This window comes from Undibacterium sp. GW821-FHT07F11, assembly GCF_059418665.1.
Window position 1 is genome coordinate 576,715 of sequence record NZ_JBWKQH010000001.1, and the last position, 115,343, is coordinate 692,057.

102 protein-coding genes (1 of these 102 running past the window's edge) are annotated in these 115,343 nt (G+C 51.2%); 49 read left to right on the forward strand and 53 right to left on the reverse strand.

The window, feature by feature from the left end; translation table 11 throughout:
• Positions 1 to 252: the 5' end (the start) of a UvrD-helicase domain-containing protein gene (locus AC07OI_RS02425; RefSeq protein WP_495256173.1), read on the reverse strand. Its footprint begins 1,779 nt before the window's first position; only the first 252 of its 2,031 coding nucleotides appear in the window; the start codon lies at positions 250 to 252; its stop codon lies off the left edge, out of view.
• Between the two features lie 258 nt (positions 253 to 510).
• Here AC07OI_RS02425 and AC07OI_RS02430 point away from each other — a divergent pair, with 258 nt between their 5' ends.
• From AC07OI_RS02430 to AC07OI_RS02455, 6 genes are all read left to right on the forward strand, one after another.
• A complete protein-coding gene (locus AC07OI_RS02430; protein ID WP_492704092.1) occupies positions 511 to 1,572 on the forward strand; it encodes a response regulator in 1,062 nt (353 codons plus the stop codon).
• The gene (locus AC07OI_RS02435) at positions 1,559 to 2,362 is read left to right on the forward strand and encodes a response regulator (RefSeq protein ID WP_495256174.1); all 804 of its coding nucleotides are present in this window, start codon (positions 1,559 to 1,561) and stop codon (positions 2,360 to 2,362) included. The genes AC07OI_RS02430 and AC07OI_RS02435 overlap by 14 nt, the downstream gene beginning before the upstream one ends.
• A 76-nt stretch (positions 2,363 to 2,438) precedes the next feature.
• Positions 2,439 to 5,660, forward strand: a complete 3,222-nt coding sequence (locus tag AC07OI_RS02440) for a response regulator (RefSeq protein ID WP_495256175.1) — start codon at positions 2,439 to 2,441, stop codon at positions 5,658 to 5,660.
• A 1-nt stretch (position 5,661) separates the two neighbouring features.
• The gene (locus tag AC07OI_RS02445; protein WP_492704096.1) at positions 5,662 to 6,027 is read left to right on the forward strand and encodes a response regulator; all 366 of its coding nucleotides are present in this window, start codon (positions 5,662 to 5,664) and stop codon (positions 6,025 to 6,027) included.
• A gap of 61 nt (positions 6,028 to 6,088) precedes the next feature.
• A complete protein-coding gene (locus tag AC07OI_RS02450) occupies positions 6,089 to 6,571 on the forward strand; it encodes an SRPBCC family protein (protein WP_492704097.1) in 483 nt (160 codons plus the stop codon).
• A 101-nt stretch (positions 6,572 to 6,672) separates the two neighbouring features.
• On the forward strand, positions 6,673 to 7,767 hold the full coding sequence (locus AC07OI_RS02455) for a hypothetical protein (protein ID WP_495256176.1): 1,095 nt from the start codon (positions 6,673 to 6,675) through the stop codon (positions 7,765 to 7,767).
• Positions 7,768 to 7,834: 67 nt separating this feature from the next.
• On the opposite strand, the gene AC07OI_RS02460 is transcribed toward AC07OI_RS02455, so the two are convergent.
• Positions 7,835 to 8,641 (reverse strand): CPBP family intramembrane glutamic endopeptidase, encoded by an 807-nt coding sequence (locus AC07OI_RS02460; RefSeq protein WP_492704099.1) that lies wholly within the window; start codon positions 8,639 to 8,641, stop codon positions 7,835 to 7,837.
• A 28-nt stretch (positions 8,642 to 8,669) separates the two neighbouring features.
• Entirely contained in the window at positions 8,670 to 8,867 is a 198-nt protein-coding gene (locus AC07OI_RS02465; RefSeq protein WP_495256177.1) for a DUF1737 domain-containing protein, read from the reverse strand.
• Between the two features lie 254 nt (positions 8,868 to 9,121).
• Between AC07OI_RS02465 and AC07OI_RS02470 the strand changes: the two genes are divergently transcribed.
• Both AC07OI_RS02470 and AC07OI_RS02475 read left to right on the forward strand, forming a co-directional pair.
• Positions 9,122 to 11,947, forward strand: a complete 2,826-nt coding sequence (locus tag AC07OI_RS02470) for a bifunctional diguanylate cyclase/phosphodiesterase (protein ID WP_495256178.1) — start codon at positions 9,122 to 9,124, stop codon at positions 11,945 to 11,947.
• Positions 11,948 to 11,985: 38 nt separating this feature from the next.
• Positions 11,986 to 12,399, forward strand: coding sequence for a GFA family protein (locus tag AC07OI_RS02475; protein ID WP_492704103.1), 414 nt, complete (start codon positions 11,986 to 11,988; stop codon positions 12,397 to 12,399).
• Between the two features lie 56 nt (positions 12,400 to 12,455).
• Here the strand turns inward: AC07OI_RS02475 and AC07OI_RS02480 are convergent, their stop codons facing one another.
• The gene (locus tag AC07OI_RS02480) at positions 12,456 to 14,591 is read right to left on the reverse strand and encodes a S46 family peptidase (RefSeq protein ID WP_495256179.1); all 2,136 of its coding nucleotides are present in this window, start codon (positions 14,589 to 14,591) and stop codon (positions 12,456 to 12,458) included.
• Between the two features lie 348 nt (positions 14,592 to 14,939).
• Here AC07OI_RS02480 and AC07OI_RS02485 point away from each other — a divergent pair, with 348 nt between their 5' ends.
• Positions 14,940 to 15,521 carry a pyridoxamine 5'-phosphate oxidase family protein gene (locus AC07OI_RS02485; RefSeq protein ID WP_492704105.1) on the forward strand — a complete coding sequence of 194 codons (582 nt, stop codon included), beginning with the start codon at positions 14,940 to 14,942 and terminating at the stop codon, positions 15,519 to 15,521.
• Positions 15,522 to 15,529: 8 nt separating this feature from the next.
• Here the strand turns inward: AC07OI_RS02485 and AC07OI_RS02490 are convergent, their stop codons facing one another.
• The 3 genes from AC07OI_RS02490 to AC07OI_RS02500 all read right to left on the reverse strand — a co-directional run bounded on the left by AC07OI_RS02490 (position 15,530) and on the right by AC07OI_RS02500 (position 17,372).
• Positions 15,530 to 16,414: an AraC family transcriptional regulator gene (locus AC07OI_RS02490; RefSeq protein ID WP_495256180.1), complete on the reverse strand. Its 885-nt coding sequence runs from the start codon at positions 16,412 to 16,414 to the stop codon at positions 15,530 to 15,532.
• Between the two features lie 92 nt (positions 16,415 to 16,506).
• Positions 16,507 to 16,797 (reverse strand): hypothetical protein, encoded by a 291-nt coding sequence (locus tag AC07OI_RS02495; RefSeq protein WP_492704107.1) that lies wholly within the window; start codon positions 16,795 to 16,797, stop codon positions 16,507 to 16,509.
• A gap of 53 nt (positions 16,798 to 16,850) precedes the next feature.
• A complete protein-coding gene (locus AC07OI_RS02500) occupies positions 16,851 to 17,372 on the reverse strand; it encodes an SRPBCC family protein (RefSeq protein ID WP_495256181.1) in 522 nt (173 codons plus the stop codon).
• Between the two features lie 272 nt (positions 17,373 to 17,644).
• Here AC07OI_RS02500 and AC07OI_RS02505 point away from each other — a divergent pair, with 272 nt between their 5' ends.
• Positions 17,645 to 19,285 carry a DUF4214 domain-containing protein gene (locus AC07OI_RS02505; RefSeq protein ID WP_495256182.1) on the forward strand — a complete coding sequence of 547 codons (1,641 nt, stop codon included), beginning with the start codon at positions 17,645 to 17,647 and terminating at the stop codon, positions 19,283 to 19,285.
• A gap of 144 nt (positions 19,286 to 19,429) precedes the next feature.
• A complete protein-coding gene (gene dbpA, locus AC07OI_RS02510) occupies positions 19,430 to 20,815 on the forward strand; it encodes an ATP-dependent RNA helicase DbpA (protein WP_495256183.1) in 1,386 nt (461 codons plus the stop codon).
• Between the two features lie 235 nt (positions 20,816 to 21,050).
• On the opposite strand, the gene AC07OI_RS02515 is transcribed toward dbpA, so the two are convergent.
• The 3 genes from AC07OI_RS02515 to AC07OI_RS02525 all read right to left on the reverse strand — a co-directional run bounded on the left by AC07OI_RS02515 (position 21,051) and on the right by AC07OI_RS02525 (position 22,860).
• Positions 21,051 to 21,848, reverse strand: a complete 798-nt coding sequence (locus AC07OI_RS02515) for an arylamine N-acetyltransferase family protein (protein WP_495256184.1) — start codon at positions 21,846 to 21,848, stop codon at positions 21,051 to 21,053.
• Positions 21,838 to 22,353, reverse strand: a complete 516-nt coding sequence (locus AC07OI_RS02520; protein ID WP_492704112.1) for a flavodoxin family protein — start codon at positions 22,351 to 22,353, stop codon at positions 21,838 to 21,840. The genes AC07OI_RS02515 and AC07OI_RS02520 overlap by 11 nt, the downstream gene beginning before the upstream one ends.
• A gap of 75 nt (positions 22,354 to 22,428) precedes the next feature.
• Complete coding sequence (locus AC07OI_RS02525) at positions 22,429 to 22,860, reverse strand: PaaI family thioesterase (protein ID WP_495256185.1); 432 nt, start codon at positions 22,858 to 22,860, stop codon at positions 22,429 to 22,431.
• Between the two features lie 182 nt (positions 22,861 to 23,042).
• On the opposite strand from AC07OI_RS02525, the gene AC07OI_RS02530 reads away from it, so the two are divergent.
• Positions 23,043 to 23,966, forward strand: a complete 924-nt coding sequence (locus AC07OI_RS02530; protein ID WP_495256186.1) for a LysR family transcriptional regulator — start codon at positions 23,043 to 23,045, stop codon at positions 23,964 to 23,966.
• Here AC07OI_RS02530 and AC07OI_RS02535 read toward each other — a convergent pair.
• The 5 genes from AC07OI_RS02535 to AC07OI_RS02555 form a co-directional block, all read right to left on the reverse strand.
• Positions 23,963 to 25,363: a hypothetical protein gene (locus tag AC07OI_RS02535; RefSeq protein ID WP_495256187.1), complete on the reverse strand. Its 1,401-nt coding sequence runs from the start codon at positions 25,361 to 25,363 to the stop codon at positions 23,963 to 23,965. The genes AC07OI_RS02530 and AC07OI_RS02535 overlap by 4 nt on opposite strands.
• Before the next feature lie 7 nt (positions 25,364 to 25,370).
• Positions 25,371 to 25,691: a hypothetical protein gene (locus AC07OI_RS02540; protein ID WP_492704116.1), complete on the reverse strand. Its 321-nt coding sequence runs from the start codon at positions 25,689 to 25,691 to the stop codon at positions 25,371 to 25,373.
• Between the two features lie 34 nt (positions 25,692 to 25,725).
• Positions 25,726 to 26,193, reverse strand: a complete 468-nt coding sequence (locus tag AC07OI_RS02545) for a GNAT family N-acetyltransferase (RefSeq protein WP_495256188.1) — start codon at positions 26,191 to 26,193, stop codon at positions 25,726 to 25,728.
• 147 nt (positions 26,194 to 26,340) lie between these two features.
• Complete coding sequence (locus AC07OI_RS02550; protein ID WP_492704157.1) at positions 26,341 to 27,579, reverse strand: NCS2 family permease; 1,239 nt, start codon at positions 27,577 to 27,579, stop codon at positions 26,341 to 26,343.
• Between the two features lie 269 nt (positions 27,580 to 27,848).
• On the reverse strand, positions 27,849 to 28,757 hold the full coding sequence (locus tag AC07OI_RS02555) for a LysR family transcriptional regulator (RefSeq protein ID WP_495256189.1): 909 nt from the start codon (positions 28,755 to 28,757) through the stop codon (positions 27,849 to 27,851).
• A 283-nt stretch (positions 28,758 to 29,040) separates the two neighbouring features.
• On the opposite strand from AC07OI_RS02555, the gene gcl reads away from it, so the two are divergent.
• The 5 genes from gcl (at position 29,041) to pyk (ending at position 35,686) form a co-directional block, all read left to right on the forward strand.
• Positions 29,041 to 30,816: a glyoxylate carboligase gene (gene gcl / locus AC07OI_RS02560; RefSeq protein WP_492704120.1), complete on the forward strand. Its 1,776-nt coding sequence runs from the start codon at positions 29,041 to 29,043 to the stop codon at positions 30,814 to 30,816.
• A gap of 110 nt (positions 30,817 to 30,926) precedes the next feature.
• Complete coding sequence (hyi, locus tag AC07OI_RS02565; RefSeq protein WP_495256190.1) at positions 30,927 to 31,706, forward strand: hydroxypyruvate isomerase; 780 nt, start codon at positions 30,927 to 30,929, stop codon at positions 31,704 to 31,706.
• 41 nt (positions 31,707 to 31,747) lie between these two features.
• Positions 31,748 to 32,635, forward strand: coding sequence for a 2-hydroxy-3-oxopropionate reductase (gene glxR, locus AC07OI_RS02570; protein WP_495256191.1), 888 nt, complete (start codon positions 31,748 to 31,750; stop codon positions 32,633 to 32,635).
• A 274-nt stretch (positions 32,636 to 32,909) separates the two neighbouring features.
• Entirely contained in the window at positions 32,910 to 34,178 is a 1,269-nt protein-coding gene (locus tag AC07OI_RS02575; protein ID WP_495256192.1) for a glycerate kinase type-2 family protein, read from the forward strand.
• Positions 34,179 to 34,261: 83 nt separating this feature from the next.
• On the forward strand, positions 34,262 to 35,686 hold the full coding sequence (pyk, locus tag AC07OI_RS02580; RefSeq protein WP_495256193.1) for a pyruvate kinase: 1,425 nt from the start codon (positions 34,262 to 34,264) through the stop codon (positions 35,684 to 35,686).
• 33 nt (positions 35,687 to 35,719) lie between these two features.
• On the opposite strand, the gene AC07OI_RS02585 is transcribed toward pyk, so the two are convergent.
• The 3 genes from AC07OI_RS02585 to AC07OI_RS02595 form a co-directional block, all read right to left on the reverse strand.
• Positions 35,720 to 36,382 carry a hypothetical protein gene (locus tag AC07OI_RS02585; protein ID WP_495256194.1) on the reverse strand — a complete coding sequence of 221 codons (663 nt, stop codon included), beginning with the start codon at positions 36,380 to 36,382 and terminating at the stop codon, positions 35,720 to 35,722.
• A 46-nt stretch (positions 36,383 to 36,428) separates the two neighbouring features.
• Complete coding sequence (locus AC07OI_RS02590; RefSeq protein ID WP_492704126.1) at positions 36,429 to 36,803, reverse strand: VOC family protein; 375 nt, start codon at positions 36,801 to 36,803, stop codon at positions 36,429 to 36,431.
• Between the two features lie 222 nt (positions 36,804 to 37,025).
• A complete protein-coding gene (locus AC07OI_RS02595; RefSeq protein ID WP_495256195.1) occupies positions 37,026 to 39,272 on the reverse strand; it encodes a M9 family metallopeptidase in 2,247 nt (748 codons plus the stop codon).
• A gap of 832 nt (positions 39,273 to 40,104) precedes the next feature.
• On the opposite strand from AC07OI_RS02595, the gene AC07OI_RS02600 reads away from it, so the two are divergent.
• From AC07OI_RS02600 to AC07OI_RS02615, 4 genes are all read left to right on the forward strand, one after another.
• Complete coding sequence (locus AC07OI_RS02600) at positions 40,105 to 40,362, forward strand: hypothetical protein (RefSeq protein WP_495256196.1); 258 nt, start codon at positions 40,105 to 40,107, stop codon at positions 40,360 to 40,362.
• Between the two features lie 37 nt (positions 40,363 to 40,399).
• Complete coding sequence (locus AC07OI_RS02605; RefSeq protein WP_492704131.1) at positions 40,400 to 41,284, forward strand: sensor histidine kinase; 885 nt, start codon at positions 40,400 to 40,402, stop codon at positions 41,282 to 41,284.
• Between the two features lie 46 nt (positions 41,285 to 41,330).
• Complete coding sequence (locus AC07OI_RS02610; protein WP_495256197.1) at positions 41,331 to 42,137, forward strand: LytR/AlgR family response regulator transcription factor; 807 nt, start codon at positions 41,331 to 41,333, stop codon at positions 42,135 to 42,137.
• A gap of 215 nt (positions 42,138 to 42,352) precedes the next feature.
• Positions 42,353 to 43,186, forward strand: a complete 834-nt coding sequence (locus AC07OI_RS02615) for a hypothetical protein (protein ID WP_492704135.1) — start codon at positions 42,353 to 42,355, stop codon at positions 43,184 to 43,186.
• 54 nt (positions 43,187 to 43,240) lie between these two features.
• Here AC07OI_RS02615 and AC07OI_RS02620 read toward each other — a convergent pair whose 3' ends face one another.
• The 6 genes from AC07OI_RS02620 to AC07OI_RS02645 all read right to left on the reverse strand — a co-directional run bounded on the left by AC07OI_RS02620 (position 43,241) and on the right by AC07OI_RS02645 (position 51,187).
• Positions 43,241 to 44,602 carry a hypothetical protein gene (locus AC07OI_RS02620; protein ID WP_495256198.1) on the reverse strand — a complete coding sequence of 454 codons (1,362 nt, stop codon included), beginning with the start codon at positions 44,600 to 44,602 and terminating at the stop codon, positions 43,241 to 43,243.
• A 78-nt stretch (positions 44,603 to 44,680) separates the two neighbouring features.
• A complete protein-coding gene (locus AC07OI_RS02625; RefSeq protein ID WP_495256199.1) occupies positions 44,681 to 45,100 on the reverse strand; it encodes a hypothetical protein in 420 nt (139 codons plus the stop codon).
• 8 nt (positions 45,101 to 45,108) lie between these two features.
• Entirely contained in the window at positions 45,109 to 46,023 is a 915-nt protein-coding gene (locus tag AC07OI_RS02630; RefSeq protein ID WP_495256200.1) for a hypothetical protein, read from the reverse strand.
• A gap of 118 nt (positions 46,024 to 46,141) precedes the next feature.
• Complete coding sequence (locus AC07OI_RS02635; protein WP_495256201.1) at positions 46,142 to 47,500, reverse strand: 8-oxoguanine deaminase; 1,359 nt, start codon at positions 47,498 to 47,500, stop codon at positions 46,142 to 46,144.
• Between the two features lie 23 nt (positions 47,501 to 47,523).
• A complete protein-coding gene (locus tag AC07OI_RS02640) occupies positions 47,524 to 48,912 on the reverse strand; it encodes a nucleobase:cation symporter-2 family protein (RefSeq protein WP_495256202.1) in 1,389 nt (462 codons plus the stop codon).
• 517 nt (positions 48,913 to 49,429) lie between these two features.
• Complete coding sequence (locus tag AC07OI_RS02645; RefSeq protein WP_495256203.1) at positions 49,430 to 51,187, reverse strand: allantoate amidohydrolase; 1,758 nt, start codon at positions 51,185 to 51,187, stop codon at positions 49,430 to 49,432.
• Between the two features lie 209 nt (positions 51,188 to 51,396).
• Between AC07OI_RS02645 and uraH the strand changes: the two genes are divergently transcribed.
• Entirely contained in the window at positions 51,397 to 51,750 is a 354-nt protein-coding gene (gene uraH, locus AC07OI_RS02650; RefSeq protein ID WP_422940329.1) for a hydroxyisourate hydrolase, read from the forward strand.
• Positions 51,751 to 51,769: 19 nt separating this feature from the next.
• On the opposite strand, the gene AC07OI_RS02655 is transcribed toward uraH, so the two are convergent.
• Entirely contained in the window at positions 51,770 to 52,708 is a 939-nt protein-coding gene (locus AC07OI_RS02655; RefSeq protein WP_495256204.1) for a LysR family transcriptional regulator, read from the reverse strand.
• A gap of 452 nt (positions 52,709 to 53,160) precedes the next feature.
• Here AC07OI_RS02655 and AC07OI_RS02660 point away from each other — a divergent pair, with 452 nt between their 5' ends.
• The 3 genes from AC07OI_RS02660 (at position 53,161) to AC07OI_RS02670 (ending at position 56,495) form a co-directional block, all read left to right on the forward strand.
• On the forward strand, positions 53,161 to 54,393 hold the full coding sequence (locus AC07OI_RS02660) for a urate hydroxylase PuuD (RefSeq protein ID WP_495256205.1): 1,233 nt from the start codon (positions 53,161 to 53,163) through the stop codon (positions 54,391 to 54,393).
• A gap of 27 nt (positions 54,394 to 54,420) precedes the next feature.
• Positions 54,421 to 55,644, forward strand: a complete 1,224-nt coding sequence (locus AC07OI_RS02665) for a M20 family metallopeptidase (protein WP_495256206.1) — start codon at positions 54,421 to 54,423, stop codon at positions 55,642 to 55,644.
• Between the two features lie 119 nt (positions 55,645 to 55,763).
• Positions 55,764 to 56,495, forward strand: a complete 732-nt coding sequence (locus AC07OI_RS02670; protein WP_495256207.1) for a substrate-binding periplasmic protein — start codon at positions 55,764 to 55,766, stop codon at positions 56,493 to 56,495.
• Between the two features lie 80 nt (positions 56,496 to 56,575).
• Here the strand turns inward: AC07OI_RS02670 and AC07OI_RS02675 are convergent, their stop codons facing one another.
• Entirely contained in the window at positions 56,576 to 56,815 is a 240-nt protein-coding gene (locus AC07OI_RS02675) for a SlyX family protein (RefSeq protein WP_492707715.1), read from the reverse strand.
• Between the two features lie 138 nt (positions 56,816 to 56,953).
• Between AC07OI_RS02675 and AC07OI_RS02680 the strand changes: the two genes are divergently transcribed.
• On the forward strand, positions 56,954 to 58,339 hold the full coding sequence (locus AC07OI_RS02680; protein ID WP_495256208.1) for a glycoside hydrolase family 18 protein: 1,386 nt from the start codon (positions 56,954 to 56,956) through the stop codon (positions 58,337 to 58,339).
• A 12-nt stretch (positions 58,340 to 58,351) separates the two neighbouring features.
• On the opposite strand, the gene AC07OI_RS02685 is transcribed toward AC07OI_RS02680, so the two are convergent.
• From AC07OI_RS02685 to AC07OI_RS02695, 3 genes are all read right to left on the reverse strand, one after another.
• Positions 58,352 to 59,176 carry an NIPSNAP family protein gene (locus AC07OI_RS02685; protein ID WP_495256209.1) on the reverse strand — a complete coding sequence of 275 codons (825 nt, stop codon included), beginning with the start codon at positions 59,174 to 59,176 and terminating at the stop codon, positions 58,352 to 58,354.
• A 154-nt stretch (positions 59,177 to 59,330) separates the two neighbouring features.
• Positions 59,331 to 59,684 (reverse strand): type II toxin-antitoxin system PemK/MazF family toxin, encoded by a 354-nt coding sequence (locus tag AC07OI_RS02690; RefSeq protein ID WP_495256210.1) that lies wholly within the window; start codon positions 59,682 to 59,684, stop codon positions 59,331 to 59,333.
• A gap of 6 nt (positions 59,685 to 59,690) precedes the next feature.
• On the reverse strand, positions 59,691 to 60,719 hold the full coding sequence (locus tag AC07OI_RS02695; protein WP_495256211.1) for an alpha/beta hydrolase fold domain-containing protein: 1,029 nt from the start codon (positions 60,717 to 60,719) through the stop codon (positions 59,691 to 59,693).
• A 257-nt stretch (positions 60,720 to 60,976) separates the two neighbouring features.
• On the opposite strand from AC07OI_RS02695, the gene AC07OI_RS02700 reads away from it, so the two are divergent.
• Positions 60,977 to 61,996 (forward strand): HDOD domain-containing protein, encoded by a 1,020-nt coding sequence (locus AC07OI_RS02700; RefSeq protein ID WP_495256212.1) that lies wholly within the window; start codon positions 60,977 to 60,979, stop codon positions 61,994 to 61,996.
• 178 nt (positions 61,997 to 62,174) lie between these two features.
• Here the strand turns inward: AC07OI_RS02700 and AC07OI_RS02705 are convergent, their stop codons facing one another.
• Positions 62,175 to 62,498 (reverse strand): hypothetical protein, encoded by a 324-nt coding sequence (locus AC07OI_RS02705; protein WP_495256213.1) that lies wholly within the window; start codon positions 62,496 to 62,498, stop codon positions 62,175 to 62,177.
• 748 nt (positions 62,499 to 63,246) lie between these two features.
• Here AC07OI_RS02705 and AC07OI_RS02710 point away from each other — a divergent pair.
• A complete protein-coding gene (locus tag AC07OI_RS02710; protein WP_495256214.1) occupies positions 63,247 to 64,800 on the forward strand; it encodes a B12-binding domain-containing radical SAM protein in 1,554 nt (517 codons plus the stop codon).
• On the opposite strand, the gene AC07OI_RS02715 is transcribed toward AC07OI_RS02710, so the two are convergent.
• The 5 genes from AC07OI_RS02715 to AC07OI_RS02735 all read right to left on the reverse strand — a co-directional run bounded on the left by AC07OI_RS02715 (position 64,801) and on the right by AC07OI_RS02735 (position 68,636).
• Positions 64,801 to 65,178 carry a hypothetical protein gene (locus AC07OI_RS02715; RefSeq protein WP_495256215.1) on the reverse strand — a complete coding sequence of 126 codons (378 nt, stop codon included), beginning with the start codon at positions 65,176 to 65,178 and terminating at the stop codon, positions 64,801 to 64,803.
• Positions 65,179 to 65,224: 46 nt separating this feature from the next.
• Positions 65,225 to 66,073, reverse strand: coding sequence for a substrate-binding periplasmic protein (locus AC07OI_RS02720; RefSeq protein WP_495256216.1), 849 nt, complete (start codon positions 66,071 to 66,073; stop codon positions 65,225 to 65,227).
• Positions 66,074 to 66,105: 32 nt separating this feature from the next.
• Complete coding sequence (locus AC07OI_RS02725) at positions 66,106 to 66,420, reverse strand: metal-sensitive transcriptional regulator (RefSeq protein ID WP_495256217.1); 315 nt, start codon at positions 66,418 to 66,420, stop codon at positions 66,106 to 66,108.
• A gap of 99 nt (positions 66,421 to 66,519) precedes the next feature.
• A complete protein-coding gene (locus AC07OI_RS02730; RefSeq protein WP_492707698.1) occupies positions 66,520 to 67,962 on the reverse strand; it encodes a sensor histidine kinase in 1,443 nt (480 codons plus the stop codon).
• Positions 67,962 to 68,636, reverse strand: coding sequence for a response regulator (locus AC07OI_RS02735; RefSeq protein ID WP_495256218.1), 675 nt, complete (start codon positions 68,634 to 68,636; stop codon positions 67,962 to 67,964). The genes AC07OI_RS02730 and AC07OI_RS02735 overlap by 1 nt, the downstream gene beginning before the upstream one ends.
• A 202-nt stretch (positions 68,637 to 68,838) precedes the next feature.
• On the opposite strand from AC07OI_RS02735, the gene AC07OI_RS02740 reads away from it, so the two are divergent.
• The 11 genes from AC07OI_RS02740 to AC07OI_RS02790 all read left to right on the forward strand — a co-directional run bounded on the left by AC07OI_RS02740 (position 68,839) and on the right by AC07OI_RS02790 (position 82,754).
• Complete coding sequence (locus AC07OI_RS02740) at positions 68,839 to 70,761, forward strand: methyl-accepting chemotaxis protein (RefSeq protein ID WP_495256219.1); 1,923 nt, start codon at positions 68,839 to 68,841, stop codon at positions 70,759 to 70,761.
• Between the two features lie 689 nt (positions 70,762 to 71,450).
• Entirely contained in the window at positions 71,451 to 72,566 is a 1,116-nt protein-coding gene (locus AC07OI_RS02745) for an ABC transporter substrate-binding protein (protein WP_492707693.1), read from the forward strand.
• Positions 72,567 to 72,662: 96 nt separating this feature from the next.
• On the forward strand, positions 72,663 to 73,655 hold the full coding sequence (locus tag AC07OI_RS02750; RefSeq protein WP_492707691.1) for a Bug family tripartite tricarboxylate transporter substrate binding protein: 993 nt from the start codon (positions 72,663 to 72,665) through the stop codon (positions 73,653 to 73,655).
• A 143-nt stretch (positions 73,656 to 73,798) separates the two neighbouring features.
• Positions 73,799 to 74,875 carry an ABC transporter substrate-binding protein gene (locus AC07OI_RS02755; RefSeq protein ID WP_492707723.1) on the forward strand — a complete coding sequence of 359 codons (1,077 nt, stop codon included), beginning with the start codon at positions 73,799 to 73,801 and terminating at the stop codon, positions 74,873 to 74,875.
• 130 nt (positions 74,876 to 75,005) lie between these two features.
• A complete protein-coding gene (locus AC07OI_RS02760; RefSeq protein WP_495256220.1) occupies positions 75,006 to 76,784 on the forward strand; it encodes an ABC transporter permease in 1,779 nt (592 codons plus the stop codon).
• Positions 76,785 to 76,852: 68 nt separating this feature from the next.
• Positions 76,853 to 77,917: an ABC transporter ATP-binding protein gene (locus tag AC07OI_RS02765; RefSeq protein ID WP_495256221.1), complete on the forward strand. Its 1,065-nt coding sequence runs from the start codon at positions 76,853 to 76,855 to the stop codon at positions 77,915 to 77,917.
• 132 nt (positions 77,918 to 78,049) lie between these two features.
• Positions 78,050 to 79,480: an ATP-binding response regulator gene (locus AC07OI_RS02770; protein ID WP_495256222.1), complete on the forward strand. Its 1,431-nt coding sequence runs from the start codon at positions 78,050 to 78,052 to the stop codon at positions 79,478 to 79,480.
• A 298-nt stretch (positions 79,481 to 79,778) separates the two neighbouring features.
• Positions 79,779 to 80,006, forward strand: coding sequence for a hypothetical protein (locus tag AC07OI_RS02775; RefSeq protein ID WP_495256223.1), 228 nt, complete (start codon positions 79,779 to 79,781; stop codon positions 80,004 to 80,006).
• A 44-nt stretch (positions 80,007 to 80,050) separates the two neighbouring features.
• Entirely contained in the window at positions 80,051 to 80,995 is a 945-nt protein-coding gene (dapA, locus tag AC07OI_RS02780) for a 4-hydroxy-tetrahydrodipicolinate synthase (protein ID WP_495256224.1), read from the forward strand.
• A 21-nt stretch (positions 80,996 to 81,016) separates the two neighbouring features.
• Positions 81,017 to 81,664, forward strand: a complete 648-nt coding sequence (locus AC07OI_RS02785) for a hypothetical protein (protein ID WP_495256225.1) — start codon at positions 81,017 to 81,019, stop codon at positions 81,662 to 81,664.
• Between the two features lie 238 nt (positions 81,665 to 81,902).
• Positions 81,903 to 82,754 (forward strand): hypothetical protein, encoded by an 852-nt coding sequence (locus tag AC07OI_RS02790; protein ID WP_495256226.1) that lies wholly within the window; start codon positions 81,903 to 81,905, stop codon positions 82,752 to 82,754.
• A 63-nt stretch (positions 82,755 to 82,817) separates the two neighbouring features.
• Here the strand turns inward: AC07OI_RS02790 and AC07OI_RS02795 are convergent, their stop codons facing one another.
• The 8 genes from AC07OI_RS02795 to AC07OI_RS02830 all read right to left on the reverse strand — a co-directional run bounded on the left by AC07OI_RS02795 (position 82,818) and on the right by AC07OI_RS02830 (position 93,346).
• Positions 82,818 to 83,552, reverse strand: coding sequence for a TorF family putative porin (locus AC07OI_RS02795; protein WP_495256227.1), 735 nt, complete (start codon positions 83,550 to 83,552; stop codon positions 82,818 to 82,820).
• Between the two features lie 180 nt (positions 83,553 to 83,732).
• On the reverse strand, positions 83,733 to 84,455 hold the full coding sequence (gene kdpE / locus AC07OI_RS02800) for a two-component system response regulator KdpE (protein WP_495256228.1): 723 nt from the start codon (positions 84,453 to 84,455) through the stop codon (positions 83,733 to 83,735).
• Positions 84,452 to 87,178 (reverse strand): two-component system sensor histidine kinase KdpD, encoded by a 2,727-nt coding sequence (kdpD, locus tag AC07OI_RS02805; RefSeq protein ID WP_495256229.1) that lies wholly within the window; start codon positions 87,176 to 87,178, stop codon positions 84,452 to 84,454. Before kdpD ends, kdpE begins: the two co-directional genes overlap by 4 nt.
• A 147-nt stretch (positions 87,179 to 87,325) precedes the next feature.
• Positions 87,326 to 87,940, reverse strand: coding sequence for a potassium-transporting ATPase subunit KdpC (kdpC, locus tag AC07OI_RS02810; RefSeq protein ID WP_495256230.1), 615 nt, complete (start codon positions 87,938 to 87,940; stop codon positions 87,326 to 87,328).
• A gap of 27 nt (positions 87,941 to 87,967) precedes the next feature.
• Positions 87,968 to 90,136: a potassium-transporting ATPase subunit KdpB gene (gene kdpB, locus AC07OI_RS02815; RefSeq protein WP_495256231.1), complete on the reverse strand. Its 2,169-nt coding sequence runs from the start codon at positions 90,134 to 90,136 to the stop codon at positions 87,968 to 87,970.
• 87 nt (positions 90,137 to 90,223) lie between these two features.
• Positions 90,224 to 92,032, reverse strand: coding sequence for a potassium-transporting ATPase subunit KdpA (gene kdpA / locus AC07OI_RS02820; protein ID WP_495256232.1), 1,809 nt, complete (start codon positions 92,030 to 92,032; stop codon positions 90,224 to 90,226).
• Positions 92,032 to 92,121 carry a K(+)-transporting ATPase subunit F gene (kdpF, locus tag AC07OI_RS02825; protein ID WP_110254457.1) on the reverse strand — a complete coding sequence of 30 codons (90 nt, stop codon included), beginning with the start codon at positions 92,119 to 92,121 and terminating at the stop codon, positions 92,032 to 92,034. The genes kdpA and kdpF overlap by 1 nt, the downstream gene beginning before the upstream one ends.
• A 334-nt stretch (positions 92,122 to 92,455) precedes the next feature.
• Complete coding sequence (locus AC07OI_RS02830) at positions 92,456 to 93,346, reverse strand: LysR family transcriptional regulator (protein WP_495256233.1); 891 nt, start codon at positions 93,344 to 93,346, stop codon at positions 92,456 to 92,458.
• An 88-nt stretch (positions 93,347 to 93,434) separates the two neighbouring features.
• Between AC07OI_RS02830 and AC07OI_RS02835 the strand changes: the two genes are divergently transcribed.
• Positions 93,435 to 94,181, forward strand: a complete 747-nt coding sequence (locus tag AC07OI_RS02835; protein WP_495256234.1) for a haloacid dehalogenase type II — start codon at positions 93,435 to 93,437, stop codon at positions 94,179 to 94,181.
• Positions 94,182 to 94,450: 269 nt separating this feature from the next.
• On the forward strand, positions 94,451 to 97,435 hold the full coding sequence (locus AC07OI_RS02840) for a bifunctional diguanylate cyclase/phosphodiesterase (RefSeq protein ID WP_495256235.1): 2,985 nt from the start codon (positions 94,451 to 94,453) through the stop codon (positions 97,433 to 97,435).
• Here AC07OI_RS02840 and AC07OI_RS02845 read toward each other — a convergent pair.
• Entirely contained in the window at positions 97,418 to 98,311 is an 894-nt protein-coding gene (locus AC07OI_RS02845) for a Dyp-type peroxidase (protein WP_495256236.1), read from the reverse strand. The two genes, AC07OI_RS02840 and AC07OI_RS02845, sit on opposite strands and share 18 nt — an antisense overlap.
• A 191-nt stretch (positions 98,312 to 98,502) precedes the next feature.
• Here AC07OI_RS02845 and alaC point away from each other — a divergent pair, with 191 nt between their 5' ends.
• The gene (gene alaC, locus AC07OI_RS02850) at positions 98,503 to 99,762 is read left to right on the forward strand and encodes an alanine transaminase (protein ID WP_495256237.1); all 1,260 of its coding nucleotides are present in this window, start codon (positions 98,503 to 98,505) and stop codon (positions 99,760 to 99,762) included.
• Positions 99,763 to 99,782: 20 nt separating this feature from the next.
• Positions 99,783 to 100,361 (forward strand): hypothetical protein, encoded by a 579-nt coding sequence (locus AC07OI_RS02855; RefSeq protein ID WP_492707667.1) that lies wholly within the window; start codon positions 99,783 to 99,785, stop codon positions 100,359 to 100,361.
• 22 nt (positions 100,362 to 100,383) lie between these two features.
• On the opposite strand, the gene AC07OI_RS02860 is transcribed toward AC07OI_RS02855, so the two are convergent.
• Both AC07OI_RS02860 and AC07OI_RS02865 read right to left on the reverse strand, forming a co-directional pair.
• Entirely contained in the window at positions 100,384 to 101,190 is an 807-nt protein-coding gene (locus tag AC07OI_RS02860; RefSeq protein ID WP_495256238.1) for a DUF4124 domain-containing protein, read from the reverse strand.
• 167 nt (positions 101,191 to 101,357) lie between these two features.
• Positions 101,358 to 102,524, reverse strand: coding sequence for a mandelate racemase/muconate lactonizing enzyme family protein (locus AC07OI_RS02865; RefSeq protein WP_495256239.1), 1,167 nt, complete (start codon positions 102,522 to 102,524; stop codon positions 101,358 to 101,360).
• A gap of 104 nt (positions 102,525 to 102,628) precedes the next feature.
• Between AC07OI_RS02865 and AC07OI_RS02870 the strand changes: the two genes are divergently transcribed.
• Positions 102,629 to 103,519, forward strand: a complete 891-nt coding sequence (locus AC07OI_RS02870; protein WP_495256240.1) for a LysR family transcriptional regulator — start codon at positions 102,629 to 102,631, stop codon at positions 103,517 to 103,519.
• A 32-nt stretch (positions 103,520 to 103,551) separates the two neighbouring features.
• Here the strand turns inward: AC07OI_RS02870 and AC07OI_RS02875 are convergent, their stop codons facing one another.
• Positions 103,552 to 104,289 carry a siderophore-interacting protein gene (locus AC07OI_RS02875; protein WP_495256241.1) on the reverse strand — a complete coding sequence of 246 codons (738 nt, stop codon included), beginning with the start codon at positions 104,287 to 104,289 and terminating at the stop codon, positions 103,552 to 103,554.
• Between the two features lie 38 nt (positions 104,290 to 104,327).
• Between AC07OI_RS02875 and AC07OI_RS02880 the strand changes: the two genes are divergently transcribed.
• Both AC07OI_RS02880 and hisC read left to right on the forward strand, forming a co-directional pair.
• Complete coding sequence (locus tag AC07OI_RS02880) at positions 104,328 to 104,798, forward strand: MarR family winged helix-turn-helix transcriptional regulator (RefSeq protein WP_492707658.1); 471 nt, start codon at positions 104,328 to 104,330, stop codon at positions 104,796 to 104,798.
• 33 nt (positions 104,799 to 104,831) lie between these two features.
• Entirely contained in the window at positions 104,832 to 105,896 is a 1,065-nt protein-coding gene (gene hisC / locus AC07OI_RS02885; protein ID WP_495256242.1) for a histidinol-phosphate transaminase, read from the forward strand.
• 7 nt (positions 105,897 to 105,903) lie between these two features.
• Here the strand turns inward: hisC and AC07OI_RS02890 are convergent, their stop codons facing one another.
• Together AC07OI_RS02890 and AC07OI_RS02895 are read right to left on the reverse strand one after the other, a co-directional pair.
• Positions 105,904 to 106,398 (reverse strand): hypothetical protein, encoded by a 495-nt coding sequence (locus tag AC07OI_RS02890; protein ID WP_495256243.1) that lies wholly within the window; start codon positions 106,396 to 106,398, stop codon positions 105,904 to 105,906.
• Between the two features lie 36 nt (positions 106,399 to 106,434).
• Positions 106,435 to 106,920 carry an asparaginase domain-containing protein gene (locus AC07OI_RS02895; RefSeq protein ID WP_110254445.1) on the reverse strand — a complete coding sequence of 162 codons (486 nt, stop codon included), beginning with the start codon at positions 106,918 to 106,920 and terminating at the stop codon, positions 106,435 to 106,437.
• A gap of 155 nt (positions 106,921 to 107,075) precedes the next feature.
• Between AC07OI_RS02895 and AC07OI_RS02900 the strand changes: the two genes are divergently transcribed.
• A complete protein-coding gene (locus AC07OI_RS02900) occupies positions 107,076 to 107,852 on the forward strand; it encodes an L-asparaginase (RefSeq protein WP_495256244.1) in 777 nt (258 codons plus the stop codon).
• A gap of 39 nt (positions 107,853 to 107,891) precedes the next feature.
• Here the strand turns inward: AC07OI_RS02900 and AC07OI_RS02905 are convergent, their stop codons facing one another.
• The 4 genes from AC07OI_RS02905 to AC07OI_RS02920 all read right to left on the reverse strand — a co-directional run bounded on the left by AC07OI_RS02905 (position 107,892) and on the right by AC07OI_RS02920 (position 112,121).
• Positions 107,892 to 108,332 carry a GNAT family N-acetyltransferase gene (locus AC07OI_RS02905; protein ID WP_495256245.1) on the reverse strand — a complete coding sequence of 147 codons (441 nt, stop codon included), beginning with the start codon at positions 108,330 to 108,332 and terminating at the stop codon, positions 107,892 to 107,894.
• Between the two features lie 23 nt (positions 108,333 to 108,355).
• A complete protein-coding gene (locus AC07OI_RS02910; protein WP_492707648.1) occupies positions 108,356 to 108,871 on the reverse strand; it encodes a TlpA family protein disulfide reductase in 516 nt (171 codons plus the stop codon).
• Positions 108,872 to 109,520: 649 nt separating this feature from the next.
• Entirely contained in the window at positions 109,521 to 110,114 is a 594-nt protein-coding gene (locus tag AC07OI_RS02915; RefSeq protein ID WP_492707646.1) for a YdcF family protein, read from the reverse strand.
• 75 nt (positions 110,115 to 110,189) lie between these two features.
• Positions 110,190 to 112,121, reverse strand: coding sequence for a putative bifunctional diguanylate cyclase/phosphodiesterase (locus AC07OI_RS02920; protein WP_495256246.1), 1,932 nt, complete (start codon positions 112,119 to 112,121; stop codon positions 110,190 to 110,192).
• A gap of 574 nt (positions 112,122 to 112,695) precedes the next feature.
• Here AC07OI_RS02920 and AC07OI_RS02925 point away from each other — a divergent pair.
• Positions 112,696 to 113,295, forward strand: a complete 600-nt coding sequence (locus AC07OI_RS02925) for an InlB B-repeat-containing protein (RefSeq protein ID WP_495256247.1) — start codon at positions 112,696 to 112,698, stop codon at positions 113,293 to 113,295.
• A gap of 113 nt (positions 113,296 to 113,408) precedes the next feature.
• Positions 113,409 to 115,106 (forward strand): right-handed parallel beta-helix repeat-containing protein, encoded by a 1,698-nt coding sequence (locus AC07OI_RS02930; protein WP_495256248.1) that lies wholly within the window; start codon positions 113,409 to 113,411, stop codon positions 115,104 to 115,106.
• Positions 115,107 to 115,343: the final 237 nt, after the last annotated feature.

A 115,343-nucleotide genomic window follows, 5' to 3' on the forward strand; every position in this document is an offset into this window, starting at 1 on the left:
AACCGTCAACTGCCTGGCCTGACGCGGCTCAGCCAGCAGCTTGGCGATACGTTCCTGCATTTCCAGCGCGGCCTTGTTGGTAAAGGTCAGGGCGGCGATATGTTTTGGATCATAGCCATGCAGTTCTATCAGATTAACGATTTTCTGGGTAATCACCCGCGTCTTGCCCGAGCCCGCCCCGGCCAGCACCAGGCAAGGGCCATCCATATAATTGACTGCATTACGTTGGGGGGTATTCAGACCATGAGACATAAGGGGAAACGGAGCTTATCCGCAAAAACTTGCAGGCGCTATTGTAGCCTGCAATAGCAATGGAACCTTCTTCAACTCAAGCAATTAGCTTGCGCTCTATGTGAGCATACGTACAGATGAACCAGCGACACTTGAGCAACAATGTATATCTTTGTGAATTCGCTATGAGAATAGCGCTTTTGTTGCCAAAAAGATAGAAATAAAGGCTAGACAATTGGATAAGCTAAGACTATTCTCTAACTCAGGAGGATGCCTTTTATGAAAGACCAAAAATCTGCTCGTATCCTGCTGGTGGATGATGAAGAAAGAAATATTCGCCTGCTTGAAGTACTCTTGCATGCTGAGGGTTATTCTACCCTGAGTGCGAATAATGGGCGCGATGCACTTAAAGTTGCAGCGTTCGCGCAACCTGATCTTATCCTGCTCGACATCATGATGCCGGGCATGGATGGTTTTGCCACCGTTGCAGAACTCAAGGCCAATCCCCTTACCCAGCCCGTGCCTGTCATCATGCTGACTGCACTCGATGACCGTACATCCAAACTGCGCGCCCTCGAAGCCGGTGCCGAAGAATTTTTAACCAAGCCCATAGACCGGGCTGATCTCAGCGTGCGCGTGCGTAATCTCTTGCGTCTCAAGGAGTATGGTGATTTCCTGACCGACCATAACCGCATACTGGAAAGCCAGGTGGTAGAACGCACTGCCCAATTGGAAGACGCTTATCGCGATACTGTATTCACGCTGGTGCGTGCTGCCGAGCACAAGGATGAAGAAACCGGTCATCATGTGCGTCGTATCAGCTATTATTGCCGCGCCCTGTCAGAAGCCATGGATTTGCCTGGCGAATTTCATGATGCGATTTTCCAGGCCAGCCCCATGCATGACATAGGCAAGATAGGCATACCAGATCATGTCTTGCTGAAACCCGGCAGCTTCAACCACGATGAGTGGAATATCATGCGCACCCATTGCGCACTGGGTGCCAGCATACTGGCCAGTGGTACTTCACCGTATACTGAAATGGGTGCAGAAATCGCCCTGAATCATCATGAACGCTGGGATGGCACAGGTTATCCAAATGGACTCAAGGGTGAAGCCATCCCCATCGCTGCCAGGGTCATGCAAATTTGCGATGTGTATGATGCCTTGCGCAGCCGCCGTCCCTACAAACCCGCACTTGATCATGAACGCGCCATGAGCATCATTATCGAAGGTGATAGCCGCACACGGCCCGAACATTTTGATCCAGACGTATTGTCTTGCTTTGTGACAGAGGCAGGGCGCTTTGCCGCCATTTACGACAAGCATGCCGATGCCTGAAGCGCAACGTCCTGCCATTCTTCTGATCGACGATGATGTCGATCTTTTGCAAGCTTTATTACGATTGCTCAGGCCTTTGCAACACCCCATGCTAAGCGCCAAAGATGCCAGTGAAGCACAAGGCATTATGGCGCAACACCATGTCGGCGTATTGATCTGCGAACCGCGCGATCAGCGTGCTGCCGCATTCCTGATTGCTGCCAGGGAAAAACATCCTGATGTCGTACGTTTGATATTGACTGGTTACCCGGATCTGGACAGCGTGCTAAGAGCCGTCAACCAGGCACATCCTTTCAAGTTATTGGTGAAACCCTGGCTCAATGAAGAATTGCTGGAGACAGTCAACCAGGCGCTGACGCAATATGTAGTGAACCGTGAACGCGAGCGCTTGTTGAAAGAATACAACGGTATACTCAGCAACGCAGAAACAGCCCATGCTTTTCGCACGCTGGAAGCACTCATGCACTCCATACACAAGGACATGGCCATAGATGCCATAGATAATCTGCCCATGGGCGCATGCCTGCTGGTCAATGGTGTGGTCAGCAGACTTAACCGTACTGCCATCCGCGTTCTCAAAGAACTTGATCAAGTACAGATTAATGTAGGTACGCTGGCAGAAGAATTACCGGCGGCATTGCAGGAAGCTTATGGCGCAGTGCGCAAGCAACGCTTGCAAACACGTCTGGCTGATCAGCAGAGACTGGATTATTTCGTGCTGGACCTCAGCGCAGGCACACTCATTGCATTTGCCCCGGAACCCAGACTGGGCAGGCCGCCTGATTATTAAGCCTTATTGAATATTATTGACAAGAAGTTTGACAGGTAGTTTTGCACACGCATGTGTTCACCACGGAAAATGCATCATGAAAAAACTCAGTACCGAATTCAGACTGCTTGCAGGGCTTATGTTCGGGCTGGCCTTACTTTTATCGGCTGGTTGGCAATTGTACCGATCACTGCAAGACTATCGTGAAAACTCCTTATGGGTCAGTCATACCTATCAGGTGTTGGACCAGTTAAATGAAGTCAAGTCAGGCGTATTGGAACTGGAGAGCATACAGCGCCTGTTTTTTATTACCGGTGACGATGTATTCACCAGCCAGCGTGACAGCAAAGCTATACAAATACATCAGTCATCAAAAAAGATTTCAGAGTTGACTGCGGATAATCCACGCCAGCAACTCCTGTATAAAAATCTGGCGCAAAAACTGGAAGAAAGGCTGAATGCCCTCGACAAAACGCTGCAGGTGTATCAGGCAGAAGGCTATCCTGCGGTACGCAAACATCTGATCAGCGGTACGCCACGTATTATCATGGAAGCCTTGCTGGTACAGATCAACAGCATGGAAGAAGAAGAACGTGTCTTGCTGCAGCAACGCAAGATTCAGGTCGAAAGCAATTTTGTCCAGGCACGGAATATAGGCATACTGGTTTTATTCATCACACTGGCCGGTGGAGCCTTGTTGTGGTGGCAATTCAAACGCGATGTCGATCAGCGTGTCAAGGCAGAAACCGCCGTGCGCGACAGCGAATCCCTGCTCAAACAGGTACTGGATATCCTGCCTATCGGTGTCTTCATTTGTGACCGCAACGGTGTGCTGAACCAGATCAACCCTGGCGGCAAGGCGATCTGGGGTGGTGTACGCCATATAGGTCCGGACCAGTATGGCGAATATGCGGGCTGGTGGCCAGATAGTGGCAAGCGCATAGCGGCAGACGAATGGGCGCTGGCACGCACCCTGAAGTCCGGTGAAACCATACTCAATGAACTGGCAGACATACGCTGCTTTGATGGCAGCCGCAAAACCATCTCAAATAGCACAGCCCCCTTGCGTGACGATACCGGCCACATGATTGGCGGCTTGTCAGTGAATGTGGACGTTACCGAATTCACCCTGACTGAGCGCAAACTGCGCACTGCCGCACATTATGACGATACCCAGGTCAAGGCGCAAAACCTGTTTGCCTCCAGCTTTGAACGGCATAAAATTTTCGACGGCCTGTTAAACCTGCTGGCCGAACGACATGGTTACCTGATGTCAGCGCTGTATAGCTATGATGAATGGTATGCGCGTTTCCGTTGCGAAGCCAGCTATGGACTAGGCCATGATATCCCGCGTGAATTTGAACTGGGTGAAGGCATGCTGGGTCAGGCTGCCCTCACCGGCAAAAGCAATTCACTCGATGCCAGCCGCCTGACCCTGCAAACCGGCCTGGCAGATTTCAACCCCAAGCATGTGCTGATGATACCCGTGTTGTACCAGGAACATCGCCTGGCCATTATGGTGCTGGCGACGACCAATAATGTGATTACCGGCGAACAGGCTTTTCTGGAAAGACTGGCCGGTCAACTGGGCGTTGCCCTGCACAATCTGCGCCAGTACAGTGATCTCAAACTGCTGGCAGATCAATTGCGCAGCAGCAGTGAAGAAATCGCTGCCAAGAATCAGCAACTGGAGCAAGCCAGCCGCATGAAGTCTGAATTTCTGGCGAACATGTCGCATGAATTGCGTACTCCACTAAATGCCATCGTCGGTTTTTCCGAGATACTCAAGGATGGTCTGATGGGCAGTTTGTCTACCCAGCAAAAAGATGCATCGGTAGATATTTTCAATAGCGGCAAGCATTTGCTGGCACTGATCAATGACATCCTTGACTTGTCCAAGATAGAAGCGGGCAAGATGCAGATCAATCTGGAGTCCACCGATATCAGCGCACTGGTGCAATCCAGCATACAGGTAGTGCGCGAGCAAGCCAGCTTGCAGGGCTTGCAAGTCTCGGCCAAGATCCAGGAAAACCTGGGCGATATCTGGCTTGATGAAGTCAAGGTCAAGCAAATCATTTATAACCTTTTATCGAATGCCGTCAAATTTACCCCCGAGGGTGGCCGCGTGCATATCTCGGCACGCCGGGTGGACGGCTATCAGGTAACAGGCGGGCGCTTCGAGCATTATCTGGAAATCATGGTCAGTGACAGCGGTATAGGTATACCGGCGGATGCCCAACCCGAGTTGTTCAAGCCCTTTACCCAGATAGACAATAGTTTGTCACGCAAACATCAGGGTACGGGTCTGGGTCTGGCCATGGTTAAACGCATGGCCGAGCTACATGAAGGCAGCGTCAGCATGAGCAGTATCACTGACAAGGGTTCCACGTTTACCGTCTTGCTGCCCTGGCGTACTGCCAATCTGCCCTTGAAAATCAAAGGGCAGGCTACCAGCCACGCAAGTACCACTACCCATGCCAACTCTCACACTCACGCGCAGACTCACGCCACAGTTACAACCACGGCCACGGCCACGACCACAAACAACAGCAATCACCATGCCAATGGGGAGTTGCTGGCCCTGATCATAGAAGATGATGATCAGGCAGCCGAAGTCTTGCGGGTGCAGCTGGAAAGCGAGGGCTTTCGCATAGTGCGCGCCAACACGGCAGAAGCTGCGCTGACCATGGCAGAGCAGGAACACCCTGATCTGATTACCCTGGATATTTTATTACCCGGCATGGATGGCTGGGAATTTCTTGAGCATTTCAAGCAACATCCGCTGTTTGCGTCCACCCCGGTGGTCATCATCTCTATCGTGGCTGACCGTGGCCGTGGCCTGTCTTTGGGCGCGGCCCATGTCATGCAAAAACCGATAGCGCGGGAAAACCTGACCACCGCCCTGAGTGTACTGGGCTTTTGCAATGACCCGACAGCAGTGCAAAAAACTGCGCTGATCATCGATGACGACCCCAAGGCCGTGAAACTGGTAACTACCCAGCTCGATTCCTTCGGTTATAAAACCCTGGCTGCCCTGGGTGGACAGGAAGGCATCAACATGGCGCATCAACACAAGCCCGACCTCATCGTGCTGGACTTGATGATGCCTGAAATTAATGGCTTTGATGTGGTGGAAGCCCTGAAAAGTGATACAGTCACAGCAAGTATTCCGATTATTGTCCTGACCGCCAAGCAAGTTACCGCCGACGACAGGATACGTCTGAGTGGTGATGTCAAAAAAGTCATGGAAAAATCTGATTTCAATCACGGCCGCTTCATCGGTGAAGTGAGACGTGCCATGGCAGGCAGGGGTAAGTAAGATGGCGCGTGTACTGATCATTGAAGATAACCCGGTCAATATGAAACTGGCTGCATTCTTGTTACAGAATGCTGGCTACGAAGTGCTGCAAGCGGTAGATGCGGAGATCGGCTTGCAGGTTGCCAGAATAGAACTGCCCGACCTGATACTGATGGACATGCAGTTGCCAGGCATAGATGGCATGACCGCTACCCGCCAGCTAAAAAGTGCCGCTGCGACTGCCCATATCAAGATAGTCGCCCTGACTGCCTTTGCCATGAGTGGCGATGAAGACCGCTTCCGCGCCGCTGGCTGTGATGCCTATATGGCAAAACCAATACGCTACCAGGCATTTTTGTCTCTGGTTGATTCCATACTCAAGGCTTGAAATCACGTTCACAGGCCGGGGCAAGCAGAGTAAACTGGCGGCATCAGAAAAAAGGTGCTCCATGAAATTTGAACATTTAGTTGAAATCAATGACCTCGGCAATCCCGCTGTCGAGGTCATCAGCCGCGAACAATTATGGCGTGGTCTGGTATTGCGGGCAGAAATGCCGAAGCTGTTTGTCTCTTACCTTGATGATGCCAGCATCATGGACCACAATGAAGTCAGCATGACGCGCACCCTGAAATATGGCACGCTGGAAATCACCGACCGCGTCAGCCTCGTCCATCTTGAGCATGTGCATTATGATGTGGCGGCCCAGAAAGACATTCCCCAATCCTCATTACGCATGAGCATAGAAGAGCCGCAACCACAGGCGCTGTTTGTCCGTTTTGCCTATGACAGTGGCAACGCTGAGCCAGAAGATGCCGAAGCTAAAATGTATAACGAATACCGCAAATCAGCTTATCAGGAAGCCGATGTGGAAACCGTGCGGATTATTCGCGAACTGGCAGAAAGCGGGCGGCTGGATGCCCTGCCTTCCTGACCTATATTGAAAACAGTATATGAATTGCTGAGCCGCTGGCATTTCGGGGATAATGCGGCTCTGTAATCTCCATTCTTTCTTTACTCTATTCCAAGGTACCCATGACCAAGCGCACCACTCCTGCAACCAAGAAGCCTGTTCTGGCCGCTCTGGACTTACCTGCTCCGGTACAAACCACACGCTTGAAACGCAAGCAATTTGCCAGCACCGGTGACGTGCACATCCAGGGTGATGCCGTGATTGCCACCCAGTTCATCGTCGGTGGTGATTGCCTGATTGACGGTGATTTAGAGGCTGAAGAAGTGTTTTGCCTGGGCAAGCTGACGGTCACTGGTGATATCCGCGTGCAATCCCTGTATGTAGGTCATGCCCTCGATGCTGGTGGCAATATCGATGTGGAATACCTCATCAAAACCGGTTGCAGTGCCGACTGGATGGCGCGCATGCTGGAACTGGACCAGCGCAAACCGGCTGCCGATGGCAGCAGCTATATGGATATCCTGGTGCATCCTGCCATCCTGGCGCGCTATGACCATCATGATGCTTTTGGTGGCTTTGGCGATATCCAGGCATTGGGTTATGTCGCCTGTGCCGACCTTGATTGCCATGGCAATGTGCAGCTTGATGATGTGCTGGAAGTCGGCGAAATCCAGTTTGTTGGCGGCCATTTGTCGGCAGCAGCCATCCATGTTGCGGGCGATTGCAATTGCCAGGGCGAGTTGTTTAGTGAAACGGATATCCAGGTCGAAGGTGCCTTGTTTGCTGCCAACCTGATTTGCCAGGGCAACCTTGATGTGGCCAGCATCCACAGTCAGGGCGACATCAGTTGCTGGGGTTATCTGCGCGCCACCGGCGAAATCAGCAGCCTGCGTGGTGAAATCCACAGTGGCCGCTGGATTGCTACCAAGGGCAGCATCTATGCTGCCAAATACATCAAGTCTGGCGAATCCCTTGTCGCTGAAAAAGGTATCAGTTGCGGCGCTGATTACGGCATCCTGGCTGCCACCAGCCTGCCACGCTCACGCTGGGCCACGCATGGCCTTGTGTCTGCCCTCAGTAAACCACGCCTGCTCTTGTCTGGCCAGTTTGTCGAAGGCAAGAAGCTCAAGCATATCGATGCGTTGGAAAAAAAGCGTGAAACCGAACTCGACTGGGAAGTGCCGCGCCGTTTGAAGCGTGAAATGCTGCCAGCATAAATTGCGTATTGCTGTAATGATTACTGAAATGCAGAGCTGTAGCTTCATAAGCTACGGCTCTGCATTTTTATAAACCTGCTGCATTCTCACTGACCAGCATGCGCCTCAAAAGATAGACACCCAGGCTGGCAGAAATCAAAGCCGCCACACACAGAGTCGCTGAAGGTTGCCAGGTGGTGCTGATGCCCCTGAGCGTCGCCCACCTGTATGCATAAATGGCAACGCCATTCGAACTCGCATGCAAAAAAATGCCGGGCCACAGGGAGCGGGTTTTCTCATATAGCCATGCGCAGATCACACCTAATACCGAGGCGCAAAGAAACTGATAGATATTCATATGGGCCAGGCCAAAAAGGCTGGCAGAACCAAGAATTGCCAGCCTGCGTGAATATTGTTGCAAGAAACTGCGCAAGACCACACCACGAAACAACATCTCTTCCAGCACAGGGGCTACCAGGCAAGCGACGATGACGGAGTGCACTCCGTTTGACATCATCTCTTCGAATACTTTTTGCTGGTTCTCTGATACAGGTTGCCACTCTTCCAGCAAACCACCGAGAAAATTCAGTGATAATTCCAGGCCAGGGACCAAAAGAAATATCGGCACCAATAGTAACAACAGACGGGCAAACGAAGTACCTGCAGAGGAATGGAAGAGTTCGCTATAACTTAAACCCTTGTATTGCAACACAGCTGTGAACAGGATGCCATAGGCCAACACCATGATGACACCATCTACCTCATCCATGCCTATGCCTGTCCACGACATGCTGTCATGTACCAGCATGTTCAGCAGCATTTCTATACCGAGCAAAAAAACAATCAGAAAGAAAGCTTCCAGGCCAGATGGGAAACGCTCAAGTTTTTGATTCATTACAGTCGTCGCTCAATTCTGACCCGCTCTAGAAGCTGGACAAGTCCAGGTCGTGCGAAAATTCACCATCGACTTCCTTGATGATGGCTTGCCCTGCAATGGTCTGCTGCCCATTAAAGCTCAGCGTCGGGCCACCATACAGGACCCAGCCCTGATTCAGTGCAGCAGAGACACGCATGCAAAATGTCTTGTCGTCAGGGCCGGTCAGATAACGATAGAGTTTCATGATGCGTGCAGTCCAAACGGTAGGATCAAAGAAGTTGGCACATTATATTCGATGATGCCGGCCAGACTGGCCTGCGTAAAAAAGCAGCGTGACTTATTTATGTATTTCTTTTGTGCATTGCTTTTGCGTATTACTTTTCTTTAAATTATTTTTTCAATACGGCAATATTAATCTTCAGGTTACAATTACTCACAATTAGCTTTCCTCTCCCTCCTTGATCACACTGCTTTACTTCACTGAAATTTGTTGAATTTGTGCAAACATTACAAAAATTTTTACAGCGATGGCAACAGCGAGGAATCTATACCCGTTTATTTGTACCTATTTTTGTATTGATTATTGCTGTCAGTGGTCTGCGCTACTACCTGATGATCAACGGCGAAGTCGCCGATGCCAGACAAAGGATGACGACAGAGCTAAGGCATAGCGCCCATTATCTGATCCCCACACTCAGCGGCTTGTCTGAACGCAGCGATAACCAGGCCATACGGCAGCTGTTGATACAGGAAGTACAGTCCAGCCCGGTACTCTGGCGCATCACCTGGCAATATAAAAAAGAACAGATTCAAGGCCAGGATCAAACATCACCCGCAGCAAGTTCACCAGCATGGTTTAACCGTCTCATAGCACTGCAGGCAGAAAGCACGGCCAGCCAGGTCAGACTGGCAAATGGCGATATCGGTGTGCTACGTCTGGAAACATCCATCGCGGCTGAAAACACCCATATCTGGGAAAAGGTCATGAGCCAGGCCAAAATCTCGCTGGCCATCATTTTCACTATTTATTTTTTGCTGGCTCTGATCCTGCGCGCCAACGTCAAGACCTTGCGCAGACTGGCAGATGCCACGGATAAATTCAAGAAGGGCCAGCACTCCATACGCATGTCGGTCACCGGCACGGCAGAAGCGCGTGCCCTGGCAACAACCTTCAATAGCATGGCTAATGAAGTACAGACCCTGCTGATGACCCTGCAACGCAGCCAGCGTGCCAATAGCGAGCAATTGCACTTCACCTGGCAATTGCTGCATGCCTTGCCCATCCCGATTTTTTTCCAGGACCAGTACGGCATCTGTCAACGTATCAACCGCGCATGGGAAGAATTGTTTTCCCTCAATGCCGGTGATGTAGTCGGCAGGCCCATGCCCATGCTGGCACTGGACAATGACCCCAGGCCATCGATAGAAAATGAACATGGCAAGCTGGTCAGGGAAATACAGATACAGGCTGCCGGGCAAATTCTGGATGTGATCTACTATCAGGCCAGTTTCACAAATGTTGATGGCGAAGCCATAGGCAGCATAGGTGCACTTATCGACATCAGTGAACGCAACCAGGCGCAGGCAACACTGGCAGCAGAAAATGAAAGAGTGGAAACCACTCTGGCATCTATCGGTGATGCGGTCATCAGTACTGATGTTGCAGGACGCATACTGATGCTGAACAAGGCAGCGCAGCAAATTTGCGGCTGGAACAGAAAAGAAGCACAGACGCTGAAACTGGCTGACGTTTTTTCTCTGAGTGATGCCTTGCAGCGCGATCAGCTGGAAGATTTTTTGCAGAAAATTTTTCAGAGCGCAGATATCTTGCAAGCGAATAATCAGCTATTGACTGCACACAGTGGTCAGCAATTTGAAGTCGATTATACGGCAGCCCCCATCCGGCAAAAAGATGGTACGGTCATGGGCTGTGTGCTGGTATTCCGTGATGTCAGTGAAAAACATCAACTGATGCAGCAACTCAGCTGGCAGGCGGGGCACGATATCCTGACCGGCCTGGAAAATCGCGCCGCTCTGGCAGAGCGTTTCAGCACAGCGATACAAACTGCCCACGACCAGGAAACCTGGCTGGCAGTTTGCCTGCTGGATCTCGATCATTTCCAGGCCATCAATGAAAGTCATGGTCAGGAATTTGCCAACAAATTATTGCAGCAAGTCGCGCGCCGCCTGGAAGACAATGCAGGCGGCGAACATCACGTGGCGCGCCTGGGTGGTGATGAGTTTGTCGTACTGCTGCAAAACCAGCGTGACATCGCCGGTGTTGAATTGAACCTGGCACTGTTGCTGGCTGTACTCGCGCAACCGTATGAAATAGAGCAGCAAAGCATCAGCCTGTCGGCCAGCATAGGCGTGGCAATTTATCCGCGTGATGATGTGAATGCCGATACCCTGCTGCGTTGCGCCGACCAGGCCATGTACCAGGCCAAGCTGAATGGCCGCAATCAATTTCATTTATTCGACGCTGAGCAAGACCAGCAATTGCGCACGCACCACAATCAGCGCGCCCGCGTACGCCAGGCCTTGCAACAGGGCGAGATGCGTCTGTACTTTCAGCCCAAGGTGAATATGCGCCAGGGCCGTATCGTCGGCATGGAAGCGCTGCTGCGCTGGCAACATCCTGAGCAGGGGATAGTGGGCCCGCTGAATTTTTTGCCGCTCATAGAGCATACAGATCTGATCATCGATGTCGGTGATTTTGTCTTGCAACAGGCCATGGAGCAATTGCGCATATGGACACATCTGCATGTGGACTGGGTGATCAGCGTGAATATCGCGGCCCGCCATTTCCAGTGCAAGGATTTTGTCGAGCGCCTGCGTGCGGTGCTGGCCGCCTACCCAGATGTTGCCCCTGAGCGCCTGGAAATAGAAATACTCGAATCTGCCGCCATCAAGGATATACAACATGTGCGCGAAGTCATGCTGGCTTGTCAGCAAATCGGCGTCAGCTTTGCGCTTGATGATTTTGGTACCGGTTATTCTTCATTGTCTTACCTGAAACGCCTGCCCGCCGATACCCTGAAAATTGACCAGAGCTTTGTCCGTGATATGCTGGAAGACAAGGACGACCTGGCCGTCATCAGCGCCGTCATCGGCCTGGCACGCGCCTTCAACCGTGGCGTGATTGCAGAAGGCGTGGAGAGCGCTGAACATGGCGTGGCCCTGATGCGCCTGGGTTGCGAACTGGCACAAGGTTACGGCGTCGCCCGTCCCATGCCAGCCGGACAGGTTGAAGCTTGGGCTGACAACTATGTCGCCCCTCTGATCTGGGGAGCAGGTAAAGGCCTGGAGTGGGAAGGTGCATGAACATAAAGCGTGTAAATGAACAAGATCATGGAGACATTATGCAAACAATCAGCGGTCAATGCAGTTGCGGAAAAATAAGCTATCACTATCCTGCCCCCGCATTGCAGATCGTGGCCTGCCATTGTGGCTTGTGCCGCCGTATGACGGGAGCAGCATTGTCTTCCTATGTCGTCGTAAAAGCTGTTGACCTGGTATTCACCCAGGGACAGGAATTACTGAAAAGCTATACCGTCACATCACGTACCCAGCGTCACTTTTGTACTGACTGCGGCACTCCCCTGTATAACTCCAATCGGGAAACTTATGCAGGCTTGAGCATGCTGTATCTGGGTACAGTCAATCAACATGAAAGTCTGTCACCGCGCATGGATATTTATTGTGAGAACAAACTGTCCTGGTTAAGCACAGCGGACAGTAGCAGGCATTTTGAGCAAACACCACGAAAACCCTGAGGTAAAAAAAGCGCGTCCCATTTTCAGGAACGCGCTTTTGACATCAATCCAACAGCTTATTTCGCCGGATATCTGATCGTCATTTCTTTCAGCAAATTATCGGCATGGTCAACCTCTTTCATGACCCATAACATGTAACGTATATCGACATGGATAGCACGGGTGATCGCAGTATCGAAGTACCAATCCTTGGTAATCGATTCATAGGTTGAATCAAAATTCAAACCCACCAGTTCACCATTTTTATTCAAGACGGCGGAGCCAGAATTGCCACCCGTCGTATCAGCACTGGACAGGAAATTGACAGGCACAGTCTGCAGGACATTGTCCTTGAATGCGCCATAGTGTTTTTCCTTGACTGCAGCGAGTAAATTTTCCTGCATATTGAAAGGCGCTTTGCCCGTGTGTTTTTCTACTATGCCTTCGACTGTCGTGAACGGGCCTTTGATGACGCCATCACGCGGCGAGTAAGGTGCTACCGTGCCATAGGTCACGCGCAGGGTGGAGTTGGCATCTGGATAAACTGGCTTGCCCTGGGATTTTTTCCATTCTATGACGGCTTGCATGTATTGCGGGATTACCCGTTCCAGATTGCCATCCAGCTCTTTGCGGCGGTCTTCGAGTGACATGGCAGTATCATGCAGCTTCACGGCCAGGCGCACGAAAGCATCGTCGGATTGCTCAAAGGCCTTGCGGTCCTTGCCCATCCAGGCCAGACGCTTGGAGGTTTCACCCATGCTGCTTTGCTGATATATGCTGGCGACACTTTCAGGTGTCGGTAACAATACATCCAACCCCTGTGGATGGGATTTGGCGGGCAATTTATTATATCTTTGCAGCGCTGCGGTGAACCTGGCCTGATCGACATTTTGCAGATAGGATTGTTCCAGACGGCTGAGCTTGCCGGCAATGATATTCATGTCGCGTAGCTGGTAGCCGGGCTGGCGCTCTGCATCCGGTTTTGTGCTTTCCACCGCAAGGCGGTAGAGCGTGCGTGCGCTCTTCAGCATTTCACTGGTGCTGGCGACCGACCAGGCAAATTCTTCTTCTGACATCGCCATGTCGGCAGCAATGACAGCATCAAGTTCTTTCAGCAAATTCTTGTCGCTGCCATGTTGCGCATACCAGCGACGGAATTCTGCATCTTGCCCGTCCTTGATGGCTGCAATGTCCTTGCGGGCAAAACCTTCGAGCAAACCTTCCGTCTTTTTCAAACCATTATTGAGACCTTTGGCCACACTGGCATAACGTACACCGGCGCCGGTATTGCCGGACGTTGCAGCAGCAATGACGGCCAGGTCGGCTTGGGATTCTGCCACTTTGGCAGGGTAACTGACATCACGGGCATAGCGTATTTCTGCCGGCAATTTGTAGCGGCTGGTGCGGCCAGGGTAACCTGCCAACAAGATAGGGTCACCATTTTTCAGACCCTGGGCAGATACGACGAGGAAGTCTTTTGACTGATACGGCACATTGTCGGCAGACAGGTCGGCAGGGCGGCCATCCCTGCCTACATAGGCGCGCAGGAAGGCGTAGTCACCGGTATGACGCGGCCATTCAAAGTTATCGACCTCGCCACCAAAATTACCTATCTTGTCTGAGGGTGCATAGACCAGGCGCACATCGCGTATCATGATCTGGCGTATGCGGTAATACTCCAGGCCGCGATGGAAACTGGGGACGGAACAACGATATGCCTTGTCTTGTTCACATTCAGCAATCAGGGCCTTGATGCGGTTTTCTACATGCTCAGCCCTGGTGCGACCCGACATGGCAGCAGTCAGCCCCTTGTTAATCTGATCTGTCACATTCTCGACCTTGTCGGTGATGTACATGCGTGCGTCCGGGCCCGCCGGTAATTCATCTGCCAGGGTTTTCGCCAAAAATCCATTCGCAATATAGTTTTTTTCCGCCGTTGAATTTCTTTGTACGGCACCGTAAGCACAATGATGGTTAGTTACCGCCAGGCCAGTATTCGACACAAAAGAAGCCGAGCAACCACCCAGGGACACCATCGCTGACATGGGGTGCTTTTGCAAATCCGCCAATTTTTCTGCTGGTACGTTGATGCCTATGCGTTTTAATTCAGACTTCAGTTGTGGCAATTGATAGGGTTGCCACTGACCTTCATCAGCATAAGCAGTTGAAAAGATACCGGCCAGGGCCAACGGAAAAGCGATGGTTTTAAACAAAATACACTCCAAAATGAGTTCTTACGGTACAGATCTTACCTCTCGCTGCAGTATAGCCGCGAGCGCTACCGGGTTAGGGCTGCGGCCAGGGATTTTCTGAAATTTTCTTGAAAATCATGCAGATTTATTGGTTATTTATCATGAAATCAGCACAATTAGACGTAGTTACAGACAAATCCCTGAGTAATTAGTTCCAGTTTTTCCGGATTTGAATATGCGAACCTGTTTTCATTATTCCATTTATTGGAATAACCAATTCAGCATAAAGACTATTCTTGTAAATCAAAGAAGAGTTCAAACTGATACCTGTGCAATAAGTTTGCATCGAACCACAATCAGGAGAACATCATGTCACGCGCATTTGCCGATATCACTTTTACCCCGAGCGTAAAAACCGCACAAAGCCTGTATGGCAGCCGTGAAGCCAATCGTGGTTTTGAAATGGTGGAAGAAAAACGTGATTCCCTGCTGGACAGGGATGCCGGCTTCATTGCTGCCCGTGACAGTTTTTATCAGGCGACGATATCGGAAAATGGCTGGCCCTATGTACAACACCGTGGCGGGCCAATTGGTTTTCTCAAAGTTATCGATGCAAAAACCATCGCTTATGCCGACTTTTATGGCAATGCCCAATACCTGAGTGTGGGTAATCTGCTGGCGAATGACAAGGTATCCCTGATCATCATGGATTATGCGAACCGCCGTCGTTTAAAACTATGGGGGCATGCCAAAATCGTTCATGAAGTAGATGATCCCCATCTCTTGGCCAGTCTGGAAATGCCCGGTTACCCCGCCCGCGTTGAACGCGCTATCGTGATCACGATAGCCGCAGTGGAATGGAATTGTCCGCAGCACATCACACGCCGGTTTACCGAAAAGGAAATCGAAGAAATGCTGGCAAATGCACGCGGGACCAGGCCGCGTGCATAGCAAAAATTTTATGCCTGCAAGGGCAAAAATACATCGGTCACCATCAAGTGTTCAGGTACGTCCGGGAAGAAACTGATACGTTGAAAGAACAAAGGAAAATCGCGCAAATTGCGCTCGCTTTGTGGCAGCCAGTTGTTATACAAAAACCGCACGACACTACCCAGTTGTGCGTCTGTGCCAGTATGTCTTAACACTGCGCATTCCCCGCCAGGGATGATTTTGTTGACGATGCCATGCTTATTCTCTGCCACTGGCGCAACTACGGCGGCAGCAAGACCGAAGCGATAGTCCTCAGCCGGCGTTTGCTCAGGATCATCATAGATGAGATTAAAAGTCGCGCTGACGCTGGGCGGTAATTTGTTGAGCTTGCGCCAGGCGATGAATTGCTGGATGCTGTTTGGCAGCAAAGCGGGTGCACCGCGATGCTCCAGCACGGCGATACGGGTTTCCGGGAAGCTGACGATGCGTACATCGCTGTTTTGGTAAGTAATAGGCATATGCTGTTCTCTCAATTGGTCTATGGTCAGATTGCTGTCCTGCCAGTTGTCCCACTGAGGCTGCTTTCTGAATTGTGCCGGACTGAGACCCAGGCTTTTTTTAAAAGCGCGGGAAAAAGCCTCACTGCTTTCATAGCCATTATCCAGTGCGATATTAATCACCTGTTTATGGCTGCGAAATGCCAGCTCATACATGGCTTTTTTAAGTCTCAGCAATTGAACATAGCGAAATGCCGCCAAGCCAAAGTATTCAGAAAACTGCCGGTGAAAATGAAATTTTGAGAAAGCCGCGATTTCACTTAAACGCTCAGCCGATAAATCCTCATCCAGGTGGACATCGATGTACTGCAAGACGCGCAGCATTCTGGCGTAGTAGTTGATATGGCGCTCACTCAATGATTTCTCCCTGACAGGCTGCAGAATAGCCAGCGCCCGGATTTACCGCATGATAGTTCTTGCTCTGTTTTGCCTGGTTTGACTTACATTATTTACTCAGCCCGGTGTCGCATGCGCTCCAGCAAAGCCTGCTCACACAATTTGAAGACCATATAGGCTGCCATGGCAGCGCAGGCTGACAATATGAGTTCAAGCAACTGCTGCAGGCCGCCTTCTATCAGGCCTATCCAGCCATTGTCGAGCAGGTATTCAGCATTCGCACTGAACAGGTGGACGATATCAAAAGACAGTTTGCCGAATACGACAAAACTCAAGGTCAGTAACAGAAAACAGGCAAGACTATGCTGGCATAGCCAGATATAGAATTTTCGTTGTCTTGCCATTTTCCATCCTTTCAAGAATTCTGTTTTTTTCGTGCATAGTCCTGCAAATAAGCTCAGGTTTTCTCGACGATATTTTTCAGGTTATGCAAGCCTTCATCAAACTTGCCACCAACCATTTTATCCATGCTGAAAAACAGGCTCATGAGCTTGGACATGAAATTACTGGGGCCAAACATGGCATGGCTGACGACTGTGCTGCCATCCTTTTCTTCCAGGCGGAATTCTATGGTGTTTTGTGCCGCAAAGGGTTTGTAAAAATTGATTTGCAGACGCAGGTAATTGAAAGGCTGGGTATCAAGGATTTCCATCTTGCCCTCGCCAAGTTGCTTGTTACCCTTCCAAGCATATACCGCTCCCTTGCCTGACTCAGCACCGCTATAAGTACGCTGGACAGCAGGATCGACCTTTTCCCAGGGCGACCAGGCTTCCCATTCATGAAAGTCATTGATCAAGGGAAAAATCTGTCCGGCACCAGCCTGGAATGTCAAAGAACGCTCCACACGAAAATGATCTGGCAGTGTAGCCACATACAGCAAAAAAGCAGCGAGTAAAAGCACTATGATTGCGATGATCATGTTATGTCTCCTGGGGATTAGAATTCACAGCTTAATTTGTCGGGCACTTATTTACCAATACTTTTGCCAATACTTATTGTTCAAGCTTATTTGCTACCCTTATTTGCCAACTTGATTTGCCAGCCTCGTTTTCCAGCACTTCTTGCTGACTTCTGTTTAATTTGCTTACAAAAAATAGCGCGAAAGCCAATCCTAGTTCCCGTGATTGCTATTTTTGAGGCCGCAAACTGGCTATACTAAAGCTATTCTTGGTCTTATTACACTCGATTTCTATGCCATTACCCAGCGATGCAGGTCAAATAACCACCTTCAACCTCTCAGGTGTCACACTGATTGATGCCCTGCTTCATGGCATTAAATGGGGCGGACTGAATGGGGCCGTCGTCACTTACAGCTTCCCATGGACGGCGGGTGAGTCTTACTTTTATGGCCGCAATAATTCCACCAATTACACTACAGATAATGAGCCAGGTGCCAGCCACGTTGCCCTCAGTACAGAACAGCAAAATGCGACCAAGGCTGCACTTCAGGCGTGGGCCAATGTCGCTGACATACAGTTTGTACAAGTGCCGGACACTAGCGGTAGTGCAGGAAATATACGCGTGGGCTGGACTTCATTTTCAGAAAATACATCGACTGGTGGCAAAGCCTGGGGCTGGGCCTACCGGCCAAGCGGCGCCAGTCCTTCTGGCGGGGATATCTGGATTTCTGGTAATGGCAATAAAACCAATACCAACTGGAGTGTTGGTTCCTTCAATTATTCGGCATTGATGCACGAGATCGGGCATGCGCTAGGCCTCAAACACACCTTTGAGGGTGATGTGCTCATGCCTGCAACTTACGATACGGTGCAGTATTCCATCATGTCTTACACTGAACAAAGCAATGACCTGTTCAGAACCATTACTTACGATGCCTCTGGCAAGCCATCGTTCACCTTTAAATACGTCGTACCAGAAACACCCATGGTGCTGGATATCGCCGCCATGCAATACGCGTATGGTGCCAATAACAATTATAAAACCGGTGACGACATCTACACATTTGACCCGAATTCGCCTTTCTTGAAGACCATTTGGGATGCCGGCGGCAATGATACGATTTCCGTCGCCAACTTTACCCTGGGTTGCGTGATCGACCTTACCCCCGGTAATTATTCCGACATACGCATGGTATCTGCACCAAATCCGCCCGGCTATACCGGTGGCACCGTACCAACTTATGACGGCAGGGAAAACCTGGGCATCGCCTTTGGTGCCTATATAGAAAATGCCATAGGTGGTGCAGGCAGCGACAGCCTGTACGGCAATAAGCTCAACAATACGTTTACTGGTAATGGTGGCAACGACGCAATAGATGGTGACCTGGGTCTGGATACCGCTTTGTACAACGGCGCGCATACCAATTACACCGTAACAGTCAAAAACGGTACAGCAGTCGTCGCAGCAAAAAGCGGCAATGAAGGCACGGACACACTGGACAATGTAGAGCGCCTGCATTTCACCGACGAAAACATCGCTCTCGATATCAACGGCATAGCCGGGCAAGCTTACCGCCTGTACCAGGCCGCCTTTGACCGCAAACCCGACTTGAAGGGGCTGGGCTACTGGATCAATGACATGGACCATGGTTCCAGCCTGACGACTGTGGCGGCGGGCTTCATGCTGTCGGCTGAATTCCAGAAACTGTATGGCACCAAGCCCACGAATACCGTGCTTGTCACCAATTTTTATCAGAATGTCTTGCACCGCACACCCGACCAGGCCGGTTTCAATTACTGGCTGGATCAGCTTAATACCAATAAAATTACTGCCGCCGGTGCGCTTGCCAGCTTTTGTGAGAGTGCCGAAAACCAGGCTCTGGTCATAGGTTCTATACAAAATGGCATTGAATACCTGGTCTGGCCTGCATAAACACACAGTAATAGCCACTTTCAGTCTTTCATACCTCAAAGCCCGCCACGCTGGCGACAGCTTACCCTACAATGACGACATATCCGCCGGGCTGCTCTTGAAAGAGCGGCCTGCTGTCGTCGTCTTCATACAGAAATACATCCCATGTCAGAATCCACCGCCTTCAATACGCTGCCGCTATCCGCTCCCATACTCGCCAATCTGGACAGCCTAGGCTACAAGGAAATGACAGCGATACAGGCAGCCAGCCTGCCCGTGATCCTGCAACAGCAAGACCTGATCGCCCAGGCCAAGACCGGTAGCGGCAAGACCGCCGCCTTTGGGCTGGGCATACTGGCCAAGCTCAATCCCACTTATTTTGCCGTGCAGGGCCTGGTGATATGCCCGACGCGTGAACTGGCTGACCAGGTCGCCAATGAATTGCGCCGCCTGGCCAGGACCATGCCGAACGTCAAGATTGTCACCCTGTGCGGTGGCACCGCCATGCGCCCACAGATTGCCTCGCTCGAATATGGAGCGCATATCGTGGTCGGCACACCTGGCCGCCTGATCGACCACATCAGCCGTGGCACGATCAACCTTAAAACCGTACAAACCCTGGTACTGGATGAAGCCGACCGCATGGTAGACATGGGCTTTTATGACGATATCTACGATATCGTCGCCGCCACACCAACACGCAGGCAAACCCTGCTGTTCTCGGCCACCTACCCGGACGATATACGCCAGGCCAGCGAGCAACTGCTGCGCGACCCGGTAGAGATCAAGGTTGAATCCCAGCATGCCGCCAATCATATCGAGCAATTGTTTTACCTGGTCACGCCAGAAGGGCGCAATACCGCTGTCGCCACCCTGCTGCATCATTACCAGCCGACTTCCACCATTGCTTTTTGCAACACCAAGATCCATTGTCGCGAACTAACAGAAGAATTGCACGCCCAGGGTATCAGCGCCCTGGCCTTGCATGGCGACCTGGAACAACGCGATCGTGATGAAGTGCTGATACGTTTCGCCAACCAGAGTTGCTCCGTCCTGGTCGCCACCGACGTCGCCGCTCGCGGTCTCGATATACAAACCCTGGGTGCAGTCATCAACGTCGATGTATCCAAAGATACTGAAGTCCACATCCACCGCATAGGCCGCACTGGCCGTGCCGGCGAAAAAGGCCTGGCACTGAGCCTGGCCACCCCGGGTGAAAAGAAGTGGGTAAAACTGATAGAAGAATATCAGGGCGAGCCAGCCAACTGGGGCGACATCCACGCCCTCGAAGCTGACCCGGAAAGAGACTTGCAAGCCCCGATGATGACCATCTGCATCATGGGCGGTAAAAAAGACAAACTCCGCCCCGGCGATTTACTCGGTGCGCTGACTGCTGACCTCGGTTTGAAAAAAGAACAGGTAGGTAAAATCAATGTCTCGGAATTTGTGACTTATGTCGCCATCGACAGGCAGGTCGCTGAAAAAACTGTGGACAGGCTGAGCCATACCAATATCAAGGGCAGGCAATTCAGGATGCGGATTATTGATTGATTGCGACGGAGACAAGAAAAGGGAGTAGCTGCCGGGCTACCCCCGGCCAGCATTAGTAAATTACCAAATGCCGGTATTTGAAAATCAGGTACATAAGAAACACAAACCTGAAATTAATTAACTCCACGACGTGCCAGGAGTGCCGCTGGAGCGCCAGCCCGGTGGATTCCTGCCAAAAGCACGCAGGAATGACGTTAATGAGATTGTAAGTGGGCTAAGAGATGACTCCCTACGTCTACCTCACCAATAACTTCCCAATATCCACATCCCCCGCCAAGCTCATCCCAAAATACTCGAGCAACAAAGCCCTGTATTCATCCTCCCCATGTATTGTATGCACGTGCCGCCCGATACTATCTGTGACTATGCATTTGTTATTCGACATGCTGACACGCCCCCCTAAAGTCGCGATCGAACAAATCGATTTCTGCGTAAAATGCGATAAAGCTGAAGTCTGCTGGTATTCACACATTTCAAAAAAATCTTCTATCGCATGAGCCTGCAAGCTGAAGCGATATTGCGCATGTCCAGCACCACCATCCTTAGCCTGCATGAGGACATAATGATGCTCGCCATCTGCAAGCAGATAATAATGCAGACCAAGTTCATGCACACCCTCGCCACCTAATTGCAGGGGCGTACGGAAGCAATCACCAAAACCCACATCGGCCAGATAATCCTGTCCATCCACACGCACCAGCAACAGCATGTGATCAAAGTCTGGTCCGTAGTCTTTGCCATTATGCACACGCGCAGACAAGCGGCTGACGGTAAATCCTAATGTCTCCAGTAACAGGGCAAAAGCCTGGTTCAGCTCATAGCAAAAACCGCCACGGCCCTGCTGCAATAATTTATCCAGCAAGGCATCCGTCGATAAATCCAGTTTCTTGCCCAGGCTGATATCAAGGTTTTCAAATGCAATCTGCTGCAGATGTGCGTGATGCAAAGCTGTCAGCGTCGCCAGGCTGACAGCGCGTGATCCCTGATATGCCAGTCTGTGCAGATAGGCATTGACTTGCGTTTCATTCAGCATGCAAAGTCTCCGTAAATCTTTCTATGGCCAGCATATGCTCGGCGTGGATGAATCCATCTTCACAACTCGCATACAACATGCCCTGATATGCCATACCCAGATAATCGAAAGTAAGCTGGAAGACTTGCTCAAAGCAAGCTGCAGGGGTGGCATCACAACCTGTGCCAAGCAAGGCTGCCTTCTTGCTACGTAATTGCCGTCCCAGGTCTTTTTCGATTTTCAGCAAGTCAGAAATCCTGTCCATGAAGGTTTTCATGATGGCGCTGGGGGCATACCAGTACATGGGGGTCGCCAGTATGATGCGGTCAAAGCTGAGTACCTGCCTCATCAAGCTCATGAAATCATCGCCCTGGTTTTTGAATTCATAATCAAAGGGCGCGATCTGATATTGATTGAGATCAATGACGCTGGCCCGGAGTTTGCTGGCAACGGCAATCGCCAGTTCAGCGGTATTACCTGTGCTTCTGGAACTGCCAACGATGATGACGGTGCGGGTTTCAGACATGGATGTGAAGAGCCAGGGGCAGGGAAGAAAGTCTTTAATATACTCCGCTACGGTAATTCTTGCATTTCTTGCAGATCAGGCCTGCACGGCCATATTGCGCACCATGGCTGTTGCCGTTGCAGTAGCGATCAAGTGACCATCCTGATATAACTCGCCAGCCAGAAAGCAAATGTCCTTGCCTTGTTTGACCACGCGTGCCTTGCCCTGTATCAGGCCAACCTTGGCTGCCCGCAGGTAAGACACATTCAGATTCAGGGTAGGGGCAAACTCCCCTGCGGCTAAAGTCGCTGCCAGCGCCGGGCCCATGCTATCGTCCAGCATGGCTGCCAGAAAACCTCCCTGGATATTGCCAGCCGGATTGGTAAATTCCGGCCTGGCCTGGAACTCGGTTTCTATCGTGCCCGCCGCTGCATCTATCTGCGTGAAACGTATGCCCAGCGTTTTTGCAGCCGCTGGAGTTGGCAGCTCACCTGCCTGTATCTGCCAAAAGAAGTTTTGCTTGTTCATATCGTTACCTGGAGAAAAGATGAACGCAGTATAAACCCGGATTCATGCATTTGCTGATCATGCCTTGACTACCTTAAAACCAGGACATCATGGTGATGTTTTCAATTAAGATCATGCATCTGCGATCCATATAAGAGCATGGATCGTATGCAAACTTGCCTATTTTAAAAACTGGAATAAACATGTCCAAGCCTGCATTCGATCCAACCCAGACTGACTGGAACCTGATACGCAGTTTTGTCGCTGTGGTCGAACAGGGCTCGCTGACACGGGCAGCAGAGGTGTTGGGCTTGAGCCAGCCCACATTGTCGCGCCAGATCGCCGAGCTGGAAAGCAGTATAGGTGCCGCCTTGTTTGAAAGGGTGGCACGTGGCTTGAAGCTGACACCCACAGGTGAAAACCTGGTCGAACCTGCACGCCATATGATGGCAGCAGCACGATCACTGGGCATGGCCGCCGCAACGCAAAATCACGATATGCAAGGTACGGTCAGGATTACGGCCAGTGAAATGGTGTCAGGCTTTGTCTTGCCAGCCTTACTGCACCAGTTGGCGCAACAGCATCCGGAAATCCAGATAGAACTGGTGGCGAGCAATCAGATCAGTAACCTGCTGGAACGTGAGGCCGACATCGCCATACGCATGGTCAGGCCAGCGCAGTCAGCTCTGATTACCCGGCATCTGACGGATTGGCCGATAGGTTTTTATGGACGTAGAGATTATCTGGCGGGCCTGCCCAGCTTGCTGACGTCTGGTCAGAATACCCCACTGGCGCTGATGAAAAAATTTCGCTGGCTGGGTCTGGATCAGTCTGACCAGTTTATCAGCGGCTTCCGTGCAGCAGGCATACCAATAGACCGCAGTTTCTTTGATTTTCGTTGCGATAACCATCTGGTCAACTGGCAAGCACTAAAGCAAGGTCTGGGCATAGGGGTTGCCATGCGCTGGCTGGCAGAACGACATACGGATCTGGAGCAAGTACTGGTCGAACAGGAACTGCCATCCCTGCCAATATGGCTGACCACGCACCGCGAACTCAAATCCAGCAAACGCATAAGGACGGTATTTGATTTTCTGGCAGAGGGACTGCTACAACACCGGTTTTAACATCCACACATGAAGTACTGATCAATATCAAACAAATACCAGCGCCCGCCTGCATTGACAAATATCACTCTGTAGGCAGGTTGATGGACGGCACTTTCCAGCATGACCCCACGATGCCAGGCTTCAGCGATGACAAAATCAGCGACACCATCACGGTCAATATCTATGCTGGTGATGCTCGCCTGAGAAAAATGCTCGAAGGTATTCGATTTCGCTTTACTATCGTATTGCAGTTTGAATGGCGCTTGCGTCGTCACTTTCGCAGGACCATGCAAGGTTGCCAGTTCGCTGCGGGTATAAAAATACAGGATCGCTTCATCTTTGGCCTTGGCTTGCAAACTTTCCAGTCTTCTTTGCGCCAGGCTCTTTACAGGTTCAGGTTGATCTTCAGATCCTATGAAACGAAAACCCTGTTTGCAACTATCCACTCCCAAACTGTATTTCAAATCCGAGCTTGCCGATTTGATGCGGCCATTCAACATCAACATGTTTTTGACAACAGGCTTTTGCAGGAATACATCGACCTTACCCAGGTCCCACCAACCTATCACATTGATGCCTGAAGGCTCATAGTTATCCCAATAAGGACCGCTGACAGGCTTGATCGCATACGGTATCTGGTATTGCCTGGATATTTCTTCGGGATTGGCAGAAGGCCTGCCCAGTTCATCCAGTGATTTGAAATATGAGGGTACCGCTGCAGGTAAAGTCAGTTGTCGTAACATGACCAGCACGCCAGTATAAAACAGGGACGAATGCAAACGGACAGTGGCATCTGCTGTCTTTTTTCCCGGTATTTCTTCTGACTTGGCCAGCTTCAATAACTCTTCCCAAGGAGCCGGTGGTTTGAAATGGGGTGAAGCTGGTTCGATGACACCGGCCATCATGTGCTGCTTCATCGCTTCAAATTCAGGTATGGGGAAACGCTTGAGCACTGGCCGTTTTTCCCAGACAAATTTGCTGTCTACAGTTTCCAGTGCTTTTTGCTGTGGACTGAGCATGGTTTCCTGGAAGTAGGAACCGGCATCTTGCAAACGCCTGAAGCTGGGGGCCATCCAGAAAGCGCGCGTCGGGAAATAATTCGTGCTTTCACTGGTGCGGTCATAGCTATCGACAAAGTCTTCCAATCGCAAAGCCTTGTCACCCAATAAATTACAGGCAATAAAACCCTGCTGCCCTTCGCCCCAGGCAATGGCACAGAATTTGGCAGTGGATGTAGCGGCATCCATTTGCACCTGGGTATTTGCCACCAGATGCGTCAGCACTTCTGCATTGGCTTCAGGTCTGGCGCGGACATTGACCCAGGAGCCATGAACCCAACGCGTCTCACTGGCATACCCATTATCACAGAGCAGACCAGCGGCAAGTAACAAAAATGGAGTTAGAGATTTTTTCATTGTCACTTCAGGCCAGGGACTGCACATACTCAAGCGCGGCTTGTGCGAGCGCAGGGAATTTCTTGCCATGCGTTGTATTCAGTACCACCCATTCTTTCATGGGGCGACCTTTGCCTGATGGGTCCCACAAAACCGCATCCTTCAGTGCAATCGCCTTCGCATGAGCATCCCCTGTCAATTTGAATACCACCGTCTCTTTATGCAATGCGACAAAAGCTTTGCCATTGATTTTGAGACAGGCCTTGCCAAACATCTGGCCAGGTTCTGCCAAGGCTGTTGTCGTCAGTTTATTGATCAGTTTGCCATATTCGGCCTGTGCATCGCTCATGTTTCACCTCATCGCATAATCTGCTCATGCTAACTCAACTGATAGTAAAAACATAGGATCGGTTTGCCCCTGATTCAGGCGCAGGGTCAGGGGCTGGCATCCAGCCAAGGGACTCGTAAAGACGGATGGCGCTGTGCATACTGTCCCAGGTGTCGAGATACAGGGTTTTCAAACCCCTTTGTTTCGCTTCCGACATCAATGCTGTCAACAAGCTGCGCCCTATGCCTTTGCCACGATAACGGCGATCGACATGAAAACCAAACACTTTTGCTTCTTGCGCATTTACCATTGCTATGGCTTCCAACGCGATGCAGCCGCAAACCTGCTGATCAAATTCGGCAACCAGTTCGATGAGATTTTTACTGACAGGCAAACCCGCTGAACCTATGGCGGCATCAAGACCATCAAACTCAACCACCAGATTGAAATCTGCAAGTGATGCCTGTACCAGCTTGCGTATCTGCAGGTTATCTGCCTCACCCGCACGTCTTACGACTACCATGTTTACTCCATTCCTGATCCTCTCGCTACAATATGATGGAGTATGCAGCAAATATTATATGGTTCTGTATTTCATCGAAAATATCGCAAAAAAAGACAGCGCAGTTTCCTGCGCTGTCTTCAGTTGTAGCTGCGTTTTATACTTGCTTCAACCTGCACCGAGATAAACGAATTTGAACAGGAATATTGCAGCTATCGCCCAAACAATGATCTTGACTTCTTTGGCACGTCCACTCAACAATTTCAGGACAGCAAATGCAATAAAGCCAAATGCTACACCGGTTGCAATCGAATAAGTAAAAGGCATCAACAAAGCGGTGATGGCGGCAGGTACGCTTTCTGTGGTGTCTGTCCAGTCGATTTCAACCAGTTCACGCAACATCAGGCAAGACACATAGAACAGGGCTGGAGCCGTAGCACAGAATGGAACTACGCTGGCCAGCGGCGCAATAAACAAACAGGCCAGAAACAGCAGGCCAACAGCCACGGCTGTCAAACCTGTACGGCCTCCGGCTTCCACACCGGCCGCGCTTTCTATGTAAGCAGTAGTACTGGAAGTGCCCAAAAAAGAGCCTGCGACGATGGCCGTACTGTCAGCCAGCAGTGCCTTGTTCAGTCTTTCCATTTTGCCGTTGACCAGCAAACCGGCACGGCTGGCAACGCCCATCAAGGTACCTGTTGCATCAAACAATTCCACCAGAAAAAATACCAGTACGACATTCAGGATACCAACGGAAAGTGCTCCCATGATATCCAGCTTGAACAGGGTAGGATCGAGGGAAGGCGGCATGGAAACAACACCGTTGAAAGTATTACCGGCAAAGAAGAAACTCAATACCGTCACACTCAGGATGCCGATCAGGATTGAGCCTTTGATACGGTAGCGGTCCAGCGCCACGATGAGGAAGAAACCCAGTATGGCCAAAATGGGCTGTGGCTTGTGCAAGTCACCAATACCCACCATGGTGGCAGGATTGGCAACCACAATGCCGGAATTTTTCAGTGCGATCAGACCCAGGAACAAGCCTATACCCACCGTGATGGCGGTACGTATGGAACGCGGTATGCCATTGACGATCATCTCACGCAATTTGAAGACGCTGACTGCGACAAACAGGCAGCCGGAGATGAAGACAGCACCCAGCGCCGCTTCCCATGGTATGCCCATGCCCTTGACGACGGCATAAGTAAAGTAGGCGTTCAGGCCCATGCCCGGTGCCAGCGCCATGGGATAGTTGGCATACAGGCCCATGATCATGGTACCGATTGCGGCGGCGAGACAGGTGGCGACAAAGACTGCGTCCTTGGGCATGCCTGCGTCACCCAATATCGACGGGTTGACGAAAATGATATAAGCCATGGTCAGGAAGGTAGTCAGACCCGCCAGTAATTCTGTACGTACATCGGTACCGTTTTCTCTTAGCTTGAAAAATTTGTCGAGAAAGGAAAGCTGCGCAGGGCTGTGGCTAACGGGCCTGTTGCTATCTTGTGCAGCCGGAATTTGCTCGGAAGTTAACACGTTTGTCTCCTCAATTTTGGATATACCAATTGAACATAATTAGAATTTGTGAAAGGACGATATCCTAATTTTTTCAAAGTCCAAGCTGAGGAATATCTATAGATGCTATTTGAATTTGAATATGTGTATGGTTTTCATTAACTCTTTAACCAATAATCTGGCTGCGCGTAGATTGCTTTCAAAGCATCAATAAAAAAACGCGTCTTCACAGGCAAATGCCGTTGCTGCGGATACACAGCGACGATGTCGTATTGTGGCAAGGCATAATCATCGAGCACGGTAATCAATTCACCAGAAATCAATTGCGCCTGTATTTCCCACGAAGAACGCCAGGCCAGGCCCAGGTCTTCGCAAGCCCAGCGGTGTAGTAATTCACCATCATTGCAATCCAGATTGCCAGCGACCTTGATGGTCACAGGTTTGCCGTTTTGCTGGAAATACCAGCCGCGCTGTTGTCCGCCCTGCAAGTTGAAGGCAAGGCAATTGTGCTGCGCCAGGTCTTCCAGTGTGCGCGGTATGCCATGCCGCTCAAAATAGGCTGGCGTGCCACAGACCACACGGCGGTTGCTGGCCAGTTTTACGGCAACAAAATTTGGATCAATATTGCCGCCTATGCGTATGCCCAGGTCATAACCTTCACGTATCAGATCGACTACCCTGTCAGTCAGGTTGAAGGAAATCTGCACGGCTGGATTGGCCTTGACGAATTGCGGCGCATGCGGTGCCACGTGCTTGCGCCCGAAAGCGGCAGGTGCTGAGACGATAAGATGGCCGGTAGCCTTGTGCCGTCCCTCGGATACCAGTTGATCGGCATAACCCAGGTCAGCCAGCAATTTGCGGCAATGATCGAGATAGACCGTACCCTGCTCTGTCAGCGTCAGATGGCGGGTGCTGCGGTGCATAAGTTTGACGCCCAGGCGTTTTTCCAGTGCATCGATGCGGCGGCCCAGCATGACCGGGGTGATGTTCTGGCCCAGGGCGGCGCGGGCCAGACTGCCTTTTTCAACGACATCAACGAAGGCTTCGATTTGGGTGAGTTTGTCCATGGTTTATCCATGTGAATTTGGCATGAAGACCTCTCACCACAGAGGAGGAAAAGACTTCTTGCAAGAAGTCTTCGTTTCGCAAGCGAGTGGCATGCCACTCGAATTCCTTGCTACACCACTGAGGCACAAAGGGGCACAGAAAAATCTTGAGATGGTTTTATTATTCCATACTTGAAGTATCGAATAAAGCGAGAATTTGTCGTCTTATCACGCTGGGGTTTTGCCTTTAGCATGTGTTTCAACAGCTGCATACACACGACTAATAGCAAAACTGGAGAACGAAATGGCAAAGATGACGGCTGCGCAAGCGGCGGCTTATGTGTTGGAAAAAGAAGGCGTGCATCAGGCATTTGGGGTGCCGGGTGCTGCGATCAACCCGTTTTATGCTGCGTTAAAGAAGCAGGGCACCATCAAGCACATACTGGCGCGTCATGTTGAGGGTGCCTCTCACATGGCAGAAGGCTATACCCGCGCCCAGGCTGGCAATATCGGCGTCTGCATAGGCACATCCGGCCCGGCGGGTACGGACATGATTACCGGTCTGTATTCTGCCCAGGCAGATTCCATACCCATACTCTGCATTACTGGCCAGGCACCAAGGGCGCGTCTGTACAAGGAAGACTTCCAGGCTGTCGATATCGAATCCATCGCCAAGCCTGTCACCAAGTGGGCGGTGACTGTACGCGAACCGGCGCTCGTGCCCATGGTGTTCCAGCAAGCTTTTCACATCATGCGTTCTGGCCGCCCAGGCCCGGTGCTGATTGATTTGCCATTCGATGTGCAAATGGCCGAGATAGAATTTGACCCGGATACCTATCAACCGCTGGAAGTGTATAAACCCAAGGCCAGCCGTGCCCAGATAGAAAAAGCCCTGGACATGTTGAACCAGGCTGAGCGTCCTTTGATTACCGCTGGTGGCGGCATCATCAATGCCAATGCTGCAAATTTGCTGGTGGAATTTGCCGAACTGACTGGCGTGCCTGTCATACCTACCCTGATGGCCTGGGGTGCGATAGCTGATGATCACCCTTTGATGGTGGGCATGGTCGGTTTGCAAACCAGCCATCGCTATGGCAATGCCACCATGCTGGCATCTGACTTTGCAATGGGCATAGGTAATCGCTGGGCCAACCGGCATACCGGCTCCATTGATGTGTTTACCAAGGACAGGAAATTTGTCCACATCGATATAGAACCCACGCAAATCGGTCGCGTCTTTGGCCCGGACTTTGGCATCGTCTCTGATGCAGGTGCAGCTTTAAAACTATTGATCGATGTCGCCAGAGAATGGAAAGCCGCAGGCAAGCTCAAAGACCGTTCTGCCTGGGTAGCAGAGTGTCAGGAGCGCAAACGCACTATGTTACGCCGCACGCATTTTGACAATGTGCCGGTGAAGCCGCAGCGCGTCTATGAAGAAATGAACAAGGCCCTTGGCCGTGAAACCTGCTACGTCAGCACTATCGGTTTATCACAAATCGCGGCTGCGCAATTCCTGCATGTGTATTACCCACGTCACTGGATCAATTGCGGCCAGGCTGGCCCGCTGGGCTGGACCATACCGGCAGCACTCGGTGTCTGCGCTGCGGATCCGCAGAGGCAAGTTGTCGCCATCTCCGGCGATTATGACTTCCAGTTCATGATAGAAGAACTGGCCGTCGGCGCGCAATTCAAACTGCCTTACCTGCATGTGGTCGTCAACAATTCCTACCTGGGTTTGATACGCCAGTCGCAGCGCGGCTTTGACATGGATTATTGCGTGCAACTGGCTTTTGAAAACATCAATGCACCAGAACTGAATGGTTACGGGGTAGATCACATCGCCGTGGTCGAAGGCCTTGGTTGCAAGGCCATACGTGTGACCGAACCCAGTGCCATTGCGGATGCCTTTGCCCAGGCCCAGCGCTGGATGCAAGAGTTCCGCGTGCCTGTGGTCGTTGAAATCATACTGGAACGCGTGACCAATATCGCCATGGGCACCGAGATCAGCAATATCAATGAATTTGAAGAGCTGGCGACGGAAGATGGTCATGCACCCACTGCCATCGCCCTGCTCGATTAATTAAAACAGATACAAACCTTTCAGGTACCAGGCCTCCCCGCCTGATGCCCCGTAGACTCCCGTGGCCTGGCTGCGGGAGGCTTACGGTCACTCATCTACAAGGATATGCGATGACCAGACTGGCCGCCAATCTCAGCATGTTATTTACCGAACATGCATTCCTCGACCGCTTTGCCGCCGCCGCGCAGGCAGGTTTCAAGGCTGTGGAATTTTTGTTTCCCTATGCTTTTGAAGTAAAACAGATCGCAGAAAAACTTCAGGAAAATAATCTGCAACTGGTATTGCACAACCTGCCCGCAGGTAACTGGGAAGCAGGTGAACGCGGTATCGCCTGCCACCCTGACCGTGTCGATGAATTCCGTCAGGGTGTGGATATCGCCATCGCTTATGCAAAAGCCTTGAATGTCACGCAACTGAATTGCCTGGTCGGCATACGTCCGGCAAATGTCAGTAAAGAAGAAGCAGAGCAAACCCTGGTTGGTAATCTGCGCTACGCCGCTGACAAACTGAAAGCCGCGAATATCAGCCTGCTCATCGAAGCCATCAATACCTTCGACATACCTGGTTTCTTTTTATCCGGTACGCAGCAGGCACTGGATTTGATACACGCCACCGGTTCAGACAATATCTTTGTGCAATACGACATCTATCACATGCAACGCATGGAAGGTGAGTTGATCAATACCATCAAGAATCATCTGGGCAAAATCAAACATATACAACTGGCCGACAACCCAGGGCGCTTTGAACCTGGCACAGGCGAAATCAATTACCACACTGTCTTCGCTGCACTGGACGACATGGGTTATCAAGGCTGGGTAGGTTGCGAATACAAACCGCAGAACGGTACTGTGGCTGGGCTCGGCTGGATTAAATCGCACGGTCTTTGAGATGTCTTAAACAAACAACTACAACATTATCAGGAACTATCATGGCTAAAATTGGATTTATAGGTTTGGGTATCATGGGCGCACCTATGGCCGGGCATTTGCAGGCGGGTGGGCATAAGCTGTATTTGCACGACATCAAGAACCCGCCGTTTGAATTGATAGAACGCGGTGCCACGGTGTGTACTTCGGGCGAAGAAGTCGCCAAGCGTGCTGACATCATCATCATCATGGTGCCGGATACACCGCATGTAGAAGCGGCGCTGTTTGGCGAGAGCGGTGTTGCTGCTGGCCTCGAAGCTGGCAAGATCGTGGTCGATATGAGTTCCATCTCGCCGATTGCCACCAAGGATTTTGCAAAAAAAATCAATGCCCTGAAATGCGATTACCTGGATGCTCCAGTGTCCGGTGGCGAAGTCGGTGCCAAGGCTGCCAGCCTGACCATCATGGTCGGTGGTTCTGAAGCTGCCTTTGACAAGGTCAAACCCCTGTTCGAATTGATGGGCAAGAACATCACCCTGGTTGGTGGCAATGGTGATGGCCAGACCACCAAGGTTGCCAACCAGATCATCGTTGCCCTGAACATACAGGCCGTGGCTGAAGCCCTGCTGTTTGCATCCAAGGCCGGTGCTGATCCAGCCAGGGTCAGGCAGGCATTGATGGGTGGCTTTGCCGCATCGCGCATACTCGAAGTGCATGGCGAACGCATGGTCAAGCGCACTTTCAACCCCGGCTTCAGGATAGAACTGCATCAAAAAGACTTGAACCTGGCTCTGCAAGGGGCAAAAGCTTTGGGTGTATCTTTGCCAAATACCGCAACAGCGCAGGAATTGATGAATGCCTGTTCCGCCAACGGCATGCGTGGCCTCGATCACTCGGCTCTGTGCCGTGCGATAGAGATCATGTCTAATCATGAGATTGCCAAGGCTTGATCGTTGTTAGCCCTCAACAGTGAATGCACGAAAAAAATTCACCTGGCGATGAGCTGTTTGAAGGCATACTTGATTTGAAATCAGTATTCAATAGTTCACGTAAATGAATTTACTCGTAGGTTGGGCTACGCTTCATCAGCCCAACACTCGGCATCTCAATGACGCATGAGTTGATCAAAGGCCCAGTGTTGGGCTGGTAAACCATAGCCCAACCTACGAGGCCGGACCCAACCTACGAAGTTACTTGGCATCACCCGTTTCAAGAAAGCCCCAAATGACCACCCTAGCTCCACGCCAGTTCTTGCTCGACCTCTACACCAGCGCCGTCGCCGCCGTCAGCGCAGAGAAATGCCTGCCTGCTTTCCTGCCCACACCACCAGCAAAAGGCCGCACCCTGGTCATTGGTGCCGGTAAAGGCGCGGCTGCCATGGCCAAGGTGGTGGAAGATCATTGGCAGGGTGAACTCTCTGGGCTGGTAGTAACGCGCTACGGCCATGGTGCAGACTGCCGCAAGATAGAAGTGGTGGAAGCCGCCCACCCTGTACCCGATGAAGCAGGCAAGCAGGCTGCCGCGCGTATTTTGAATATGGTGCAAGGCCTGAGCAAGGATGACCTTGTACTCTGTTTGATCTCTGGCGGCGGCTCAGCCTTGCTGGCCCTGCCTGCAGATGGCATCAGCCTGGAACAGAAACAGGCCATCAACAAGGCTTTGCTGAAAAGCGGGGCGGCAATTTCAGAAATGAATTGCGTGCGCAAGCATTTGTCGGCCATCAAGGGTGGCCGCCTGGCACTGGCTTGCGCGCCAGCACGGGTAGTGACTTTGCTGATATCCGACGTGCCCGGTGACGAACCCGGCATCATCGCCAGCGGCCCCACCCTGCCCGATGCCACCACTTGTGCAGAAGCTTTGGCAATCTTGCGCAAATACGACATCGCCATTCCTGCGGAGATTTTGCAGCATCTGGAAAGTGGTAAGGGCGAAACACCCAAACCGGATGATGTCCGTTTTGAAGGCCATAGCCACCATGTCATCGCCACTGCACAGGAAGCACTCGAAGCCGCAGCAGCCACGGCACGTGCAGCAGGTATCACACCCTATATCCTGTCGGACGGCATAGAAGGTGAGGCACGCGATGTTGCCCTGGTACATGCTGCCCTTGCAAAGCAGGTTGCCAGACATGGCCAGCCTTTCCAGAAGCCTTGCGTGCTTATTTCAGGCGGTGAAACCACCGTCACCGTACGTGGTAAGGGACGTGGTGGCCGCAATGCAGAATTTTTGCTGAGCCTGGCAGTAGCACTCGACGGCCACGCAGATATCCACGCCATCGCCTGTGATACTGACGGCATAGATGGTTCGGAAGACAATGCCGGGGCACTGTATGCGCCGGATTCCATCGCCCGCGCTGCAACGAAGCAGATGCGCGCCCGCAGCCTGCTGGAAAACAATGACGGCTATGGTTTTTTCAGCGCACTCGATGACCTCGTCGTCAGTGGTCCCACGCGTACCAACGTCAACGACTTCCGCGCCATCCTCATACTGTAGGCCGCACTTAAACATTCAATGACAGCAAGTACAGGGTGCAGCGCACCAGGACGGCTGTCGTCTTTAACAAATGAAAGCAAGCCATGAACCGCAGCCGTAAAGCCAAAATTCTCGCCACCCTGGGTCCTGCCAGCAGCAGCAGGGAAATGATCAAGGCATTGTTTGAAGCCGGTGCTGATGTATTCCGCTTCAACTTCAGCCACGGCAGCCATGCCGACCATCAACTGCGTTGCAATATCGTGCGTGAGATCGAGGCAGAACTGGGCCGCCCCATCGCCATCCTGGCGGATCTGCAAGGGCCAAAACTGAGGGTAGGGCAATTCAGTGCTGGCAGAGTGATCCTGACAGCCGGACAGGAATTCATACTCGACAGCGATAGCACACCAGGTGATGCAAACCGGGTTTGCCTGCCACATCCTGAATTGTTCGCCGTCATCACTGCAGGGCAATCATTATTACTTGACGATGGCAAGCTGCGCCTGCAAGTCATGGACAGTGATGCAAGCATGATACGCACCCGCGTCATCAATGGCGGCGCACTGTCTGATCGCAAGGGGGTGAATGTGCCCGATGCGGTCTTGCCTATACCGGCACTGACTGAAAAAGATAAACGCGATCTGGAATTTGCACTCAATATGGGCGCAGACTGGATAGCCCTGTCCTTTGTGCAAAGGCCAGAAGATGTGGCAGAAGCCAAAGCCCTGGTCGCAGGACGTGCGGGGGTATTGTCCAAGCTGGAAAAACCGGCGGCGCTAGACAGGCTGGAAGAAATCGTCGCGGTGTCAGATGCCATCATGGTGGCACGTGGTGACCTGGGGGTGGAGTTGCCGCCAGAACGCGTACCCGGTGTACAAAAACGCATACTGCGCGTCTGCCGCAGCCATGGCAAACCCATAGTCATCGCTACCCAGATGCTGGAGTCCATGATAGCCGCACCCGTGCCCACCCGCGCCGAAGCATCTGATGTCGCCAGCGCGATTTATGATGGGGCAGATGCAGTCATGCTGTCGGCAGAATCGGCCAGTGGTGCCCACCCGGTCGCAGCGGTTGAGATCATGGACCGCATCATCTCGGAAGTCGAGCGTGACCCCTTGTATAAAAACATGATCGCCGCCCAGCATGAAACACCGCAAAATAACAAGGGCGATGCCATCTGCGCTGCACTGCGCGAAGTTACGCAGATAGTGGGTGCAGTTGCTACTGTCACTTATACCACCTCCGGCCATACCAGCCTGCGTGCCGCACGTGAAAGGCCAATGGCGCCGATACTCAGCATCACACCCAAACTGGCAACAGCACGTCGTCTGGCGCTGGTTTGGGGGGTGCATTCCAGCGTCAGCGATGTTGTACCCAACGAAGACATACTGGTCGCCACCGCATGCCGCACGGCCTGGCAAGAAGGCCTGGCACAAGTCGGTGAGCAAATCGCGATTACTGCTGGCGTGCCATTTGGTCAACCAGGTTCTACCAATTTACTACGCATAGCCGAGATCTGGCCGCAACATTAGATAGTTTGTGAAGTGGCGGTATTTGAATTCATCTCACCAGAATTTCCACCACTTTTTTTCTTCTTTTGTGAGTTTGAAAAAATGGTATTCCGGTTCAAGATCCGTCTCCCAAGGACAAACTGAAAAGTACTTTTGCAAGGCTTCATAAAGCATGCGCGACGTGAGGCCGTATTCATAGATTTCGATTTCCCTGTCACCCTGATAATAGACTTTGTGACGTTCTTCCGGCGGAACCTCATCATCTTCTTCCAGATAGTATTTGGCTGATAACCACAGGTTCTCAAAATCCTTGGGAGTACCCCTCTCCATCAGGGGTGGCAGTTGCGGTACCCCGGTTGTTTGCAAGCGCGACCGCGTTCTCTGTCCCTGCTCTATCAATGCATAGCCAAAACTGCCACCCGATTCATAGTGACAGAAGATCAGTATTTCATCCGGCGAGCCCAGGATTTTATACAGTTCAGTAACATCTTTTTCCTGATCTTCCAGATAGTCCCAGACCAGGTCGTTGTTACTGATAAAACATACATCTCCAAAATTCTGGACCATGATGTCATCATGGCGTCGTATGTCAAAATCCCTGAAGTTTGGATGTGGTATCAGCAGCGCATTTGACTTGCACAAAGCGGCTATCAATGACGGTAAATCATTGGCAGCAGTTGTACGCCTGAAAACCAGTCCTGCCTGAGCAACACCCATGTTTATCCTTGTTTTTTAGAATTGAATGACAATACCGTCACCGGCATTACTCCCAGACATTGACATCGCTGGCTGTATGGAAATCCGGACGCTGCGGATTGACGACGCAAAACCTGTGCCCGGTTGGTGCTTCCATGACGATCCAGCGCTCCATGATCTTGACGACTTTGGCACCGAGTTTTTCCAGGCGCTGTACTTCTGCTTCCTTGTTGTCGGTTTCTATGTCGAGATGTATGCGGCTGGGGTGCTCCACCTTTTGCAACAACATTTTCGGGCCAGTGGGAGTGGCATCAAGAACGACGTATTTGTCGTCCGCATCCCCTGCTGCGTAACCTAAGGCCCCAGCCCAGAAATTGGCTCCCGGGTCGATATCATCCACCTGACAATCAATCACAAAACATGCCAATCGACTTTTATGCATCTTGATCTCCTGTGACTTGTTTATTCCGTTTTCCTGATCGAACTCAGGGATGCATAAAGGATAGCAAAAAAACAGGATGTTGACCGCACTGCTTGGTGTGCCTTCTGGTAAAAACAAAAAAGGGACAGACATCCAAGATGTCTGTCCCAACACTCATTTGCTTTTTATAGGTGGCTTTCCGTTTTGTGTAAGCCTTGTTTGCGAGATTTCAGTTTGCCGCTATCAGTCGTAAGTTGCAGACACACTCACACCAGAGAAACTCTGTCTGGCGTTGAGCATGATGTAGTACCAGCGATTGGCAACTGGATTGGCGATGGTGACGCTTTCATCATTGCCGCTCTTGACTGAACCGTAGTCGTAGATACCCGTGCTTGGATATTTATCCACAGAGACATATAAATCCACGTCACCGGTACCGCCGCTGGTAGTCAGCTTCAGGTTTTTCGCGCCAGCAGGAACCATGATGTAGGTGTAGGCTTGCGTGCTGGAAGCAAAATTACGCTTCACGCAGTTTTTAGCGAGATAGCTACCGGCCGGGCAATCTGGCAGGCTGTTATCGACTGGCAATGGTGGTTCGCCAGCAGTAGTGACTGTAGTCATCCATGTGCTGAACTCATTGTCGTAACGTGTACCTATATTGTTCATATAGGTTTGGTAACCATCGTAATCACCGACACGGAACTTGGCGATGACAGCATCAACATCACTGCGGTGTTTTTCCATCATGAAGCGGGTTGCCATGTAGCCCCAGTTATAGGCACGTGTCACATAATCAGACATGGAATAAGTATTGCCAAAAATCTGGCTGAGCTTATAGTTAGTGCCTGTTCTGGTTGCGTCTATGGCTTTCTGGTTATTGTTTTTCAATGACAGGTATTCGGCTATGCCTTCTATCCACCAGACTGTAGGCTTGGCAGTACCAGCACCGAAGTCACCTTTCATGTCGAAACGGCCATCGAGATAATGGACATATTCATGTTGCAAATTCCAGACCTGAAATGTCGGACGCAGCCAGGACGCTTCATGCGCAACAAAACGCGCCTGGTTACCTGCAACAGCAGGGTCACCTTCGAGATACATGCCGCCATTGTTTGTGTCAATGCCATATAGTATGGATGCATATTTGCTGTAGTTGGTGTAGTCATCAAACACCACTACTTCCAGCGCCGTATTGCCGTCACCTGCTACTGGCTGACGCTTGCTTTGCAACATGGTGTGGAAATAATTTTCCTCGGTTGCCAGCATGGAGCATGAATCCTGCATCTGTGCCGTAGTCATATCCTGGGCACGGATTTTCAGACTGGGGCTGCAAGTGTAGTTGTTTTTGAGAATGTTATTAGCCAGCGTGGTCTCGTAATTACAAGTACCGTATTCTGCGCAATTGGCATTGTCATAGTACTTGACCGCAGATGCCGCGTTCAGCCACAACATGCTGTCGTTACCTGTCATGGTCGAATGGCTGAGCTGGTACTTGACCATAGGCTTGACCGTAGGCTGCAGGTTGGCATACTGCATGAAACGGAAGGCTTCATTCTCGGTATCGCTGAGCTGGTATTCGAGGCTGGTGCCCAGCAATGCGGCCTTGTTATTGACGACAAAATTATTCAGTGCCGTCGCGTAGGATATATCGTTACGCAAGATAGCCAAGGCATCCGGACGTGAATGACCGTAGAAGAGAATAGTCAGCGCGGCCGTGTAAGCATCAGCAACGGTGGATGACTTCAGCGCATCTGTGGCTGCCGGGTTAGATGCAGTATTGGTATAACGTGTGACGATGTTTTTTACGCTGGACAGGTAATAGGCTTCATCATGCAGGTTGGTCACCAGTTTCAAGGTTTCAGCTGCCGTACTTGGGCCGACCGTATTGGTCTTGAACAGTTGATTGCCATCCACCAGTTGTTTGATAGGCCCGCGCATGCTGGTCAGATAATTCGCCGATGGTGCCGGTATCGTGTTGCCGCCAGCCAGATAGTAACCGGCGCGCAGGTAAATGATCAGGTTGACCAAGGCCATATTGGTGGCATTGTAGTTCGCCGCTTCTTGTGCAAAGCGATTGATGACTGCAGTGAAATTGGCTGGTGAATACACTTTCGCTGCATCAGTAGCATTCAGCGAAAACAAGCCGTAATGGCATTCATAGCTCGGCAGGTTGACAATGTAAGTGGCCAGTGCGTCGCCACTATAACCAGCCAGGGTTGCCATGTTTTTGCAATCATCCGATGGTGGTGGCGCCATCAGGTTTTTTTGTTTATTGACGATGCCCAGATCCAGGCGTGCTGCGTTCGTTGGTGGCAAATTGAATTTCTTTTGTTCTGCCGTTGGCGGCAAACTCTGCCTTTGATGCGGCATGGGTGCTTGCTTCAAGCGCGTATGGTCTTCCGCATCTGCAGCGTGAACCAATTGCGTGAACCCCGTGAAACTAAGAGCCAATACTCCCGCCATGCTTGCTATTTTATTTGGATATAACATGTAAAACGTCTCCCTGATTGTTTAAGAGCTTCAGGCAATACCATCCCCTTCAGGCTTTTTCATTCGATAGCTTGTAAACTATCGCCGCCTGAATGACTTGAAGAAGGTTTTTACCAGCCCCATATATGTAGAAGCAGCAGACATGCATCTGCATGCCGCTGCTTCCCTGTCTCAATGCCTGAACACTCCCTATTAATTAGCGTCGGACATTGCATTACCAAATCGCATTGACTAAATTTGCTTATGATTTGGTTGAAATATATTAGTAATATATTTTATAAATATCTAGGTCGAAATTAACAAAACCATAAAATTGGGCGCTTGTTAGCAAGCGCGGAATTTTAGCGGTGCAAGTGATTGATTGGAAAGAATAATGTTTTGAAAAGTTGTAATTAGACGTAACAGAACAAAATTTTCTTAAGTCACGAAAAAACTTTTCATTTCGAATCTCTAAAGATCGCTCGACATAGGCCTGTGATCTGCCAAGGGTGAGTAAACAAAATCCTTGTTTTCGGCTCTACCAGACTGGTGTCATGGAACAAATAAAGCTGCTTTTTAACAGCAAATGTTTGCCATAAGCATAACTTACCTTCACGTCCCATCGCCATATAGCCCCCCATTTATCCTCCAAAATGACCGTTGGACCATAGCAAGATACTGTTAGTCGCAAGAGACTGTGGCCTGATAAAAGTGCCTGCTATTCTGCCTACATGGATGCAGTAAGTCATCCAGCAAACAGGAGAGAAAAATGAATTCTGGAATAGAAAAAAACGAAAAAACAGAAAACACCACTTTGGTCACCGTTGAAACAACAACTAACAGGAGCGATAACATGAACAGCACAAACAATAACCCAGTACTGGACTTTGTCAAAAACCTGGCAGAGACAATGGCATATGTAGGCCGCGAAGCTTTTGACTGGGTATTGAAGGCATCCTGGAAAAAACTCTTGCTGACTTCTTTGCTGACGTTGATCACTGGCGGCATATTGCATTTATCATCACTGGCGAATGGCCTGGTGTTTGGCGCTATCATCGTCAAATTGTTTGCTGACAAAGATAAGACAGCAACAAATCCACAAACTGAATAAGCCGCTTTGAACGATAAGCGGCGCATGGAAAGTTAGTATGAAACATCGCGACGATAACAAGGTACTCGACCTGATCATGGATATCACCGATACGGTAACCGTGGTCTGGTGGAAGTTCTTTGACTGGCTGGCCGTAGTCCCCTGGTCATCTTTACTGGGCATCTCGCTGGTCGCCATGATAGTAGGAGGTGCCCTGGGACTGGGTGGCCTGATGCCTGCACTGGTGTTCGCCTCTTTCATCATCAAGAGCCTGGCGGGCGGCAAGCGTAGTGCAGAGATCGCCGCCACTGCGGCAGCAACCCGCGCCGATGTTGAAGCACTGGAACGCAGACTGCTGGAAGCAGAGATGGCAGCCTTGCAGGCGCAGATAGAGCCACACTTTTTATTCAACACCCTGGCTTTGATAGGTCAGCTCATAGAAACCAATCCTGCACAAGCCACCATCGTGCACCAGCACCTGATCAAATACCTGCGCTCGGCCATGCCGCAAATGCGCGACAAGGGTAATGGCAAGCTGGGCCAGCAAATGGAGATGTGCCGCGCCTATTTGAACATCATGCAGGCACGCATGCAGGAACGTCTTACTTACGATATAGACTTGCCATCTGAGCTGGAATTCCTGCCTTTTCCTTCGATGATGATACAAACCCTGGTGGAAAATTCCATCAAGCATGGCCTGGAACCCAAGACCACAGGCGGGCATATCCGCATCACGGCAAAAAAAGTCGATGGGCAATTGCTGGTCGAGGTGAGCGACAACGGCATGGGCTTTGACATGCATGCCGACGATGGCATGGGTCTGACGAATATACGTGAGCGCCTGAAAGTGCTGTACTCAGGCAAGGCACAGTTGGTGATTGAAGCACCGCAAGCGGGTGGTGCAGTCGTCGGCATACTTGTGCCTGTAGACACAAAGCAATAACAATACTATTCTTATTCATTCCACAATCCAAACATCAGGTATGAGCATGTCAGCATTAGCAACTGCGGCAACAGCAATGATAGTCGATGATGAAAGCCCGATGCGCGACCAGCTACGCACACGCTTGCAACAAGTGTGGCCAGACTTGTCCATCATTGCTGAAGCTGCCAATGGCATAGTGGCTATAGAACAGGCAGAAGAACTGCACCCTGACATTATCTTTCTCGACATACGCATGCCTGGCAAGAATGGCATTGAAGCCGCCAGCATCCTGGCCAAGCAGGCGCTGGTGGTGTTTGTGACTGCTTATGATGAATATGCGATACAGGCTTTCGAGCGCGGTGCCATGGATTATCTGCTGAAACCGGTAGAGGCCGAGAGGCTGGCCGGCACTTGCCAGCGCCTGCAAGAAAGATTACAACAGCGTCAGCAAGAAAAATCCGGGCCCGCGAATGCCGCCAACGACCAGGCCAGACAGGTTGAACAAATGCTGACGCAATTAATGCAGCACCAGAGCCAGAAGCGCGAATACCTGCGCTGGATACAGGCCAGCGTAGGCAGCAGCCTGCGCATGGTCAGTACCAAGGAAGTCTTGTTTTTCCGCTCTGACGAAAAATATACCCTGGTACAAACCGAGCAAGCTGAATACCTGATACGCAAATCACTAAAAGAGCTGGAAGACGAACTCGACCCCAAAGAATTCTGGCGCATACACCGCTCCACCCTGGTGCGCGTCTCTGCGATTGCCGAAGTCACCCGCGATTTCCGCGGCCGCCAGTTGATAGGCCTGAAAGGTCATACAGAAAAACTGGAAGTCAGCCGCAATCACACGCATTTATTCCAGCAAATGTAGCAACTGGCCTTTTCAGGGCCGATTTATCAACACTGACACTTTTCCATTTGGTCACCGGCAAATATACTGGTTGCTGAATGACAATCACAGTTTCAAGTTGATAATCTGAGTGTAAAAAATTGAAATAATCCTACCCCGGTCCATCTGATTTTCAGATACTTCCCGCTTGCGAATTTGCGTACAGAAGTATCTTTATACTGCCAGGAAAGCCGGACATGTCCCAGACACAATTTCAAACACGCGGTACTACTGCGGAAGCACAACTTGCGTCCATCAGCGGTGTCTTTCCCAAACGACGCATGCAGATACTCGCAACCGGGAAACAGGGGGTGCTGATGTTGATAGGCCTGTCCATGGTCGGGCTGCTTTTTCTGGTCGGCCTGATCTATATGACGGTGCCGGATTTTTTGTATGACTACAAGGTATCCAAGGACCCTGTCGTGGATGAACGTGCAGAAATTCATGGTAGCTGCAAGAGCCGCAAAGTCATCTTTATCGACTGCGATGTCAAAATCCGCTACCTGCCAACACCACAAGACAGCGTAGCACAAGAGATCAAGCACAGTTTCTGGTTTGTCAGCTTCCAGCCATCCATGTCCACTGAAGCTGTCAGGTCCAGATCCAACCCCAGCATGATTACGACCACAATGGCGACTGAACATATCACCAACCGCTTTTTCATGATACTGACTTTTACCCTGTTGTTCGGTTTCATGTTTTTCGGTTGCATGTACGCCGCCTGGCTAAGCCATCTGTTTAACCGCGTGATTAAAAGCAAGCCAGGCATACAGCCGGTCATGGTTAAAGTCAAAGATATACAAAACGGACGCACAGTATTTTTTGAAACCGATATAGATGGCACGAAGAAAAAACTTCGTCATATCATGCGCAAGAAGGAGGCTCCCCTGTTCCTGCCACATCAACAAGATATGGCACTGGCAGTCAGGCTCGTTGGCACGCCACATGTCGTCATGCTCAATGATGATTTAACTACCCTGGATTTTACTGAACAAGAAAGAAGTGCACTCAGAGCAGCTATCGCAGCTTGAGTTAGCAAACTAAACTGGGTTTGCATGCATGTTGGATATGCATGCAAACCGGGATCAAACCGTCTTATCCTGATTCATCACAACAGCACTGCGCTGGCGTTTTATTTTTCGGCATAATTTTCGCACACCCTCATCCGAGTCATAGGGCAGTTCTTCCAGAATTTCATCGGACAGCACTTGATTATCGCTCAGCAGTTCTATCAAGTCCCGTCTGTGTATTGCGCAATTCATGCTGTAATACATCGCTTCCAGCGGCGCCTTACAATCAGCCCCGGGATTCGCTTTGAATATGGCAACGATGCCTTGTACCAGTAGATGTACTTCATCAAAATTTTTTGCTCGCCCTATTATTTCCGCCAGCATTTCAGCATCTCCGGCCTGATAGTTACTGACGAGCAGATGCAGGTACTCACAGGGGATTCTCTCTTCCTGCAGTTTCTTCAAAGCCAGGGAACGTATGTCATCGCCAGAAAAATGGCTAAGCGCCAGCACGGCATTATTCACTGCCATAGTCTGATGATTTTTTTTACCGCTCGCAATTTTTAGCAGAGGCGCATAATCAAAAGGAAATCTGGTCGCATAAAAAAATCGCAGATACCTGAATCTTCTGAGTTTATCTTTTTCATCAAGGAAGTTTCTGGCAACGGCACTTATCTCCTGCTGTGGCATCCTCAGCGTACGGTCGCGATTAAACCCGACGCGCTTGCTTGGACGATTGATAAGCTCCTCCACATCTTTTACTTTATAAGCTAGAGCAACTTTGCGGAGCGAAGGCTTTACAGGTTCAATGGCAGCAATCAGTTTGTAATAGTTGTTGATATCAGGATTCTCTTGCCCTGCTTTTTCAAGCTCTGCATATACGTTCAAATGCGGATTTTCTTTTTGGAGATCATCAATGTACCAACGATATTCATACCAGGATCTATCTTCTTCAGGAAGTTTTCCTATTTTTTCAGCCAACTTGAATAAGCCCTGCAATCCATCCATCTTCAAGATTTGTTCTTCGCCACAAAACTCATAATCGGCATGGAAAGATTTGTCGAAGCGCTCAAGAAAAATTTCTCTGGCATGAAGATTTCCATCCTGATAGAAGTTCATTGCAAGGTCACACAATTGATTCAGATCGAATATTCCAGATTTTTTATTTTTAAGTTTTTGAATTACCGCTTTCTCTATCAAGGCTCTATTTTTGGCCCGCCTGATCAATGGATACAAGTAATCGGCCCGGCTACCTTCAGACTGAGGATCATTCGCAAGATTTTTGATGGATGCCGCAATGAGTTTTTTGGAAAAATCGACATCCGGATTAGCTTTCATAAGCAGCATCGCCCTGCCTGTACCCAGGTGTAGGGCGTGAAAAAATTGCTTTTGCAAATCCTCAGTTTCAGATAATTTTAAATAGTTATTTTGCACCATGCATAGTCACAATATGTTCTGTGTTAATGAGATTTTCTGGCAAAGCTGGGCTCATAGACTGCTCATAGATAAACATCGCTAAGCCTCAACTTTGGAGCGAGAGCGTTTTATGCTACGTGATAATTTTCGTAAATCTTCATCCGTATCATAAGCAAGCTCTTCCACAATCTCGTCAGAAAGTACGCCATTTCTATTTAGCAGATCTATCACGCTCCATCTATGCATTGCACAATTCATGCCGTAGTACATGGCTTCGAGCGGTGCCTTGCATTCAGGGTCTGGATTGGCATCATAAATATCAATCAGGCCAGCTACCAGATCATGTATGTGATGAAAATTGTCTGAGCGTTGTATGATCTCCAGTAAAATTTTCGCATCACCAACTTGATAATTGTTGATCAGCAACCTCAAGTAATCCCAAGGTGTTTTTTCACTGGAAAATTTTTTAAGTGCCAGTGTACGGATATCATCAGCTTTGAAATAACTGAGTGCATTCACAGCATTCATTATCCGGCGACTTTTTTTAATATTCTTTTTGTTCGCCAGTTCCAACAAGGGAGCATAATCAAATGGAAATTTTTTTTGTCGAAGAAGCGTAGATATCTATTTTTCCTGTTGCCATCTTTTTCGGCCAGAATATTTCTCGCGACTTGCTCTATATCTGCCGGGTTCATACCCTCAATACGATATTGCCAGAATCGTGGAAACCGGCTATCTTCATCGACGATGTCTTCAATATCTGCAAGGGTATACGGCACAATTTTACTGCGCCTGTATTTCTTTCTTGACTCAACCGACAAGATCAAATCAAGATAGTTTTTTATAGCTGCATTTTGCCCAGCGGCTTTAGCCAGTTCCGCATACACATCGATAGATTTATTTTCTTTTTGAAAGTCATCGACACGCCAGCGATCTTCGTAATCTGCTCTTTCTTGCTCTGGAAGTTGCCCCACTTTTTCAGCAGCCATGATCAGACCTGCCATGCCTTCGATTTCCAGCAGCACATCTCGCGCATAAAGCTCATAGCCATTGCTGAAGGACTTTTCAAATCTGTTTAACAAAGCCTCTTTTGCTCTGGCTATACCATCCTGATGGAAATACAGGACGAGATCACTTAACTGATCCATGCCATAGTCATTACGTTTTTTAACGCTGAACTTTTTGATGATGGTGCGAATCAGCTCATCTTTTTGCCGTGATCGCCTGATCAGGCTGTATAGATATTCTGCTCTGCTGCCTTCACATTGTTTGTCATAGGCTAGATTGTTAATGGTCGCAGCCAGTATCTGCAAAGAGAAATCTATTTGTGGATGCGCTTTCAAGAGCAACATCGCCCTGCCTGTACCCAGGGTAAGGGAGTGAAAAAACTGTTTTTGCAGTTCTTCGGTTTCAAGCGAATTTGAAATAGTCTGTTTGTTCATGCATGAGTTATTAAGGTCTATGACTCATAGCATACCAGCAAGTTCTGGATTCACTAAAATTGATGCTGACAGCGGTACTTTTATACCACTGTCAGCACCTGGGACGAGCAAAATCAGCTCAACGTGCTGCCTCAGCCAGTTGATGGGCAAGACGATTATGTCTTTCCATCACTATTGGTAAATCTATCGACGTGATTTGTCCATCACGCACCACAACCCGGCCATTGATAATGCTATAAGCCACATCCGATGGTGTGCAGAAGACCAGTGCAGCTACCGGATCATGCCAGGCACCGGCATAGCCTATCTGCTTCAGGTTGAACATGACGATGTCAGCTGACATGCCGGGTTTGAGTGCGCCTATGTCGTCGCGATTGAGTACCTTGGCCCCACCCAGGGTGGCGACTTCCAGCGCCTGTCTGGCTGTCATGGCATCGGGGCCGAAACCCACGCGTTGCAAGAGCATGGCTTGCCTGACTTCGCCCAGCATATGACCGGAATCATTCGAGGCACAGCCATCGACGCCCAGGCCGACACTGACACCGGCATCCAGCATTTTACGTATGGGTGCGATACCAGACGCCAGACGCATATTCGAGCAAGGGCAATGGGCAATGCCTGTGCCTGTGCGGGCGAACATGTAGATGCCATCATCATCAAGTTGTACGCAATGGGCGTGCCAGACATCATGACCTACCCAGCCGCAATCCTCGGCATATTCTGCTGGTGTCATATTGAATTTCTCGCGGCTGTAGGCGATGTCATTGGCATTTTCTGCCAGGTGGGTATGCAGCGATACCCCATAGCTGCGCGCCAGTTTTGCTGATTCACGCATGAGATCGCGTGAAACAGAAAATGGTGAGCAGGGTGCCACGACGATGCGTTGCATGGCGTGGCGACTACTGTCGTGATAAGTCTCTATCAGGCGTTGTGTGTCGCGCAGTATGCTGGCTTCATCTTCCACCACACGGTCTGGCGGCAGGCCACCTTTTGACTGGCCCACGCTCATGGAACCACGCGCCGCATGAAAACGCATGCCTATCTCTTGCGCGGCTTGCAGGCTGTGATCAAGCTGGCAGCCATTCGGGTAGATGTAGAGATGATCGCTACTCGTTGTGCAGCCAGACAGGATCAGCTCTGCCATCGCAGCCTGGGTCGATACCTGCACCATTTCTGGTGTCAGGTTGGCCCAGATAGGGTAGAGGTTGCTCAGCCAGTTGAACAGCTCGCCATTTTGCGCCGCAGGTATGACACGCGTCAGGCTTTGGTACATGTGGTGATGGGTATTGATGAGGCCAGGCATGACGACATGATCAGCCGCATCAATGACTTCATCGGCAGTTTGCGGCAAGTCTGCACTCAGGCCCACCTCAGCGATGACATTGTCGATGATGTATACCGCACCATTGCTGATTTCACGGCGCGTGTCGTCCATGGTGACGACAACGCGGGCATTTTTGATAAGTAAGCTGGCCATAACAAATAAAGTAACAGAGAAAATTAGTGGTCGGAACTGTGGGCAGCAGCCATGGCAAACGCCTTGGCTTCAGACTCAGCACCCTGACCGTTGAAAAACAGATTGAGCGTCACTGCCGCGATGGTAGCCAGCAAGATGCCGCTATCGACTACTGTGCCCAGCCAGTGCGGCAAGTGCGAGAAGAACTGCGGCGCAACCAGGGGTATCATGCCCGCGCCTATGCTGACAGCAACGATGAACAGGTTGTGGCGCTGGTGATTGAGCCCGGCATTACCGAGTATCTTGATACCGGTGGCCGCCACCATGCCAAACATGACTATGCCTGCGCCACCGAGCACATACACTGGTATCGATGCCGCCACATGCGCCATTTTGGGGAACATGCCAAACGCCACCAGAATAACGCCCGCAGCAGCGCAGACATAGCGGCTGCGAACACCAGTGACACCGACCAGGCCTATGTTTTGTGAAAACGAGGTATAGGGAAAAGTATTGAAGACACCACCTATGACTGTACCCAGGCTGTCAGCCCGCAAGCCATTGGCCAATTCTTCATTGCTGATGCGCTTGCCTGTGAGTTCAGACAGGGCGAGGAACATGCCTGTCGATTCCACCATCGTGACGATCATGACCAGGCACATGCCTATGATGGCACCCAGGTCAAAAGTCGGCATGCCATACTGGAAGGGCATGATGAAGGCAAACCAGCCTGCCTCGCCCAGGCCATCAAAACTGACCTTGCCCAGCGCCAGCGAGACGACAAAGCCCAGCACCATGCCCAGCAAGACCGAGATATTGCCCAAGAAACCGCGCAGATAACGCGTCATGACCATGATGGAGACCAGCACAAAAAAGGCAATCGCCAGGTTTTCAGGCGCACCATAATTGGGATTGGGCTGCATGGATTTGCTTGCCGCATCAAAGATCATCGGTTGTCCACCTGCTGCCCAGTTGATACCCACGCGCATGAGGGTAATGCCAATGACGGTGATGATGGTGCCGGTGACAACAGGTGGAAAAAACCTGACCGCCCGGCTCATGAAGGGAGTAATGATGAGACCAAAAATACCAGAGGCAATCACTGCCCCATAAATGCTGAGTATGCCCAGGCTGGGGTTGCCTGCCATTGCCACCATGGGGCCTACTGCCGCAAAAGTGACGCCCATCATGACAGGCATGCGTATGCCAAACTTCCAGATGCCCAGCGCCTGTATCAGGGTCACCAGGCCGCAACAGAACAAGTCGGCATTGATGAGAAAGGCTATCTGATCTTTGGGTAAATGTAATGCGCCGCCGATGATGAGAGGCACGGCTATCGCCCCGGCATACATCACCAGCACGTGTTGTATGCCCAGAGTGAATAATTTTGCTGCTGGTAGCTTTTCATCTACCGGGTGTATCGCTGTTTGCATCGTCTCTTCCTTGCTTGGATGGTTGGTTTGTGACACATCACTGCTGGGTTCTCTGACGGAACTTGTTCTCAGTGATGGCTGGAAATGCTCATACTGAAATGCTAAAGATTGAAGCGACTGGTAATCGGGATGTGAGAAGAATGCATCATGTGCAAGACTCCTGGTTTACCTTCATGACGATGATGTCGTCACAAAGAGCGGCTACAAATACAGCCGAAACATATAGTCCGACTGCGCTTTTTACTGCTGCCTGACGAAGTGCAACCTCCACGAACTGGAAGAAGACATCTCGTCAGGATTGATCTGCGTCGTAAAAAAATGCCTGTGAAAGCATATTCTTGCGTCGCCTCAAACCATGCAGCGCTATCAAGCGCAAACATGGCAGCAGGCTCAAGCTCAGTCTTTGCCCTGCATCAGGTCTTCATTGCGAAGCTGAAGCAGGCAATACTGAAAGTGGCGCCAGAAATCCTGGTTTGTTGAACTGAAAAACTAGACCTTTGTGGTGAGCTTTTCGGTATTAAGATTTCCCCTTAAAATTCCTTAAAAAATCGAGCAAAATTTGGGCCGAGACTTCTGCGTCGTCGGCGCTCATGGTTTCCAGCGGGTTGTGGCTGATGCCGCCGTTGCCGCAGCGGGTGAACAGCATGGCAACATCGGTCATCCTGGCTATCGCCATGGCATCATGGCCTGCGCCTGATGGCAATTCAAAGGCTGGCAAACCCGCTCTTTGCGTAGCGTCTGCCAGTTGTTGCATCAGCCATGGGGCGCAGGGGGCTGCCGGGGCGGATACGGCTTTGACGATGTTCACTTCAATATAGCGATGCTGGCAGATGGCTTCTATCTTTTCCAGGATGTCATTCACCGCAGCGTCGCGGGTGGCATCGTCAGCGGCACGGATATCCAGTGACAGATTGCAGGAACCGGGTATGACATTGACAGAACCATTTGGCACCTGTAACTGGCCCACTGTCCCGACCAGGGACGTGCCATTCGCGCAACGCTGCTCTACATACAAAATGATTTCTGCGGCAGCAGCAGCGGCGTCCTTGCGCATGCTCATAGGTGTGGTGCCAGCATGGCTGGCGACACCTTTGAGTTGTACCTGATAACGGCAACTACCAGCGATGGAAGTGACTATGCCCACGGGAAGGTCACGGCCCAGCAAGACCGGGCCCTGTTCTATATGTACTTCTACATAGCCCAGTATCTGTGCTGGGTCACGTGCGATGGCCGGGATTTGTTTGACATCATGCCCGGCGGCAGTCAGTGCCTCACGCATGCTGATGCCGTCAGCATCTGTCTTGTCCAGCAAGGCCAGGTCAAACTGGCCGATGACGGCATTACTACCCAGGAAGGTGCTTTTGAAACGCACGCCTTCTTCTTCAGAAAAGCCGATGATCTCAAAGTTGAAAGGCAGTTTTTCATTTCTCTCGTTCAGGTATTTGACGATGGCGATGGGCAGCAAGATGCCTTCGCGGCCATCGTATTTGCCACCGTTGCAGACGGTGTCATAGTGAGAACCGGTCAGCAGGGTCTTGGCATCTGTCGCATCAGACAGGTAACGGCCTACCACATTGCCGACCGCGTCGATATGCACATGCATTCCAGCTTCACGCATCCAGGCTGCCAGTTGCTCTGCGGTTTTTTGGTGCGCGGGTGTCATGTAGGCGCAGGTCAGGCCATCTTCATCATCGCTCCAGGCAGCCAGGGTTTCTGACCATTGCATGATGGTGTTGCCAAATTGCAGAGTGTGTTCGAGCAAGTCATTCAGGCGCAGTTCGGCGATGCGGCCTATCTGACGCAGGCATTCTGCCAGCTCATCTGCACGCTGGTTTTTAAAGCGGCGCTGGAAGGTGGCGATGATGGCTGCCCGCGTAAAACCCTTGCCATCCGGCCCTTTGACGGCGAGGATGAAGGGGAAGCCAAACTTGCTGTTGTAGTCGGCATTGAGCTTGTGCAGTATCGCGAATTCTTCTGCACTGCAATTGGTCAGGCCTGCCTTGGCCTGTTCGCCTGTGGATTCACGGGTCAGCTCGCCTGCGATCGCGGCCTTGCCTGCCAGCTCGGGGTGGGCACGGATCAGGCACAGTTGTTCTGCTTCTGTCGCCTGGCTGACCACGGTTTGCAAGGCCAGCTTGAGAGCAGTGATGCTGACAAAAGGGCGGCTGACAGCAGCCCGTTCAGGTATCCAGGGTGAATGTTCATAGATACCGTGCAGGATGTGCACAAAGTCTTGCGTGCTGCAGTGGTTCAGGTGGTCCAGAGTTGTCGTCATAATTGGTCAGGCGTTGTGCCTATTATTGTGCCTATGCTTTAATGTGACCGGTGTTGTCCCGGCATGATGATGAAGCTTAAGCCCAATTCCGGCCTGCGATGTGCTGCTGTCTTCATGATCTGTATATCTTCGATAGTATATTGATAGACTGCTGGCAGTATAAGATTTGGCTGATAGCGCATTTCAAGTCATCAATATAGGAGATCAGTATGGGAAAGCTCAGTACACATGTGCTGGATATCACAGTTGGCAAACCCGGCGTGGGTGTGCAGGTGGAGTTATATGCCGTCAATGCAGGCGAAAAAACTTTGCTCAAGACCGAGACCACCAACCATGATGGCCGCTGCAATGCTCCACTGCTTGAGGGCGACAGCCTGAAACCCGGTCTGTATGAGCTGGTGTTTGCAGCAGGTGATTATTTCGACAAGCAGGGCGTGGACCTGCCCAGCCCCAAATTCATAGACCGCGTGACCCTGGCTTTTGGTGTGGCTGATGCCAGCCAGAATTACCATGTGCCGCTGGTAGTGTCGCCATGGGCCTATTCAACTTACAGGGGCAGTTAAGCCCCTGCATCGATCAGGATTATTTGGACATCAAAGACTTGGCTGCCTGGGCGATCTGCTCACGCAGCCATCTGTGTTCTGGTGAATGATGTACGCGTTCATGCCAGAGCTGGTAAAAGCGCAGTGGTGGGAACTTGATGGGAATGCTGAAAGTCTTTAGTTGCAGGCTTTTTTCATAAAAGCTCAGGTATTGCTTGCCTGTCGTCAGCACCATGTCGGATTGCGCCAGCATATGCGGCATGAGGCCAAAGTAGGCGGATTCGACCACGACATTGCGGCGCAGGTGCTGGCGTTCCAGGTGCGCATCGATCACGCCGTGATAGCCGGACAAGAGTTGCGAAGGCGCGACATGCGGCAGGCTCAGGTAGTCTTCCAGCGTCATATCGTCAGTGCCGGTGCGCTTGGCATAAGGGCTGTCGGCACGCATGGCGCAGACGATGGGGTCTTCAAACAGCTTGGACAGGTGCAGGTGTTGCGGCGGCTCATCCCAGTTGGCGATGACCAGATCAAGGTCACCGTCAGACAAATGACGCACATAATCGACTTCTGCCCCCAGACCATGGATGACGATGCGGCTTTTGGGGGATTCACGCCGCAAACGTTCTACCACGCTGGGCAGGAATTGCACATGCAGGGAATCTGGCGCAGCGATGTGGAAGGTCTTGCTCTCTTGCTGGGCGACGAAGGGGACCTTGCGTTCAAACAAGAGCTCGGTTTCATCAAGTATGCGTTTGGCAGGCTTGAGCAGGGTTTCACCATGCGGGGTAGGCACCATGCCACGGCCACCGCGTACCAGCAATTGATCGCCAGTCAGCTCGCGCAGTTTGCGTAGCGAGGCAGAAATCGAAGGCTGGGGCTGGTTAAGCTTCAATGCCACGCGCGAGACGTTTTTCTCACTGAGCAAAAGATACAAAATGCGTATCAGATGCAGATCGAGATGATTGGGTAGTTGTGCCATGCTGATGCCTATCTTCAAACGTATATCGAAATCTGTATTTTTAATATACTTCGTTTTCAATGAAGTTTGTAGGGAAAAAGTTTATCGTTACCAGACTTCACCAAGTTTTTTGCTATTGATGCTGGATCAACGTTACCTGCCCTTGGTCTAACTGCGACAATAGGAGACATTTGCGGCAGATAGATACAGGTTGTGGTTTTTTAGCACTGAATTGGTTTTTAAAATAAGCTTAAAAAACGAACATCGGGATGCAGTACAAGGCGCAAAACGCAGCAATACGTCGGTATTGCGAGTATTTGCAACGCAGTAATGCGCCCGAGAATGATGTTTTTGGAGCTTATTAAACTGGTCGCAGCGGAGCTTCACGGTTCGCGACCGATTTGGGATTTTGTATATCCCTCTCGTCTGAAGAGCCCCGCGGAGGCAGACGAGCTTCTAACATGAGAGAAAACATGGAAGCTTTTTTACTTGCGTATGGCACTGAGTGGCTGAACCTGATCGTCCGCTGGCTGCACCTGATCACAGGGATAGCCTGGATAGGCGCATCCTTTTACTTTGTCTGGCTCGACAATAATATCCGTCCACCCAAACCCGGTTCTGAACTGGCCAACAAGGGTGTGTCCGGTGAATTGTGGGCCGTGCATGGTGGTGGTTTTTATAACCCGCAAAAATACCTGATCGCCCCCAAAGAATTACCAGAAGAATTGCACTGGTTCAAATGGGAAGCCTATGCCACCTGGCTGTCTGGCTTTGCGATGCTGTTCATCGTCTATTACTTCAATGCCTCTGCCATGATGATAGACAAGTCAGTGGCTGACCTGACGAGCTGGCAAGCCATAGGCATAGGCCTGGGCACGCTGCTGGTGGGCTGGACTGTGTATGACTTGCTGTGCCGCTCACCGCTGGGCAAGCGTGAAGGCTTGCTGGGCATCATCATGTTTGTATTCATTGTGGCGGCGGCGTTTGTGTTGTCGAAGTTCCTCAGTGGTCGTGCTGCCTATATCCACGTCGGTGCCATGATAGGCACGATGATGGTGGGTAATGTGCTGATGCTCATCATCCCCGGCCAGCGCAAACTGGTCGAAGCCATGCAACAGGGTAAATCGCCAGATCCCATACACGGCCAAAAAGCCAAACAGCGCAGCGTACACAATAATTACTTCACCTTGCCGGTGCTGTTCATCATGATCAGCAACCATTATGCAATGACCTATAACCATGAGTACAACTGGCTGGTGCTGGCGACCATCATGGCGGCAGGTGTCTTGATACGCCACTTTTTCAACCTGCGCCACAAGGGTATTACCAACTGGGCTTATCCTGCGGCGGGCGTGACTTTATTGCTGGCAGTGGCGATTGCGATTGCTCCCAAGCCGCCAGCCAAGGTGGCGGCACCTGACCCGGCCCTGTCGGCGGCAGAAGCTGAGGCAGCGCAGTTTACTAAAGTGCAGGGCATTATCCAGCAACGTTGTGCATCCTGCCATGCAGCCGCACCTACGCAGCCTGGCTTTGCTACTGCACCGGCAGGTATCAAGCTCGATACGCCAGAACAGATCAAGCAGAATGCGGTCAAGGTCAATATGCAGGCCGTGCAACTCAAGGCCATGCCTATAGGGAATATGACGCAAATGACGGAAGAAGAACGTGCAGTCGTCGGTGCCTGGTTCCAGGCTGGTGCCAAGTAAATCAAAAAAATTTAGAAAGTACAAGACATGAACAACTACGAACAACTCGACGCCTGGGTAGACAGCCACTTTGACGAGCAGGTCAAATTCCTGCAAGAACTGGTACGCGTACCGACCGATACGCCTCCCGGCAATAACACCCCACATGCAGAACGCACCGCTGACCTGCTGCAGGACATGGGCATCACAGCAGAAAAACATGTAGTGCCAGACCGTGAAGTCAAAGCAGCTGGCCTGCAAAGCATTACCAACCTGCTGGTGCGGCGTCAATACGGCCCTGGCAAGACTGTGCTGCTGAATGCCCATGGCGATGTGGTGCCACCAGGCGAAGGTTGGACCAAGAACCCCTATGGTGGTGAAATAGAAAACGGCAATATCTATGGCCGTGCCACTGCTGTCAGTAAATGCGATTTCTCGACTTATACCTTTGCCTTGAGGGCACTGGAAGCAGTGGCCAAACCAAAAGCAGGCACACTGGAGTTGTTATTTACGTATGATGAAGAATTTGGTGGCGAAGTTGGCCCGGGCTGGATGCTCAAGCATCATCTGATCAAGCCTGACCTGATGATTGCTGCTGGTTTTTCTTACCAGGTCATCACAGCACACAATGGCTGTTTGCAGATGGAAGTAACCGTGCACGGCAAGATGGCCCATGCAGCAATCCCTGATTCTGGTGTCGATGCCTTGCAGGCTGCAGTCAAGATCCTGAATGCCCTGTATGCACAAAATACCCTGTACAAACAGGTTACATCGAAAGTCGAAGGCATTACCCATCCTTACCTGAATGTGGGGACGATAGAAGGTGGCACGAATACCAATGTCATCCCTGGCCGCGTCACTTTCAAACTGGACCGCCGCATGATACCGGAAGAAAATCCGGCAGAAGTCGAAGCGACTTTGCGCAAAGTCATCAGTGATACAGCGGCTGAACTGCCCGGCATCAGTGTGGATGTCAAACGCATCTTGCTGGCTAATTCCATGCGTCCACTGCCGGGGAATACACCGCTAGTGGAAGCGATACAAAAGCATGGCGGCGCAGTATTTGGTGAAGCGATTCCTGCACTGGGTACGCCGCTCTATACGGATGTGCGTCTGTTTTCTGAAGCAGGCATACCTGGTGTTATCTATGGTGCAGGGCCACGTACTGTACTGGAATCACATGCCAAACGCGCAGATGAGCGTTTGAACCTGGAAGACTTGAGGCGGGCGACCAAGGTAGTAGCACGCGCGCTGCAAGATCTGCTGCAATAAAATAGCAAAAGCGCACATGGATTTATCCGGCTTTGTCGGCTAGGATGTAAAAAGTGTTGGGAAGTTGTTGAAAAGCAGTTGGCAAAACTTTTAATGCAATCACATTTTGAGAGACCAATATGAACAACAAAGCTCTTTTTCAATTCTGTGCGCTAGCTGCGCTGGCTGTTACCACCAGCAGCCAGGCTGACGACAAGATCGTTCTTAACTACAATGTGCGGCCACCCTATATAGTCGAAGAGCCGGATGGTTCCGCGTCAGGCTTGACGGCAAGTCCTGCAGCCAATGCCTTCAAAAGTGCTGGTGTGGCATTCACCTGGGCCAAAACGGCTCCCAACCGCCAATTGGCCATGGTGCAGGAAAATACGCAAAAAACCTGTGCCATAGGCTGGTATAAAACCGAAGAACGTGAAGGTTTCGCCAAGTTCAGCAAAGCCTTGTATCGCGACAAACCTGCTGTCATGATCGTCAACAGCAGTTTCAAGATCAAGGACAATGCCAAGCTGGAAGAAGTATTGACCATGCCAGGCATCAAGATACTCATCAAGGAAAAATTTTCTTACGGCCATTACATAGATGCAGCACTGGGAAAAATCAAACCACAGACGGTAGTTTCCAATGGTACCAACACCCAGATGCTGCAACTGGTTGCCAGCAAGTCAGCCGACCTGATGTTTGCAGCACCAGAAGAAGCAAATTACCTGATTGAGCAATCCAATATGGCGAAGGATAAGTTCAGCCAGTTCAAGGCAAGCGATATGCCTGACGGTGGGGAGAGATATCTTATTTGCAGCAAGAACGTACCAGATGACGTGATAGCAAAATTGAATAAGGCGATTAGTTTTAAATAGACCTTATTTAAGGTATGGGGGATGCGGTGCAAGGACTATGCGTATTTGCGTACACTGCATCCCGTGTCTTAACTTGGCATTCAATAATGCGGCGGTCTCTCATCCACCACGGCAGTGCGCTGGCTGGCAGCCACTGCCACTTCCCGTAAGCGTGCGGCCATCGCTGTGCATAGCGCTTCGAGTTCATCGATTTTCTTTTGCTGGCGATATACCTGGGTGTTCAGGGTATCGACCAGATCATCCTGGCGGGTCAGGCGTATTTCCAGGTCTATCAGTCGTTCTTCTGTTGTCATGATGCGGTTTTCCTTCAAAGTAGGCATATAGTATGCCATACCAGTCTGGTATTATAGTGGACTGGTATGCTTATCTTACAAGCCGCGCATGCAAGTGGTATGTTCAACTTTGGCAAGAAGTAAAAACCTGTTGACCCATTTTGGCCACGCTTGCATGCTATGAGCATGAAAATCACGTCCTCTACTCCTCGCCCCTTGCTGTCATGCCTGTTCGGTATGCTGGCCTTATGTTCCGCATTTACCACTCTGGCGAAAGAAGTCAGTAAGCCCGTGGTCATGGCGTATTACGCACTGGACAAAGAAAATATCAATCATTACGACGAGGGTAAAGTCGCATTCCCGGTATCTGCCATCACGGCAGACAAGGCGCGCATGCTCACGCATCTGAATTTCTCGTTCCTGACGCTAAGCGAGGATGGGAAATGTGCGCTGGAAGAGGGTACCAATCTACAGGCCGCAGGCAAGATATTTCATGCATTGCATGATCTGAAAAAACATAATCCTGATTTGCGCTTGCAGTTTTCCATCGGTGGCTGGGCTTATACCAATGATGATAGCCCCACGGCCGAGCGCTACCGCAAAGCAGCTGCGACAGCAGAGAACCGCAAGAAAATGGCGCGATCATGTGTCAGCTTCATGCGCGAATACGGCTTTGATGGTCTTGATCTGGATTGGGAATACCCACGTGCTGAAGATGCACAGAACTTTGTCGCCTTGCTCAAGGAAATGCGCTTGCAACTGAAGCAGGCCAAGCCATCAAATCAATTGTCAATTGCTGTCGCTGGCGGCGCTTTCAGCATGGCACGCACCTATCTGCATTTGCCGCAAATCGCTGCGCAGGTTGATTACGTTAATCTCATGAGTTATGACTTCAATGGAGCATGGGAAAAACTGGCCAACCATAATGCCCACCTGTTTGGCGATACGCGTGAACCCATGTTTGAAAACCCTTTGCGCACGCTGTCTTTCAAACCGGCATTGACGCAAAAAGAACTGGAAAAGCGTTTCCCTTCACCCATGGCATTGACAGTGGATGCCACAGTACAACAGCACCTGCATGCAGGTGTGCCTGCCAGCAAGCTGGTCATGGGCCTGCCATTTTACGGACGGGCTTACTTCAAGGTTGAAGCTAGCAATCAGGGCTTGTATCAGCCCTTTGTCACGCCTGCCGGTGATGTATATACAGGCGACCCCGGCTTGCTGACAGGGTGCGATGCCTGCACCGCACGCAAGGATCCACGCACGCCTGGCTATGGCGAAATCAAGAAACTCCTGGCCGCCAACCTGGGCTACAAATCCTATTTCAGTAACGAGACCAAGGTGCCCTGGATTTATAACGCTGAAAAGAAAATCTTGATCAGCTATGACGATGAACAGTCCTTCGCCTATAAAGTCGCTTACCTGAAAAAATACAAGCTGGCCGGTGCCATGTTCTGGCACCTGGGACAGGACGATGAAGAAGGTAGTCTCTTGCGCAGCTTACATACGAACCTGCATGACAAGGTCCGCGCAGTCAATCTTGCAGGTGGTGTGCATTATCAACCTAAATGATCAGAACTCATTTCAAGGTAAGAGTGAACGTGAAGCAGGTTCAAGCATCAGGATCTCTGGCCAGCGTCGCAGCGATTTATACAAATCAGCAAACGCCTGGTCACGCCACTGCGCATCAGCAGCCAGACGTTGCAGATAGCTTTCATACGCTGCGCGGTCAGGGTAGGCAGCGAACCAGACAAAGACATTCACATTCTCACGTACGGGCAAACGCTCAAATGTATTGTGGCTTTTTTCACTGACAAAACGTCCCATGACATGTGCGCCATGGCGTTCAAACATGGGCATAAGCTGCTCGTTGAATTTGCTGATGAATTCAGGCTGCACTTCTTGGGCAAAATGGTAAACCGTTACCACCACAAAACCACTACGTGGGCTTGTACTACCTGGCGCAGGCCGTGTGCGCGATCCCGGCATAAAGCCGCTGGCGGATGTAGCGGGACGTAGCAACAGTACGTCGTCGTTTTCATACAAAGTCGCGTTGGCCTCATTACGGTACGTCTGCCAGGTCTTGCCTGAATAAAAATCCGCCAGGGCTTGCTTGCGCGCCTCCATATTGCGAAAGCCGCGCAGCCAGGTGTAGCGGTAGGGATCATTCACGTCACGGAATTGCCCCAGCAGGCGTATCCCGGTTTCTTCCTGGGTTTCTATGAAATGCGTCTCAAACAAAGAGATCAGTGCATCGCGCTTACCCGGATAAGTCACATACTGGCGCAACTCTAAGACATTGCAGCATTCACCAGTATTGATGGTGTTGCCAGCTACTTCAGCAGTACTGGCCGTAGCAAGAGTACCCAACAGGGCAGCGCCAACCAAGGCAAGGGATGGGGTGTTCATTGCTTTTCTCCATGACAATTATGCGCGTGTTAATGCAGTGGAGTCAGCATATGTAGTAATTAGGACGATTCAAGTCCTAGATAAAATAATCACTCAAATAAATTAGCGACCGCGGAGAATGGGTAAGGGTCGCAAAATAAATCATTCACTTCTTTCATCGCGAAAAGAAAGCAGTCTGTTGGAATCTGATCCCCGCCAAAATCTGCAAGACTCTTTCGTCAGACAAATGACCTATGAATTCACCAAGTTGATTTTTAGGAATGGAAGAAATCTGGGATACCACCACCACGCTTTGCTTGTTCAAACTACCTTCACCCAGTTCCAGCAACACATTGCCCGGCTCCGTTACGCGCTTGAGATTGCTTGTCAGGGCGCAGACGATCACGGTAGCAATACGGGATTGATTAAAGATATCATCCTGCACAACCACATGCGGATGGGCCAGGCCGGGGACAGCACTACGCTCTTCGTCTGGATTTGCCCAGAAAATATCACCACGCTTGATCATGAGTTGTTATAGGCTGTCATGAGCTGTCTGGACAATGACGAGCGGCTTCAAGAAATTATCCACTGCCGCTGTGTAAGCATTATCCAGACCCAGGTTTTTATTGATATCGGCATGGCTCAGGCTTTGCGGCAGCAACAATGCCTGCATGCCCAGGGACCTGGCTTTATTGATAAATACTTCAGCCTGCGCGCAGGGTTTGTCTGGCCTGATGCTGGAGCATACGGCCACGAAGGGCGCTGCTGCCTGTTTCAATTGCAGGGTAGGTGAGCTGGCTTGCCAATAGGCAGGCTCAGCACCAAAGGCTTCATCATAAAAGCGGTAATGTTTTTGTTCCATGATTTTGTTGATATCGTAGGCTGCACTGTCAAGTGCGATGGTTGCCAGCCAGGCAGAGGCACCAGCCTTGGCCGCAATGGCGGGCGAACTGGCGAGCAGGGCGACCAGGTGGGCCCCGGCTGAGTGGCCCATGATGACAAAACGCTTGGGCGAGCCACCCCATTCTGCTGCCTTGCTCTGTGCGGTCGCCAGGGCTTTGGCGACATCATCGGCCTGCTCCAGCGGTTTGATGTCGGGCAACATGCGGTAATTGATGGAGATGAAAATATAGCCCTGGGGCAGCCAGTGCGCAGCCTTGTTTTCAACTACACCACGGGCAGTCTTGCTACCTGTCCTCCATGCGCCACCATGCACCATGAAGATGACAGGCATGGATTTTAGGCTAGCCGCATTCGCGGGCAGATACACGTCCATGGTCTGGCGTTTGTCACTGCCATAGGCGACATCGCGCAAGACCTTGGTACCGGCAGGTAAGCCTTGCGGGGCAAGGTCTGTTGTCTCTGTATCAGTCATTTCATTCTTTTCAGCCACCTGCTCTGCCCGTTGCTCTTTTCTTTCCTGCCTTTTTTCCATGATTTTGTCACGCAGCGCGCCTGCCTCTGCTGAAGCTGCAGGCACGGCAAGTGCCAGCGCCAGGCATACAGAACATGCTTGCAGGGCTGGATGACAAAGTGCAGAAAGGGCAAATAACTTGAACATGGTGAAACTCCAGGGACGAACAAGCGGGAATGGTAAGCCCTCATCTTAGAAAATCAGACTGCTTTTGCCCTAATCAATTTATGCAACAACTTGTAAAGCAAAGTAACATAATCAAGGCCAAAGCATGCGGTAGGTGTGCATGCAAGGCTGGGTTTATGCGAATATAACAGGCATCAACTTCAGGAGCGCTCAGACATGTTGCAGACTGTCCTGCTGTCCCCGACGCTTTGCCATCGCTGCCTTCAGCAGGAGGCAGAGTGCTGAGTTTTTTGCGCAGATTATGCTTGCGGCTGGGCATAGGTTCGGCCAAAGCTGATGCAGAGTCACTGCAGGCAGCAACTATCTTTAGCGCACCGGAAGACATCGTAGCCGAAGAGGGTGCCTGGCAGCCTGGCTTTGATGTCGATTCGCGTTTCTACCCCTGGCTGCTGGGTGAGTATGGCAAACAAATACAGCATGGAGCAGAAAAGCCCTTGCTGGTTGCACTTGACCGCCTGGTCAGGGCAGACTTCAGCAATACCCGCCACATACCCCGCGTGCCCAGTGTACTACCACAACTGCTGAAAAGCCTGCGTAATGAAAATGTCTCGGTCGATGAACTGGCCAACCATATCGCCAAGGATGTGACCCTGTTGGCCGAGATCATCAGTGAAGTGAACAGCTCTTACTACAGCCCGGCAGACAAGATCAGCAATCTGGACAACGCCATACGTCTGTTGGGTATCAATGGCTTGCGCATGCTGGTGGCACGCACGGCTTTCCGGCCATTGATACAGCTACAGTCGGGTCGTATTACATGCGTGGTTGCACCACTGATCTGGGAACAGTCAGAAAAATGTGCGCAGGCTTGCCGCCTGCTGGCGCAAGAGCGCGGTCTTGATGGTTTTCATGCTTTTCTGGCGGGGCTGGTGCAAAACATAGGCTTGATCATTGCCTTTCGAAGTCTCGATCAAATCATGGTGGCACCAGTCATGCCGCTGGCAACAGAATTTCGTCTGCGTTTTTTACATATGGCGCATATTCTGTCTTACCGCATTGCCAAAGAATGGGATTTTCCCGATGCCGTCATGCAGGCACTCAAAGACCAGGTCAGTCATGATGGGCCACTACAGGATTTGGGGCTGGCGCTGAAACAGGCAAGCGATATCAGTAAAATCAGATTGCTGGTCAACGCCGCTGTCATCAGCGCAGATGATGAAGATTTGTGCCTGGCCGCAGACGCAGAAATGCAGCGCTGTTTTACAGCGCTGCATTTACAGGATAAGGATGATGGTTAACAGGCCCTGAACTCATTTCCTACGCCCATTTTCAAAACAAAAACTTCCGCACGATGCCGATAATGAAGTCGAAAATCTTTGTTTTAAAAACGGGCTGTCGTCAAGAAAAAAGCCGTTTGCAAATACTGACATCCCGCGTGGTTTTGGCGATGACTATCGCGCAAAAAACACATCTTGATCAGCCTTGAACATGTTTGCGTGATGCGGCTTTTTCTGCCACTTGCTGACGTTCAAATTGCTCAGCTCTATCCATCGCCATTTTTTCATCAGCAGTCATTCTCTTAGCACTGATCAGCACTGTTTGCGTCACGTCCTGGGCTGCGTCAAATGCCAGTTTTTGTTCTTCAGTCATACGCTTTGCAGAGATAGTCACGCTGGCGATGTCCATGCTTGCTTCAGCTTTGCCTTGGGTAAAAGCAGCAGTGATTGCCAGTGCGCCAGTCAGCAATGCTGTAGACAAAATCAGGCCAGTTTTGAATGTGTTGTTGATTGTGTTTTTCATTTCGTTTTCCTCTTTGTGGTTGGTTGATGTGTGTACTTTAGAGCTTGCGCTGTCAATCCGCGAGGGGCATGCGACGAAACGCAGGAAACGGAGATTGAAGTGTCAAAAACACCTCTCCAACGTTTTTTACGTCGAAGAATTTGATGAAGAAAAACGGCAGGAAAGGGGGCTGACTGACTGGCTTAAGCAGCCTGAACCAGTGCTTGCACTATCCGGCAAGACATGAATGAGCGATGAGAAAACACAGGTTGCAGACTTGTAGATATAGGCGAATACATGCTGAAAGTGAGAAAGGGATGCGATATTACATCCATGTGAATTGGAAATATGACTTAACAGTGACATTCACATTTCATATAACAGACATCTGATCATGTGATTGGATTAACAAGTTTGCTTCTCTTATCATGAACTTGTTTTTAATCAACCAAGGAAATATACATGATCACCGCTATCGTTTTTGCTCAAATACTGGCAACTATCGTTATGCTGACTGCTGCCCTGACTGACTGAGTCTGACGCCGTCATAAGTAGTAATTGCATACAAGTAGTATTTATACAGGCTGAATTTACAGACCGAATTTGCAGCTGAATCAGGCCTGAGGCATACAATGCCAGATAAGTAAGTTTCTTCACCAGCATATGCGCGGCCGTCTGGCGTCGCGCAACGATGCACAGTAATCATGGCAGGATGCCTGCCGTTGAGGCGTACAATAGCGTACTTTAGCTGCTCCCGCCTTTTCGCACCATGACTATCCTGCTGACCACCCTGAACGCCCGCTATACCCATGCTTCTCTGGGGCTGCGCTATTTGCTTGCGAATATGGGCGAGCTGCAGCCAGTCACGCGGATACAGGAATTTGTCACTGGTGCGCGCAGTACCGATATTGTCGAAAAAATCCTGGCACTGCGCCAGCCCGGTGAAAAATTCATCGTCGGCTTTGGTGTCTATATCTGGAACGTCGTTGAAACCACGCAGATCGTCGCTGTCCTGAAACGTGTCGCACCTGACGTCGTGGTGGTACTCGGCGGCCCCGAGGTATCGCATGAAACCGGCGACCAGGAAATCATACGCCTGGCAGACTATGTGATTACCGGCTGGGGCGACGTCAGTTTCCCCGCCCTGTGCCAGCAAATCCTGCACGGCCCGCAACCACTGATGAAGGTGCATGCGGGTCTGCAACCACCTATGGCCGACATACAATTGCCCTACCACTTGTATAGCGACCAGGACATCCGTCACCGCACCCTGTATGTGGAGGCTTCACGCGGTTGCCCATTCAAATGCGAATTCTGCCTGTCTGCACTCGACAAGACGGCCTGGCCGTTTGATATAGACCAGTTCCTGCAAGAGATGGAAGTGCTGTATCAACGTGGCGCACGCCTGTTCAAGTTTGTTGACCGCACTTTCAACCTGAACATCAAAACCAGTTTGAAGATCATGCAGTTCTTTCTCGACAAACTGGAGGCAGCACCGCATGACCCTGTGTTCGCCCATTTTGAAGTGGTGCCAGATCATTTGCCAGATGCCTTGAAAGAGGGCATACAAAAATTCCCTGAAGGCAGCCTGCAATTCGAGATAGGCATACAAAGTTTTAACACCGACGTGCAAGCCCTCATCAGCCGCAAGCAAAACAATGAAAAAGCTGCCGAGAACATACGCTGGCTGTGCGAACATTCACACGCGCATTTGCATGTGGATTTGATCGCTGGCTTGCCGGGTGAAACCATGGAGAGTTTTGCCGCAGGCTTCAACAAGCTGGTGGCCCTGGGCCCACATGAGATACAGTTCGGTATCTTGAAACGCCTGCGCGGCACACCGATTATCCGCCACACAGAAGCCTATCAACTGGCTTTTGATCCGCAGCCGCCCTACACCATACTGGCCAACAAAGACATCGCCTTTGGCGACATGCAAAGGCTGATACGCTTTGCTCGTTACTGGGACATGATTGCCAATTCAGGACGTTTTTCACACAGCCTGCCCCTGATATTGGCAGATACCGCTTTTGAAAACTTCATGGCCTTGTCAGACTGGCTGTTCGTCAATACCGATGCGACCCACCGCATCGCCCTCGACAAACTGGCCGCACTCGTCAACAGGTGGCTGCTGGAAGTGCATGGTGCAAGTAGTGAAGCAGTGCAAGCTGCTGCTTCGCAGGACTATGCCGGGCAAGCCATACACAAGCAAGGCAACAAAGCTGATCCATCGGCCCCTCAAAGACAGACCAGGAAAGAAGCTGCCAGGGAAGTAGTGGCAAAGGCTTTGCCGCAAAGGCAGGCACGTCATATGGCGGCTTGATCACAGAAGAGGGTTGACCAACTCAAAGGAGTTCTCAGGAAGAACTTCTCCAGAAAAAACACCCACTACTGCCAGATCAAACCTTTCTTTGAATGCGTGCAGTTCCCCAGTGCTCATGTTAAGGATACTAAATACATCTTTCTCATCAAAATGAGCAGTAAATAACCTATCGATATTGGACTGTAGTTTGACTATTGCCCATGTCAATTGCTTATCTATTGATTCGGAATTTTTCAATTTATTTGCAACTAGAATAAGATCGGTATGCAACAACCAGAATTCTTTCTTATTCCATATGCCGTGTTCCGTTAGTTGTTCATAAAAACTACCCACCCAATTCGCATTGCCTGGCAGGTTACGGAAAATATTTTCAAACATTGAAACTTGCACGTACGTTCCTCATTCTGTAAGCGCTGGCACCTACTTATTTATCACTGATCAGTATACGGCCGATCTCGCCTGATTTTCTGCCTGCCAGTATCGCTGCATTGAGCTTGCGTATCCATTCTTCATATTGCACACCAGTTGCAGCGAAATGCAATTCATCAACCAGCATGGGTTTGGGTAAGACTTTGAATGCTTGCTCCAGGCTTTTGTCGCTGGTGCTGGATTCTTTACGCAAGATACGTATCAATAATTGTTCGACCTCGTCTGCCTGGGCACGGCGGTCGCCAAAGATCATCACATCCATTCTTTTATTGATGAGTTTTTTCAAGCGTGCGCCGTGTGAGCCTACGTCTTCTTCCACCTGGAACAAGACATTGCGCTGGCTGTCGAATTCATCGCCATAGCTGGTACCGCGGATGACGCCAACCGTCTTTCCTTTCAGGTCCAGCATATTGTTATAAGTAAAGCTGGCATCGCTACGTGTCACCAGCCAGACATAGTTGGCATAAATGGCTTCAGAGAACTGGTAAGTCTGCAGACGTTCACGGTTTTTTGAGAGACCAAAAACGATGCCCTCACCAGTCCTGGCATTGACTAATAAGCGTGTCCAGGGATAACGGCGAATTTCAAATCTGATTTGCAGCTGATGTTCAAAATAATTCAGCAACTGCCGGATTTCATCACGTATGGGTACGATGTCACCAGCTTCATTGCGCAATTCACGTATCAGCAAAACCAGCTTTTCCTGCTTTGCCGTCTCTGTCGCCATGCCGGGACTAGCAGCGAACAGTGCAGAAGCCAACAGCAGCAGACACAAGCCCAGCCACGCAGGCTGCCTGAGTTTGCGCATGCCTTGTGCTGCAACTGATTTCGCCTGAATGAACATACGGCGCTTCGTTTTCGTTTAGTGCATCATGGTCAGGCGAATTTTTCCAGCAAAGACGCCAGACGCCGGGTGCTGGCGATGGCTTCTTCTGTCGTCTCGGCCTTTTCTGCATGGGTGATAACTGCGCTGGTGAGCAAGGTCACAAAAGACCGGTCCAGCGCCTTGCGTGCTGCTGACATCTGTTGTGCCACTGCCTCACAATCAGCTGGCACTGCCGCCTTGGCAATCAATTTTTGCACGCCACGCAATTGCCCTTCTACCCTGGCCAGCCGGTGTAACAAGTCCTTCTTTTGCTGTTCATTTAAAGCCGTGCCTTGCACTATTTTCAGTGGGGGAGTATCTGCCATGAAAATGCTCCTTCGCTATGGTGTGCCTGAATTTATTGAATAGAGAACTCATTTCATCAATAGGGATGAGATGAGTTCTACATACTACTACCGAGTATGCTACACCACTCCGGTGACTATAGGGAAACGGATATGAACGCGCAGGCCCGACACAACAGTGCCCGCCTCTGTCTGCAAGTCAGCATCTGCCAGACTGATATCACCACCATGCAATTTGACAATGTCATGCACGATGCACAGCCCCAGGCCTGTACCGCCGGGATTGGCAACAGAACTGGCGGAGGCGCGGTAAAAGGGTTCGAATACTTTTTCACGTTCGGTCTCTGCGATGCCCGGCCCCGTATCCTGGATATCTATCTTCGCTTGCGCATTCTCCAGATAGACACGCAAGACTATGCGGCCACCTTCCGGGGTATAGCGTATGGCATTATCCAGCAGGTTACTCAGCATTTCATGCAGCAGCAAGGTGTTGCCGCGATAAGGGATGTCTTCATCGGCTTCCAGTGCCAGGTCTATTTGTTTGCGCACCGCGGGCATGGCCAGTTCCAGACACACTTCTTGTGCCAGCTGGTTCAGCAAGATATCTTCCAGCTCTGCCGCTACCGCACCATGGCCGGTACGCGCCAGTGTCAGCAAGCGGTTCGCCAGATGGACCGTGGCATCGGTAGTCTGGGCAATGCTGGCGACGATCTGGCGCATGGCTACCGCATCATTTTCGCGCAGTGCCAGTTCCGCCTGGGTTTTCAATACCGTCAGCGGCGTACGTAACTGATGTGAGGCATCGGCGATGAAACGCTTTTGCCCGTTGATCAGGGTCTGCAGCCTTTCCATATAGGCATTCATGGCATTCACCAGCGGGCGTATTTCTTTGTGCACGACATTCGGGTCAAAGCCGGACAAATCAGTAGGCTCACGTGCCTCTACATCAGCCCGCAATTGCATGATAGGAGCGAGTACAAAGCGCAAAGCCACCCAGACCATGAGCGCTACCGCCAGCACCAATGCCGCCTGGCGCAACAGGGTATCGATGAGGATTTTGCGTGACAGGCCGCGCCGCGCATCCAGGGTTTCACCCACTTCTATCAGGGCAATACCACGCATCTGGTCGTCATACACAGGCTGGTGCAGGGCGGCGATGCGCACAGGCTGCTCCTGGTAATCAGCATGAAAGAAATGCACGAGGGCAGGGTAAATCTCTGAACGCGGTACATTCTTGGGTAAATCGGGCAAGTCTTCATAGCCGGAAACAAACTCACCATTGACACCTGTGACCTTGTAATACAAACGCCCCAGGGTATCGGTTTCAAAGCTATCCAGCGCGACATAGGGCACATTTGCCACCACTTTGCCATCAACGATCTGCACTCTTTCTGCCAGTGCCCGTGCGGAAGACAGCAGTGAACGGTCATACGCCAGATCAGCCGCATCGAGAGCATTGCGGTATACAGAAAAAGCATTCAGCGCCACCAGCAAGACCAGGGGTATCAACAACCAGCGCAAGAACTGCCCGCGCAAACTCCCCAGTCGATAAGGTCTGGCCATCAGCGTGCTTCCAGCAGATAACCTATGCCACGCAGGGTGACGATGACGACCTTGCCAGTGCTGACGGTATCAAGCTTCTTGCGCAGGCGGTGGATATAGATTTCTATGGCATCGAGATTGGCGTCATCATCGAGGGCAAACACTTCATCGAAAAGTTTGTCCTTGGATACTGCCTGGCCGGGACGGCTGATCAGGGTTTCAAGCACCGCGTATTCACGCGGGGTCAGTGACAGTGGCTGACCTTCATAGTGGAACTGCCGTATGACGGTATCAAAGCTCAGGGCACCGCAAGTCAGCGTGACCGCTTCGTTGCCCTGGGCACGACGCAGCAGGGCTTTGACGCGCGCTTCCAGTTCGGCCAGCTCGAATGGCTTGGGCAGGTAATCGTCAGCACCAGAATTCAAACCCTGCACCCGGTCATTCAGACCGCCACGGGCAGTCAAAATCAGTACAGGGGTCTTGCTGCCACGCGCGCGCATGCGTTTCAGCACATCCATGCCATCCATCTTGGGCAAGCTCAGATCAAGAATGACCAAGGCATATTCCTGGGTATGCAAAAGCGCGTCGGCATCTGCCCCGTTCATGGCGGTTTCCACCGTCAGGTGGGCATCGCGCAAGGCCTTGGCCAGCCAGTGGGACAACTCGATATGATCTTCAACTAATAGTATGCGCATACACAGCCTGTTCACTCCGGATTTCCGCTAGGCTACCAGCCTGATTCAAAAGCGTCACTATTTCTGTAACTATTTCTGACAAGAAAAACGTGCAGATTTCAATAAACGCATCGCAATCCTCATTCGCCTGAGCTAAGATAAATTTATAAACTTTCTGCCTAACAAGACAATTCTATTGGTTAACTCAATAAAGGGGGCTGGGATGACATCGATATTGACAAAGTTGTTACTATGGCAAAAATTTGTGCTATTGAGTGTCATAGCCCTGGTTTTGACCGCTATCCCAACTGCCCTGTATTACCTGGAGTCATCCAAAAACCTGGACGCTGCACTGGCAGAAAAACAAGGCCTGCCAGTCATGACTCTGATACTCAAAACGGTGCAACTGACGCAACAGCACCGGGGTTTGTCAGCGCTTGTCCTGGGTGGCATCGCCAGCGAAAAAGACAAACGCGAGGCAAAACAGAAAGAAGCTGACGCCTCCTATGCAAGCATGGCTGCCATCGTCAAAAAAATTAATGATAAAGCCATCACTGACGCCTGGAACAAGGCTGAACAAGACTGGAATACGCTGCGCGACCAGGTGTCCAAAGCCAGCATCGCCGTACCTGCCAGTTACCAGGCTCATAGTGCTCTGGTACCCAAACTGCTGCTGGTGAACGACCTTATCGGCGACTATTACGGTCTCAGCCTTGATCCCAATATAGACAGTTACCAGCTGATACAGGCGATGTATTATGTCCAGCCCTATCTGACTGAAGAACTGGGGCGCATGCGTGCCAAGGGTGCCGGTTTGCTGACTAAAAAAGAAGCCACGCTGGAAGACAAGATGGTTGTGTCTGATCTCATTGCCAGATCAAATGACCGTACCTTGCAAATGAACAATTCATTCAACAAGGCCGTACTCAGTAATCCGGATATCGAGAAAAAACTCGGTGCCGTCATGAAAGAAGCCACAGGCCAGGCCACAGGCGCGATGAAACTGGCCACTGAAAAAATTGCCAAGGCCGAGACACTGGATTTCTCATCAGTGGAGTATGTGCAAGTGACTACCCGGGCCATCGATACGCAATTTCAGCTCAATGCTGATGCCACCAAGGAATTGCACAGCATACTGGATCAGCGCATCAGCGATTTCTATCAACTCCGATGGACCATGATCATCGCCATGCTGGCGCTGATCTGCGTGGCAGGTCTGTTTGCCAGAGCCATTGCGCGATCAGTCAGTGTCCCGCTGGAACAGGCCATCGTAGTGGCTCAGCATATCGCCAGTGGCGACTTGCGTTATCCCGCTGATGCCAGTGGCCACAATGAAACCGGACGTCTGTTACAGGCGCTGGAAGACATGCGCGTCAGCCTGATAGGCATTGTCGGCAACGTCAGGGACAGCATAGAGAATATCAATAATGGCACTCATGATATTGCCAAGGGGAATGTGGACTTGTCAGCACGTACCGAGACCCAGGCTTCCAGCCTGGAAGAAACCGCTTCGTCAATGGAGCAGATGACAGGTACGGTCAAGCAAAACTCCGACAGCGCCAGGCAGGCCAATCAACTCGTCAATGATGCCAGCAAGGTAGCCACCGAGGGCGGCGGCATCGTCAACCAGGTTATCCACACTATGGAAGCCATCAATGACAGCTCGCGCAAGATTTCTGAAATTATCGGCGTCATCGACGGCATCGCCTTCCAGACCAATATCCTGGCCCTGAACGCAGCCGTCGAAGCCGCCCGCGCAGGCGAACAAGGCCGTGGCTTTGCCGTAGTCGCCGCCGAAGTCCGCAACCTGGCCCAGCGTAGCGCCACCGCCGCCCGCGAAATCAAGGGCTTGATAGGCAGCAGTGTAGAACAGGTCGATGCCGGTAATGAACTGGCTGGCCATGCCGGCAAAGCCATGAACGACATTGTCGCCAGCGTCAAACGCATCACCGACATCATGTCAGAAATCGTCACCGCCACCGCCGAGCAAAGCACAGGCATAGAACAAATCGACCTCGCCATCACTCAAATGGACGAAATGACCCAGCAAAACGCCGCCCTGGTGGAACAGGCAGCTGCCGCTGCCGAAGGCTTGCAGGAACAATCGCAGGCACTGGTGCAGACGGTGAGTGTGTTTAAATTGTAGCGGGACGGTACTTTGCAAGTAACCAAGGGACGCGCAAGCGTCCCTTTTAGTTTGTTGAATTGCAATACACTGAGCAATCTGGATAGATGACGCATTGACGTTGTATTTGACTTTGGGGTTGCTTTTGAACTTCGCAGTTCCCATGTGTCGGCGCCGATTGTGCGGTACAGAAAATGGAAATAGAAGAGCCGCTGTTTGAGGTATAGCAGGGATTTCGGACAGTATGCTGTCCGCCTGCGTAACGGCATGCGCTTGCAAGCGCATGTTCCTAAAGCAAGGCCGCAGGCGAGTTTCGGATTTTCCCATTTTTTGTACTGCACAATCGGGAACCCCGCAGGGGCAACGACGCCTGGGTCGCCTTTCTTTGAACACTTACTTTGGCGACACAAAGAAAGTATTTCGACTGCCGGGCCGAGACCCGGCTTGTATCCACGAAGGGTAATTGCTTTGATCAAAGTACGGCAATTCAACAAACGCCGCTGGATTCCAGCCAAGAGCATGCTGGAGCGCCAGCCCGGTGGAATGACGTAATTGAGATTGCAGTTCGAATCAAGAATCAAACCAAAGCTCGCGTACGTTCACTGTACGGCTAACTTCCCAAAAATCTCTCAAAGGCCCCTGACTGCAAGCAAACTGAAAGCTCCCCGGCTCTATGCTCCCTTACAAAAAAAATCCCGGAGACTACCATCATGAAGCCATTACGCCTCAGTTTCTTCCTGCTCGCCTGTTTCATCTGCCCTGCCATCGCCAGTGCAGAGGGTAAAATCGTCATAGGCCAGTCCGTAGAATTATCCGGCCAGGCCACCGGCAAAGAAAACCGCGAAGGTGCCCAGTTGTATTTTGATGCACTGAACCGCCAGGGCGGCATCCATGGCAAGAGCATAGAATTCATCAGCTATGACGACAAACGCGATCCGGCGCTGACCAAAGAAAATACCCTGAAACTCATCAATGAAGACCATGCGATTGCCCTGTTTGGTTACCGCAGCACTCCCACTATAGAAGCCATCTTGCCCTTGCTGGACAAATATGCAATACCTTTGATTGCCCCCTTTTCTGGCGCTCAAAGCCTGCATCAGCCTCTGCAACCTCAGGTATTCAATCTGCGCGCCAGCTATCAGGATGAAGCGGCCAAGATGGTAGTCTCGCTGGCTGACCTGAGTATCAGCAAGGTCGCGATCCTGCATCAGGATGACAGCTTTGGCAAAGATGGCCTGAACGGCTTTGTCAGCAATCTGGAAAAGCGCAATATGCGCGCAGTTGTCATCGCCAAATACGATAGAAAAGAAATGAAAGTCGATGCAGCCGTTGCCAGTATCGCGGCAACGTCCCCGCAAGCGGTATTGATGGCATGTACACCGGCAGCCTGCGCCGACTTCATCCGGCAAATGCAAAAATTGGGACAAAGACCGCAATTTTTGATGCTCTCGAATGTCAATTCCGATGATTTCTTCAAATCCCTGGGGGCGGAAGGGCGCGGCATCGGTGTCATGCAAGTCATGCCTTATCCACGGGATATAGGCATACCTGTCGTCAAAGAGTTGCAAAAAGTGCTGAAATCGGCCAAAAATCCGCCGCCTTTGTCCTATGCTGTACTGGAAGGCTATGTTGCCGCCAAATTAATGGCTGAAGCCTTGCGCCGTGCCGGTAATAACCCAGACTCAAAAAAATTGCTGCTGGCACTGGAGAGCATGCGCAATGTTGACCTGGGCGGGGTGGAAGTCAGTTATGGCCCCAAGGACCATGATGGCTCGCACTTTGTAGAGCTGACCATCGTTGGTAAAAATGGCGTGATATTGCGGTAAGCTACAGTTGCAGTTCAATAGACTCACATTTTGTGAAAGCCTACTGAAAGTTTCATTTCGGTATGATCCATGTAACCCTTAGCCTATGGTCTTATCATGCACATCCGGCCTACACATCTGACACTCCTGCTGAGCAGCCTGCTGGCCTGCATGCAGGCGGGTGCCGTCAAGCCGGAGCCGTCAGCAGAAAAACATGAAGCGGCCATGTGCATAGTCCCGGCCAAACCCGGTGGCGGTATGGACCTGACCTGCAAGCTGGCACAGCAGGTTCAACAGACAGGCGCCAGCCAGCCCATGCAAATCAATTACCTGCCTGGCGGTGTAGGCGCTATCGCCTGGACCACCATCATTTCCCAGAGAAAAGCCGAGGCCAATACCCTGGTTGCCTATTCCGGCGGTTCACTGCTGAATCTGGCAGAAGGCAAATTCGGTAAATCCGATGCCAGCAATGTGCGTTGGGTAGCCGCTATCGGTACCGACTACGGCATGATCGCCGTACGCAAGGATTCCCCTTATAAAAACCTGCGCGAATTGATGGATGCCATCAAGAGCAAGCCCGCCAATATCGCCATTGGTGCCGGTGGCACAGTTGGTAGCCAGGACTGGCTGAAGATGGCACAGATAGGCAAGCAGGCAGGCATAGATTCCAAAACCATGCGCCTGGTGGCCTTTGAAGGGGGTGGCGAATCTTTCACAGCCCTGCTGGCCGACCATGTACAGGCCGTCTCTGGAGATGCCTCTGAAGCCAGTCTGCATGCCCGTGATGACAAGATACGCGTGCTGGCCGTTTTATCCGATGCGCGCCTGCCCGGCCCGCTGGCGAATGTACCTACCGCGCGGGAGCAGGGTTTTGATGTGACCTGGCCCATCATCCGTGGCGTCTACATGGGGCCGCAGGTCAGCGACAAGGATTATCAGAAATGGGTCAGCTATTTCCAGCAAGCCATGAGTACTCCTGCCTTTGATGAGCAGAGAAAAATCCACGGCCTGTTCCCCTTCGCCATGACAGGCAAGGAGCTGACTGAGTACATACAAAAAGCCGTCAACAATTACCGTCTGCAAGCAAAAGAATTCGGCATGGTGCGTTAGCGCCTGCCAGTAGTTGTCCTTAGTTACCAGTCAGAAACCCAATAAGCCCAATCAGTACATATCAGTCAACGCAAGCTCGTATTACCCGAATAAACAATAACAGGAGAAGACAAATGCAAACAAAAAATTATTTCATCAAAAGCATGGCCGCCCTCGCCGTAGGCAGCATGATGATGCTCAATGCCCAGGCGCAGGCACCAGCCGGTTATCCGGCTGATTACAGCAAGATCGTCGACGGCGCAAAAAAAGAAGGCAAGCTGGTCATCTACAGTGCGACCGATACCAAGGCCGTAGAATCACTGATCAAGGATTTCCGCAGCATGTATCCTGATGTGCAGGTTGAATACAATGACATGAATTCCACTGAAGTATATAACCGCTATATCTCGGAAATGGCGGCGGGTGGTAATAGCGCCGACCTGATGTGGTCATCTGCCATGGATTTGCAAACCAAACTGGTCTCCGATGGTTATGGCCTGCAATATGCATCGCCAGAAATCAGCGGTATACCGCAATGGGCAATCTGGAATAATTCTGCTTACGGCACGACTTTTGAACCAGCGGTTTTCGTTTACAACAAACGTCTGGTCAGTGCTGACGAAGTACCAAAAACCCATGCTGAATTTGCCAAGATCATCAACAGCAAGCTGGATAAATTCAAAAACAAGGTCACTACTTACGACATCGAAAAATCTGGCGTAGGTTTCATGTTCATCACCCAAGACAGCCGTGAAAACAAGGAATTCTGGGAACTGGCCAAGGCCTTCGGCAATGCCAGCGTGCGCGTGCAATCATCTACCGGCACCATGCTGGAACGCCTGTCTTCTGGCGAAAACCTGCTGGGCTATAACATCCTCGGCTCTTATGCCCTGGTACGTGCTGCCAAGGATCCATCCATAGGTGTGCAAATCCCCAAGGATTACACCCTGGTATTGTCACGTGTGATGTTCATCAGCAAGGCAGCCAAGCATCCAAATGCGGCCAAGTTGTGGCTGGATTACACCCTCTCGAAACGTGGCCAGACCATGATCGCGAATGAAGCCAAGCTGTATGCGATACGTGCCGACGTCAAGGGTGAAACCACGTATTCCGACCTGGCAAAACTCATCGGTATCGGCCTCAAACCTTTGCCAGTCAACCCGATGTTATTGCAATATCTTGATCAAAACAAACGCCTCGCTTTCCTGAAACAATGGAAAGAAACTGCGGGCAAAAAATAAGTCTGAGGGCACCGTGCAAATTCCAAGCTGCACGGTGCCAACCGGCTCTTCCTGCGGGATATTTTCCCCGCAATGCCTGTATGGCAAATCGCATTCTGATTGAATCTCAACCCTTGATATTGGGCTAAGCATGAGTACCCTGAGTCTACCTCCGCGCAGCCGGTGGTCGCAATTCAACTGGCCGCGTGGCCTGGTTGTGACCCTGACGCTGCTGGCAATTTTTACGCCGCTGTCACTGATCCTGTTCCAGAGCTTTTTAAATGCTCCCTTCTTTTCACCGGTAAAAGAACTGGGACTGGATTCCTATCGCTTCATCTTTGATGATCCTGATTTCCGCCAGGCATTCTGGAATGGCCTGATCCTCGCTTCTGGTCTGGCTGGCATCGCCGTTCCACTCGGCGGTTTGCTGGCCTTCCTGATGATACGTACCGACTTGCCGGGCCGTGGCTGGATAGAACCGATGTTGCTGGTACCTATCTTTGTCTCACCCATGGTGATGGGCTTTGGATATGTGGTGTCCATGGGGCCAGTAGGTTTCTATACCCTGTGGGTCAAGCAAATGACGGGGGTTGAGCCATGGAATATTTACTCCTTCTTCAGCATCGTCCTGATCGCCGGCCTGACTCACGTGCCACACGTTTACCTGTATTCATCTGCGGCCTTAAAGAGCCTGGGCTCGGACGTGGAAGAAGCAGCACGGGTCGCCGGTGCCTCGCCTTTCCAGGTTGCCATGCATGTATCTCTGCCCATGATCATGCCAGCGCTGGCTTTTGCTGCGGTGCTGGTGTTCTTCCTGGGATTTGAAGTGTTCGGCCTGGTGCTGGTACTGGGTGACCCTGAAGGCCATCTGGTACTGGCGACCTATCTTTACAAGCTGACCAACAAGCTGGGCACACCGTCTTACCACCTGATGGCAGCAGCAGCTGTCTGCCTGGTCGCGGTGACCATGCCGCTGGTGATGGTGCAGCGCTGGTTGTTGAAGTCAGCGAATAAATATGTGTCTATCAAGGGCAAGGGTTCACGCCAGAAACCGCTGCCACTCGGCAAATGGAAATGGCTGGCTTTTGCTGTACTGGCTGCCTGGCTGATTTTCACTATCGTGCTGCCATTGTCCGGCATCGTCCTGCGCGCTTTTGTCTCGTATTGGGGCGAAGGCGTCAAACTGGCGGATGTGATTACCCTGCAGCATTTCAAGGACATCCTTGAACAACCTTCTTTGATGCGCGGCATATTCAATACCGTGCTGATAGGCATCATCGGTGGTGCGCTGGCAGTGATTTGCTATGCCGGTATTGCCCTGGCCATGCACCGCAAACCTGACGGTATCACCCGCCTGCTGGATTACAGCGTGCTGGTACCACGCGCAGTCCCCGGTTTGCTGGCTGGTCTGTCTTTCCTGTGGGTATTCCTGTTCGTACCCAGCTGGCTGGAAGGTGGCCTGAAGGGTTTTGACAATGCCTTCTGTATCTGGCTGATAGAAAATGTCATCCCGCAATTGCGCGCCTTGCGTTCCACCATCTTCTCGGTCTGGATTGCTTATTCCGTGGTGTGGATGGCTTATGGTTTGCGTCTGATTTCCACCGCCTTGCTGCAAGTTGGGCCTGAGCTGGAAGAAGCGGCGCGTGCAGTTGGTGCCAGCCGTGGCCAGGTCACACGTGATGTGACGCTGCCGCTGGTCAAGTTTGGTTTGCTGGGCGCCTGGCTGATGGTCTTCCTGATTTTTGAACGTGAATATTCAACTGGTGTGTACCTGCTGTCGCCGGGTACGGAAGTCATCGGTGCATTGATTGTTTCGCTGTGGGCGGGTGGTTCTGTTGATCTGGTGGCGGCTTTGTCCTTCATCAATATCACTCTGGTTGCCATAGGTTTGGGACTGGCCCTGCGCTTTGGCGTCAAGCTAAGTCACTGAATTAGTCACTGATGACATTCCATAAAAATTTCATTGCATAGCAATACAAAAAAATACGAGAGCACACTATGTCTGAATTAAGCGTACAAGATTTAACCCTGGAATATGGTTCCGGCGCTACTGCCAACCCCATTCTCAAAGGCGTGTCGATGAACTTGCAGCGTGGCGAGGTAGTCGCCCTGCTTGGCCCTTCGGGTAGCGGCAAGACCACACTGTTGCGCGCAGTAGCGGGGCTGGAGTCCCCCAAGACCGGCACTATCACCCTTGGTGAGCGCGCCATTTTTGATGGCAGCAAGGGTCTGGAAGTACCGGCAGAACAACGCAACCTGGGCCTGGTATTCCAGTCCTATGCACTGTGGCCACACAAGACTGTATTCGACAATGTCGCCTACGGTCTGAAGCTGCGCAAGCTGGGCACCAGCGAAATCAGTGACAAGGTCAAGGATGTATTGGGCCAGCTGGGCCTGGGCCATCTGGGTGAACGCTTCCCGCATCAATTGTCAGGCGGTCAGCAACAGCGTGTGGCGATTGCCCGTGCACTGGTGTATAACCCTCCTGTAATTTTGCTGGATGAGCCTTTGTCGAATCTGGATGCCAAGCTGCGTGAAGAAGCGCGCGCCTTCCTGCGTGAACTGATCGTCAGGCTGAACCTGTCAGCCCTGATGGTGACGCATGACCAGGGCGAGGCGATGGCGATATCTGACCGCATCCTGTTATTGAACAATGGCGTCATAGAACAGCAAGGCACGCCGCAAAGCATGTATGAAACGCCAGATACCCTGTTCACTGCCGAATTCATGGGTAGCAATAACAAACTCAAAGGCAAGGTAGTCCAGCGCAATGGCGACACTGCCACCATCAGTGTCAATGGTGCATCATTGAAAGCCACAGTGCGCGGCAAAAATGTCGGTGAAGAAGCAACTGCCATCATCCGCCTGGAAAAAGTCAAGATCACTGATAACCAGACCGAAAACGCCATCAAATTGCCATTGACGACCTGCATGTATCTCGGTGACCGCTGGGAATGCCTGTTCGGTCATGCCGAAGGTGGCTTGCGGGCGTATTCGCCATTCAAGCTGAGCCCTGGTGAGTATTATCTGCAACTGGATGCAGACAAACTCTGGCTGTATTAAAAGCCGTTCATTACCCAAGATAGCCCCGCATTGAATAACAATGTGGGGCTTTTTTGCATTCAAGGCAGGAATTTTGCTCAAGACTGTATACTGGGGACTTATTTCATCTTATTTGCTCCGCATGTCCTCAAGATGTTTAATTTCCGCAATCGCCTGCTAACAGTCTTTGCCATGCTGGTTTGCCCCTGGCAAGTGGCCAGTGCGGGCGCGCCTGCTGCTGGTCTTGTGTCGCCTCACGAGCTAGATATCTGGTCCTGGCTGACGCTGGCCCTGCTGGCACTGGTTATAATTACTGCAGCCTATACCTGGCATGTGCGCGCCCTGAAACGCCAGAAGCGGGCACTGGAAACTGAAATCAGGCTCAGGACTGCAGAAATACAGGCACAAAAAGAAGAACTCGAAAAAATCAACCAGACCTTGCTGAAAGTGAACAAGCGGCAAGAAGCACAGCAAAGCGAACTGACACGCTTCCTGGCCGTTGCCAGCCATGATTTGCGCCAACCCATGCATGCGCTGAATCTTTATCTCGGCGCCTTGTTTAATTTTGAGCTGCCAGCCGCTGTACGCCCCGTCGTGAACAATCTCCGAAACTGCGCACGTACCATGGATGACATGTTTGCTAATCTGCTGGACCTGTCACGTCTGGATGCGCAAATCGTCGAACCACAATTACAAGAATTTGCTATCGCCGAAGTGCTCGGTAAACTCGACGTTGAATTCACTCCCCAGGCAATAGCCAAGGGTCTGCAATTTGAAATCCATCACAGCATGGCCATCGTCAACAGCGATGCTGACCTGGTCGAGCAGATACTGCGCAACCTGATTGCCAATGCGCTGCGGTATACCCCGGATGGCCAGGTAGTAGTCAGATGCATGGAATTTGATCAGCAGTTGCAAATCGCCGTTGAAGATACCGGCATAGGCATTTCTAAACATGACCAGGAAACCATCTTTGAAGAGTTCTTCCAGGTAGAGTCAGCATCAGAATCCAGAAGCAGCACCGCAGGCATGGGATTGGGCCTCGCCATCGTACAAAGACTGGTGCGTCTCTTGCATATCCCCATCAAATTACAGTCTCAACCTGGCCAGGGCTCGACATTTGCCATCAGTCTGCCACTCGCTGCCAGCCAGGAAGTGACAGACAAGCATGGTCGCAGCAAGGCCAGCAACAGCGCCTCTCTGCTGCAAGCCCTGATTGTCGTGATTGATGATGATGAAAGCATACTGACGGCCATGCGAGCCTTGCTGGAGCGATGGGATGCACGCGTCATCACCGCGACCACTGGTACTGATGCACTGGCACTATGCAGCGAAGAAATCAAGATTCCTGATTTGCTGATCTGTGATTACCGTCTGAAACTCAATGAAAACGGCATCAACGTTATCGCCAACCTGCGCGAAGAATTCAATCATCATATTCCTGCAATACTGATTACTGGTGATGCCTCGCCGCAATTGTCAGGTGATGCAAAAGCGGCCAAACTGATATTGATGCACAAGCCCATACAGGCAGAGAGCTTGCATGGAACCCTGACGCAATTGCTCAATGAAGCGAAAGAGTAAAAGCAAAAGAGGTAACACGCGGATGAAAAGAATTTACATCATGTTTACGATTTCCCCCTCTATTTTTTAGAGAATCTTTACGCTGTGGCTGCTAATCTTGAATTGTGTCAAACAGCACGAGATTACGATGAATCAGTATCCCGGTCACACCTCTGAAAATTATTCAGACGTCTTAACATCCTGCAAACGCGAGAAATTTTTATTTGAAAATCATCGCCAACGCAAAAGCGCTTATGCCCTGCATCAGCCTGTAGTCACCTATAAAACGCCGGCGAAATTAGTACAAAATGATTTCGTCATGCGTATCACCGTTGACTCGGCCAGCATCACTGAATTACGTCATCTGATACTCAAATCCTGCGGTGACCTGGTCCTCTTCATGCGTGTCAAACCGATAGACCACGCCAGCAAAATGAAGGTGTGGCTTTGCCTGAGCAAGTCCTCGGTCGATACCATCATCAGCCACATCATGCGCGCCTTGCCGCACGCTGAATTCGGGAAAATCACACCGCTGCTGGCGAGTTGATTTACGACACTCCGGTCACTTCCATTTTTTAAAAAGAAATTATTATGTCTATCTATGAAGGCATCTGGGTTCCGCTCGTCACGCCATTTAAGAACGGCAAACCCGAGCTGGATAAAGTACAGCAACTGGCTACGCAATTGATGGCCGCAGGCATACACGGCCTGGTAGTCTGCGGCACTACCGGCGAAGCGGCGACGCTGGCTGAAAATGAGCAAAAGCAGTTACTGGCTGCCGTGCTTGAAGTGACAAAGAATTCATGCCCTGTACTGATGGGCATCAGTGGTAGCGACACACACTGGCTGACAGAAAAAGTGCAGGCCTATGATGAACAGCATCTGCAGGGATTTTTACTCAGTGCACCATCTTATCTGCGTCCTTCGCAAGAGGGCGTGCTTCTGCATTTTGAGGCTATCGCCAAGGCAACTGAGAAGGATATCGTCCTGTATAACGTACCAGCCAGGACGGGTGTGAATATAGACCTGAGTACTGTCATCGCTCTTGAGAAACAAAAAAATATCGTCGCCATCAAAGAGAGCAGTGGCAACTTGACGCAAATGATGGGTCTGGTGAATTGCAGTCATCTGAAAGTCTTGTGCGGTGATGATGCCATGTTGCTCGACACGTTGAGCATGGGCGGCCAGGGTGCTATTTCTGCTGCGGCGCATGTCCGGCCTGATCTGTTTGTGCAATTGTATGAACTCATGCGCGCTGATTATTTCCCAGAAGCGCAGGCCCTGTTTTCTGAAATACAACCCCTGATACGCCTGCTGTTTTCTGAATCCAATCCAGCACCTGTCAAGGCAGCACTGGCTATGCAGGGTTTGATACAGGAAGAATTGCGCCTGCCCATGACAGCCATGTCCCTGGCCGGAAAAATCAAACTCGCGCATGAGCTGGAGAGGCTGGCTGATTTGCCATTGCCAGTCAAAGCCAGAAGTTTGCCAAGTCCAGTCATCAACAATATCCGTACCCTGCGCATGGTGCGCTGAATATTTCAATCAAGACATACTATGATCATCACCATCGCACATGGCGCGGGAGATTGTGCCAAATCCATTGTGGCCGACAATCTCGCTACCTTGCGTACACTGTCAGGTAGCAAACTTATCTTGCTTGATAACGACGCCCGTCACTCATCACTGGACTGGAGCCGCGCCCGCCGTCGCACGGCTGACTGCACACCAGTGACTGTGCGGAGAGTCAGCGGCAAAGGCATGCAGGCTGAACTGGAAAATCTCGGTTTTCATTACCAGGATATAGTCATTGATGCAGAAGCACGCGACTGCATGGGCAGCCGCAGTGCATTGCAGGCAGCCCATGTCACCATACTGGTGATCGACCTTGATCAACTCGCGCAATTACAAGAGCAAGAGCTAAGCACGCGCATACAGCTGGCACAGACAGAAAATCCCGGCATGCGAACTCTGGTTGTTATGAGTTCCAGGGACGTTCAGGCTACCGTTGATAAAGTGGCCAGGGTAAAGAATTTTGTCAGCAAGCTGGAAACTACAGAATTATTTCCCTACCCCTTATTCTGCGGTGGCAGTTTTCATCAGGCGTATCAGGATGGCATGTCCGTCTGTGAATGTCCAGCTGCGCATCCCATGACGATCAAGGCCTTGCAGGCATTGTCCAGCAAGGTATTCGCCAGCCATTGAAAATGCGGAAGACAAAAACCGATAACAGAATGTCTTACGCAATGAAGCGCCTACTTATTGCACTGGTTGCATACAGCAGCATAACTTTGTCAGGTTTTACTTTGCTTTCCTATATGCGGATACCAGACCTGAGATTGCAGATAATTTCTGGGCTGATATTTCTGGCGACTGCTGTCTGCATATTCATGGGGATCAAGCTAAAGAATAAAGAAACAGACCAGGGTTTTGGCATCTCGGTTTGTTTACTGGCCGCAGCATCCCTTTCTTCACTCACAGCATATCAGTCGAACACAAACGTTTGGTTGATAGAAGGTATGCTGGTGCTTATTTTGGCAAGCTTCATACAAATAGCAATAGCACTCCCGGGTGGGCTGCGGCCTCGTCAAAAAAACTTTGCACTGCTACTCATCAGTTTGCAAAAATTGTTGTCCTTGATAATAATTATGCTGGCAACACAGGAACTGTTGGCTGGCATGCATGCGCAGTTTTCCTCAGGATTACATCTGCCATGATTGTAGCGACAGTGCCCGCAGACTTTGCATCAGCCACTGTGAGCAATGCTACCAGGCTGGCCGAGCGCCGGGCACTGGCGGGCAGGAACGTATTACTGCTAAAACAAAATTGCGAAAGAAAACAGGCTAATCAGTACCGGAAAGAAGCGAAGAATATTGCATGGTCGCGCCTGGAGATAAAAGCGGGAGCCAGACCCAGCGCGCTTTCTTCTGACGCTTTAGCTGCAGAGCTGCTCCACGGACATGCACAATTCCACGATATTGTGATGGATATTCCAAAGCCATTTTATGCTGATGCGGCCGTCGCTTTATCCACCTGCAATCTGCTGGTCTGCCATACAGAACTCGATACATGGAATAAAGAAAAGCAGGCGAAACTCCATAAATGCATCAGACTGGCACGCAGTACAAATAAGCATTTACCAGTATTGATCACGGTAGATAAAATCGCTTGCATCCAAAGCCAGAAATTTGTCAGCCAACTATCTCAACAACTTAGCAATATCAAATTTATTTATTTGGATGATGCACTGGATATGCCTTTGATGCATCTTTACAGGGCAATCTATTTACCATGATCGCCCTGCAATTCGCCAAACATTGTGTGAGCCAGAATTGCCTCTGGCTCACCACGCTCAGATTCAGAAAGTCTTGCTGACCGTGACTACCAACGCTGTCTTACAAAGGAACTTGCCATTGGCTGGCGATGCATAAGCAGCTTCACCGGCATTGGTACCGATGACGGCTACAGCACTTGTGACGATACCAAAGTCCTTGGTGAGACCCAACTTCCAGTCCGTATAACTGTAAACACCATTATTCTTCACTTGCTGGCGACCGGCATGCAGGTTCAGCGTCAGGCCAGTTGCCATTTCCACATTCGCGCCCAGGTCCAGGTAGCCGCTGTTTTTGCTGTCGGCAAAGCCGAACAGGTTAGTCACAGAATGCGAGTATTTAGCATAGGCCGGGCCATAAGAAAGCTGGCCATAAATTTCTGTCGTATTGGCACTCACAGCCAGACCATTTGATGGATAGACATAGCTGAGTACACCAACGTCATAGCTGATGTCCTTGCTGATTTCACCGCGCTTGCCTGCATACAGATCAATTTCTACATCTCCACCACCACCGGCATCCTTGGTCCATTTGATGGTCGAAGCCCATGTACCTGCATAAAAGCCGCTAGGGTTATGGGTATAGTCGGCACCACCCTGGAGAGCAGCTTGCAGACGTGTTTGCGAAATACCGCGATAGCGATAGTCAGAAGTGACTGCCGCATTGAAGCTGACTTCATTTTCCGGCTTGGCATCTTCTGCGCTGGCATAGCCCGCAAAGAAAACTGTGCTGATCGCTGCTGCCATAACTATTTTTTTCATACTACTTCCTTACAAAAATAACGACGATGTCGTTCTGGTTGATGCGGATTTTGCTGCAGAATTTACTTCACTACAGATCAAAATAGGCACATGAAAATCGTTGATGCAATGATTCAAGGATGCAAACATCCCACCGGCGAGCTTTGCAAGCTGCCAGTTGATAAACATAAAATTTTTTAATTAAGTGGGTAACAGCAATCGATAGCCTATGGCTGTCTCCGTCAAAAGATAACGCGGTTGTGCCGGGTCATCTTCGAGTTTTTGGCGCAGATGACCCATGTAAATGCGCAAGTAATGACCACTCTCGGAATGGCTGGGGCCCCAGACTTCGCGCAACAATTGTGGATTGGTGACGACCCGTCCTACATTGGTGACCAGCACCATCAACAGCCTGAATTCTGTCGGAGTCAGCTTCACCATATTGCCCGCCTTGGTGACCAGACGGGCTTTCATGTCGACCTTGACATCACCAAACTGGACGATGCCGTCAAGGCTGACGCCAGGCTGGCGCTGGCGCCTGAAAGTGGCTCGTACACGTGCCAGTAATTCACCAACACCAAATGGCTTGGTCAGGTAATCGTCGGCACCGGCATCAAGTGCCTTGATCTTTTCTTGTTCACTGACGCGCGCAGACAAAACAATAATAGGTATGCTCGACCATTTGCGTACATCTTTGATAAAGTCGATTCCATCACCGTCAGGCAAGCCCAGATCAAGCACGATGAGGTCGGGCTGGCGTGTACCCGCATCTACCAGGCCGCGTTGCAGATTGGCAGATTCAAAAACCTGCCACTCCTCTTCTTCCAGCGCATTGCGCACAAAGCGGCGTATTTGCGGTTCATCCTCTACCAGCAATGCAACTGGCATGGCAACCGTGGCTCCATTCAATGTATGGCTAGTCATTTGTTTTCTTCTTCTGATTCTGGCATGGCAGGCGGCGTTCCCAAAGGCAGATCAAAGACGATGCAGGCACCGCCTCCAGGAGAGTGGCCAGCATGCATGGTACCCTTGTGCGCCTGTATGATGGCACGGCAAATCGCCAGCCCCAGACCCACGCCTGGCAAGGCAGATTCGCGTTCACCACGGGTAAATTTTTCAAATACAGCTTCCTCGCGCCCGGCTGGAAGTCCCGGCCCATTATCATAGACCATGGCTTCCAGCATGCTGCCATTGAGCTCGGCTGCGATGCTGATGACGGTGCCAGCGGGCGTATATTTTGCAGCGTTCTCCAGCAAGTTACACAATACACGCTCTATCAGCACGGCATCAAAATTGATGAGTGGCAAGGTCGGCGACAAACGAGTTTCCACTTTGTGATTCTGCAATTGCGCACTACAGATACGCAAGGAAGTACCGACCACTTCTTCAAAGGTCTGCCACTGCAAATTCAGTTTTACTTCGCCGCTTTCTATCCTTGCCATGTCGAGCAAATTTGTCACCAGTGCACTGAGGCGCAGGGTCTCGTCGCGCAGGGCTTGCGCCATTTGCAGTTGTGCATCTGCCAGTGCGGGTTTCGACATGGCCAGTGATTCAGAGATACCTACCAGCGAAGTCAATGGCGTACGCAAGTCATGCGACAAGGCTGCCAGCAGGGAATTGCGCAGGCGTTCAGATTCCATGTGGATCAGGGCATCTTGCGCGACTTCGATATAGTGCACACGTTCCAGCGCAATTGCTGCCAGGGCGGCAAAGGTATCGAGTTGCTGCCTTTGCTCGGGGATCATGATCCAGCGCTTGCTCTCTGGCTGTATTGCCAGCAAGCCACGGGTACGCATGGGTGCCACCAGCGGCAGGTAAAAGAAATTGCTGGCGGGCAGAGTATCTGTACCTATGCCTGCTGCTTCTACCTTGTCAAAAGCCCATTGTGCTATACCCATATCCAGGCCGGCCACCAAATTGGCCGGGGTCTGCAGGCGTCCGGCATCGTCAGGCAGGAGCAAGGTTGCCTGGGCTCGAAAAGCTCTTTGTATGATGACCTGGGTAGTTTCTGAAATTTGTTCAGCCAGCAATACGCCAGAGAGATCGCGGGCAAACTCATACAGCGCCCTTGCGCGCGATTCCCTGTGTGCCGCCACCCTGGCCTGATAACGCAGATCGGCGGTCAGGTGACCGGTGATCAGACCCACCAGCAGCATGACGGCAAAGGTCATCAAATACTGCAAGTCGCTGACAGCAAAGGAAAAGCGCGGCGGCACAAAAAAGAAGTCAAACACAGCAATACCTACTATCGTCGAGACGACAGAAGGACCACGCCCGAATTTTACAGCCACTAATACAACGGTCAGCAAGAACAACATGGCTATATTGACCAGATTGAACACTTCAAACAGTGGTGTAGCGATCAGCCCGGTGCCTAAGCTAGCCAGCACAGCGTAGACATAGCGCCAGTGTCTTGGTGGCACGCGAGGGCTGGCGAACTGGCTGATCCTGCTCAGTGCCACACCTTTGTCATCGCTCGTCTCTGCAATATCTGCATTGGCCTTGCCGACTTCGATCAAATCCAGGTCGGGTGCATAATCAGCTATATTTTTCAGGTTGGAAGTTTGCTGCCACGCAAAACGCCATTTGTTGCTTCTGTTGCGGCCTAGAACAACACGTGAAAAATTATGGCTGTGTGCATAGTCAACAATGACCAGCGCAATATCCTTGCCAGTTAGCACAGCTGTTGTCGCCCCCAGGTCTTGCGCCAGTTTCAGGGTTTTCAATATGCGTTCACGCTGTGCTGAAGGCAGACGCTGCAATTGAGGAGTTTCAACATAGATGGCATGCCATTCTGCACTCATCTGGCTGGCCAGGCGGGCTGCGCTGCGTACCAGGTGGTCCGCATCACCATGTGGACCTATGCAGGCCAGCAGAGCCGCATCAGTCTTCCAGATCGTGCCTATGGACTTTTCTATGCGATAGGCCTGTACATCATCTTCCACCCTGTCGGCAGTTCGGCGCAGGGCCAGTTCGCGCAAGGCGATCAGATTACCTTTGCGGAAAAAATTCTTGGCGGCGCGTTCTGCCTGCTGCACTTTATAGACACGGCCTGATTTTAGCCTGGCCAGCAATTCGTCGGCTGGGATATCCACCAGCACGACTTCATCGGCTTCATCAAACACCTTGTCGGGAAGGGTCTCATTGACACGTATGCCCGTAATACCGCCAACGACGTCATTCAGGCTTTCGAGATGCTGGACATTCACCGTAGTGTAGACATCAATACCGGCGCTCAGCAATTCATCGACATCTTGCCAGCGTTTGGGATGGCGTGATCCGGCGGCATTGGAATGGGCCAGTTCATCCATCAGTATCAACGGTGGATGACGCTCCAGCGCAGTGTCTATGTCAAATTCACTGAGTATCTTGTCGCGATAGGGAATGGCCTTGGGTGGCAAGACTTCGAGACCATCGACCAGGGCTGCGGTTTCATCACGGCCATGGGTTTCTATGACACCAACCAGTACTTGCTGCCCCTCAGCCAACAGTTTGCGGGCAGCAGTCAGCATGGCGTAGGTTTTGCCTACGCCAGCAGATGCGCCGAAATAGATACGCAGCTTGCCACGCGTGGCCCTTCGTTCTTGCTCCTGCACATGGGCAAGCAAGACATCAGGGTCTGGGCGTTGTTCGCTGTTTGTAGCCATATTTGTTTATTTGTAGAGCAGCTTTCGTCTGCAAAGTACACAGACGAACAGCCTATCTTATTTTTACAACTTAGTTTCGTAATTGATTTTGTAACTTGATTTTGTAACTTGGTTTTGTAACTTAGTTTTGAAACTGAGTTTCGTCACTTACTTTGGTAGCTTGTCCAGCGCCAGATTCAAGGCCAGCACATTCACTCTAGCCTCACCCAGCAAACCCAGCGCAGGATATTGCGCCAGTTGGTCTATGATAGCCTTGACTTGCGACTCTTGCAGCTTACGTTCGCGTGCCACCCTGGCAAGCTGGTAATTGGCGGCAGCCAGGCTGATTTCCGGGTCCAAACCACTGGCAGATGCAGTCACCAGATCGACAGGGATTTTTGCCGTGTTGCCAGGGTCAGCTGCTTTCAACGCCTCTATGCGGCCTTTGACGGCATCAGTTTGTGCCGCGTTGGTCGGGCCGAGGTTAGAACCGCTGGATCCGCCAGCATTATTCGGCATAGGACCAGTTGCAGATGACCTGCCCCAGAAATATTTAGGTGATGAGAAAGACTGGCCTATGAGAGAAGAACCCACGGCCTTGCCATCTTGCATGATCAGGCTGCCTTCTGCCTGATCGTGGAACAAAACCTTACCCAGTCCTGTCATGGAATAGGGATAAATAACGCCAACGATCAGCGTCAACCCGGCGAACAAGACGATGGCGGGACGGAAAATTGAATTGCCGGTGTCAGTATTTGTATCAGCGTGTGCATTAGTACTCATGATGATTCCTTATTGAGCAATATAAATTCAGGCCAGATGCAGCACAGCCAGGATGACATCAATGAACTTGATGCCAACAAAAGGCAAGATGATGCCACCCAGTCCATAGATCAGCAGGTTGCGGCGCAACAGCAGCGATGCACCGATGGCGCGGTATTTCACACCCTTCAAGGCCAGCGGGATCAGGAAGACGATGATCAGGGCATTGAAGATCACCGCAGACATGATGGCCGATGAAGGGCTGGTCAGGTGCATGATATCCAGCGCCTTGAGCTGTGGATAAGTGGCGACAAAGGCAGCCGGGATAATCGCAAAATACTTGGCGATATCATTCGCAATCGAGAATGTCGTCAGCGAACCGCGTGTCATCAGCATCTGTTTGCCTATCTCGACGATTTCCAGCAACTTGGTGGGGTTGGAATCCAGATCCACCATATTGCCAGCCTCTTTTGCCGCCTGCGTGCCGGAAGCCATGGCCACCGCCACGTCAGCCTGCGCCAGGGCTGGCGCATCATTGGTGCCGTCACCCGTCATGGCAACCAGGCGGCCTTCAGCCTGGTAACTGCGTATCAGTTTGAGCTTATCTTCTGGCGTGGCTTCTGCCAAAAAATCATCTACGCCAGCCTCAGCAGCAATCGCGGCTGCAGTCAGCTTGTTGTCACCGGTAATCATGATGGTCTTGATACCCATGCGGCGCAGCTCGGCAAACCTTTCCTTGATGCCGCCCTTGACGATGTCCTTGAGCTCTATCGCCCCCATGACCTTGCCATCATCGACGACGACCAATGGTGTGCTGCCACGACGTGAAATGTCATCCACGGTTTTGCTGAGTTCAGCAGGGAAAGGGCGACCCAGGGACTCAACAAATTTCTTGACTGAATCTGCGGCGCCCTTGCGTATCTGACGGTTACCTATATCGACACCACTCATGCGGGTTTGTGCAGTGAATTGCACGAAAGTCGCATTCAGGCTGGCCATTTCACGTTCACGCAGGTTATAGCGTTGTTTGGCGAAGATGACGATGCTGCGGCCTTCTGGTGTTTCATCTGCCAGTGAAGCCAGTTGGGCAGAGTCTGCCAATTGTGGCAGCGTCACACCAGGAGCAGGGAAAAAATCGGACGCCTGACGGTTACCCAGGGTGATGGTCCCGGTTTTATCCAGCATCAAGACATCAACGTCACCAGCAGCCTCAACCGCACGGCCAGACGTGGCGATGACATTGGCCTGCATCATGCGGCTCATGCCAGCCACACCAATGGCAGACAGCAAGCCACCTATAGTGGTGGGGATAAGGCAGACCAGCAAGGCGATCAACACCGTGATGGAGATAGGGGCAGAAGCAAAACCCGCTGCCTTTGCAGCATCGACACTGAACAACGAGAATGGCAGCAAGGTCACAGTCACCACCAGGAAGATGATGGTCAGGGCCACCAGCAAAATGGTCAGGGCAACTTCATTCGGGGTCTTCTGGCGTTTGGCACCTTCTACCATGGCGATCATGCGGTCGATGAAGGCTTCGCCAGGATTGGATGTCACACGCATCACCAGCCAGTCAGACAAGACGCGGGTGCCACCAGTGACGGCAGAAAAGTCACCGCCCGATTCACGTATCACAGGTGCAGATTCACCGGTGATGGCGCTTTCATCGACTGTCGCCACACCTTCTATGACTTCACCGTCGATAGGGATGACGTCATTGGCTTCGACCAGCACTACATCGCCCTTGCGCAAGTCATTGGCCTGGGCTGGCAGCCAGGTGGTGCCATGTTTTGGTATGGCCAGTTTCTTGGCCATCACGGTTTGCTTCAAGGCGCGCAGGGAAGCGGCCTGGGCTTTGCTGCGGCCCTCTGCCAGTGCTTCGGCAAAGTTGGCAAACAGGACAGTGAACCATAACCAGATGGAAATCGCCAGGATAAAACCAGGACTGGCTTCTCCCTGTCCCATCAGGGATTGCACGAACAACATGCTGGTGATGATGCTGCCTACATACACGACAAACATCACCGGGCTGCGCAATTGCGTGCGTGGGCTGAGTTTTTTGAATGAATCGATGACGGCAGGCATAATCAGGCTGCTATCAAATAGCGACAAGCGAGGCTTGCCGCCGGATGTGGTGTCGCCAGCTTGTCCAGCGCCAGGTTTGGCGGCTGTATTGACTTTGCTGTCTATCGACTTTTGTACACTGGTACTAGACATGTTAATCCCCTTAAACTACTGGCGGGTCCGAATGAAAGCGCATTCCAGATGCTGCTGTCATTCAGACTGCCTAAATTATTTCGCGCGTTATTTCGCTATCAATTGCAGATGTTCAACGACCGGGCCCAAGGCCAGGGCAGGCACATAATTGAGCACACTGATGAGCACCACCGTACCAACCAGCAAGGCGATGAACATGGGGCCATGGGTGGGCATGGTGCCAGCATTGGCTTCCAGCCTTTTCTTGCCCGCCAGTGAACCGGCTATCGCCAGCACAGGCACGATCATGGCAAAGCGGCCAAACCACATGGCTATCGCCAGCATGATGTTGTAGAAGGGCGTATTCGCACTCAGACCGGCAAAGGCACTGCCGTTGTTGTTGGCGGCAGAGGTGAAGGCATACAGCACTTCAGAAAAACCATGGGCACCGGGGTTCAAAATACCGGCCTTACCTGCTTCCGACATGACCGCGATGGCCGTGCCAGCCAGCACCAATACCGGTGTCACCAGGATGGCGATGGACGTCATCTTCATTTCAAATGCCTGGATTTTCTTGCCCAGGTATTCCGGTGTGCGGCCTATCATTAGGCCAGCGATAAACACCGCCAGTATCGCGAAGATCAACATGCCATACAGGCCACTGCCTACGCCGCCAAACACCACTTCACCAAACTGCATGAGCACGATAGGTACCAGGCCACCAATAGGCATGAGGGAATCATGCATCGCATTCACCGCGCCGCAGGACGCTGCGGTAGTCACAGCAACAAACAGGCTCGATGCGCTGATGCCGAAGCGGGTTTCCTTGCCCTCCATATTGCCACCGGCTTGCAGGGCTGAAGTGGCATGGTCGATATTCATGCTGGCCAGCACGGGATGAGTCTGCTGTTCAGACAACATGACAGTCAGCGTCATGGCCACGAACAGGACCGTCATTGCCGTCAATACCGCCCAGCCCTGGCGCATATCACCGACCATGTGACCAAAAGCGAAGCACAGCGCAGCAGGTATCAGGAAGATGGCGATCATCTGCATGAAATTGCTCAGGTAGCTGGGGTTTTCATAAGGATGTGCCGAGTTGGCATTGAAAAATCCACCACCATTCGTACCCAGCATCTTGATGGCTTCTTGCGAAGCGACCGGGCCCATGGGCAGGGTTTGGGTAGTCGCCGTCAGGGTTTCCATGATGGGTGCGCCTTTGTCATCTTTTAAAGGCTGCGTGTCAGGGCCGAGCTTGGGCTGACTGTATGTGACAGGGTCGATCAGTTGCACCTCTTTATAGCCAGAGAAGTTCTGAATCACGCCTTGGCCCATGAGGAAAACGGCAAAGATGACAGACAGCGGCAACAGGAGATACAGGGTTGAACGGGTAATATCAGTCCAGAAATTACCTATGGAGGTGGCGGAATGGCGGCTAAAACCGCGTATCAGCGCAAACACCACGGCAATGCCGGTTGCTGCAGAAAAGAAGTTTTGCCCGGCAAGCACCAGCATCTGGGTCAGGTAACTCATGGTGGCTTCGCCGGTATAGCCTTGCCAGTTGGTATTACTGACGAAACTGACGGCAGTATTGAAGGAGGAGTCAGTACTGACATTGGCAAAAGCTTGCGGATTCAAAGGTAGCCAGGCTTGCAGACGTTGCACGGCGTACACAGCCAGCGCGCCCAGGGTGTTAAAAATCAACAAGGCGACGGCATATTGCTTCCAGCCCATGCCCGCTTCAGCTTTAACGCCCGCGATACGGTACAGACCTTTTTCCAGCCAGCGTAACCAGCCCATGCCAGGTACTGTAACCTTGTCATCGGCGATCCTGGCGATGTAGCGACCCAAAGGATAAGACAAGAGCAGTAGCACACCAAGAAACAGTACCAATAAAACAATTGCTTGCGTAGTCATCACAGCTCCTCGGCATTCAACAAGGCTGCGATCAGATAGACGAACAAGGCGGCAGCCACCACCGTGCCCAGGATGTAGAAGGGATTCATGCTTTTGCTCCCAATTTGTCACAGGCCAGTGCTAACGCCCACACCAGCAGGAAGAAACCTCCTATGCCGGCGAGATATAAAAATTCCATCAGATATTCCATGCTTTACTCCTTCGTTTTTACACAGTGAAGCATAGTCAGAAGCATGTAAAAAATTCGTAAAGACTTAAACGGGGGGCGTAAACAAGATGTAAAAATTCGGAAGGATTTGTACTTTTAGGGAGCAGCACTGCAAGAGTGCTGATGTATGGATTTGAAGATGTGGATTCAATTTCTCACTTTCACTCTTCATGTATCTAGAGTGACAACATGTCATGGCAACAGCGTAAGATCAGTTACATCTGCAAACAATCCAGCTTGTCAAGTGCTTCAGTTGCGAGGTCAAGGAAAGCCCGTGTTCGCTTGGGCATATGCTTGCGACTGGTATATACCAGGTTCACTGGATGGGAATTAGATTCGAACTCCTGGAGAACGCGAACGAGTTTACCTGTTTTAATTTCATCGATGACTTGATAAGAAAGGGGTCTCGCCAGCCCGATACCTGCAATGGCTGCATCAATCATCGTCTCCGCCTGGTTGACAATGAAACGGCTATGGATATTGGCTTTCGTTTCTTCCAGATTCCAGGCTTGCACGTCCCCGTTAATTGATAACATGATGAGTGCATGTCCGGAAAGCGCTGCCGGGGTGGTCGGTAATCCATGATGTTTCAGGTAATCAGGGCTGGCAACGACAACACGACGAACCTCTCCAACGCGGCGCGCGGTTAAGCTTGAGTCATTCAGTGTACCGATACGCAAGGCGATATCAATCTTACGATCTACCATATCAATTTGCTTATTCGACAACTCCAATTCGATGTCTACTAGCGGATACATGGCAAGATATCGTGTAACAATAGGCGCGATATGACGGCGTCCAAACATCATTGGAGCAGATATGCGCAGCAAGCCTGTTGGTCTGACAGCATCACTCATCACATCGTGGAGTGATTCGTTGTAATCAACAAGCAAACGACGACCATTGTCAGCGAACCGGCGGCCAGCTTCAGTAGCCGTTAAGCTGCGCGTAGTACGTTCAATCAGGCGCACGCCAAGGCGTTTTTCCATCTCATTCAGAATATAGGTCACTGCGGCAGGCGACCGTCCTGTATGACGCGCAGCAGCTGCCATAGTCCCTTCGTCCAGAATCGCGATCAATAACGCAAGTTCATCAAGTCTGTCCATAATTCCAAAAATCTGAATAGTGAATCAAAAATTTAGTAAATAGTATAGCAAACATGAATAATCTACACTGTGTCGTTTAAGGGAGGTAATGATGAACCGACGTACATTTGTAGGTATGACGATCGCCGGTGCGGCAAGCAATGTCACCCCAGCATGGGCGAGTAGCCGACGCATCAAGGCAGTGGCATTCGACGGTCTCGCTCTATTCGATCCGCGTCCTATCTTTTCGCTCGCGGAAACTCTTTTCCCAGGCCGGGGCGCGCAACTGGTGTCCGTATGGCGTTCGCGGCAATTTGAATATACCTGGTTGCGCACAATGACCAGCAGTTATGTAGATTTCCTGAAGGTGACTGAAGACGCATTGGTTTTTGCCGCAGCCGCAGAAAAGCTCGAACTCAGCAATGAAAAATGTGCACAACTACTCAGCGGATTCCTGAACATGAAATCTTGGCCCGACGTGGTGCCAGTGCTGAAGAATTTGAAAAAACAGGGTCTGGGTCTCGCCCCGCTGACCAACTTCTCGGTGCCTATGTTGGAAGCTGGAATCAAGAACTCTGGTCTTGAGGGCGTATTTGATCATTTAATATCGACTGACAGAGTCAAAGTATATAAACCGGACCCACGCTCCTATCAGATGGCAACGGACGCATTCGGCCTGGCTCGAGACGAGATTGCTTTTGTGGCGTTTGGTAGTTGGGACGCGGCAGGGGCAAAAACCTATGGTTTTCCAACAATCTGGATTAATCGCATGGCTGTGCCTGCAGAACAATTAGGGGTCACGCCTGACGCAACTGCATCAACTTTCGAGGCGCTACCAGCTTTTGTTGGTATCTGACCCGGCTATTTTTTTCGATACGCGAGATAGAGATGTGAATGACGCGATTCAGTTCGTGCATTCACATTTGGCTTGCTTTTCGACAAAAAATTGTATTGTTTCACTTAGCATGAAACCAAGATTGCAACCCTCCGAATTAAAAATGCAGACTAGATGTTAATGGTTCTTTTGTCAGCCTGCCCCCCAAGAAAAAACTGACTTATCAAAAGTTAACCAATACTTCCCAGCCTTTGCCGCATAATTGCTCAAGTTCATACAAGTCAGCAGCCATGTACAAGCCCGAGCAATTTGCCCACTCCAGAAGTTTCCTGAGGGAAATGCGTGCGGGGCATTTTCTGTTAATTATGCTGGCTTACTTTGGTGCGGGACGCATAGGCCTGTCCATCCCCTATGTCAATCCCAGCGTCAGCCTGATCTGGTTGCCAACCGGTATCGCCATCACCGGTATGCTGCGCTATGGCAAACTGGCGGGTATGGCCGTATTTCTTGCGGCCTGGTTACTGGAAATGTCGGCGGGTTTCAGCGTACTCGTCGCTGGCAGTCTGGCGATCGGCAATACACTGGGGCCTTTACTGAGTAAATGGCTATTGCGCAAACAGGGTTTCAGGCGTGATTTTTCCAGACGGCGCGATGTTATCGGCTTTGGTCTGGCTGTCATGCTGGGCATGTGCATCTCGGCGACTGGCGGCACGCTGACGCTATGGTTGCATGGCTTGAATACTGACCTGGCAGCAGTCTGGCTGACCTGGTGGGCAGGTGATACTGTAGGCGCCTTGCTGGCTGCTCCCTTGCTGCTGTCTTTCTCGTTGAAGACCATGTCTAACCTGTCGAGGCGACGCAAGGAGATCCTTGGTTTCCTGGTATTGTTTGCACTCGCCAACTGGCTGATTTTTGCTTCACCTTACAGTCACCTGCACCTGACCTTCATCATGGTCGGCATCATGATCTGGGCAGCCATGCGCTTTGGCATTACCGGCGCATCCTGCGCGGTGCTGACAACATCCTTGTTCTCGGCCTGGGCAACATCCCACAGCATGGGACCATTTTATGACGGTGGCCAGGCGAACCTGCTGATACTCTGGGCCTATATGACGACCATGGTGCTGATCACCCTGATCATCACAGCCCTGCAGTCGGAAAGTATAGATGCCACCAGGCAGATACAGGAAGCTTACCAGCGCATCAACAAAGTCGCTTCGCGCCTGCCCGGCCTGGTCATGCAATACCGCATACGGCCTGACCACAGCGCTTCTATCCCTTTTGCCAGTGACGCCATCGTGCAGATGTTTGAAGTCACGCATGATGAAGTCAAGGATGATGCCCTGCATTTGTTTGCCCGCATAGACCCGCGCGATATAGAAAACGGTACTGAACTGATACGTGCAGCGATGCGCAATCTGTCGCCGTGGCAAAGTGAATTCCGCATGCATCGCAAGGATGGCACGGTGCGCTGGTTGTATCTGGATGGCTTGCCTGAGCCCGAGCCAGGTGGTTCCATGTTGTGGCATTGTTTTATTACCGACATCACTGAGCGCAAACAGGCAGAACAGGATTTGCGCATCGCTGCCTGTACCTTTGAATCGCAGGAAGGCATCTTCGTGACTGACGCCGACTGGGTCATGCTGAGGCTGAACCAGGCTTTCACCCGCATCACCGGTTATGCCGCAGAAGACTTGATTGGCAAGCGCCCGCCTCTGCACAAAACCAAACAGCAGGACAGGGATTTTTTTGAACATATCAACATCTCGCTGACAGAACACCGTTTCTGGCATGGTGAGCTGTGGAGCCGTCGCAAGAATGGTGAAATTTATCCACAAATGATTACCCTGACCGCCATCACCGACAACCATGGCGAAGTCAGCAATTACATAGGTTCTTTCACCGATATCAGCCGTCACAAAGGTTATGAAGCCGAGATACGCAATCTGGCTTTCTACGATTCACTGACGCAGCTACCAAATCGCCGTTTGCTGATGGACAGGTTGCAGCATCTGATCTCCATCAGCAACCGCAATGAAACCCATAGCGCCATCCTGTTTATTGACCTCGATAATTTCAAGACTCTCAACGACACACGAGGTCATGATGCCGGTGACTTGCTGTTGATAGAAACCGCCAGCCGCCTGCAAACCTGCGTGCGCGACAGTGACACCGTGGCGCGCCTTGGTGGCGACGAATTTGTCGTGGTGCTCGAAGAACTGAGCATAGAAAAAGAAGATGCCCTGCGCCAGGCAGACCGCATCGCAGAGAAAATACGCCAGTTGCTGAGTCAGCCTTATATGATTACTGACTTTGAACATCATGGCTCTAGCAGCATAGGTGTTTGCCTGTTCCAGGGTGGCGATATCACGGTCAAGGACTTGTTCAAGCGCGCCGACACCGCCATGTATGAAGCCAAAACGGCGGGCCGCAATGCCGTGCGCTTTTTTGACCCAGCCATGCAGGCCATTCTCGTAGTGCGCATGCTGCTGGAATCAAATTTACGGGTGGCACTGGCGAATAATCAATTCCAGTTGTATTACCAGGTGCAGGTCAATTCCGAAGGCAAACTCATCGGTGCTGAAGCCCTGCTACGCTGGATACACCCTGACCGTGGTTTCATTTCACCAGCAGACTTCATCCCGCTGGCAGAAGAAACCGGCCTGATTATCCCCATAGGTTTATGGGTGCTGGAAACTGCCTGCGCCCAGATCAAACAATGGGAAAGCAGCAAAGAAACCCGTCACCTGACGCTGGCAGTCAACGTCAGCGCCAAGCAATTCCAGCAAGTCGATTTTGTTGAAACCCTCAGTGAAATCATCCACAGACACAAAATCGATGCGACCCGCCTGAAGATAGAATTGACCGAAAGTACGGTGCTCGATAATGTCGATGCCACGACTGAGAAAATGCATGAACTGAAAAAGCTGGGTATCGCTTTTTCCATGGATGATTTTGGAACTGGCTATTCTTCACTGGCTTACTTGCAGCGCCTGCCACTGAACCAGTTAAAGATAGACCAGTCTTTTGTGCGCGACTTAAGTCACGATGAAAATGATGCGACCATTGTCCGCGCCATTATTTCCCTCGGGGTTAACCTGGGCTTGAATGTGATTGCCGAAGGAGTGGAAACCAGCGCGCAGCGCGCATTTTTGATTGCGCATAATTGCTATGCCTTCCAGGGTTATTACTTCTCAAAACCCTTGCCGCTGGAAGGCTTTCTGGCGCTCTTGAAACCGCCCGAGGAAGCGCCGGAATCAGACCAGATTCAATAAACGCAGATCAAGCTTGCCATCCTGCATGGGCGGACACCAGAAATAACTGCCGGTCTGTGGTTGAGTGAACTGGAACAAGGCATCCACAATGCCATCTTCAGCACCTGACATGCGTTTCAATTGCACTTCAAACGGGTAGAAGGAATTGGCAAAGGCGACGAAGTACAGACCTGCCTTGTCCAGTGCAGACCATGGCATGGAACGCCTGAGCATGAAGGCTTCAGGAGTGAAATCTTCTTGCGCTGTACGCTTGACGTGGGCTGATTCTGGCGCATCTTCGAGTTCTTCATTATCGCTGCGACGACGGCCCACGGCATTGTCCTGGTCTACGGTAGACATGGCATCAAAGCGATCAAACTTGTGTGCCCATTGCTGGATGGCGACAAAGCTGGAACCTGTCAGGCCGGGCGTATCACCCGCAACAAATGCCGCCGCAAGGGCAGCATCGTCATGCGGGTTTTCTGTGCCGTCTTCATAACCGCTGAGGTCACGGCCTTCCTTGTATTTGAAGGCATCAACCTGTTGCTGCAATTCAAATGCTGGTGCCAGTACTGGCATGAGTTGATGCAACTGGCGCACCAGATCGCCGCGTTCATGCTGGCGCAACCAGCACCACAATGCTGCCGGTGTTGCAGGCAGGCGCATGCGGCTACCTTCTATGCCATGGAATTCTTTCATGCCTGCGATCTCGCTGCCCAGTAACTGCAAGAGGCTGGCACCTAAACCGATGACCAGACTCTGACCATCTGTCTTGTCTGCAAGAGCGCGTACTACTTTCTTGACCGTTGCTACATCAGTACCGGTTTTGATATTCAAACTGAGATAAACGGCATGGACAGGAACTGCCTGCAATATGCCTTCCTGGAATAAGTTCATGTACTGCTCCACTTTTTAAAATTGATTGAATAGCGACAAATTTGTTTTGGCAAGCATAACGCATCTTGCTGAAATCCAGATTGCTCGCTACAATCAAACGCGAGGCAAATCGCTTCAACGTCGCTCGGACGGTTCCGGGCGCCCGTTCTTGCAGTCTGTATGGACTACAAGGGCTACGTACAATTCAGATCATGACAAATACAACTACTCCGCCGGGCCGGGGTTCTGCTGTTGAAGGCACACCTGTAGCTGCGCCTGCAACAAAGTTCTCCTTCGCTCGTATCAACCGCCTGCCCCCTTACGTATTCAATATCACTGCCGAGCTAAAGATGGCTGCGCGCCGTCGTGGCGAAGACATCATCGATATGTCCATGGGTAATCCTGATGGCGCCACCCCTGCGCACATTGTTGAGAAACTGGTCGAAGTTGCCCAGCGTCCTGACACCCACGGTTATTCTGCCTCCAAGGGCATCCCCCGTTTGCGCCGCGCGATTGCGCACTGGTACAAGAACCGTTACGAAGTCGAAATCAATCCTGATAGCGAAGCCATCGTCACCATAGGCTCGAAAGAAGGCCTGGCGCATCTGATGCTGGCAACGCTGGACAAGGGTGACACCGTGCTGGTGCCCAACCCCAGCTATCCCATCCACATCTATGGCGCAGTGATTGCCGGTGCCGATATACGCTCCATCCGCATGAGCCCTGGCGTGGATTTTTTTGCCGAGCTCGAAAGAGCGATACGCGAGACTTATCCCAAGCCGAAGATGATGATCTTTGGTTTTCCATCCAACCCCACCGCGCAATGTGTGGAGCTGGAATTTTTCGAGCGCGTCGTCAAGCTGGCCAAGGAACATAATATTCTGGTGGTACATGACCTGGCCTATGCCGATATCACTTATGACGGCTGGAAAGCACCGTCCATCATGCAGGTGCCCGGTGCACGTGACGTTGCGGTCGAGTTTTTCACGATGTCCAAGAGTTATAACATGGCGGGCTGGCGCATAGGTTTCATGGTTGGTAACAAGGAACTGGTAGCAGCGCTGGCACGTATCAAGAGTTACCATGACTATGGCAGCTTTACACCTGTGCAGGTGGCTGCGATTGCGGCACTGGAAGGTGACCAGAGCTGTGTCAACGAGATCCGTGACCAGTACCAGCGTCGTCGTGATGTGCTCGTCAAAGGCTTGCATGAACTGGGCTGGATGGTGGAAAAACCCAAGGCTTCGATGTATATCTGGGCGCATATCCCCGAACATTATCGTCATCTCGGTTCACTGGAATTTGCCAAGCAGATGCTGGAAAAAGCCAAACTCTGCGTTTCACCCGGTATAGGCTTTGGTGAATATGGCGATGAATACGTGCGCTTTGCCTTAATTGAAAATGAGTCGCGCATACGCCAGGCTCTGCGTGGTTTGAAAACCATGTTCAAGGATGATGGGGTAACAAAATAAGCACGATCACTATTGCTGTCTTGCGTGACTTGCTGTCACCCTGGGGAGAATTGCGCCCGCAGGCAGCAAGTGACTGGCAGGGTGAAATAGCCCTGCCTGCGGTTCTTACCAGCTTCTATGAACAGATAGGCCCCTGGGGTGAAATAGTCCATGAAAAAGTCGGACCTACTGGCTTATCACTGAGTGCGGGCGGTAATCCTGTTGATATACCTGTGCTTAAAAACCTCTGGTCCAGACAGGCTTGCTATCGCTGGCATGGCAATACCGGCCAGCGTTTGCCCGAGTGGCAAGATCACTGGCTGGTGGTAGCGACGGAAGGCAGTAATCCCTTCATGCTCGACACGATATCGGGGCAAGTCTATTTTGCCCTGGCTGGTGGCAAGCCTGACTTCCAGTTATTTGCACCAGACTTGCTGACAGCCTTTGCCGCCATCGCCTGCGTTGCGAATAGCATGCATGAGCTGGATGAACAGGCTTTTGATGACACTTATGAATTGACAGCCGCTGCGCGTGCGCAAGTCACTCGGGATCTGGATGAATTGCTGGCTGGCAGCGCAGACGCCAGTCAGATGCTGGCAGCCTGGCGCTGGTATTGCTGAGTCATTTGATGACCACAGGGTATCAGCGCAAACCCCAATACTGCTCCACCATTTTATAGCCCAAGGGATCATAATTTTTCAAGCCAGTCTTGTCATAAGGATGGTAGTCAGCACCGACAAAATACATTGCGCTCAATTCGGCAAAGTACTCACGCTCATTGGTGAGTGCATAAGCACTGGCCAGCGTCTTGCCTTTATAGGTTTCCACATTCTTATACAAACTGGCACGTTTTGCCGCTTCCCAGATATCGGTGATTTCCGGGTGTTTGGCTGGCCAGTCGCGCAAATGCCAGGTATGACTTATCTCATGGGTCAGGGCTTTTTTAGTCCACAGCTCATCCAATGACATCAGATTTGTTGCACTGTAAATGATAACGGCATCTTTCCAGGCAGGATCGTACAAAGGCAATCTGAGAGGATCAACCCGCTTTACGGCACGCATGCCTGATTTCTCTCCTCCCTTGGGAGATTTCTCGCCCCACATCAGGTAAAAATTGAGCGACCTGACATGCTGGTGTGATGCTGCGGGCAACTTGCCCAGAATCTCAGTCAGTGCTTGTTGTAATTTGTTGCTTGCAGCAGTGGTGAGTTTGGGATCAGCCGCGGCCATATCCTGTTCGACCAGTATCTTCCAGTCGCCAGCGATGGTTTGGTAGCTGCGGCGGGGCGAGCTAAAATTTGCCTTGCCCGAGGTGGCAGAATCATGTCCCTGAAATTTTTGCGCCTGCCCTTCGCATTTCGCCGCACTGTCGGTGTAGATGGTTTTGCCATTTTCATCCTTGCAGCTGAGGATGTCGCCTGCGAAAACAGAAGCCGGGAGTAAGGACAACGCTAATAAAGAGAGTAATCGCCTGCTTCCTGCGGGTGAAAAAAGCTTGGATTTGTACATGCTGAAACCAATTAAAATGCGGTGCGCCACTATACAGCAACAGAACCCTGTCTTTAAATTTGTGTCGCCCGCCTCAAACCCACTACTCAAAATCTATCCACGATCCATTATTCAGCCAGTTTGCGCATCTCCGCATACAAATCTGCCTTGCCTTCAAAACCTATGCCCGGTAATTCTGGCAGCATGATGTAACCATCGACAACCTTGACACTATCCGGGAAGCCACCATAGGGCTGGAACAGGTCGGGATAAGATTCATTGCCACCCAGGCCCAGACCAGCGGCGATATTCAGCGACATCTGGTGGCCGCCGTGAGGGATGCAGCGTTTGGCTGACCAGCCATGTTCGCGCAACATATCCAGTGTACGCAGGTATTCGACGAGACCATAGCTGAGAGCGCAATCGAACTGCAGCCAGTCGCGGTCAGCGCGCATACCGCCGTAGCGTATCAGATTGCGGACATCCTGCATGGAGAACAGGTCTTCTCCAGTCGCCATGGGGTTAGGGTAATAATTGCGCAATGTCGCCTGCAATTCAAAGTCCAGCGGGTCACCCGGTTCTTCATACCAGAACAAGTCGTATTGCGAGAGTGCCTTGGCATATTTGATGGCAGTGTCGAGGTCAAAGCGGCCATTTGCATCGACCGCCAACTTTTGCCCGTCACCAAGCACACTGAGTATGGAATCAATGCGGCGCAAATCTTCATCGAGAGAGGCACCACCTATCTTTTTCTTGACCACGGTATAGCCACGGTCAATATAGCTGCGCATTTCATCCTTGAGTTTGTCGTGGTTCTGGCCGGGGTAGTAATAGCCACCTGCAGCGTAGACAAAGATATTGCGGTCTGGCGTGCCATTGCCATAGCGTTCTGCCAGCAACTGGAATAGCGGCTTGCCCTCTATCTTGGCGACTGCATCCCAGACTGCCATGTCGATAGTGCCGATAGCCACTGAGCGTTCACCATGACCACCGGGTTTTTCATTGGTGAACATACAGTTCCAGATCTTGTGCGGGTCGAGATTGTCGCCTGTGTCATTGATGAGGCTTTCTGGTTCAGCTTCCAGCATGCGCGGGATGAAACGTTCGCGCATGAGCTTGCCTTGTCCATAGCGGCCATTGGAATTGAAACCGTAACCGATGACGCGCTTGCCATCTCTGATCACATCCGTCACGACAGCCACCAGGCTCAGCGTCATCTTGCTGAAATCAATATAGGCATTACGTATGGGTGAACTGATGGGAACGGTTTGTTCGCGGATTTCTACGATTTTCATTTGGCTTTGTCCTGACAGGTGTAAAAGGGAATCTACATGGTCAAAGCTTACTCTTCATTTTAAGAGATATAATTCACTCATATTGAAACCATTATTTACTTCAAGTGAATATTGATATCGCCCCTGAACTGACTTTTTTCGTGCTGCTGGCCAAGCTGGGCAGTTTGTCGGCGACGGCCCGCGAACTGGGTATCACACCACCTGCGGTGACCAAGCGCCTGATGCTGATGGAACAACGCCTGGGCGTGCGCCTGGTTAACCGCACCACACGCCGCCTCAGCCTGACCAGTGAAGGTGAGTCCTATCTGGTGCAAGCCAGACAAATACTGGACAGTATCCGCGACATGGAAGAGTCGGTATCCAGCAGCCGCGGCATACCCAAGGGCTTGCTGAGGGTAAATGCCACACCAGGCTTTGGCCGCACCCACATCGCACCGCTGGTGTCACGCTTTGCGCACCTGCATGCAGAGGTGGAAGTGCAATTGCAACTGACGGACCGTCCCATAGACCTGGTGGAAGCAGCCTATGACCTGGCGATACGCTTTGGTGAATTGCCGGATTCACGCCTGGGTGCCCGCAAGCTCATGAGCAACCGGCGTTTTTTATGCGCCTCACCCGCCTATCTGAAACAGGCCGGGCATCCGCAGACGCCTGCCGAGCTGCATCGTCACCGCTGCATCCTGCACAGGCAAAATGATGACGTGTATGGCACCTGGCGGCTGGAAAAAGGACGCAAGGTGGAACTGGTCAAAGTACGTGGCGCGGTGTCGAGCAATGATGGCGATGTGGTGCTGAACTGGGCACTGGATGGCCACGGCATCCTGGTGCGCTCGGAATGGGATTTGAATAAATACCTGGAAAGTGGCAGGCTGCAGATCGTCTTGCCTGCCTACACACTGCCAGCGGCCGACCTGTATGTCTACTATCTGAGCCGCCGCCAGCAGCCTGCCAAGGTCAGGGCGTTTATTGATTTTTTGGTAGGCGAATTCAAATGACAATCCGGCTGCAGCCGGATTTCATCCTTAACTTAGCTTTCCAGGTTCTCATGATGCGCTATCAAGCCACGCTTCCAGTAAGCCGCCACCCGCATGGCAGCTCCAGCATGGCCTTTTTCTTCTGCCAGTATGCGGCGTGTTGCAGCCATGGTCGCAGCTTCACCGGCACACCAGGCATAGCCATCTCCCGCTGGCAAAGGCAGGGCGCGCAGGGTGTCCAGGAACTCTGGTGCGCTGTCTACCCAGACGATGCTGATATCTGCCGCACTGCTTAATTCGCGGCGTTCTGCTGGTGGCACCTGCAGGATAACGATGGCACGTACCCCGGCTGGTAGTTCTTCCAGGCGCCGGGATATCGCTGGCAAGGCTGTTTCGTCACCTGCCAGCAAATGCCATTCATAATCGACAGGGATGACTAAAGAGCCACGCGGCCCGGCGACAGTGACGGCATGGCCAACATCAGCCTGGCTGGCCCAGGCGGCAGCGGGGCCATCACCGTGTATGGAAAATTCCAGCACCAGTTCGCCTTTGGCGGCATCGTAATGCCTGGGCGTGTAATCACGCATGACAACATTGTCGCTGTCGGCACTCAGTATCAGTTTAAGGTGATCATCAAAGGATGCACTGATAAAACCCGGCAAGTCGGCGCCACTGAGAGTGATGCGGCGGAAGTGTGGGGTCGGGCTTTCAACACGGACAACTTGCAGATTACGGCGTTTGATTTCATGGCGTATGCGTTGTACGCGGCTGGTTTCAGAGGCTATACTCATTTATTCACCCATCAAATTAGTTGACAATATCTACTATAATGCGCAAAACAAATGACAATGTCAACCATTCTCAAGAAAATAATGAGGATGGGGTGCTGGACCTTATCCATACGGTCATGCATCAATACCGTTCCATGCAATACCAGGCCCTGCGCGATGGCCCGCATGACATCACCCATATGGAGGGCAAGGTATTGAGCTATTTTGGCCATTACCCCGGCTCTACCCAGAGCGACCTGGCCAAGCACAGTGGCCGCGACAAGGCACAACTGGCGAGGCTCATCAAGGGCTTGCGCGACCAGGGCTTGCTTGATGCGGTTGCCGATGAAGCAGACAAACGCAATGTCAGGCTGACGCTGACTACGGATGGGCAAAGCGTATTGACGACATTGCGCCAGCAAGCCAAGCGTCTGAATACCTTGGCATTGAAAGATATGGCGAGTAGTGAACAGCAAGAGTTATTACAACTCTTGCAAAGAGTTCAAGTTAATCTGAACACCGGATCTTAAAGATTTTTTTCGTTAAAGCAGAATTGTCAGATCATGAGTAAATACTGGAGTGAAGTTGTCCACAAGCTGAGTCCTTATACCCCTGGTGAGCAACCAAAGATAGCCAAGCTCATCAAGCTCAATACCAATGAAAACCCTTACCCGCCTTCACCCCGTGTGCTGGCGGCGATACAGCAAGCCACCAATGCTGATTTGCGTCTTTACCCTGATCCAGGCTCAGATCATTTGCGTAGCGTGATCGCCAATTATCATGGCTTGCAGGCGGACCAGGTTTTTGTCGGCAACAGCTCAGATGAAGTACTGGCACATGTGTTCCAGGCTTTGCTCAAACATCAGCGGCCTTTGCTCTTCCCTGACATCAGCTACAGCTTTTATCCCGTGTATTGTGGCCTGTATGAAATAGCCTACAGCAGCGTGCCACTGGATGCAGAATTTCAACTGAATGTGGAAGATTATCTGCAAGAAAACGGCGGGATTATTTTTGCCAATCCTAACGCCCCCACTGGCTGCGTCGTGCCGCTGGAAAAAATCGAATTCCTGCTGCAACACAATCGCGATACGGTAGTCGTCATTGATGAAGCTTATGTGGATTTTGGTGGCGAGACAGCAATTGCGCTCATCAATCGTTACCCCAATCTGCTGGTCGTGCATACACTGTCAAAATCACGTTCACTGGCTGGTTTGCGCATAGGTTTTGCTGCTGGCCATGCAGATTTGATTACGGGTTTGAACCGTGTCAAAAACAGCTTTAACTCTTACCCGCTGGACAGGCTGGCAATGGCAGGTGCGATTGCCGCATTTGAAGACCAGGATTATTTTTTACAGACTTGCCAGGCGGTGATGGCGACGCGAGAGAAACTGACTGCTGATATGCGGGAACTGGGTTTTGAAGTCTTGCCATCGGCAACGAATTTCATCTTCGCCCGCCACTCCGGTTTTGATGCTGAAAAAATCGCTCAGGGATTGCGCCTGTCAGGCATCATCGTACGCCATTTCAAATTGCCACGCATCAGTGATTTTTTGCGCATTTCCATAGGCACTGATGATGAAAGTACTGCCCTGCTTGCTGCCTTAAAGCTATTGGTAACACAAGACTGAAGAATGCCTACTCTGGCCACAGGGACAAAACCAGTTCCTCGATATTATTAGGGTCATTGATTTTCTTTTTGGCCTCTGCCCAGTCGGGAGGGGCGGGCACGGCTTTTCTGGTATGTACAGCCGTGTCTATCGCCATCTTCATGCCGAACACCAGGATGCCGCTTTCTACATTCACAGGCGGCACTTTTTTGACGATTTCATAGATCTGGTTATCGTAATATTCATGCACGGCGGGTGCCATGTCCAGCCAGCAGGTGACTTCACCATCTGAACGAACTGCCACCACCAGATAACCCGCACTCTCTGCCATTTTGACTTTTTTCAAAGCCTTGTAAATCTGCGTCTGCAAGACCCGCGTATAGCGACCAAAGGTATCGACATTGATGCCTTTTTTTTCAAGCTCGGCTTGCGACTGGAAAAAATAGACGGAATCGAAACGCGTTTCTGCTGCCTGCGTCAGGGTGGAAAAACACAGCAATAATGTCGCCAGCAGCAGTTTCATCGTGGTCTCAATTAGTCTCAATGATCTTACCGGGTTTTACTTATTAACAAATACACCAGCTTCACGGTTCTTTTGTACATCATTCCAGGGGAAGACCTTGCCATTCATGGCGACGTGGACACCAGCTGGCAAGAGTTGCGCAGCACTGCAGGCAAAGCCCAGATTGAAGAAGGCATCGGAATTGGCGATTTCGTAAGGGATCATGGCGCCGGTAAACACGATGGTCTTGCCCAGATTGGCAGCACCCAACACTTCTGCCGTTTCACGCATGGTGTCGGTACCATGGATGATGACAATCGCCTTTTCTGCCGATTGCTGGCAAGCCTGCAAGACGGTATTGCGGTGGCTGTCATTCATGTCGAGCGAATCCACCAGCATGCAAACTTCCAGCTCTACTGGTATCGTCAGACGTGCACGTTTCAGCACTTCGGGCAGGTGGCTGTCAGCAAAGCTGAGCTTGCCGGCCAGTTCATCATAATGTTTATCAAAAGTGCCGCCAGTGGCGATGATGCGCAATGTCATGGTCTAGTCTCTGTAGATGAAGAATTTGAAAAATTTTTTTAGATTAGACACATTGTAACGCGCATAGGGGGCCAGTGAAAACTGCTACACTAAGCTGTTGCATTTCATCGCATTCATCCTATTTATGAAATGAGTTCTAGATACACCAGAGATATATGAAACCGATTGCCCCCGGAACCGTTATTTTTCACCGCCATCGTGGCTATGGCGTGCTGACTGCCGTCAACTTGCTAAGTGGCTGGGTGGCAGCGCGTTTTGGTGATGAAAAACGTACCCTGGATTTGAACTTGTCCACAGATGAGGTCCAGCATGCCGATGGTGAACCAATACTGTTTCGTCGCGCACCGCCAGAACGCATGCCGCATGCGCGTCTGATGGCCATGGTCAGGGACCTGCATGCTGCCGGTTATCAAAAACTCTATCTGTATAGCTGGCCCAAGGCCTCTGGCCTGCACTGGCGCTGGCAGTTATTCACAGGCCCGCGCAACTGGATGCAAAGACCCTGGCGTGAAGGCTGGTACGGTTCAGGTGCTGATTACAATTTCAACCCCGTCATGGGCTGGGGCGATGCACCTGGTGCCAGCACGGCAGAATTGATAGAGGCGCTGGCCCGCTTTGATCCCGCTGGTCTGGCCAATGCACTGGGCCAGGATGAAGATCACACCGCCTGGTTTGCCACAGTTTGTGATGCCTTGCTGCCCAATTACGCCTATAGCCTGGGGGCAGATACACCAGAGCTGCCTTTACCACTGCACTTGCCCGTGATCGCTGTGCGCCAGCGCCTGCCAGACTGGCAAGGTGAAGGTTTGACCTACCCACCCGGCTGGGAAAAAACCTGGAGCTCCGACAGCCTGCAGCGCCGCCAGCAACAGCGCGCCGTGGTCAGGCATGATGTCATCCCCACAAGCTGGAGTTTGCCGCTGGAATTTTGAGTTTGTATGTGAATTTGAATTTCAACTCAGGCGATAAGCTCAGCTTATTTTTCTTGAAAGATGGTGGCAACTCAGGTCGAAACCATTATTCAGATACAGCCTGTGCGCATCATGCCTTTGATAGCCAGTATCAAGATGCAACTCACTGCAATTCAAGATCTTTGCCTGATGCTTTACCCAGTCCATCAGCGCTGACCCCAAACCTGCGTTTTTCTTTTGTGGGTGGGTGATCAAATCATCAAGATAGAGTATCCTGCCCCAGGCCAGATAATGCTGCACGCGATAACCGGCGGCAGCGACCACCTTTCCATCCAGATAGATGCAGGCGATAGTATAGCCTTCAGCTACCTGAACCTGTACCCGGCTGATGAATTCAGCCTCATCCAGGTGGGGGCGCAAGTAGCTGAATACGGCGAAGCACTGACGTATGTTTTCTACCTGGCTGGTATCAACTATGCTCACTTCGTATTTCATGTCCATGCCGTTACCTCTCTAGCCAAGAATCAGGAACCCAGCGATTCCCACAGATTATCCCAGTCATTCGGCTGGAAACTGCCTTCGCGCTTCAAGACCAGCTGGCCTTTAGGGTTGATCACAAAATGCGTGGGCTGGCTGATAATAGTCCCAAAATTATCCTTGTACCCTGGCGTATTGCGCCAGATGATAGGAAAGCGCTGCTCCGCAGGCACGGCCAGATTGATCAGTTGTACATAAGAATCAAAGTCTTTCTTGTCTGCATCAATATTAATCGCCAGCAAGACAAAATTGCGTTTCATATTACCAACATAAAACTCACGCATGAGCTTCAAGTCACGCGCACAGAGATTGCAACCCGCCGTAAAAAAACTCACCAGCAAGGTCTTGCCTGCATAGTCACTGATAGCGAGCTTCTTGCCATTCAGCTCAGCCCCTTGAAAACTCATCTGCTGAGTATCTTTATTTGCCTGTGCCGACGCAGAGAAACTGGCCACAGCCAACATGGCCGCAGTAACGACACTGAGTAATTTTGTTTTGTTCACGATGAAGACTTTCTATAAAGATATGTGCTTATGCATGAATCATACGACAGATATAAATTAGTCGTAGCCTTAGACCATAGGCTTACAGGATTTTATTTTAAGACACGTAATGTGACATTCAAGTTTCCAAAGTGACTGGCTCTAATAAGCTAATCGAGCAGAAATGTGGATAGATGCTGAGCTGGGGGTCTTGCTGTTGCTTTTGACTTTCTGCAGTTCCGATGTGTCGATGCCTTTGATGTAAGACAGAAAATGGAAAAAGAAAGGCCGATGTCTGAGCGTAGCGAGTTTTCGGACTTTCCCATTTTTTGACTTGCAGCAAAGGGAACCCCCTTTAGGGGGCAGCGACGCCTCGGTCGCCTTCTTTTGCGTTCTTTTCTTGGCGAGACAAGAAAAGAATGTAGCTGCCGGGCTACCCCCGGCCTGTAATCTTAAAATACGTGCGCAAGTATTTTAAAAACAGATATTTAAAACAATATCAATCTGAAATTAATTCCACCAGAAGTTTTCCAAGAACGCCGCTGAAGTATCAGCGCGGTTACCTCCTGCAAAAAGCACGCAGAAATGTCGTTTTTAAAATTAAATGAAAATCAAAAGCAAGGGGCGTGAAACTAAATTACCGCATCCTGTTTAGCTCAACATAGCAAGCTCACTCCACCTGCGGATTACTAAACGTATACTCAAAATACGCCACCACCTCACGTGCCAGTGAATAGGCATCCCGCACTTCGTAATGCGTAGAATGCACATGTCCCACAGGCGTCACGCCATACTTCTTCATCGCCAGTTGAAAACGCGCTATATGAAAAAACTGGCTGGCCAGCATGCTGGTTTTCCAGTTTTTCTCTCGCATCAGGGCTGCCGCAGCTTTTGCCGTAGCAAAAGTAGTGACACCCTGATTATCGGTATAGACAGCCGCGTCTGGCACGCCATGGTCGACCAGGTATTTTTTCATGACGGCAGCTTCATCATGACCTTCTTCACCAATGCCGCCACTGACCAGGATGGCTTTGCACTGTTGCGTGGCATACAGACGCAATGCCGCATTCAGGCGACCACGCAGACGCTCGGATGGCTTGCCATCAGCATTAACAGTATTGCCCGGCACGACCACCACATCCGCTGCCACCACCTGATCCCGCAAACCCAGAGTAGAAATGGCAGCTGCCATGAACATAAGGCAGATCAACAGACCCAGGCTGAATTGTTTGATTTTCTTTTGCAGTGAATAAGGCATGGGCATGGGGATAGGAATAGCAAGTAATGGGGACGAACCCGCATGCTAAGCCTTTTCACAGGGGATTGCAAAAAGAAGCTCTCAGGCCGACAACACTGCCCTGCGATTAATTTGCCATGAGCGCGCCCATTGGTTAAACACATCGGCAGGCATGGGCTTGCAATAATAATAGCCCTGGGCTATGTCGCAGCCCATTTCTTTCAGCTGTTGTTCGGTTTTGGCGTTTTCTATGCCCTCGGCCACTACCTTGAGGTTCAGATTATGCGCCAGTTGTATCGTCGACTGCACAATGGCGCGGCTGCTGGCATCTGTTGCCATGCTGCGCATGAAACTCTGGTCTATCTTGAGCTCATCGATCTTCAGGTTTTTGAGGTAAGACAAGGAAGAGTAACCGGTACCATAGTCATCGATGGACTGGCGGAAGCCCAGCTTGTGCAGGCTCAAAATGGTTTGCAGTGCAGTTTCTGGCGAATCGGCAAAATTGGCCTCGGTCAGTTCCAGCACTACGTATTCGGCGGGCAGATTGAATTCCTTGAGCAAGCCGCGCAAATCATCGACGAGCTGGTTATCCAGTATTGACCGCGAGGACAGGTTGATGGAGACGAACAGATCCAGTCCTTCGGCACGCCATCTGGCGAGCTGGCCAAAGGCTTCACGCATAACCCATAGTGTAAAGGGTTTGATGAGACCGGATTTTTCTGCAATGGGGATGAATTCTGACGGTGCTATCGGGCCGGATACCGGGTCTATCCAGCGGGCTAAAGCTTCTGCACCGATGACAGCGCCACTCTGCAAATCAATCAGGCCCTGGTAATGCAGGCTGAGCCCGCCTTTTTGCAGGGCCTCATGCAATTGTGCGAAAAGCAGTTGCTGCCTGCTGAATTGTTGCTCAAGTCTTTCATCATAAAAAGCCAGTGCCTGGTTGGCAAACTGCGCCTGCAGCATGGCTTGCGCCGCCTTTCGCAACAGGGTTTCGGCATCACTTGCATGGCCAGGGAAGCTGGCGACGCCTATGGTATGGTCTATGTGAATTGCGTAATCGTTGATTTTGTATTCGAGACGGAAGGCCAGCACGTCCTTGATGATTTCAGTTGCGCTGATATCTTCAGAATGCTTGCGGTAGATGCAGACGAATTCATCACGCCTGATGCGGGCGAATATACCGCGCGAACCGACCGTGGCCGTCATGGTGGCGGCAATATTGCGTATCAGTTTATCGCTGGCATCCGTGCCTATGATGTTGGCCGTCTCAAACATCTTTTTCAGGCGTATGTGTGCCACCAGCAGGGTATGTCCGCGTTCCTGGGCTGCGCTGATTTCCCTGCCCAGAATATCCAGCAAGCGCAGGCGGTTGGGTAAGCCGGTGACGCCATCCTGATAAGCAGCCTGTTCCAGCTTGGCCATATAGTCGCGGGTCTTGGCCTGTACCCCTTGTTCGCTGACATACAGTTTTTCTTCCAGCTGGCTGCGGCTGAAATTATAGGCCAGTGCAATGCCGGAATAAAACAGTAGGGCTGCACTGGCTTGCAGCACAAATTTTTCATCATAGTTATAAGCGAAAGGAAAAATGCTGCTGCCCGCCAGCATGCTCAATACCATGGCCAGCAGCCACACCAGGCTCCATTGCGCCCCCTGGCGCTGCCCCTTGAGCCACAATGCCAGGAAGGGGAAAGCATAAATCCACAAGATGCCACTACCCGCAATGCCACCCAGCAAACCCAGCGTCACACTGGCCAGCAGGGCAAACAGCAAGAGCAGGGACTCGGCCATGGCCAGCAATTTTTCCTGACTGGACAGGAAAAAAGCCGTTCCCAGCATGAGCAGGGCTGTGGCAGCAACGATCATGCCGGGAAGTGGATAGCCGGACTGCAAATAATTTGCCAGTGCCAGCAACAATGCACATGGCAAAGCCACATAAATAAGTTGCCTGACATGGGGTTTGCGCTGATTGGCGCTGAGCTCATGCCGGGCCAGCATGCCTAGCACGCCCTTTACTATTCCAGAATGTGGCATCAATAGTCTCATCGCAAGGCTCTCCCAACATCAATTGACATGGACGCAGCTTCAGTTTCGTAGAGGCAATAGCCAGTTTCAGGAATTATTGGTCGGCAGTAATCATGAAGAAATATCCCAAATGATAAAAATCGATCACTCGCGAGTGTTAGCCCCTGTGCGCTGGCCCTGACGCTAGAGTTTAGTGCATTTTTTACAAAATTAAAGTATTTGCAATGTTAATTTTGAAATATTTTGCTGGATGTTGGAAAACTGTCAAAACTAGCTGTGTCCACACTCGTCATCCCGGGTTCCATGCAGCACATCCAGTCTGGGTCATTTGCTTGTAAATGATTTTCAGCTTCCTTCACAAGCTGGCTTGCGCAATTCATAACGAAAAGGAACGAAAGTGCCATATACGCAATAAATCAAAGGCAGTACGCTTGCCGCTCTGATAAGTCTGCAAATGTCTGCTGTACCTGAATTTGCAGGCGTCAGCCGAATGATTCAATTTTCATCTACCTGTACATGAAAAGGATAGCCAATGAATTTCCCTTTACGACTTCCCCTTCTTACCCTTACAAGCATTTTTCTTGTGACCACTGGTGTACTGCCTGCCAGCCCAGTCCAGGCGCAAAACAACAGCTTCAGCCTGAGCATCAGCCTGACCGGAACTGGCCGTGTCAGCGCTGAACCGACCGGCATACGCTGCGACAATACCTGCGTCAGTAATTTTAGTGCCGGTACCAATGTGACCCTGACCGCCATCCCTGCCAATAAATACATGACTCTGGGCAGCTGGGGTGGCGCCTGCTCAGGCAGTAACCCGACTTGCGTAGTCACCATGAATGCAGCGAAAAGTGTCACGGCCAGCTTCAAGTACTTACCTGTACAACCAATCGGCCAAACCGGCGCACCGGTCACCGTCAAGTGGAAAGCGCCATTGACCAGGGCGGATGGCACTTTATTGGGCGGGCTGACGGGGCTGACAGGCTACAAGGTGTATGGCAGCAAGACTCAATACGACCTGGCACCTGCTTTACTGACAACAGTACAAAACCCGCAGGCATTGTCGACATCCATCAACGGACTGGCGATCGGCACCTGGTATTTCTGGGCTTCAGCCACGACAGTAGATGCGGAAAGTGAGCTGCAATACCTGAACCAGGCGGTCGTGCAGGCTGCCACTCCGTAAATTGAACGCTGCTGCTTGACATCACATCCGGCCACCCGTGGCCACCAATCAAATTCGCGTCCATGCGTAATCACGCGGAGCGAATGATTAACAACAAATTCGAAAGACCATTCATGAAGACGATATTTGCGTATGGATTGCTGGTTCTTGCCTCGGCTTCGGCTCAGGCAACGGACTATTATTTCTCTGACTGCCAGGCGGGCGCGGATGCCATGTGCGTGCCCGGCAATGATGCCAATCCCGGCACCTCGCCATCGGCCCCCAAGCGCAGTCTGGCTGCTGCCAATGCCCTATTGGATAAAGTATCTGCGGGCGATCAGATACTGCTTGCAAAGAATGGCTCGTGGACATCAGTCACCTCGGCATTCTGGACTGGCAATAACAGAGGCACGGCAACAAATCACATTGTCATCGCCGATTATGCGCCAACAGGCTATAGCGGTTCTGCCAAACCCCTGATTACCTTGACAGGGAAACAGGCAAGTTGCCTGGTTATTACCAACGGTGGCGCAATACCCGTGCACAAGGAGGGTTTTACATTCAAGAACATCAAATGTGTTGGAGTGGGGATGAATGGTATCGCTGACGCTACCGGTATCAATACTTATAACGACGTTAGCGATGTGTTGCTGGAAAACCTCGACATTAGCGGTTTTACCCTGGGTGTCTATCCATCAGATGGCCGTGTCCTTGGTGTCGTGACCAAGAACCTGACACTGCGTAATTCCTACATCCATGACAACAGCACTCAAGGTTTCCTCGGCGGTGGCCCCAATTTGCTGATAGAAGGAAATACCTTCGACAACAATGGCTTTATCGCGACGACAGGTGTTCCCCTGTCACGTAATCATAATATTTACCTTACGGCACAGAACTTTACTGGTGCAGTAATACGCGGCAACAAGCTGACTCGATCTGCCATGTGCACACTAGGTACTGGCTATGCTTGCGGCACCTACGGTCAATGCCAGGGTGCGCCTTTGATTATTCATGGAACCGCCAATGGTCTTGTCATCGAAAATAATATCGTGGATGAATCGAGCGGCGCGACTGATGGTTGCTACGGCATTCAGGTCGCACCTGGATATCCCACTATCACGGAAGCTTTCCCTGGTGCGATTGTGCGCGGTAACCATGTAGTGAATGTCGGCGCAACGGCGATTGACATTGGCTCGTGCCCGAATTGCGTGATTGAAGATAATGTAATTGCCTGGACTAATTCACCCAAAGCGACCGTGGTCGGTATCACCGCACCTTCTGGTAATGTCAGGGCCGAGGATGCCGTCGATACTAATCTGACCGTACGTAATAACTCGATTTATATCAGTGGTGCAGACGCCTACAGCAGGGCCATACAAATGACATCGACGGGATCTGGCCACAATGTAGTCAATAACCTGATCTTTTATGCTGCAGATACCAGTGCCAGTGCCAAGTGTTTCGTTACGACTGGCCTGGATATTTCTAAATTCAATACCTTTGATAACAACCTCTGCTATAGCGACAGAAGTGATCACCTGGTACGCTACAGCCAGGCATATGCCACGCTCACCGGGAATACCGGCGCACAAGCCGCTGGATTCGATGTGCACGGCAAGAACGTCCATCCACTGATTTCAGTGCCATCACCTGGTAACGGATATTCCATGGCCCTGTCCTCTCCGAATAGTCCCGCAGCCAGCGGCGGGCATCCGGCATTGTCGAAGCGGCTTGGCTACCGTGGTGCATTTGCCCCGAACTCGCCACTGTTCATCGGAGCGTATCCGTCCAGGCCAATAGCTATTGCACCATCTTCACCCACGCCGAACTAGAGCCTGATCCATCGCCAGCCTGCCATGACCATCCAGACGGTTAGTCATGGCAAGTTGGCAGGATGTATCTCTTTTCAGCGCTTGTTGAATCGGAGGCTGCTGCATAATTAGCCTGGCATTGTTGTGCCTCATTGACCAGGGCACCAGGTTATCTTGATTTTGCAAGAGCCTCTTAGCACATCACCGAAGCAACTTATAGTTGTTGTTATCCAGGCACTCAGTCCCAGAATTTATTGT

Excerpts from the sequence above, each read along its gene's own strand:
- AC07OI_RS02535 (WP_495256187.1), bottom strand. The coding sequence starts at position 25,363 with ATGAAAAAATCTCTAACTCCATTTTTGTTACTTGCCGCTGGTCTGCTC.
- AC07OI_RS02435 (WP_495256174.1), top strand. The coding sequence starts at position 1,559 with ATGCCGATGCCTGAAGCGCAACGTCCTGCCATTCTTCTGATCGACGAT.
- AC07OI_RS02720 (WP_495256216.1), bottom strand. The coding sequence starts at position 66,073 with ATGTTCATTCAGGCGAAATCAGTTGCAGCACAAGGCATGCGCAAACTC.
- AC07OI_RS02670 (WP_495256207.1), top strand. The coding sequence starts at position 55,764 with ATGAACAACAAAGCTCTTTTTCAATTCTGTGCGCTAGCTGCGCTGGCT.
- AC07OI_RS02615 (WP_492704135.1), top strand. The coding sequence starts at position 42,353 with ATGTCCCAGACACAATTTCAAACACGCGGTACTACTGCGGAAGCACAA.
- AC07OI_RS02830 (WP_495256233.1), bottom strand. The coding sequence starts at position 93,346 with ATGGACAGACTTGATGAACTTGCGTTATTGATCGCGATTCTGGACGAA.
- AC07OI_RS02500 (WP_495256181.1), bottom strand. The coding sequence starts at position 17,372 with ATGATCATCGCAATCATAGTGCTTTTACTCGCTGCTTTTTTGCTGTAT.
- AC07OI_RS02600 (WP_495256196.1), top strand. The coding sequence starts at position 40,105 with ATGAACAGCACAAACAATAACCCAGTACTGGACTTTGTCAAAAACCTG.
- AC07OI_RS02555 (WP_495256189.1), bottom strand. The coding sequence starts at position 28,757 with ATGGACAAACTCACCCAAATCGAAGCCTTCGTTGATGTCGTTGAAAAA.
- AC07OI_RS02465 (WP_495256177.1), bottom strand. The coding sequence starts at position 8,867 with ATGAAACTCTATCGTTATCTGACCGGCCCTGACGACAAGACATTTTGC.
- AC07OI_RS02880 (WP_492707658.1), top strand. The coding sequence starts at position 104,328 with ATGCGCAAAACAAATGACAATGTCAACCATTCTCAAGAAAATAATGAG.
- dapA (WP_495256224.1), top strand. The coding sequence starts at position 80,051 with ATGTCTATCTATGAAGGCATCTGGGTTCCGCTCGTCACGCCATTTAAG.
- AC07OI_RS02865 (WP_495256239.1), bottom strand. The coding sequence starts at position 102,524 with ATGAAAATCGTAGAAATCCGCGAACAAACCGTTCCCATCAGTTCACCC.
- AC07OI_RS02445 (WP_492704096.1), top strand. The coding sequence starts at position 5,662 with ATGGCGCGTGTACTGATCATTGAAGATAACCCGGTCAATATGAAACTG.
- dbpA (WP_495256183.1), top strand. The coding sequence starts at position 19,430 with ATGTCAGAATCCACCGCCTTCAATACGCTGCCGCTATCCGCTCCCATA.
- uraH (WP_422940329.1), top strand. The coding sequence starts at position 51,397 with ATGGGAAAGCTCAGTACACATGTGCTGGATATCACAGTTGGCAAACCC.
- kdpB (WP_495256231.1), bottom strand. The coding sequence starts at position 90,136 with ATGTCTAGTACCAGTGTACAAAAGTCGATAGACAGCAAAGTCAATACA.
- AC07OI_RS02785 (WP_495256225.1), top strand. The coding sequence starts at position 81,017 with ATGATCATCACCATCGCACATGGCGCGGGAGATTGTGCCAAATCCATT.
- AC07OI_RS02530 (WP_495256186.1), top strand. The coding sequence starts at position 23,043 with ATGTCCAAGCCTGCATTCGATCCAACCCAGACTGACTGGAACCTGATA.
- AC07OI_RS02680 (WP_495256208.1), top strand. The coding sequence starts at position 56,954 with ATGAAAATCACGTCCTCTACTCCTCGCCCCTTGCTGTCATGCCTGTTC.
- glxR (WP_495256191.1), top strand. The coding sequence starts at position 31,748 with ATGGCTAAAATTGGATTTATAGGTTTGGGTATCATGGGCGCACCTATG.
- AC07OI_RS02665 (WP_495256206.1), top strand. The coding sequence starts at position 54,421 with ATGAACAACTACGAACAACTCGACGCCTGGGTAGACAGCCACTTTGAC.
- AC07OI_RS02840 (WP_495256235.1), top strand. The coding sequence starts at position 94,451 with ATGTACAAGCCCGAGCAATTTGCCCACTCCAGAAGTTTCCTGAGGGAA.
- kdpE (WP_495256228.1), bottom strand. The coding sequence starts at position 84,455 with ATGACTAGCCATACATTGAATGGAGCCACGGTTGCCATGCCAGTTGCA.
- kdpF (WP_110254457.1), bottom strand. The coding sequence starts at position 92,121 with ATGAATCCCTTCTACATCCTGGGCACGGTGGTGGCTGCCGCCTTGTTC.
- kdpA (WP_495256232.1), bottom strand. The coding sequence starts at position 92,032 with ATGACTACGCAAGCAATTGTTTTATTGGTACTGTTTCTTGGTGTGCTA.
- AC07OI_RS02585 (WP_495256194.1), bottom strand. The coding sequence starts at position 36,382 with ATGGGTGTTGCTCAGGCAGGACTGGTTTTCAGGCGTACAACTGCTGCC.
- AC07OI_RS02770 (WP_495256222.1), top strand. The coding sequence starts at position 78,050 with ATGTTTAATTTCCGCAATCGCCTGCTAACAGTCTTTGCCATGCTGGTT.
- AC07OI_RS02760 (WP_495256220.1), top strand. The coding sequence starts at position 75,006 with ATGAGTACCCTGAGTCTACCTCCGCGCAGCCGGTGGTCGCAATTCAAC.
- AC07OI_RS02505 (WP_495256182.1), top strand. The coding sequence starts at position 17,645 with ATGCCATTACCCAGCGATGCAGGTCAAATAACCACCTTCAACCTCTCA.
- AC07OI_RS02485 (WP_492704105.1), top strand. The coding sequence starts at position 14,940 with ATGTCACGCGCATTTGCCGATATCACTTTTACCCCGAGCGTAAAAACC.
- AC07OI_RS02900 (WP_495256244.1), top strand. The coding sequence starts at position 107,076 with ATGAAACCGATTGCCCCCGGAACCGTTATTTTTCACCGCCATCGTGGC.
- AC07OI_RS02710 (WP_495256214.1), top strand. The coding sequence starts at position 63,247 with ATGACTATCCTGCTGACCACCCTGAACGCCCGCTATACCCATGCTTCT.
- AC07OI_RS02695 (WP_495256211.1), bottom strand. The coding sequence starts at position 60,719 with ATGTTCAAGTTATTTGCCCTTTCTGCACTTTGTCATCCAGCCCTGCAA.
- AC07OI_RS02875 (WP_495256241.1), bottom strand. The coding sequence starts at position 104,289 with ATGAGTATAGCCTCTGAAACCAGCCGCGTACAACGCATACGCCATGAA.
- AC07OI_RS02590 (WP_492704126.1), bottom strand. The coding sequence starts at position 36,803 with ATGCATAAAAGTCGATTGGCATGTTTTGTGATTGATTGTCAGGTGGAT.
- AC07OI_RS02730 (WP_492707698.1), bottom strand. The coding sequence starts at position 67,962 with ATGGCCAGACCTTATCGACTGGGGAGTTTGCGCGGGCAGTTCTTGCGC.
- kdpD (WP_495256229.1), bottom strand. The coding sequence starts at position 87,178 with ATGGCTACAAACAGCGAACAACGCCCAGACCCTGATGTCTTGCTTGCC.
- pyk (WP_495256193.1), top strand. The coding sequence starts at position 34,262 with ATGAACCGCAGCCGTAAAGCCAAAATTCTCGCCACCCTGGGTCCTGCC.
- AC07OI_RS02745 (WP_492707693.1), top strand. The coding sequence starts at position 71,451 with ATGAAGCCATTACGCCTCAGTTTCTTCCTGCTCGCCTGTTTCATCTGC.
- hisC (WP_495256242.1), top strand. The coding sequence starts at position 104,832 with ATGAGTAAATACTGGAGTGAAGTTGTCCACAAGCTGAGTCCTTATACC.
- AC07OI_RS02685 (WP_495256209.1), bottom strand. The coding sequence starts at position 59,176 with ATGAACACCCCATCCCTTGCCTTGGTTGGCGCTGCCCTGTTGGGTACT.
- AC07OI_RS02605 (WP_492704131.1), top strand. The coding sequence starts at position 40,400 with ATGAAACATCGCGACGATAACAAGGTACTCGACCTGATCATGGATATC.
- AC07OI_RS02430 (WP_492704092.1), top strand. The coding sequence starts at position 511 with ATGAAAGACCAAAAATCTGCTCGTATCCTGCTGGTGGATGATGAAGAA.
- AC07OI_RS02645 (WP_495256203.1), bottom strand. The coding sequence starts at position 51,187 with ATGACGACAACTCTGGACCACCTGAACCACTGCAGCACGCAAGACTTT.
- AC07OI_RS02740 (WP_495256219.1), top strand. The coding sequence starts at position 68,839 with ATGACATCGATATTGACAAAGTTGTTACTATGGCAAAAATTTGTGCTA.
- AC07OI_RS02575 (WP_495256192.1), top strand. The coding sequence starts at position 32,910 with ATGACCACCCTAGCTCCACGCCAGTTCTTGCTCGACCTCTACACCAGC.
- AC07OI_RS02495 (WP_492704107.1), bottom strand. The coding sequence starts at position 16,797 with ATGGCAAGACAACGAAAATTCTATATCTGGCTATGCCAGCATAGTCTT.
- AC07OI_RS02920 (WP_495256246.1), bottom strand. The coding sequence starts at position 112,121 with ATGCCACATTCTGGAATAGTAAAGGGCGTGCTAGGCATGCTGGCCCGG.
- AC07OI_RS02735 (WP_495256218.1), bottom strand. The coding sequence starts at position 68,636 with ATGCGCATACTATTAGTTGAAGATCATATCGAGTTGTCCCACTGGCTG.
- AC07OI_RS02520 (WP_492704112.1), bottom strand. The coding sequence starts at position 22,353 with ATGTCTGAAACCCGCACCGTCATCATCGTTGGCAGTTCCAGAAGCACA.
- AC07OI_RS02525 (WP_495256185.1), bottom strand. The coding sequence starts at position 22,860 with ATGAACAAGCAAAACTTCTTTTGGCAGATACAGGCAGGTGAGCTGCCA.
- AC07OI_RS02675 (WP_492707715.1), bottom strand. The coding sequence starts at position 56,815 with ATGCCTACTTTGAAGGAAAACCGCATCATGACAACAGAAGAACGACTG.
- AC07OI_RS02835 (WP_495256234.1), top strand. The coding sequence starts at position 93,435 with ATGATGAACCGACGTACATTTGTAGGTATGACGATCGCCGGTGCGGCA.
- AC07OI_RS02775 (WP_495256223.1), top strand. The coding sequence starts at position 79,779 with ATGCGTATCACCGTTGACTCGGCCAGCATCACTGAATTACGTCATCTG.
- AC07OI_RS02455 (WP_495256176.1), top strand. The coding sequence starts at position 6,673 with ATGACCAAGCGCACCACTCCTGCAACCAAGAAGCCTGTTCTGGCCGCT.
- AC07OI_RS02610 (WP_495256197.1), top strand. The coding sequence starts at position 41,331 with ATGTCAGCATTAGCAACTGCGGCAACAGCAATGATAGTCGATGATGAA.
- AC07OI_RS02595 (WP_495256195.1), bottom strand. The coding sequence starts at position 39,272 with ATGTTATATCCAAATAAAATAGCAAGCATGGCGGGAGTATTGGCTCTT.
- alaC (WP_495256237.1), top strand. The coding sequence starts at position 98,503 with ATGACAAATACAACTACTCCGCCGGGCCGGGGTTCTGCTGTTGAAGGC.
- AC07OI_RS02545 (WP_495256188.1), bottom strand. The coding sequence starts at position 26,193 with ATGGTAGTCGTAAGACGTGCGGGTGAGGCAGATAACCTGCAGATACGC.
- AC07OI_RS02765 (WP_495256221.1), top strand. The coding sequence starts at position 76,853 with ATGTCTGAATTAAGCGTACAAGATTTAACCCTGGAATATGGTTCCGGC.
- AC07OI_RS02715 (WP_495256215.1), bottom strand. The coding sequence starts at position 65,178 with ATGTTTGAAAATATTTTCCGTAACCTGCCAGGCAATGCGAATTGGGTG.
- AC07OI_RS02895 (WP_110254445.1), bottom strand. The coding sequence starts at position 106,920 with ATGACATTGCGCATCATCGCCACTGGCGGCACTTTTGATAAACATTAT.
- AC07OI_RS02905 (WP_495256245.1), bottom strand. The coding sequence starts at position 108,332 with ATGGACATGAAATACGAAGTGAGCATAGTTGATACCAGCCAGGTAGAA.
- hyi (WP_495256190.1), top strand. The coding sequence starts at position 30,927 with ATGACCAGACTGGCCGCCAATCTCAGCATGTTATTTACCGAACATGCA.
- kdpC (WP_495256230.1), bottom strand. The coding sequence starts at position 87,940 with ATGAGTACTAATGCACACGCTGATACAAATACTGACACCGGCAATTCA.
- AC07OI_RS02540 (WP_492704116.1), bottom strand. The coding sequence starts at position 25,691 with ATGAGCGATGCACAGGCCGAATATGGCAAACTGATCAATAAACTGACG.
- AC07OI_RS02635 (WP_495256201.1), bottom strand. The coding sequence starts at position 47,500 with ATGGCCAGCTTACTTATCAAAAATGCCCGCGTTGTCGTCACCATGGAC.
- AC07OI_RS02440 (WP_495256175.1), top strand. The coding sequence starts at position 2,439 with ATGAAAAAACTCAGTACCGAATTCAGACTGCTTGCAGGGCTTATGTTC.
- AC07OI_RS02660 (WP_495256205.1), top strand. The coding sequence starts at position 53,161 with ATGGAAGCTTTTTTACTTGCGTATGGCACTGAGTGGCTGAACCTGATC.
- AC07OI_RS02475 (WP_492704103.1), top strand. The coding sequence starts at position 11,986 with ATGCAAACAATCAGCGGTCAATGCAGTTGCGGAAAAATAAGCTATCAC.
- AC07OI_RS02460 (WP_492704099.1), bottom strand. The coding sequence starts at position 8,641 with ATGAATCAAAAACTTGAGCGTTTCCCATCTGGCCTGGAAGCTTTCTTT.
- AC07OI_RS02630 (WP_495256200.1), bottom strand. The coding sequence starts at position 46,023 with ATGAACAAACAGACTATTTCAAATTCGCTTGAAACCGAAGAACTGCAA.
- AC07OI_RS02640 (WP_495256202.1), bottom strand. The coding sequence starts at position 48,912 with ATGCAAACAGCGATACACCCGGTAGATGAAAAGCTACCAGCAGCAAAA.
- AC07OI_RS02755 (WP_492707723.1), top strand. The coding sequence starts at position 73,799 with ATGGCCGCCCTCGCCGTAGGCAGCATGATGATGCTCAATGCCCAGGCG.
- AC07OI_RS02890 (WP_495256243.1), bottom strand. The coding sequence starts at position 106,398 with ATGAAACTGCTGCTGGCGACATTATTGCTGTGTTTTTCCACCCTGACG.
- AC07OI_RS02930 (WP_495256248.1), top strand. The coding sequence starts at position 113,409 with ATGAAGACGATATTTGCGTATGGATTGCTGGTTCTTGCCTCGGCTTCG.
- AC07OI_RS02450 (WP_492704097.1), top strand. The coding sequence starts at position 6,089 with ATGAAATTTGAACATTTAGTTGAAATCAATGACCTCGGCAATCCCGCT.
- AC07OI_RS02620 (WP_495256198.1), bottom strand. The coding sequence starts at position 44,602 with ATGGTGCAAAATAACTATTTAAAATTATCTGAAACTGAGGATTTGCAA.
- AC07OI_RS02750 (WP_492707691.1), top strand. The coding sequence starts at position 72,663 with ATGCACATCCGGCCTACACATCTGACACTCCTGCTGAGCAGCCTGCTG.
- AC07OI_RS02845 (WP_495256236.1), bottom strand. The coding sequence starts at position 98,311 with ATGAACTTATTCCAGGAAGGCATATTGCAGGCAGTTCCTGTCCATGCC.
- AC07OI_RS02515 (WP_495256184.1), bottom strand. The coding sequence starts at position 21,848 with ATGCTGAATGAAACGCAAGTCAATGCCTATCTGCACAGACTGGCATAT.
- AC07OI_RS02690 (WP_495256210.1), bottom strand. The coding sequence starts at position 59,684 with ATGATCAAGCGTGGTGATATTTTCTGGGCAAATCCAGACGAAGAGCGT.
- AC07OI_RS02655 (WP_495256204.1), bottom strand. The coding sequence starts at position 52,708 with ATGGCACAACTACCCAATCATCTCGATCTGCATCTGATACGCATTTTG.
- AC07OI_RS02795 (WP_495256227.1), bottom strand. The coding sequence starts at position 83,552 with ATGAAAAAAATAGTTATGGCAGCAGCGATCAGCACAGTTTTCTTTGCG.
- AC07OI_RS02915 (WP_492707646.1), bottom strand. The coding sequence starts at position 110,114 with ATGCCCATGCCTTATTCACTGCAAAAGAAAATCAAACAATTCAGCCTG.
- AC07OI_RS02705 (WP_495256213.1), bottom strand. The coding sequence starts at position 62,498 with ATGAAAAACACAATCAACAACACATTCAAAACTGGCCTGATTTTGTCT.
- gcl (WP_492704120.1), top strand. The coding sequence starts at position 29,041 with ATGGCAAAGATGACGGCTGCGCAAGCGGCGGCTTATGTGTTGGAAAAA.
- AC07OI_RS02725 (WP_495256217.1), bottom strand. The coding sequence starts at position 66,420 with ATGGCAGATACTCCCCCACTGAAAATAGTGCAAGGCACGGCTTTAAAT.